General features: G+C 59.8%; 84 protein-coding genes and 15 pseudogenes (1 of these 99 only partly in view). 59 read left to right on the top strand and 40 right to left on the bottom strand.

Translation table 11 applies throughout. The annotated features are described in order from the left end of the window. The first annotated feature begins 73 nt into the window (after nucleotides 1-73). Together AC0X69_RS20930 and AC0X69_RS20925 are read left to right on the top strand one after the other, a co-directional pair. Complete coding sequence (locus AC0X69_RS20930) at nucleotides 74-289, top strand: hypothetical protein (RefSeq protein WP_482613519.1); 216 nt, start codon at nucleotides 74-76, stop codon at nucleotides 287-289. Between the two features lie 542 nt (nucleotides 290-831). Continuing rightward, nucleotides 832-1,320: a thermonuclease family protein gene (locus tag AC0X69_RS20925; RefSeq protein ID WP_482613517.1), complete on the top strand. Its 489-nt coding sequence runs from the start codon at nucleotides 832-834 to the stop codon at nucleotides 1,318-1,320. A 624-nt stretch (nucleotides 1,321-1,944) separates the two neighbouring features. Here AC0X69_RS20925 and AC0X69_RS20920 read toward each other — a convergent pair. After that, nucleotides 1,945-3,291 (bottom strand): IS1380 family transposase, encoded by a 1,347-nt coding sequence (locus tag AC0X69_RS20920; RefSeq protein WP_482608612.1) that lies wholly within the window; start codon nucleotides 3,289-3,291, stop codon nucleotides 1,945-1,947. A gap of 1,029 nt (nucleotides 3,292-4,320) precedes the next feature. Between AC0X69_RS20920 and AC0X69_RS20915 the strand changes: the two genes are divergently transcribed. The 4 genes from AC0X69_RS20915 (at nucleotide 4,321) to AC0X69_RS20900 (ending at nucleotide 9,078) form a co-directional block, all read left to right on the top strand. Beyond that, on the top strand, nucleotides 4,321-4,809 hold the full coding sequence (locus tag AC0X69_RS20915) for a hypothetical protein (protein WP_482613516.1): 489 nt from the start codon (nucleotides 4,321-4,323) through the stop codon (nucleotides 4,807-4,809). A gap of 126 nt (nucleotides 4,810-4,935) precedes the next feature. Then, on the top strand, nucleotides 4,936-6,201 hold the full coding sequence (gene istA, locus AC0X69_RS20910) for an IS21 family transposase (RefSeq protein ID WP_482609828.1): 1,266 nt from the start codon (nucleotides 4,936-4,938) through the stop codon (nucleotides 6,199-6,201). Beyond that, nucleotides 6,198-7,064: an IS21-like element helper ATPase IstB gene (gene istB, locus AC0X69_RS20905; protein ID WP_482607322.1), complete on the top strand. Its 867-nt coding sequence runs from the start codon at nucleotides 6,198-6,200 to the stop codon at nucleotides 7,062-7,064. The genes istA and istB overlap by 4 nt, the downstream gene beginning before the upstream one ends. Before the next feature lie 1,480 nt (nucleotides 7,065-8,544). Then, on the top strand, nucleotides 8,545-9,078 hold the full coding sequence (locus AC0X69_RS20900; protein ID WP_482613514.1) for a LabA-like NYN domain-containing protein: 534 nt from the start codon (nucleotides 8,545-8,547) through the stop codon (nucleotides 9,076-9,078). Between the two features lie 215 nt (nucleotides 9,079-9,293). Here the strand turns inward: AC0X69_RS20900 and AC0X69_RS20895 are convergent, their stop codons facing one another. The 3 genes from AC0X69_RS20895 to AC0X69_RS20885 all read right to left on the bottom strand — a co-directional run bounded on the left by AC0X69_RS20895 (nucleotide 9,294) and on the right by AC0X69_RS20885 (nucleotide 10,458). Then, a complete protein-coding gene (locus AC0X69_RS20895; RefSeq protein ID WP_482613513.1) occupies nucleotides 9,294-9,566 on the bottom strand; it encodes an SRPBCC family protein in 273 nt (90 codons plus the stop codon). 84 nt (nucleotides 9,567-9,650) lie between these two features. Next, complete coding sequence (locus AC0X69_RS20890; protein ID WP_482613512.1) at nucleotides 9,651-10,226, bottom strand: carboxymuconolactone decarboxylase family protein; 576 nt, start codon at nucleotides 10,224-10,226, stop codon at nucleotides 9,651-9,653. A gap of 16 nt (nucleotides 10,227-10,242) precedes the next feature. Further along, on the bottom strand, nucleotides 10,243-10,458 hold the full coding sequence (locus AC0X69_RS20885) for a tautomerase family protein (protein ID WP_482613027.1): 216 nt from the start codon (nucleotides 10,456-10,458) through the stop codon (nucleotides 10,243-10,245). Between the two features lie 114 nt (nucleotides 10,459-10,572). Between AC0X69_RS20885 and AC0X69_RS20880 the strand changes: the two genes are divergently transcribed. Genes AC0X69_RS20880 through AC0X69_RS20865 form a run of 4 tightly spaced genes read left to right on the top strand, consistent with a single transcriptional unit; the run spans nucleotide 10,573 to nucleotide 12,257 of the window. Further along, the gene (locus tag AC0X69_RS20880; RefSeq protein ID WP_482613510.1) at nucleotides 10,573-10,971 is read left to right on the top strand and encodes a winged helix-turn-helix transcriptional regulator; all 399 of its coding nucleotides are present in this window, start codon (nucleotides 10,573-10,575) and stop codon (nucleotides 10,969-10,971) included. 37 nt (nucleotides 10,972-11,008) lie between these two features. Beyond that, a complete protein-coding gene (locus tag AC0X69_RS20875; RefSeq protein WP_482613508.1) occupies nucleotides 11,009-11,461 on the top strand; it encodes a sigma factor in 453 nt (150 codons plus the stop codon). Further along, on the top strand, nucleotides 11,461-11,586 hold the full coding sequence (locus tag AC0X69_RS20870) for an RNA polymerase sigma factor (RefSeq protein ID WP_482613507.1): 126 nt from the start codon (nucleotides 11,461-11,463) through the stop codon (nucleotides 11,584-11,586). The genes AC0X69_RS20875 and AC0X69_RS20870 overlap by 1 nt, the downstream gene beginning before the upstream one ends. Nucleotides 11,587-11,591: 5 nt before the next feature. Then, a complete protein-coding gene (locus tag AC0X69_RS20865; protein WP_482613505.1) occupies nucleotides 11,592-12,257 on the top strand; it encodes an NrsF family protein in 666 nt (221 codons plus the stop codon). Between the two features lie 30 nt (nucleotides 12,258-12,287). On the opposite strand, the gene AC0X69_RS20860 is transcribed toward AC0X69_RS20865, so the two are convergent. From AC0X69_RS20860 to bufA2, 4 genes are all read right to left on the bottom strand, one after another. Continuing rightward, nucleotides 12,288-12,983 carry a YiiX/YebB-like N1pC/P60 family cysteine hydrolase gene (locus tag AC0X69_RS20860; protein ID WP_482613503.1) on the bottom strand — a complete coding sequence of 232 codons (696 nt, stop codon included), beginning with the start codon at nucleotides 12,981-12,983 and terminating at the stop codon, nucleotides 12,288-12,290. A 118-nt stretch (nucleotides 12,984-13,101) separates the two neighbouring features. Further along, nucleotides 13,102-13,881, bottom strand: coding sequence for an HvfC/BufC family peptide modification chaperone (locus tag AC0X69_RS20855; protein WP_482613502.1), 780 nt, complete (start codon nucleotides 13,879-13,881; stop codon nucleotides 13,102-13,104). Beyond that, on the bottom strand, nucleotides 13,878-14,723 hold the full coding sequence (gene bufB, locus AC0X69_RS20850) for an MNIO family bufferin maturase (protein WP_482613501.1): 846 nt from the start codon (nucleotides 14,721-14,723) through the stop codon (nucleotides 13,878-13,880). The genes AC0X69_RS20855 and bufB overlap by 4 nt, the downstream gene beginning before the upstream one ends. Nucleotides 14,724-14,800: 77 nt before the next feature. Next, nucleotides 14,801-15,061 (bottom strand): BufA2 family periplasmic bufferin-type metallophore, encoded by a 261-nt coding sequence (gene bufA2, locus AC0X69_RS20845; RefSeq protein ID WP_482613499.1) that lies wholly within the window; start codon nucleotides 15,059-15,061, stop codon nucleotides 14,801-14,803. Nucleotides 15,062-15,411: 350 nt separating this feature from the next. Between bufA2 and AC0X69_RS20840 the strand changes: the two genes are divergently transcribed. Together AC0X69_RS20840 and AC0X69_RS20835 are read left to right on the top strand one after the other, a co-directional pair. Continuing rightward, nucleotides 15,412-15,600, top strand: coding sequence for a YgaP-like transmembrane domain (locus tag AC0X69_RS20840; protein ID WP_482613498.1), 189 nt, complete (start codon nucleotides 15,412-15,414; stop codon nucleotides 15,598-15,600). Between the two features lie 313 nt (nucleotides 15,601-15,913). After that, nucleotides 15,914-16,507 carry a TlpA disulfide reductase family protein gene (locus tag AC0X69_RS20835; protein WP_482613496.1) on the top strand — a complete coding sequence of 198 codons (594 nt, stop codon included), beginning with the start codon at nucleotides 15,914-15,916 and terminating at the stop codon, nucleotides 16,505-16,507. Between the two features lie 201 nt (nucleotides 16,508-16,708). On the opposite strand, the gene AC0X69_RS20830 is transcribed toward AC0X69_RS20835, so the two are convergent. The 4 genes from AC0X69_RS20830 to AC0X69_RS20815 form a co-directional block, all read right to left on the bottom strand. Continuing rightward, nucleotides 16,709-17,188, bottom strand: coding sequence for a DsbA family protein (locus AC0X69_RS20830; RefSeq protein WP_482613494.1), 480 nt, complete (start codon nucleotides 17,186-17,188; stop codon nucleotides 16,709-16,711). A gap of 161 nt (nucleotides 17,189-17,349) precedes the next feature. Continuing rightward, nucleotides 17,350-18,003, bottom strand: a complete 654-nt coding sequence (locus tag AC0X69_RS20825; protein WP_482613492.1) for a pyridoxamine 5'-phosphate oxidase family protein — start codon at nucleotides 18,001-18,003, stop codon at nucleotides 17,350-17,352. A 29-nt stretch (nucleotides 18,004-18,032) separates the two neighbouring features. Beyond that, on the bottom strand, nucleotides 18,033-18,521 hold the full coding sequence (locus tag AC0X69_RS20820) for a nuclear transport factor 2 family protein (protein ID WP_482613491.1): 489 nt from the start codon (nucleotides 18,519-18,521) through the stop codon (nucleotides 18,033-18,035). Between the two features lie 62 nt (nucleotides 18,522-18,583). Next, on the bottom strand, nucleotides 18,584-19,129 hold the full coding sequence (locus AC0X69_RS20815) for a carboxymuconolactone decarboxylase family protein (protein ID WP_482613489.1): 546 nt from the start codon (nucleotides 19,127-19,129) through the stop codon (nucleotides 18,584-18,586). 128 nt (nucleotides 19,130-19,257) lie between these two features. Here AC0X69_RS20815 and AC0X69_RS20810 point away from each other — a divergent pair, with 128 nt between their 5' ends. From AC0X69_RS20810 to AC0X69_RS20800, 3 genes are all read left to right on the top strand, one after another. Then, complete coding sequence (locus tag AC0X69_RS20810) at nucleotides 19,258-20,202, top strand: LysR family transcriptional regulator (protein ID WP_482613487.1); 945 nt, start codon at nucleotides 19,258-19,260, stop codon at nucleotides 20,200-20,202. 125 nt (nucleotides 20,203-20,327) lie between these two features. After that, entirely contained in the window at nucleotides 20,328-21,611 is a 1,284-nt protein-coding gene (locus AC0X69_RS20805; RefSeq protein WP_482613485.1) for an IS701 family transposase, read from the top strand. 625 nt (nucleotides 21,612-22,236) lie between these two features. Beyond that, a protein-coding gene (locus AC0X69_RS20800) for an IS630 family transposase (RefSeq protein ID WP_482613830.1) occupies nucleotides 22,237-23,183 on the top strand; the annotation gives its coding sequence in 2 pieces (ribosomal slippage) (nucleotides 22,237-22,576 and nucleotides 22,576-23,183; 948 coding nt in all). Nucleotides 23,184-24,579: 1,396 nt separating this feature from the next. Here AC0X69_RS20800 and AC0X69_RS20795 read toward each other — a convergent pair. Further along, nucleotides 24,580-27,600 (bottom strand): nSTAND1 domain-containing NTPase, encoded by a 3,021-nt coding sequence (locus tag AC0X69_RS20795; protein ID WP_482613828.1) that lies wholly within the window; start codon nucleotides 27,598-27,600, stop codon nucleotides 24,580-24,582. Nucleotides 27,601-29,488: 1,888 nt separating this feature from the next. Here AC0X69_RS20795 and AC0X69_RS20790 point away from each other — a divergent pair. Then, nucleotides 29,489-29,827: pseudogene (locus tag AC0X69_RS20790) on the top strand (ISL3 family transposase); the annotation flags it as partial. A gap of 62 nt (nucleotides 29,828-29,889) precedes the next feature. Then, the gene (locus tag AC0X69_RS20785; protein ID WP_482613826.1) at nucleotides 29,890-30,159 is read left to right on the top strand and encodes a hypothetical protein; all 270 of its coding nucleotides are present in this window, start codon (nucleotides 29,890-29,892) and stop codon (nucleotides 30,157-30,159) included. Between the two features lie 944 nt (nucleotides 30,160-31,103). Here AC0X69_RS20785 and AC0X69_RS20780 read toward each other — a convergent pair. Next, a complete protein-coding gene (locus tag AC0X69_RS20780) occupies nucleotides 31,104-31,406 on the bottom strand; it encodes an integration host factor subunit alpha (protein ID WP_482613825.1) in 303 nt (100 codons plus the stop codon). A gap of 157 nt (nucleotides 31,407-31,563) precedes the next feature. Between AC0X69_RS20780 and AC0X69_RS20775 the strand changes: the two genes are divergently transcribed. The 7 genes and pseudogenes from AC0X69_RS20775 to AC0X69_RS20750 all read left to right on the top strand — a co-directional run bounded on the left by AC0X69_RS20775 (nucleotide 31,564) and on the right by AC0X69_RS20750 (nucleotide 40,585). Further along, nucleotides 31,564-32,907, top strand: a complete 1,344-nt coding sequence (locus AC0X69_RS20775; protein ID WP_482608467.1) for an IS1380 family transposase — start codon at nucleotides 31,564-31,566, stop codon at nucleotides 32,905-32,907. Between the two features lie 542 nt (nucleotides 32,908-33,449). Then, the gene (locus tag AC0X69_RS23455) at nucleotides 33,450-33,692 is read left to right on the top strand and encodes a YMGG-like glycine zipper-containing protein (protein WP_510175246.1); all 243 of its coding nucleotides are present in this window, start codon (nucleotides 33,450-33,452) and stop codon (nucleotides 33,690-33,692) included. Nucleotides 33,693-34,262: 570 nt separating this feature from the next. Further along, nucleotides 34,263-34,634, top strand: coding sequence for a hypothetical protein (locus AC0X69_RS20770; RefSeq protein ID WP_482609865.1), 372 nt, complete (start codon nucleotides 34,263-34,265; stop codon nucleotides 34,632-34,634). Between the two features lie 669 nt (nucleotides 34,635-35,303). Then, nucleotides 35,304-35,498, top strand: coding sequence for a hypothetical protein (locus AC0X69_RS20765; RefSeq protein WP_482613823.1), 195 nt, complete (start codon nucleotides 35,304-35,306; stop codon nucleotides 35,496-35,498). A gap of 444 nt (nucleotides 35,499-35,942) precedes the next feature. Next, nucleotides 35,943-36,764, top strand: a complete 822-nt coding sequence (locus tag AC0X69_RS20760) for an SDR family oxidoreductase (RefSeq protein WP_482613821.1) — start codon at nucleotides 35,943-35,945, stop codon at nucleotides 36,762-36,764. A 111-nt stretch (nucleotides 36,765-36,875) separates the two neighbouring features. Next, nucleotides 36,876-37,989, top strand: a pseudogene (locus tag AC0X69_RS20755) (IS110 family RNA-guided transposase). Nucleotides 37,990-40,084: 2,095 nt separating this feature from the next. Further along, nucleotides 40,085-40,585: a DUF892 family protein gene (locus tag AC0X69_RS20750; RefSeq protein ID WP_482613819.1), complete on the top strand. Its 501-nt coding sequence runs from the start codon at nucleotides 40,085-40,087 to the stop codon at nucleotides 40,583-40,585. Nucleotides 40,586-40,869: 284 nt separating this feature from the next. Here AC0X69_RS20750 and AC0X69_RS20745 read toward each other — a convergent pair. Together AC0X69_RS20745 and AC0X69_RS20740 are read right to left on the bottom strand one after the other, a co-directional pair. Further along, a pseudogene (locus AC0X69_RS20745) lies at nucleotides 40,870-41,357 on the bottom strand (SDR family NAD(P)-dependent oxidoreductase). Between the two features lie 125 nt (nucleotides 41,358-41,482). After that, nucleotides 41,483-41,755 carry a hypothetical protein gene (locus tag AC0X69_RS20740; RefSeq protein ID WP_482613817.1) on the bottom strand — a complete coding sequence of 91 codons (273 nt, stop codon included), beginning with the start codon at nucleotides 41,753-41,755 and terminating at the stop codon, nucleotides 41,483-41,485. Between the two features lie 57 nt (nucleotides 41,756-41,812). On the opposite strand from AC0X69_RS20740, the pseudogene AC0X69_RS20735 reads away from it, so the two are divergent. Further along, nucleotides 41,813-42,225, top strand: a pseudogene (locus tag AC0X69_RS20735) (DDE-type integrase/transposase/recombinase); the annotation flags it as partial. 155 nt (nucleotides 42,226-42,380) lie between these two features. On the opposite strand, the pseudogene AC0X69_RS20730 reads toward AC0X69_RS20735, so the two are convergent. Both AC0X69_RS20730 and AC0X69_RS20725 read right to left on the bottom strand, forming a co-directional pair. Next, a pseudogene (locus AC0X69_RS20730) lies at nucleotides 42,381-42,940 on the bottom strand (GNAT family N-acetyltransferase). Next, nucleotides 42,937-43,230 carry a type II toxin-antitoxin system TacA family antitoxin gene (locus AC0X69_RS20725; RefSeq protein ID WP_482613815.1) on the bottom strand — a complete coding sequence of 98 codons (294 nt, stop codon included), beginning with the start codon at nucleotides 43,228-43,230 and terminating at the stop codon, nucleotides 42,937-42,939. Before AC0X69_RS20725 ends, AC0X69_RS20730 begins: the two are co-directional and overlap by 4 nt. Before the next feature lie 705 nt (nucleotides 43,231-43,935). On the opposite strand from AC0X69_RS20725, the gene AC0X69_RS20720 reads away from it, so the two are divergent. Together AC0X69_RS20720 and AC0X69_RS20715 are read left to right on the top strand one after the other, a co-directional pair. Then, entirely contained in the window at nucleotides 43,936-44,160 is a 225-nt protein-coding gene (locus AC0X69_RS20720; RefSeq protein WP_482613813.1) for a hypothetical protein, read from the top strand. A 361-nt stretch (nucleotides 44,161-44,521) separates the two neighbouring features. After that, a pseudogene (locus AC0X69_RS20715) lies at nucleotides 44,522-44,820 on the top strand (putative quinol monooxygenase). 55 nt (nucleotides 44,821-44,875) lie between these two features. Here the strand turns inward: AC0X69_RS20715 and AC0X69_RS20710 are convergent. After that, nucleotides 44,876-45,283, bottom strand: a complete 408-nt coding sequence (locus AC0X69_RS20710; RefSeq protein WP_482613811.1) for a hypothetical protein — start codon at nucleotides 45,281-45,283, stop codon at nucleotides 44,876-44,878. A 249-nt stretch (nucleotides 45,284-45,532) separates the two neighbouring features. On the opposite strand from AC0X69_RS20710, the gene AC0X69_RS20705 reads away from it, so the two are divergent. After that, on the top strand, nucleotides 45,533-45,787 hold the full coding sequence (locus AC0X69_RS20705) for a hypothetical protein (RefSeq protein WP_482613809.1): 255 nt from the start codon (nucleotides 45,533-45,535) through the stop codon (nucleotides 45,785-45,787). A 2,807-nt stretch (nucleotides 45,788-48,594) separates the two neighbouring features. Further along, a complete protein-coding gene (gene smbP, locus AC0X69_RS20700; RefSeq protein ID WP_482613808.1) occupies nucleotides 48,595-48,933 on the top strand; it encodes a small metal-binding protein SmbP in 339 nt (112 codons plus the stop codon). Between the two features lie 1,236 nt (nucleotides 48,934-50,169). Here the strand turns inward: smbP and AC0X69_RS20695 are convergent. Both AC0X69_RS20695 and AC0X69_RS20690 read right to left on the bottom strand, forming a co-directional pair. Further along, nucleotides 50,170-50,310 carry a hypothetical protein gene (locus AC0X69_RS20695; protein ID WP_482613807.1) on the bottom strand — a complete coding sequence of 47 codons (141 nt, stop codon included), beginning with the start codon at nucleotides 50,308-50,310 and terminating at the stop codon, nucleotides 50,170-50,172. 505 nt (nucleotides 50,311-50,815) lie between these two features. Continuing rightward, a pseudogene (locus tag AC0X69_RS20690) lies at nucleotides 50,816-51,612 on the bottom strand (Mu transposase domain-containing protein); the annotation flags it as partial. 1,847 nt (nucleotides 51,613-53,459) lie between these two features. Between AC0X69_RS20690 and AC0X69_RS20685 the strand changes: the two are divergent. From AC0X69_RS20685 to AC0X69_RS20660, 6 genes and pseudogenes are all read left to right on the top strand, one after another. Continuing rightward, nucleotides 53,460-53,704 (top strand): annotated as a pseudogene (locus AC0X69_RS20685) (IS110 family transposase); the annotation flags it as partial. A 489-nt stretch (nucleotides 53,705-54,193) separates the two neighbouring features. Beyond that, nucleotides 54,194-55,510: a group II intron reverse transcriptase/maturase gene (gene ltrA / locus AC0X69_RS20680; protein ID WP_482613852.1), complete on the top strand. Its 1,317-nt coding sequence runs from the start codon at nucleotides 54,194-54,196 to the stop codon at nucleotides 55,508-55,510. Between the two features lie 112 nt (nucleotides 55,511-55,622). Then, nucleotides 55,623-55,823: pseudogene (locus AC0X69_RS20675) on the top strand (IS110 family transposase); the annotation flags it as partial. A gap of 17 nt (nucleotides 55,824-55,840) precedes the next feature. Next, entirely contained in the window at nucleotides 55,841-55,978 is a 138-nt protein-coding gene (locus tag AC0X69_RS20670; RefSeq protein ID WP_482613868.1) for a hypothetical protein, read from the top strand. 32 nt (nucleotides 55,979-56,010) lie between these two features. Continuing rightward, nucleotides 56,011-56,957 (top strand): IS630 family transposase gene (locus tag AC0X69_RS20665; protein ID WP_482608434.1). Its coding sequence is split into 2 segments (ribosomal slippage): nucleotides 56,011-56,350 and nucleotides 56,350-56,957, totalling 948 coding nucleotides; the frame shifts between segments, so codons are not numbered across the junction. A 90-nt stretch (nucleotides 56,958-57,047) separates the two neighbouring features. Continuing rightward, a pseudogene (locus AC0X69_RS20660) lies at nucleotides 57,048-57,305 on the top strand (transposase); the annotation flags it as partial. Nucleotides 57,306-57,735: 430 nt separating this feature from the next. Here the strand turns inward: AC0X69_RS20660 and AC0X69_RS20655 are convergent. From AC0X69_RS20655 to AC0X69_RS20645, 3 genes are all read right to left on the bottom strand, one after another. Next, nucleotides 57,736-58,233, bottom strand: coding sequence for an RES family NAD+ phosphorylase (locus AC0X69_RS20655; protein ID WP_482613806.1), 498 nt, complete (start codon nucleotides 58,231-58,233; stop codon nucleotides 57,736-57,738). Continuing rightward, nucleotides 58,215-58,652, bottom strand: coding sequence for an Xre family toxin-antitoxin system antitoxin (locus AC0X69_RS20650; RefSeq protein ID WP_482613850.1), 438 nt, complete (start codon nucleotides 58,650-58,652; stop codon nucleotides 58,215-58,217). The genes AC0X69_RS20655 and AC0X69_RS20650 overlap by 19 nt, the downstream gene beginning before the upstream one ends. Before the next feature lie 1,063 nt (nucleotides 58,653-59,715). Further along, complete coding sequence (locus AC0X69_RS20645; RefSeq protein ID WP_482613805.1) at nucleotides 59,716-59,838, bottom strand: hypothetical protein; 123 nt, start codon at nucleotides 59,836-59,838, stop codon at nucleotides 59,716-59,718. A gap of 1,117 nt (nucleotides 59,839-60,955) precedes the next feature. Here AC0X69_RS20645 and AC0X69_RS20640 point away from each other — a divergent pair. Then, nucleotides 60,956-61,777 (top strand): annotated as a pseudogene (locus tag AC0X69_RS20640) (helix-turn-helix domain-containing protein); the annotation flags it as partial. Nucleotides 61,778-61,872: 95 nt separating this feature from the next. Here the strand turns inward: AC0X69_RS20640 and AC0X69_RS20635 are convergent. Further along, nucleotides 61,873-63,102 carry an IS110 family RNA-guided transposase gene (locus tag AC0X69_RS20635; RefSeq protein ID WP_482613769.1) on the bottom strand — a complete coding sequence of 410 codons (1,230 nt, stop codon included), beginning with the start codon at nucleotides 63,100-63,102 and terminating at the stop codon, nucleotides 61,873-61,875. 257 nt (nucleotides 63,103-63,359) lie between these two features. On the opposite strand from AC0X69_RS20635, the pseudogene AC0X69_RS20630 reads away from it, so the two are divergent. Next, a pseudogene (locus AC0X69_RS20630) lies at nucleotides 63,360-63,617 on the top strand (integrase core domain-containing protein); the annotation flags it as partial. A 1,218-nt stretch (nucleotides 63,618-64,835) separates the two neighbouring features. Here the strand turns inward: AC0X69_RS20630 and AC0X69_RS20625 are convergent. Then, nucleotides 64,836-65,938, bottom strand: a protein-coding gene (locus AC0X69_RS20625; RefSeq protein ID WP_482613804.1) for an IS3 family transposase whose coding sequence is annotated in 2 segments (ribosomal slippage) — nucleotides 64,836-65,677 and nucleotides 65,677-65,938 — 1,104 coding nt in all. Because the reading frame shifts where the segments join, the coding sequence is not laid out codon by codon here. A 177-nt stretch (nucleotides 65,939-66,115) separates the two neighbouring features. Here AC0X69_RS20625 and AC0X69_RS20620 point away from each other — a divergent pair. Continuing rightward, nucleotides 66,116-66,361: a hypothetical protein gene (locus AC0X69_RS20620; RefSeq protein WP_482613803.1), complete on the top strand. Its 246-nt coding sequence runs from the start codon at nucleotides 66,116-66,118 to the stop codon at nucleotides 66,359-66,361. 535 nt (nucleotides 66,362-66,896) lie between these two features. On the opposite strand, the gene AC0X69_RS20615 is transcribed toward AC0X69_RS20620, so the two are convergent. Then, a complete protein-coding gene (locus AC0X69_RS20615) occupies nucleotides 66,897-67,271 on the bottom strand; it encodes a phasin family protein (RefSeq protein ID WP_482613802.1) in 375 nt (124 codons plus the stop codon). A gap of 1,507 nt (nucleotides 67,272-68,778) precedes the next feature. After that, a complete protein-coding gene (locus AC0X69_RS20610) occupies nucleotides 68,779-69,438 on the bottom strand; it encodes a HipA domain-containing protein (protein WP_482613801.1) in 660 nt (219 codons plus the stop codon). Between the two features lie 405 nt (nucleotides 69,439-69,843). Between AC0X69_RS20610 and AC0X69_RS20605 the strand changes: the two genes are divergently transcribed. Together AC0X69_RS20605 and AC0X69_RS20600 are read left to right on the top strand one after the other, a co-directional pair. Beyond that, a complete protein-coding gene (locus tag AC0X69_RS20605; protein ID WP_482613800.1) occupies nucleotides 69,844-70,737 on the top strand; it encodes an ArdC family protein in 894 nt (297 codons plus the stop codon). A gap of 293 nt (nucleotides 70,738-71,030) precedes the next feature. Further along, on the top strand, nucleotides 71,031-72,761 hold the full coding sequence (locus AC0X69_RS20600; protein ID WP_482613799.1) for a phospholipase D-like domain-containing protein: 1,731 nt from the start codon (nucleotides 71,031-71,033) through the stop codon (nucleotides 72,759-72,761). Between the two features lie 145 nt (nucleotides 72,762-72,906). Here AC0X69_RS20600 and AC0X69_RS20595 read toward each other — a convergent pair whose 3' ends face one another. After that, complete coding sequence (locus AC0X69_RS20595) at nucleotides 72,907-73,107, bottom strand: hypothetical protein (protein ID WP_482613798.1); 201 nt, start codon at nucleotides 73,105-73,107, stop codon at nucleotides 72,907-72,909. A 230-nt stretch (nucleotides 73,108-73,337) separates the two neighbouring features. Here AC0X69_RS20595 and AC0X69_RS20590 point away from each other — a divergent pair, with 230 nt between their 5' ends. Both AC0X69_RS20590 and AC0X69_RS20585 read left to right on the top strand, forming a co-directional pair. Then, on the top strand, nucleotides 73,338-74,159 hold the full coding sequence (locus AC0X69_RS20590; protein ID WP_482613796.1) for a TIGR01458 family HAD-type hydrolase: 822 nt from the start codon (nucleotides 73,338-73,340) through the stop codon (nucleotides 74,157-74,159). 500 nt (nucleotides 74,160-74,659) lie between these two features. Next, entirely contained in the window at nucleotides 74,660-75,580 is a 921-nt protein-coding gene (locus tag AC0X69_RS20585; RefSeq protein WP_482613795.1) for a complex I NDUFA9 subunit family protein, read from the top strand. A 358-nt stretch (nucleotides 75,581-75,938) separates the two neighbouring features. Here AC0X69_RS20585 and AC0X69_RS20580 read toward each other — a convergent pair whose 3' ends face one another. From AC0X69_RS20580 to AC0X69_RS20545, 8 genes and pseudogenes are all read right to left on the bottom strand, one after another. Continuing rightward, a complete protein-coding gene (locus tag AC0X69_RS20580) occupies nucleotides 75,939-77,660 on the bottom strand; it encodes an OFA family MFS transporter (RefSeq protein WP_482613794.1) in 1,722 nt (573 codons plus the stop codon). Nucleotides 77,661-77,700: 40 nt separating this feature from the next. After that, entirely contained in the window at nucleotides 77,701-78,495 is a 795-nt protein-coding gene (locus AC0X69_RS20575; RefSeq protein ID WP_482613793.1) for an ABC transporter ATP-binding protein, read from the bottom strand. Nucleotides 78,496-78,505: 10 nt separating this feature from the next. Further along, nucleotides 78,506-79,402, bottom strand: coding sequence for a nitrate ABC transporter permease (ntrB, locus tag AC0X69_RS20570; protein ID WP_482613792.1), 897 nt, complete (start codon nucleotides 79,400-79,402; stop codon nucleotides 78,506-78,508). Between the two features lie 20 nt (nucleotides 79,403-79,422). Continuing rightward, nucleotides 79,423-80,733 carry a CmpA/NrtA family ABC transporter substrate-binding protein gene (locus AC0X69_RS20565; RefSeq protein ID WP_482613791.1) on the bottom strand — a complete coding sequence of 437 codons (1,311 nt, stop codon included), beginning with the start codon at nucleotides 80,731-80,733 and terminating at the stop codon, nucleotides 79,423-79,425. A 290-nt stretch (nucleotides 80,734-81,023) separates the two neighbouring features. Further along, nucleotides 81,024-81,302, bottom strand: a complete 279-nt coding sequence (locus AC0X69_RS20560) for a hypothetical protein (protein ID WP_482613866.1) — start codon at nucleotides 81,300-81,302, stop codon at nucleotides 81,024-81,026. Beyond that, a pseudogene (locus AC0X69_RS20555) lies at nucleotides 81,241-81,915 on the bottom strand (ABC transporter substrate-binding protein). The gene AC0X69_RS20560 and the pseudogene AC0X69_RS20555 overlap by 62 nt, the downstream one beginning before the upstream one ends. 531 nt (nucleotides 81,916-82,446) lie before the next feature. Next, nucleotides 82,447-82,677, bottom strand: a complete 231-nt coding sequence (locus AC0X69_RS20550) for a hypothetical protein (protein WP_482613790.1) — start codon at nucleotides 82,675-82,677, stop codon at nucleotides 82,447-82,449. 68 nt (nucleotides 82,678-82,745) lie between these two features. Continuing rightward, the gene (locus AC0X69_RS20545) at nucleotides 82,746-83,687 is read right to left on the bottom strand and encodes an alpha-amylase (RefSeq protein ID WP_482613788.1); all 942 of its coding nucleotides are present in this window, start codon (nucleotides 83,685-83,687) and stop codon (nucleotides 82,746-82,748) included. Between the two features lie 859 nt (nucleotides 83,688-84,546). Here AC0X69_RS20545 and AC0X69_RS20540 point away from each other — a divergent pair. The 3 genes and pseudogenes from AC0X69_RS20540 to AC0X69_RS20530 form a co-directional block, all read left to right on the top strand. Continuing rightward, entirely contained in the window at nucleotides 84,547-84,708 is a 162-nt protein-coding gene (locus tag AC0X69_RS20540) for a 4Fe-4S binding protein (protein WP_482613787.1), read from the top strand. A 1-nt stretch (nucleotide 84,709) separates the two neighbouring features. Then, the gene (locus AC0X69_RS20535) at nucleotides 84,710-85,051 is read left to right on the top strand and encodes a hypothetical protein (RefSeq protein WP_482613786.1); all 342 of its coding nucleotides are present in this window, start codon (nucleotides 84,710-84,712) and stop codon (nucleotides 85,049-85,051) included. After that, nucleotides 85,030-85,398: pseudogene (locus tag AC0X69_RS20530) on the top strand (YciI family protein); the annotation flags it as partial. The gene AC0X69_RS20535 and the pseudogene AC0X69_RS20530, both read left to right, overlap by 22 nt. Nucleotides 85,399-89,586: 4,188 nt before the next feature. Here AC0X69_RS20530 and AC0X69_RS20525 read toward each other — a convergent pair. Then, on the bottom strand, nucleotides 89,587-89,994 hold the full coding sequence (locus AC0X69_RS20525) for a hypothetical protein (protein ID WP_482613785.1): 408 nt from the start codon (nucleotides 89,992-89,994) through the stop codon (nucleotides 89,587-89,589). 1,278 nt (nucleotides 89,995-91,272) lie between these two features. Here AC0X69_RS20525 and AC0X69_RS20520 point away from each other — a divergent pair. After that, entirely contained in the window at nucleotides 91,273-91,590 is a 318-nt protein-coding gene (locus tag AC0X69_RS20520) for a hypothetical protein (RefSeq protein WP_482613783.1), read from the top strand. Nucleotides 91,591-92,518: 928 nt separating this feature from the next. On the opposite strand, the gene AC0X69_RS20515 is transcribed toward AC0X69_RS20520, so the two are convergent. Then, nucleotides 92,519-92,701, bottom strand: coding sequence for a hypothetical protein (locus AC0X69_RS20515; RefSeq protein WP_482613864.1), 183 nt, complete (start codon nucleotides 92,699-92,701; stop codon nucleotides 92,519-92,521). Here AC0X69_RS20515 and AC0X69_RS20510 point away from each other — a divergent pair. The 12 genes from AC0X69_RS20510 to AC0X69_RS20455 all read left to right on the top strand — a co-directional run bounded on the left by AC0X69_RS20510 (nucleotide 92,651) and on the right by AC0X69_RS20455 (nucleotide 113,272). Next, the gene (locus AC0X69_RS20510) at nucleotides 92,651-92,767 is read left to right on the top strand and encodes a hypothetical protein (protein WP_482613848.1); all 117 of its coding nucleotides are present in this window, start codon (nucleotides 92,651-92,653) and stop codon (nucleotides 92,765-92,767) included. The genes AC0X69_RS20515 and AC0X69_RS20510 overlap by 51 nt on opposite strands. A 151-nt stretch (nucleotides 92,768-92,918) precedes the next feature. Next, nucleotides 92,919-93,206, top strand: coding sequence for an ATP-binding protein (locus tag AC0X69_RS20505; protein ID WP_482613782.1), 288 nt, complete (start codon nucleotides 92,919-92,921; stop codon nucleotides 93,204-93,206). A gap of 1,810 nt (nucleotides 93,207-95,016) precedes the next feature. Continuing rightward, a complete protein-coding gene (locus AC0X69_RS20500; protein ID WP_482613780.1) occupies nucleotides 95,017-96,438 on the top strand; it encodes an alpha-L-arabinofuranosidase family protein in 1,422 nt (473 codons plus the stop codon). A 552-nt stretch (nucleotides 96,439-96,990) separates the two neighbouring features. Continuing rightward, a complete protein-coding gene (locus AC0X69_RS20495) occupies nucleotides 96,991-98,115 on the top strand; it encodes an aminotransferase (RefSeq protein WP_482613778.1) in 1,125 nt (374 codons plus the stop codon). A 569-nt stretch (nucleotides 98,116-98,684) separates the two neighbouring features. Continuing rightward, on the top strand, nucleotides 98,685-98,771 hold the full coding sequence (kdpF, locus tag AC0X69_RS20490) for a K(+)-transporting ATPase subunit F (RefSeq protein ID WP_367119267.1): 87 nt from the start codon (nucleotides 98,685-98,687) through the stop codon (nucleotides 98,769-98,771). A gap of 31 nt (nucleotides 98,772-98,802) precedes the next feature. Further along, nucleotides 98,803-100,512: a potassium-transporting ATPase subunit KdpA gene (kdpA, locus tag AC0X69_RS20485; protein WP_482613777.1), complete on the top strand. Its 1,710-nt coding sequence runs from the start codon at nucleotides 98,803-98,805 to the stop codon at nucleotides 100,510-100,512. 12 nt (nucleotides 100,513-100,524) lie between these two features. Beyond that, complete coding sequence (gene kdpB, locus AC0X69_RS20480; protein ID WP_482613775.1) at nucleotides 100,525-102,573, top strand: potassium-transporting ATPase subunit KdpB; 2,049 nt, start codon at nucleotides 100,525-100,527, stop codon at nucleotides 102,571-102,573. An 11-nt stretch (nucleotides 102,574-102,584) separates the two neighbouring features. Further along, nucleotides 102,585-103,184 carry a potassium-transporting ATPase subunit KdpC gene (kdpC, locus tag AC0X69_RS20475; RefSeq protein ID WP_482613774.1) on the top strand — a complete coding sequence of 200 codons (600 nt, stop codon included), beginning with the start codon at nucleotides 102,585-102,587 and terminating at the stop codon, nucleotides 103,182-103,184. A 25-nt stretch (nucleotides 103,185-103,209) separates the two neighbouring features. After that, nucleotides 103,210-105,909, top strand: a complete 2,700-nt coding sequence (locus tag AC0X69_RS20470; RefSeq protein ID WP_482613772.1) for a DUF4118 domain-containing protein — start codon at nucleotides 103,210-103,212, stop codon at nucleotides 105,907-105,909. Next, complete coding sequence (locus AC0X69_RS20465) at nucleotides 105,906-106,589, top strand: response regulator (RefSeq protein ID WP_482613771.1); 684 nt, start codon at nucleotides 105,906-105,908, stop codon at nucleotides 106,587-106,589. Before AC0X69_RS20470 ends, AC0X69_RS20465 begins: the two co-directional genes overlap by 4 nt. Before the next feature lie 1,088 nt (nucleotides 106,590-107,677). Then, the gene (locus tag AC0X69_RS20460) at nucleotides 107,678-108,382 is read left to right on the top strand and encodes a transposase (protein WP_482613770.1); all 705 of its coding nucleotides are present in this window, start codon (nucleotides 107,678-107,680) and stop codon (nucleotides 108,380-108,382) included. An 888-nt stretch (nucleotides 108,383-109,270) separates the two neighbouring features. Further along, a complete protein-coding gene (locus AC0X69_RS20455) occupies nucleotides 109,271-113,272 on the top strand; it encodes a chemotaxis protein CheB (RefSeq protein ID WP_482613846.1) in 4,002 nt (1,333 codons plus the stop codon). 574 nt (nucleotides 113,273-113,846) lie between these two features. Here AC0X69_RS20455 and AC0X69_RS20450 read toward each other — a convergent pair. Then, the gene (locus AC0X69_RS20450; RefSeq protein ID WP_482613845.1) at nucleotides 113,847-114,830 is read right to left on the bottom strand and encodes a chemotaxis protein CheB; all 984 of its coding nucleotides are present in this window, start codon (nucleotides 114,828-114,830) and stop codon (nucleotides 113,847-113,849) included. Nucleotides 114,831-114,985: 155 nt separating this feature from the next. Between AC0X69_RS20450 and AC0X69_RS20445 the strand changes: the two are divergent. Continuing rightward, nucleotides 114,986-115,343, top strand: a pseudogene (locus AC0X69_RS20445) (chemotaxis protein CheB) (its annotated part continues 1,187 nt past the right edge of the window); the annotation flags it as partial.

Here is a 115,343-nt window from a genome sequence, read left to right as displayed (position 1 = left end):
AGGGACGCTCAGAAGCAATTCGGCGGCTGATTGAAAAGGCGCTCGGCAAAAAACTAGTTTGAAAGGAAATCAAATGCCGGAAGAGCCGCTCTATGTTGACGCTTCACAAGCAGCGCAGCTGGAGCACGGGGCGATCACCGAGAACTATTTGACGCTGCAGGAAGCCAAGATCGCGTACGACAAATTGCCCAAAGAGCGACAGGAAATCGCAACGATTACGTCGGCCGGCAAAATTTATTCGGCTTCAGAAATCGAGCGCTTCCACTACGGTCTCAGGGACGCCAAATAGTATAGTCGCCCAGTGTCGAATTCATTGCCGAGAATGGCGATGGGCCGGGGTGAGGTCAGAAACGGAAAACCCGAAAGTAATTTTTTCTGCGCTACACGCAATCGCCACCGGATTCTTATGTCGCCGGCTGAGTAATATGGACACGCTTGCATTCAAGCCTTGGGGACAGTCTTACTTTCGGTCACAACTTCTTTGTCCAATCGTTGGGTCTTTTCCGGCTGATGAGCGGCTCGCTAAGCTGACACAGCAGTTTCTGATTGAAAATTCGCATGACGCCCTCACAGACGCTTGCAACCAGGACTCCCGAGACCGCGGGTTTTCAGAGCGGTTTTCTCGAAAAGATATGCAGACAGCCTACGTCAGGTCCGCAATTTGCGTCCGCCAGAACAGGCTCCGTAATAGCGATTAAGCACGAGGGGCTGGCGTGTAGTTGGGGTGGTTACGGCCGTGCGCACGTAGTCATCATGACGGGGACATGATTACTAATCGCGGATTCGCCTCGCTCGGCTTAAAAGCCAACCCCATCCATGAAGGGCTGGCGAATGTCCGGTATCACACGCCCGCTCGTGGCTGTAGTCTTCGTATTGTTCTCCGGCGTTTCCTTGGCGGACATCGTCGGGCGAGCGTCAGTCATAGACGGCGACACGATCGAGATTCACGGACAGCGCATCCGGCTCCATGGGGTCGATGCGCCAGAGAAGGGGCAGCCGTGTTTCGACGCTGCAAACCAACCCTACCGCTGCGGGCAGAAGGCCGCGATGGCCTTAGACGAATTTGTCGGACAGTCGCCCGTGTCGTGCCGAGAGAAGGATGTCGACCGCTACGGGCGGACCGTCGCCGCCTGTCTGGGTCGGGGCGAGGAGATAGCGCATTGGATGGTCAGAAGCGGCCATGCCTTTGCGTATCGGCGCTATTCGTCGGACTATATTGGCGCGGAGCAAGAAGCCAGGAACAATCGTCGCGGCGTATGGTCGGGCGATACGCAGGCGCCCTGGGAGTGGCGCAAAGAGCAACGCCATTCCGCGCAATAGCCTGCGCGCCCCGCTCGCGGCGAGGAGTCCGGTCCGTGCTGAAGCAGCAGCAGCATGTCGCCCAATATCTCGGCGACGTCGATGGATGCGCTCACAGCATTAGCAATGGGGGCGCGGATCATGCGCGCAGTTGTCGACCTGCAGGGATCGGATTTCAATTAGGCGCGTCGTTGCAGAGGGGCGCTAGCCGCCCGCAATGCTCACCTTGTCGGTAAGCTCTTGCGGGAGAGCCGCAGAAAGTAAGCCTAGGCCGCTTCAGCACCGCGCGCCGCCGCCCTCTGACCCCGTCAGAGATTCCACGATGGGCCGGTCGTGCAGGACGTTTCGGTGAAGTCGAGAAGCGCCCGGTTGGCCGCGAAGGCGGATTGAAGCGCTGACATTTATAATTTTTGGGTCTGGACCGATGAGCTGCGACGTCGTGCCGGACTGCATATGGCCTAAGGGTATCGCAAGGCACGGGAGCTAACCCATCTTATTCGTGACGGCGCGACTTTCGGCAGTCGTCGTGATGTCGGGCGGCATGGCCGCGCGGCGGCGTTGGGGTTTTTCACCCCTTCGAGGACCGCACTTTCTGGAACACGTTAGAGGGAGAGGAGAGACGAGCGGGGCACGCCGCCCCGTCGTTCACGGCCCTCCGGGCATGAGCAGCGCCGCCGGCAAGGAGCAGAAGAGATCGGCGTCGGGACAAGCGGCGGCAAAGGCGAGGCGCACGCGGCTCGCGGTCTCGATCACGCGCGCTGCGATTTTCAACAACCGCAGGCGCAGCGTCGAGAACTCGGCTTTCGCCAGATCGCGCGGGCTCGGGATCGCGTCGCGCACGCCGAGCATCAGCCAATAGGCGGCGGTGTGCAGGACGAGGCGAACCTGATTGGCGAGCGCCGAGCGGCATGAGGTTCGATCCGAGCAAAGCTGCGTCTTGTGAAGCTTGATGAGGTTCTCCGCCTGTCCGCGCGCGCAATAGAGGCTGTCGTAGAGCCATTGCGGCGCGCCATGCGCGAGATTGGTGACGATGAAGCGGATGTCGAGGCCGATCCGCGTCGCTTCGATGCGGGCGATCCCGCGGCGCTCCCTGTCCCAGGATTTGGCGCGGTGGCGCGTCTCGGCATAGCCGCGCACGACGTCCTTGTCGTCGAGGGCACGCTCGACACGGACGGCGTCCGCCGTCGCGTCCACCTTCTTGGACAGCGGCTTGGTTCCGGGAAGGCCGAAGACATAATCGACGCCATGATCTTCACACCAGGCCATCGCCTCTTGCCGCGCATAATGTCCGTCGCCGCGAAACAGGATGCGGGTCGCCGGCCAAGACTTGCGAATATGCCGCACGAGCCGGCGCAGGTGCGCTCTCACCTCGACGCCGGACGGGGTCTTGCCCGGGCGCAGGATCATGGCGACGGGGCGGCTCTTCTGCGTGTCGTAGACATGGATCGGCAGAAAGCAGCGCTCGTCGTAATGGGCGTTGAACAGCGACAATTGCTGGTGGCCATGCGCGATGTCGCATGTGTCGTCGATGTCGAGCGTGACCGAGGGCGGCGGGTCGTCGTAGGAGGCCATCCATTGGTCGACGAGCGCGTAGGTGAGACGGATCACGTCGCGCAGGGCGGGCGCATTCTCGAGCCGCGACAGCGTCGGCTGCGAGGCGAGATCGCGGCCCGTGTCAGGCAGGCGCCCGCAGGCGAGCTTGAACGCCGGATCGGAGCGCAGAAAATCGAGATCGTCGGCATCCTCATAGCCGCAGCCGATCGCGAAGATGCGGGCGCGAATCATATCGGCGAGCGTATGGGTGATTCGCGAAGGGTCGCGACGATCGGGAAAGCAGCGCGCCAGCCGTTCAGCGACGCCGAGCCGCCGCTCCGCCATGGCGAGCAGCATGACGCCGCCGTCCGAGGAGATGCGTCCACCGTCGAAAGCGGCTGTGACTTTCTTGCCTTGGACGGCTGGAAAGGAGAAGGCGGGAAACGTATCGTCCGTCATGGCGGGCGTGGCTGTGAGGTCGAAGCGGAACGGGTTGGTGTCAGCAACCGAATCCTACGCCGTTTCAGCCACCTATGCTACGCTCGCCAGCCTTCGAACCGCACCGTCACGAATAAGATGGGCTAGGGCGAGGGGATGAGTTCATCAGAACGTGGCAGCTTCCAAAAGGAAGCGTGACGACTGATAGGCCGACACAAATCCTCGCGCCGGCTAGCCTCGGCGCGCTTCAGATCTAATGGGCTGGCGTCGCCTCTCATCGCCACCTTTTGCAGCTATGTCGCCCGCGGTTCACAGCCGTGGGCTTTTTCAGCGTCCCCGAGCGGCTCGTCGCACGCATCGCCGAATCGAGGCGAGGGGGCAGGGGAGGGTGAATGAGCGGAATATCTTCGGAGCGGCTTTCGCCCGTTAATAGCATCCTTTTGTGGACCTTATTAGCCAGGGCGAATGTCTTATCCTTTGCAGACGGGCATACTCGCCGTGCTCTCGCAAGCGCCCGAAACGCCTATCCCGCCAAGCGAGATATTGAAGCGGCGCCCTGTCACGAAGCCGGCGCCATCGCAGCGCGGTTCGCTGTCCCGCTCACCAATGCGCCTAGTGTGGCGCGGCGAGGCAATCCCGTGGACAAACCTACTATGCCGAGAGGGTAAGGGCCGCCTTTATCAGGGCGCGCCCAATCGCGCTTTGAGCGCGATGAGCATGTCGCCGAATGGATAGGTCTGGCCAAGGCTGCGGTTATTCAGCTCCACGAAGCGGCCCCGTTGGTCGGCGAGTGGGTAAACACCGACAGGGCGCAGCGGGTTCTATTTCCGGCCCCGCGCGGCGCCTACCACATAGCTACCGTAGAGCCGTTCTTTCTCTTCTCCGGTGACCTCCAATCTTCGCGCCGAACGAGTCCACGCCGCGCGCCATCTTGAAAGGACAAAAGAACGAAATAGGTTCTCGCAATGGCGTCACTGTTGCCGCTGGTGGAGGAAGCGGGATGCTGTCAAGGATTCGCTTGGCGCCTGAACCGATGTGCGTGGGGGCTTGATGTCGCCCGCGGTTGAAGTTCTGCGCATCGACGCATCCTGCCGTGCGGCGCTTGGCGAAACAGTGGCCCTCCTCGTCGACGCTTTCCACGACAGCCCGCTGTTCGTGACCGCCTTTCCTAGCAAGCGGACGCGCGACCGCGTATTGCGGATGCTGTTCGACGCGCTTGTCGACGACACCGCGCGTTTCGGCGGCCTTCATATCGCCTCCTGCAACACGGTCATTGTCGGCGCACTTCTGTGGTACGGGCCCGGCGACCATCCTATGACGCTTTTGCGCATTCTAAGGCAGCTTCCGCGGTTCCTCGCCATTGTCGCGAAGAGTGCGCGCGGCGTGTTCGAACTGCGACGTGCGCAGCAGGCTTTCGAGCTGCGCCGCCCTCAAGAGCCACATGCGCAGGCCTGTTGGCTCGCCGGACGGGCGGGAGAACGCGTCGGCGTGCAGCTCGCGCGTGCGCTGATGCGGGAAGCCTGTGAGTGCCGGTCGTAAACTCCCCAAATGTGCCGATTGAAAAATCCCCAGTTTTCGTGACGCCCGGCCTTCCAGGGCATGCCCTGGAAGGCCGGGCGGCGCCGACTCGCCGATGCTGCTCCCCTTGGCGGAAGGGAGGGCTCGGTGATCAAACTCGGGGAAATTGTCATGATCCTGGAATTACATCGTCAGGGCGTCTCTGTGTCCGCGATCGCGCGCCAGCTCGGAATCGACCGGAAGACCGTCCGCAAGCACATCGCCGCGGGGCTGACGGCGCCCAGCTACAAGGCGCGGCCGCCGCGCGAACGCGCGATCGCAACTTTCGAGGCCTATCTGCGGGAGCGCCTCGTCGCCTATCCGGCGCTGAGCGGCCGCCGGCTATGGCGAGAGATCAAGGATCGCGGATATGCCGGCGGCTACACTGCGGTCACCGACTTCCTGCGCGAACTTCGGCCGCCGCGCTCGAAAGGCTTCGAGGTGCGCTTCGAGACGCCGCCTGGCGAACAGGCTCAGGTCGACTTCGCCCGCTTCGATGTCGAGTTCCTCGACGAGCTCGGCGTCAAGCGGATCGTCTGGCTCTTTTCCATGGTCCTGGGGCATTCCCGCTTCATCTGGGCGCGCTTCGTCCTGCACCAGGATATGCAAAGCGTCCTACGCTGCCATATGGCCGCCTTCGAGGCGCTCGGCGGCGTCCCGCGCGAGATCCTCTACGATCGCATGAAGACGGCCGTTATCGGGGAAGACCCGGATGGCCTCGTTGTCTACAATCGCGCGCTACTGGATCTGGCGCGCCATTACGGCTTTCAGCCGCGCGCCTGCAAACCCTACCGCGCCAAAACGAAGGGCAAGGTTGAGCGGCCCTTCCGCTACATCCGGGAAGACTTTTTCCTCGGCGGCGCCTTCCGCAATCTTGATGACCTGAACGCCCAGCTCCGAATCTGGCTCGATACGATCGCCAATCCGAGGGTCCACGCCACGACCAGGCGCGTCGTCGATGAGGCTTTCGCCGAAGAGAAGGCGTCGCTCAAGCCGGTGCCGTCGACGCCCTATCAGGCGGTGCTTCGGCTCGAGCGGCGCGCGTCGCATGAAGGCATGGTCAGCGTCGGCGGCAATCTCTACAGCGTCCCGGACACGACCCGGCGACGCGTCCTTGATGTCCATGTCTTCGCCGACGCCATCCGCATCTTCGAGGACGGCGAATTGATCGCCGCCCATGCGCCGCTCGAAGGCCGCGGCGAAAAACGTCTCGATCCGGCGCATCGCAGAATGCCGTTGCAAGCGTATCGTCGCCGGCCGCCCGACGCATTGCCGTCCCTCATGCTGCGCGCCGGCGATCACGCCGCGAGACGCCCGCTGGCCTTCTATGACGCGGTGGGGCGCCGGCTGGCGATGCAGGGAGGCTCACGATGAATGCAACGCCCTCCGCCGTCATCGACCGCGTCAAACGCAATCTCGTCGGCCTGAGAATGCCGCGCGCCCTCGAAATCCTCGACATCACCCTGCGCGGCATCGAGCGTGGCGAGACTACGGCGCTCGACGCGCTCGACATTCTGCTCACCGAAGAACTGACGCTACGCGAGAACCGCCGCGTCCGGATGGCGCTCCAGATGGCGCGCCTGTCCGCCGTCAAGACGCTCGCCGGCTTCGACTTCGCCTTCCAGCCGTCGCTCGACAAGAGCCGCGTCATGGCGCTCGCCGAATTGCAGTTCATCGATCGCGCCGAAGCGGTTCATCTCATCGGACCGCCCGGCACAGGCAAAACCCATCTCAGCCTGGCGCTCGGCGTCGAGGCGGTTAAAGCCGGCCGCAGCGTCTACTTCGCCTGCCTCGCCGACATCATCACAACATTGGCCAAGGCCGAACGCGAAGGGGCGCTGCGGGAGAAGATCCGTTACTTCTGCCGCTTCTCGCTGCTGATCGTCGACGAGATCGGCTATCTGCCGGTTACGCCCGGCGGCGGCAATCTGTTCTTCCAGCTCGTCAACGCCCGCTATGAAAGGGGCGCCATGATCCTCACCTCGAACCGCGGCTTCGCGGAATGGGGCGAGATCTTTGGCGATCCAGTCGTCGCCACGGCGCTCCTCGACCGTCTCCTGCATCACGCCGTCGTCTTCCAGATCGAAGGCTCGAGCTATCGCCTGCGCGAGCACGCCGACCTCTTGCCCGAACATGTTCGGACGAAAGCCAGCATCCAACCCGCGCCAATCCCGCCGACCCTGCGTCGTCGCGGACGCCCGCCAAAAAACGGAGGCGCCGATCAAGACCTCGGCTGATCGCCACGCCCGCCAACTGGGGAATTTTACTCCGGCGCTTCTGGGGAAATTAACATCGGCATTTACAAAGCCCAACAACGAATGGTCGATCTATCTCGAAACGCAGAACAGCGCACGGTGAGTTTCTATCGCCGTATGGGCTGTGAACTCATTGCGGACGGCTTCGAGTGCTTTCCAGGCGCGCCGCTGACATGGACTATGTGGCGCCGGCCCCGCGCAGCGCCCGCACTCGGCGTCTCCCTGGGCGACGCGCGCTGACTCTCTGGTCTTTCACGGTTGCGGCGGCGAGAAGCGCGCTTCGGTTGTCGTCGAGACCGGCTTCGCGAGCGGCTTTCTCGCCGGAAACTCGAAACGCATCAGTCAGAGGCGCCGCGCGATTATTAGAGCTCAGCGAGAAATGTGTCGTGCGGTCAGGTCTCCACTAAGCTCGATCTTGACCGATGCACCGACGAAATCTGCAGCCGACGTGGGCCCAGCGCCTCAGCACGCCCATTCCAGCGGCGAGGTGGTCACATCCGTGTTACATCTCATCTCGGAAACGCCGGGGGGATAAAGGGCTTCGAGAAGCAGGCGACTCAATCGCTAGCGCGTCGAAGAGATCGCTGAAACCGTGAAAGAAGAGCTAGACTGCGCCGGACTTCGCGCTACTCGCTGCATTCGAACAGCGTGCAGCGCTGCGGACGCCACTATTCAGACAATTGTGGATGTGATACGGCACAGCTTCCCACCGGGTTGAAGCTCTCTACGCGTTAAACGCGCCGTGGGTGAAGGTAAGCAATACGGGGATAGACGTTTGTCGCGCGGTCGTAGGCAAATCCGACGTTGAAATCGGCCGAAGAGATAAGGCGCACTGTGCTGCGAATTCGCCAAGCGATACTTGTAGAGAAGGTGACGAGAGAGTGACGCGGCATGTCGCATCTGGCGCGTGGTCGATGTTGCTGATCATTCTCCTCTGCGCAGCGCTCGTCGTCATGATTCCGTTGAGCAACCAATTTTTGCCGCATTCCTCGTCGCGCGCCTGTGTCATGCCAGCTCAGACCGACGCTAGCCGCACCCCGATCGCGAGATGAGAAAGTCGCTTGCCACGCAAGGGGCGAGTCAATTTCATTGACGCTAGAGACTTGCACTGGCGCTCCAGATTTCAGCAACCGCCTCGTTCACGGCGTGTTCTGCTGGACTTGCCAAATTGAACGACTCAAACTCCGCCCGCTAGCGCGAACGCCCGGCGAAACGCTAAGCTCGCGTCGGCGACGCCGTTCCCGAAAGTAGTGCCGGGCAGATCAGCCAAAGTCGAACGTTATGTTGATGCCTTGCTGGTGGGCGGCGCAAGGTTCGAAAGCGGTACGGTTCGATGATGCCGTCATGCTTCGGAGCCCGGCGCCGGAGATCGTGGCCTTCGAGGTTGAGTCATCGCAGTCGCTGGCGCGGGACTGGCGGCCGTAGAACAGCTGGTTCAGGTCAAACAGGGACTTTGGTACGAATGATGAGCCGAAAGCGCGTCGCTTTGTTCATTGATGGCGCAAATCTTTACGCCACCGCGAAATCGTTAGGCATCGAAATCGATTACAAACGCCTGCTCCAGGAGTTCCAAGGGAAAGGCCGTCTCGTCAGCGCCTTTTATTACCCTGCGCTTGTCGAGAATAACGAATATTCGTCGGTCCAACTGCTGATCGACTGGCTCGCGTACAACGGCTACGCCGTGGTCACCAAACCCGCCAGGAAGTTCGACGACTCACTTGGGAGTCCAACAGGGAAGCGCAACACCAATATAGAACTCGTGACCGACGCCATTAGTATGGTTGATGACGTGGACCATCTGGTGCTGTTCTCGGGCAATAGAAACCTTCGTATGTTGGTCGACGCCCTTCAACGCAAAGGCGCTCAGGTTTCAGTCGTTTCTACAACCGCCACGACGCCGCCAATGGTCGCAGACGAACTGCTACGTCAAGCCGACGACTTCGTCGACCTCGTGCATTTTGGCAAAAAAATTCAACCGAAGCGCAGTCACGCCTGAAGGGCGGTCTTCTCAGGAAAGCCGACAGCTTTGGGTCCAACTCATCGAACCCCCGTCGACGCCGCAATAGAACGAGCAGCGCATCGGCGAAGACGGCGAAGCTCAAGCGGCCTCGACCCTGAAGCCTCTTCGACGCTCTCGGGCGCGCCTTGCCCAACGACCAACGATCGGCTCGCCAAAATTTGCGCCTTTGGACGGTCGTTTCCGCACCACGCCTATCGGAGCGCACCGCCTCTCACGAGCTGCTCCGTCGTCCCGATCCAGTGTAGCTCAAGTTCCCGGGCCACAAGGCCGGTTGGGTTGAATGTCATGACGGCTCGGCCAGGCGGCGCAATTTGCACGGTAAGATGGCGGCCCGGCGTGAGCGCGCCCGAAATCGCTCGAATAAAGGGATTCCACAACGACATAGTTGGGAAGTCGGTGAGGATCTGCCAAATCCTGGTCGGTGGCGCTTCGACCGTGATTTGTGTTTCAATCGAGATCTTCATTGTCGTTTCCTCGAAATCGGCGTGTCCCGTCCATGAAGGAACACTCGACGAGACACGCCGAAGCGAAGTTCAATCCTCTGACCTCTACGCGATCTCCCACACGCGCGTGGCGAAAGCCTCGTCTACCGGCGTGTAAAAGACGTGGTTCGCATAATTGCTGATCGTCTTGACGCTGATGGCGAGGATGATTCCGAGAATATTTCTCTCGCTGTATCCCGCAGAGAAAAATGTTTGTGCCTCGGCCTCGTTTGGACGCCCTCGCTTTTCGAGCATGATCCGCGTGAACTCAGCGAGCGCCCCCAGCTTGACGTCGGGAATTGGCCGGCCGTCGCGGATGGCCTCTGTCACTGCGGGCGGAACCTTCGACATCTTGTCGGCGACAAAGCTGTGCGCCGCCATGCAGTAGTGGCATTCGTTCCAGCGGCTGATGACGAGAAAGATCACCTCTTGCTCAACGGGAGTGAATCCGCATTCCTCACGAAAGGCCGCATAGCCGGAAGAATATGCTTCGTATAGCGCCGGCTCATTGGCCATGGCGCCGTACATTTTTGGCGTGAACCCCAGTTGTCTTTTGGCGGATTCGAGCAGGCTCCGGGCTTTTCCAGTCGCCGTCTCGATCGTGAGGAAGGGGAGGTCCTTGATTCGATATGTGTTGCTCATTGAGTTCTCTCCCCGATTAACGATTCGCCAGACGACGAAGATCGGCGTCCGTCATGGGCCGGCCGCCGACCCCCCAGGCGCCGGGGGCCACGTCCTCGACGATGACCCAGGTCACATCCCTCAGGCCCTCGCCTTCCACGGCCAGAACAGCCTCCGTCACCTTGGAGATGAGTTCCTTCTTCTGATCGGACGTCAGATAGCCGCCGATTCCCTTGATGTTGACGAGTGGCATGTCGCTGCTCCTTCGGTTAAGCATCGATGGAGCGATTTCCACATGTAATTGCATCTTTCACAAGTAGGCACTAATACTAGCGATAGTATCCGTTTTGATACCATTGGAGCCGGCATGAGGAAACAGCGACATCAAACCTACACATGCTGCCCCCTCGAAGCGGCGCTGGACGTCATGGGAAGCAAATGGAAGGCGACGATTCTCTTTCGCCTTCTCGATGGCACAAGGCGTTTCAATGAACTTCGCAGGCTTATGCCGAATGTTACGCAGAGGATGCTGACCCTTCAGCTACGCGAACTCGAAGCCGACGGCATGATCCTGCGTAAGGTTTTCGCCGAGGTGCCTCCCAAGGTGGAATACTCTCTGTCCGATCTCGGCAGGACATTAGAGCCGTTGCTGCGGGAGTTGTATCAATGGGGCCAAACGCACATACAGCGAAAACTGCCTGAGGCCAGTCCGGAGCCCGCCTCAATCTCGATTGAAAAGAAAGTCCGCCGCCGCTCAAGCAATTGAGCAGCGCTCCTCTTTCTGCGCCGAGGGTCAAAACGGCATGTCTATCCACCGAGACAACGGCGCGAGGTTGGAACGCGAGGAGCGCTGGCGCGAATTGATGCGCGCCGCTCAGGATGGCGATAACGCCGCCTATGCCGCGCTTCTCTCAGAGATTCTGCCCGTCCTTCGCAGATCCGTCGCTTACAGATGGCCGAACGCGCCGGACGTGGAAGACATCGTCCAGGAGGTTTTGCTGTCGGTCCATACCGTCAGGCACACCTATGACCCCGCGCGCCCTTTCATGCCGTGGCTCATGACCATCGCAATTCGCCGGACGATCGACGCCGCGCGTCGGCGGACGGCTCGATCTGCGAATGAAACAACGGTCGACGTCCTGCCCGAAACCTTTTCTGGAGAGCCCGCGAAGAACGAGCAGGAGACCAGCGATGAGAAGTCATCCGGCGCGCTCTGGCGCAATTGCCAGAGGGGCAACGCGAGGCGGTGGAGCTGATGAAAGTGCAAGGTCTGTCGCTCCAAGATGCTTCCGCTGTGACTGGAAAGAGCGTGGCGTCGTTGAAGGTCAGCGTACATCGAGCGCTTAAGGCGATGCGTGAAGTATTGAAGAAAGAGAGCTGACGACAATGAAATCGGAAGAACTTGTTCGTCGCCTCGCCGCAAACGCCAAGCCCGTACACCGTCTGCCGCATCCGCTGTGGCGCGCAATGATGTGGTTTTTGCTTTCTCTCGCCTATGCCGCGGGTTTGGTGTTCGCCATGGGTTTGCGTGCGGATCTTTCGGCCCGGCTCGCGGAGCCGCGATTCCTGATCGAGATTTCGGCCGCCATCCTGACGTCGATGATGGCGGCGGCGGCTGCGTTTTGCTCGACCTGCCCCGGCCGGCCGCTGTGGGAGCGCCTTGCGCCTTTTCCGTTCTTGCTGGTCTGGCTGGCGTCTCTTGGCGAAGGCTGCTGGCGCGATTGGACGCTCCATGGATTGCAGGGTCTCGCCATTCAGCCGGAATTCAGTTGCTTCTGGAAAATCGTCGCTGCAAGCGCTGCGCCGCTGATCTTGATTCTGATCATGGTTCGCCGAGGCGCGCCAATTGCGCCTTATCTGACAACCGGGCTCGCGACGCTCGCCGCGGCCTCCCTGGTTGCGGCGGCAATGCTCCTCTTTCATGGGGAAGAGTCGAGCGTCATGGTGCTCGTTTGGCAGTTCGGTTCTGTCGTAACAGTGTCCGCCTTTGCGGCGCTGTTTGGCCGTCAACTCTTGTACTGGCAGATCGTAGATAGGCGCTCTCTTCAGTAGGAGACGCCTGTTTCTGCTGACTGACCGGGTTCAAGGCATGCTTGCTACGCGGTGCGGTTGCGCCTGATCGTCCCAGCGCAGTGCGCGGAAGTCGAATGCGCCGTCAATAAGTGGCTTGACGATCTGAAAATAGGGAGAAACATCGAAGTCCCTCGGCGTGAACAGCCCGTGGTGGCGAATGGTGAGGATCTCTTCGATACATGCCGGGCAATCGGGCGCGCTCATATCCCGCGCATTCACGATCGGCAGGATCGGATAGCGGATCGACTGGAACGCTTGCGCGATCAGTGTGGAGCAAATGGCCCGCGTAGGATCGCCGCTGCCTAACGCGATCATGCGACGACGGAAGCGCTGCGGAATCGGCGGGTTCGGCAACAGATAGCGCACAAGATCGGCGATGTTGCGGAGATCATAATGACTGCCCAAACGCTCGATGACATAGGACGTCACTTTGCGGCGTTCGGTTTCGTCGAGCCCTATTGGCCGGCAAATACGTGTCTGGACATTCTCGAATTCGCTAATCCCGACGGTACGCACGCCCTCCACCAAGTCGACTTCGACGAAGCAATGATCGCGATCAGTGGCGGTCTGCGAGAGGTGCGACCCCACATAGAGCGCCGCGTGGGACCACGGCGACTGTGTCAGATATTTTATCGCAGAGCTGATTCGGCTGCTTCCTTCCACCAACAGGACGTCGGCTGGACGCAGGCACGCAAGCAGGCGCATCGGTTCCGTTGCTGGTCCCGAGTTGCGTACAAGCATCGGGGCCGTCAGGAAGCGCGCCAGGACTTCGCCGAGGCGTCCGAGAGGTTTTTGGGTCGCAAGCGGCTCTGTGCGAGGCGGATCAATCATCGAGAGCCAAACCGGCGATGATCCCTGCCGCGAACCACTGCGCGAGAAATTCCCCGGCTCGTGCGGCCACGTTTTCGCCGCGCCCGTGCAATTGTAGAAGGGAACAGATTTCCGCAAAAGTCTTTCCCGCCGCGGCTTCGAGCACGGCAAGGCGCTCGTCCGGCGCAACGAGCCGGTAACAGGACCGATAATCGCTGCTACGCCAAAACAGGATGTGCTCTTCTCCTTCCTCGATCAGAGTAGACTCGCGCCCATCACGCGCCGCCTCATACAGCGCCGCGGTCCCGACGGCGAGGTCCAGGAGTTCGCAGCTAGGGTGAAATTTGAAGGAGATCGATGACCAGCCTTCCGGCGAAACAGCTGCAAGCATGTCGATAGAGAGCCGGGGTCCGTCGGCGGCGTCGAACGCATGGGCGAGCGCACGCTCGAAGCGAGCGAGGTCGATCGCTTGTATGTCGTTTTCCAAACGCGCATAGGTTCCCAAGAACTCGGGAAGACGCGCGCCGTACCAGCGCGCGTTTCGAACGCGCGACGGCGCCGATAAGATATACGCCTCGACGAGAGACCCGAATTCCTCGTCCTCAAGGTAATTGCGCAGAACCGGGTAGTCGTTCGAGAGAAACTCTGCAAGCCGAAGCCGGTAAGCGTTATGATAGACTGCGAAAAGCGCTTCCGCGTTCGTCCTTTTCGAATTCGCGACGAAACGCGGCGCGATCGCTGCTTCGCTTAATATCCCAGCCTGAAATCCTTCCTGCAGCTCGGCGAGCGTCATGCAGCCGTCTCCTCTCGTGAGTGAACGACGGCGGCGGATAGCGACCTTGCACGGTCGAGTTCGGCGACCAGTTCATCGAATGGCGGGAAGTTGTCGTCGCGCTCAATCATCGTCGAGATCTCGCCGAATTGGCGGCAAGCTCGTTCGTAGAGCGTCCAAACGTCGCCGCAGATTGGCTGATCGTGCGTGTCGATCCTATGCGTTCCAGCGTCCGAGTGTCCCGCAAGGTGCAGCTGGACGACGCGTTCTGCTGGAATTGCATCGACAAATTGGTGTTCATCGAAGCCATGATTGAACGCAGAAACGTAAATATTGTTTACGTCGACAAGAAGCCAGCAGTCTGCGCGCTCCGCCATCTCTCGGACGAACGTCCATTCGTCCATTTCTGATTCAGGGAACGCCACGTAGGTGGACGCGTTCTCGATCGCGATCCGTCGACCGAGAAAATCCTGCACGCGGCTTATCCGGTCGACAACGTGTTGCAGCGCCTCGAAAGTGTATGGAACGGGAAGTAGATCGTGCAAATTCACGCCATGGACGCCCGTCCAGCAGAGATGATCGGAGATCCAGCGAGGCTCAATGCGATCGGCGAGTTTCTTGAGCGCTTTGAGATAGTCGATATCGAGCGGATCGGTGGACGCCAGAGACATCGACACGCCGTGCATGACAACGGGATATTCGGCGCGAATGCGTTCGAGCATGGCGAGCGGCCGTCCTCCCGGAACGAGAAAATTTTCCGTGATAATCTCCAACCAGTCGACATTCGGCCGAGATTCAAGGAGTTCTCGGTAATAAATTGGACGCAGGCTTAGGCCAAAGCCTAGGGGCAGAGGCTTGTTCATGGCGAATAACTCAGGTTGCGTCGGCAGCAATAATGAAGCGGGCGGACGCCGAGTCCGCCCGATTTTATCCTGGTCCGTTAGCCGACAGTGCCGCCCTGCGCCTCGCATGCGCCCTTTGATTTCGCAGGAAGCCAGCCCTGGCCCTTGCACGCGTTTTGTCCTTTGCAGCCGCTGCTTGCGGTCTGGCAGGCGCCCTGGCCCTTGCAGGCGTTGATGCCCATGCAATGAACGGATTTCATCCCACTTTTCGCGGCGACGGGCGTCGATGTCGCGCCGCTAAGCGCCAGCACGATCGCCGCGGCGGCGAGCGTCGAACCGGAAACGATATCCATTTTCATTTTGATCTCCTCTTTGATCCATCACATGAGGCGGCGCTGACCTCTGAGAGGTCGACGCAACGTTCTTCGCGGGATGGTCGACGGAAGTTACAGACGGCGGCGGATTAACGGCTCGCCACTTTTGCGAGCCGAATCTCGGTCTTCCGACGCGTCATCGCGAGCCGCGCACTTTTTCGCTAGCCGACGGGCGCTCGAATCTTGCCGACCATTTTCGCCAACGCTTACGTCGCGTGCGTCACAATCATATCGAACGCTCTATGCTGTAACCTTTCGTCGCTGGCGATCGAAGCCTTTCACGCACCTGTTCCTTCGCAAAAGGGACGCCGCTCGACTTTCAAAGGAGGTCGATCATGTTTTACGTCAAGAACGTTCCAGGCTGGGAGCGAGCGCTTCGTATTGTCATGGGAGTAGCTTTGTTCGCAGCTGCCATGGCCTATTTCGGCTCGACGACCATGGGTTGGGTTGTTGGGCGCGGGCGCGATGGCGCTGATGACCGGACTCGTGGGCTTCTGCGCTGCTTGCGCGCTTGTTGGTCGTAAAATCTAGCGGCGAGGTCCGTCGCTTTGCTGCGCGTCGGGATTGCTCGCGGCGCTGGAGGTCACAGGGGTCTTGGTCTCGATTGATGCGCGTAACCTCTCTCGGCTCGGCAACGAACAATGAATAGTGTCCGAGCTGGGGCGTCCCCTCTCGGCCATCGCTTCCCGGGCGCCGGTTCAAGTTTGTCGAGTATCAGCCGATCCCGGGAAGCTCCCTGTGCGCTATTCCGCCATCTTTGGCGCGTTGGGGGAATTCAACTCTACGGGTCGCCTCGGGAAGACGGACCAACATGCAACGATCTCGCGCTGCCCAAGGATGACGGATAAGATCGAATCTCTATCACGCCGTCTCGTGCTTTTCGGCCTTGCGCGAGCGTTTGGCGCGGGGACAGCGAGCGCGCAATTCGACGCGCCGCCGCCGCTGAGTACGGGTAGCTCGCAATTCATCGAGCTACGGCCTCGTGTAATGGCGCCGCAAGTCGTCTTGCAGCGAATCGATGGCATAGCCATTCCGCTCAATGCGTCACGCGGAAAGGTCGTTCTCTTAAACTTCTGGGCGACATGGTGTCCGCCGTGCCGGAGGGAGTTGCCAACGCTTGAACGTCTGCAGAGGACGTTCGATTCAAGGAAGCTCGAAATCGTAGCGGTCTCCGTCGACACAAGCGGCCAACTGACCGTTAGATGGTTTCTGGATCGTCTGGGCGTCAGGCGTCTGCCTGTTTATCTCGATCCGGATGGAAGAATCGCGGAGCGCGCCCGTCATGAGACCGGCGCACCGTTCTCTCTCTACGGAATGCCGATAACCTATGTGATCGACCGAACCGGCGCAGTCATAGGCTACATCACCGGCGAGGTTGACTGGTTATCTCCTGAGGCGATCGGGTTTCTCAAATTTTTCATTGAGGGCTGACTTCATTGCTCATCGTCGCATCTCGGGCGCTCACAACGGCGCACGTTAGAAATCATCGTTTGTAGCGCTTTCTTGCCTGGCCAACCCGGAAATCCGAATCCGGAGATTGCAAAGGAAGGCGTCACCGACACGCCCAAACGGGCGCAAGTTCCACCTGCCGTCGCAGCACGCCCGTGACGGTCGCGCTGTCGGCTGTTGCTTCTACCTTTGCGAGATCGAGGGCCATATCACGCGCGATTGCGAGCGCGACACGCCATCGACTTGACCACGCCTGGCGAGCATTCGCCGATGGAATGTGTAGGCGACGGACGGACCGTACAGTCGGAGAATCGCCTGCTGGACTTTCGCGGCCTGAACCGATCCGACCGACAGTATAGGGCTGTTGACAAGTGCGAGTTTCACGCCCGGATTGACGCCGATCAGGTCGTCGATCTCCCGCGCAGCTTTTTTGCAGTGCGGGCAATTGTAGTCGAAAAATTCATAAAGCTCGACTCCGCCCGAACCCGTTCCCTTCCAAAGTAGGCCGGGCAGTGACGACGGATAAAACTCCGTTGGAATGCGAAATGCCTCCGGCAACGGAACCTCGTCGGCGCGCGTGGGACGGTTGGAGCTGGCGTCCGCACGCGTAGTTATGTTCAAGGGGATTGCGCCGAACAGCAAGAGCGCTCCTCGCCTCGTCATGCGTTCATCGTCCCGGTCGCCGCGTCGCAACACCAGTCGCCCATTCGCTTTTACGTTCGAGCTCGAACAATGATTCGCCCCTCCAACAGAACGCTGGAAAAATCTAAGCGAGCGCGGCGCGATCACGCTACAAGTTCGCGCGAGTCGGTAACTAGGTTACATCACGTCGAAGCACGCGGGTTGGTCCATCCGGCTTCGGAAGCCTCCGCATTTCGAAGCCGAGTGAGTTCCGCCTCGAGTTCGGCGATGCGCGCGGTGAGCGGCGCCGTCATCGCGCGCATCTCGTCGAGCGTATAGCGCTCGACGATGTGCTGCGGGCAGTTCCAGTCGAATCCCTCTACCTTGATCAGGAAGCCCCGTTCGACGCGGGCCCGGTAATCCGGGGTTTCGAGTCGAGACAAGGTCGTCTCGTCCTCGAGACCGACGATCGTCGCGCGCCCGAAGAGCTTCAGCCGCGTCTTGTTTGGATAGTCCATGAAGAACAGCGACACGCGACCGTCGTTCGCGAGATTGCCGAGACTGATGTATTGCCGGTTGCCGCGGAAATCGGCGAAGCCGATCGTGGTCTCGTCGAGCACGCGCACGAATCCCGTCGGCCCGCCGCGATGCTGGATGTAAGGCCAGCCGGTTTCGCTGACCGTCGCCATGTAGAATGAATTTCGAGCCGCGATGAATTTGGTCTCCAGTTCGCTCAGGCGATGGTTCCTGGTCTCCGGCGCTCCCTCCATACGCGCATAAGCGTTGCGGCTGCCCAATTGCTCCTGCGCCTTCTTCACCGTTGGGGTGAAGGCGATTTCAGCGTAGCGATGCGGCATAGCGTCCTCCTGCGGGCCCGCCCCGCGCCTTAAAGGCCGAGATCGGACAGGCCGGGGTGATCCGCAGGCCGCGGGCCTTGCGGCCAATGGAATTTCCGCTCGTTCTCCCGGATCGGTCGATCGTTGATGCTCGCGAAGCGCAGTCGCATCAGACCGCGCTCGTCGAACTCCCAATTCTCATTGCCATGGCTGCGGAACCAGTTGCCGGCGTCATCACACGACTCGTAAACGAAACGCACCGCGATCCGGTTCTCGGCAAACGCCCAAAGCTCCTTGATCAGGCGATATTCGAGCTCGCGCGACCATTTGCGCTTCAGGAACGCCACGATCTCCGACCGTCCCACCGGGAACTCCGCGCGATTGCGCCAGCGGCTGTCCTCGGTGTAGGCGAGGGACACGCGCTCGGCGTCGCGCGTATTCCAGGCGTCTTCGGCCACGCGAACTTTCTGTATCGCGGTTTCGCGCGTGAACGGCGGCAGCGGTGGACGAGCGCCGACGGGTTGAGCCACCTTGACCATTTCGATTCTCCTGTCTGGATTGAGGAATCCGGCGCAGACTCCGCCGCGCCGGAACTGAGTAGTCAGGCGGCCTTGTTCAGCTCGATCTCCGGGAAGTCGATCTCGATCTGTGTCGCCTTGCCCAGCAAATTGGTGAAGATGTTCATCGCGACATGCGTGACGATCTCGACGATCTCGCCATCCGAATGGCCGGCGGCGCGCACGGCGTCGAATTCCGCCTTGCTCACCTGTCCGGCATGCTCGACGAGCGCGCGGGCGAAGGCGAGCGCGGCTTCCGCCTTGGCGTCCGACGAACGGCCCATGCGGTTCGCCAGCATCTCCTGGCTGTCTAGGCCGGCCTTGCGGCCGATGGCGGTGTGCGCCGAAACGCAATACTGGCAGGCGTTCTGTTCAGCGACCGCCAAGGCGATGCGCTCCCGCGTCTTCGGGTCGAGATAACCCGCGCCGGCGATCGTGTGGATGCCAAGGAACGCGTTCAGCGCCGCCGGAGAATTGGCGAGCGCGCGGATGAAGTTGGGGACGGCGCCAAGGCTGGCCTGGACGGCGTCCAGCAACTTCTTGGCTTCGCCAGCGGCGGATTTGGGGTCGATGACGGCAATGCGAGCCATAAGGTCAATTCCCTCGTTTCGTTGACGGCGCGGCGCTCCGTGGCGCCGCTCGTCCAGACAATGGCCCGTTATTTTTCTTGTAAGAATACCCGATGTATGGAATTCATTATTCCGTCTAGAGGAATAAATTGGATCGTCTCCACGAACTCGAGGTCTTTGTCGCCGTCGCCGACGCCGGCAGCTTCGCCAAGGCGGGAACACGCCTGCGCCTGTCTCCCCCCGCGGTGACCCGGGCGATTTCTGCGCTCGAAGACCGCCTCGGCGCCCGCGTCTTTAACCGCACGACCCGCAGTCTGACCATCACCGACGTCGGTCAGCGCTTCCTGGAAAGCGCACGGCGCATCCTGACCGATGTCGATTCCGCCGAAAAGGAAGCCGTTGGCGAAACGGCCGTTCCAAATGGCCATCTCACGCTCACGGCCTCGGTGACTTTTGGTCGGTCGGCCCTTGCGCCAGTGGTGTGCGCGTTTCTTAATCAGCACCCACGCGTAACTGTGTCGGTGCTCCTGCTCGATCGTGTCGCCAACCTCGTGGATGAAGGGATCGATCTCGCCGTCCGCATCGGCCCTTTGCCGGATTCGAATCTGGTCGCGAAAAAGATCGGAACCGTTCGAAGGATGCTGGTCGCGAGTCCAGACTATCTCGCGCGGCGCGGCGTTCCGCAGACGCCAGCGGATCTGCATCTCCACTCAGTGATTGCGTTCACCGGCCTCATGCCTAACCGCGAGTGGCGGTTTCTCGATGGCAAGAGAGGGAATTCCATTTCCTTCGTCCCGCGACTCGAAATCAACGACGCGGTTGCATCCATCGCCGCGGCGGAAATGGGAGATGGGATCACCGTGGCGCTGTCCTACATGGTCGCCGACAAGATTGGCGACGGCCGACTCGCACCTGTTCTCGACAGCTTCACGCCGGCGCCAGTTCCCGTGCATCTGGTCTATCCTCAGAGTCGCCTGATCTCTCCCAAGCTGAGAGCATTCATCGACTTCGCCGCGCCGCGCCTTCGCGCAACGCTCGATGGTCTCAGTCTCCCGCAACCAAATGCCAATGGCCATCCAGTTGATGGGCTCTAGTTTTACTGTGTCATAAGATGGCGAATGGAATATTTTGAAGATTCACGCTCGATTCGGAGGGAGCTGTGGATCGAAATGGCTTGGATGCAGGGAGTGAGGGTCGGTTCGCTGCGTTCGTTGAGTCGATGTCTTCGATCTTGGGACATGCGGATCGTATCGCGCCGTTTCGTTCCTATTGCACCGGCTTGATCCTTCCGGGCGAACGCAAGAGCGTCGAACCGATTGCCGCGCGTGTTGAGCCCAATCGTGTTCAGGCCGCGCATCAATCGCTCCACCATTTCGTCGCGAAGGCCGAATGGTCCGATGAAGCGATGTTGAGGCAGGTGCGCACTCATGTTCTTCCGATAATCGAGAAGCATGGAGCCATAAAAGCGTGGATCATCGATGACACGGGGTTCCCCAAGCAGGGTGTTTATTCGGTCGGCGTGACGCGACAATATTGCGGGCAGATCGGCAAACAAGACAATTGTCAGGTCGCGGTATCTTTGTCAGTCGCCAACGATCACGCAAGCCTGCCGATCGCCTTTCGGCTTTATCTGCCGGAAGATTGGGCCAAGGACTCGGGGCGTCGCAGTAAGGCTGGCGTTCCCGAGGACGTCGTCTTCAAGACCAAACCGCAGATCGCGCTCGATCAAATCCGCGTCGCGCAAGCAGAAGGTGTGCCGGCTGGCGTCGTTTTGGCCGACGCCGGTTATGGGATCAATACGGCGTTCCGAACCGCGTTGATGAAGATGGGCCTGACTTATGTTGTCGGCATTCAGTCCTCCGCGCGGCTCTGGTCTTCGGGAACCGGTCCGTTGCCGCCGAAGACATGGACGGGCCAAGGACGCCCTCCGACGCTCTTACGACGCGATGCGCAAAACAAACCCATGTCGGCCAAACAACTGGCGATGTCGCTCCCCGAAAATACTTGGCATGAGATCGCATGGCGCGAAGGCACGAACGAAAATCTCGCCTCCCGTTTCGCTGCTGCTCGAGTTCGGCCTGCCCATCGCGACTATTGGCGTTCGACGCCCCATGCCGAAGAATGGCTTCTCGTCGAATGGCCTGAAGGTGAAAACCAGCCGACCAAATATTGGCTTTCGACCTTGCCGCCGGACACGACCATCTCGGCGCTCGTCGAACACGCCAAATTGCGCTGGCGGATCGAGCGGGATTATCAGGAACTCAAACAAGAACTCGGCCTCGATCATTACGAAGGACGAGGGTGGCGCGGCTTTCACCACCACATGGCTCTCTGCGTCGCAGCCTATGGATTCCTGGTCTCCGAGAGGAGTCTGATTCCCCCCTCAGGCGTCAAAACCACGATCCTCGAAGCGTCTCGCCTATCCGACGGTTATCGACCCCGCGGATCCGCCGATCAGACCCGAACGCCACGTCGTCTCATCAATCGCCAGCATCCGCATTAGGTTGGCGCGCGCCTTGGTGCGACGGCTGTTCCGATGTCCGTGTTGTCAACGAAAAATCCAGCGGCAAAATTTATGACACAGTAAAACTAGCAGGCTGTTGAAAGAGTTCTGGTGCTGCTGCAAGCGTTCTATTCGATCCGCTCGGAGCTGCAGCTCCAGAAGCGCGGCTCTATCGCAAGGACCCGGCAAGGAGGCAAGGCTGCACGTCACAAGGTGGATCACGTCACGACTACTGACTGCGTCGCGGCGCAGCCCGGCGAAAGCGTCGACTTCCTCCATGACGCCGCCAATGAAAGGATATCGCAGACGGCGTCATCTGGGTCTATCGGAGTCGGCGATGATGGCGTTCTGGCATTCACAGGCTTCGGCGTCAGAAAGTCGTCGAGCGCATCAAAATCCACGAAGAGACGAAGCCGCTCCCCAAACGTGACGCCGCCGCCCCCGCGGCCTACGACGAACGCTTACGCGGTTGCGGCGCGCGCGGCCTCAGTCATCAAAGCGTGGCACGCGCGTCCAACTAGCGTTCTTCATCACTAGAGCACGTTCGTCGTTTTCCGATTCTGCGCGGGATTCCCGAATCGGCTGAACAGTGATTCCTTCATTGCGACAGCGATGGAGGCGAAGCATGGCTCGGGCTTACAGCCAGGATTTGCGTGATCGCGTGATTGACGCCGCGTTGGCGGGATTGCCGGCTCGCCACGCTGCAGCGCGGTTTGGGATCGGCGACGCGACGGCGATCGTGTGGGTGCGGCGGGCGCGCCAGACGGGCGAGCGAACGGCGCGCAAGCAGGGGCAGCCGCGACGCTCGAAGCTCGATCCGCACCGCGACTATCTGCTGGGACTGATCAAGTCGACGCCGGATTTGACCATCAGCGAACTCTTGGGGCGGCTGCTCGCCGAGCGCGGCGTTAAGGCCAGTCGCGCGACGCTGTGGACGTTTCTCGACCGCTGCGGTCTGACATTCAAAAAAAGACCGCCCATGCGAGCGAGCAAAACCGGCCGGACATCATAAAGCGACGCCAAGACTGGTTCGATGGTCAGCTCGACCTCGATCCCGAGAGGCTCATCTTCATCGACGAGACTTGGGCGACGACGAACATGGCGCGCAAGAGCGGGCGCGCCCCGAAGGGCGAGAGGCTGCGCGCCAGCGTCCCGCATGGACATTGGAAAACGACGACCTTCGTCGCCGGTCTTCGCCACACGGGCTTAACGGCGCCTTTTGTCCTCGACGGACCGATCAACGGCCTCTGGTTCCAGGCCTATGTCGATCAGGTTCTCGTTCCGACGCTAGGCAAAGGCGACATCGTCGTCATGGACAATCTCGGCAGCCACAAGGGCGCTGGCGTGCGCAAGGCGATCGAGGCGGCAGGCGCAAGGCTGCTTTATCTCCCGCCCTACAGTCCGGATTTCAACCCGATCGAGATGGCCTTCTCGAAACTCAAAGCGCTGCTGCGAAAGGCCGCTGAGCGAACCGTCGACGCCCTCTGGGATAGGATCGCCGCCGTGCTCGAAGAGTTCACGCCGCAGGAATGCGCGAACTTCTTCGCCGCCGCAGGATATGAGCCGGTTTAATGTGAATCCGCTCTAACGTCGGGTGGATAGCGCTGCCGACTTAAGGCCATCCATACCCATCAAAACTTCCCGTTCAAAGATAACAGCCTCTTGATGTCGCCGTCCTCGATCAACGATCGCTATTTGACTTCGGCGCAGCCTCGTTCGTAATCCAGTTGCTGCGGGGCTTTTCGATGGATCGCGGCAGAGTGTCTGAGCGAGTCGCATCATGCGTTCGCGCTTCGCTAGAGTCAGCAGCGACAGGTGCTAGGGCAGGATGGATTGGAGAGGCGGGCGCCACCGCTTTTGCCGGAAGTGCGGTAGCCGCCGTTTCCGGGTTTGAACCACGCGCTGGCGCTGTTGTAGATCGTGTCTCTGAACTCCGAGATAGCGCGGTCGACCTTAGCGCCGACTTACGGACATTGAGGGCAGCTGCTGCCGGCGCAATTTTCACGTTGTTCGCTCGTGAGGCCGCCAAAGGCGAGACTGTATGACCCACGTGCTTTCGCTCCGGGTTACTAACTGGTTTGACGTCAAGTGGCTCGAAGCTTTTCAGATGCGAGCGGCGCCCAGTTTTGGGAGCCATGCCTGGGCCCGGCGCGAATGGGTCGACCGCCCCTGGAAGCTCGAACGGCTCCAGAACGGTACGCGCAACACGACGACGAGATCTGTCAGAGCGAATCTCGTCGGAGATCTCATGAGGCTTCTTGGCAGCATGTGCGTGTTGCGAGCCGTAAGCATCACGGCCAATTGTTTCTGCGGGCCCTCGCTGCTCCATTGCAGGTGCTCCCACATCTGGCCCATAGTTTCCCCGGCCGACCGGATTCCTCGACTCGCCGGTCCCCTCGCTTGATCCGTCGTATCGAAAATCGGGTTCGACGCGCCAAGATCTCACTACGACGCCGTCGTAAGGGTCGATAATGAATTTCTCGGTCCAACCGTGTGCGTCGATGCCAGAAGCGACGATATAATCACCCCGACCGCGGAGTAGACCTACGAGACGATAACCGCGGCGCGCCAGGATCAAGGCGACACGCTCCGGAGAAATGTCTGGTTGCGGTTCACCGGTCGGTTCGTCCGACTCATACTCAGGAGGAGAGTAGTAATCTTGTGCGGCCGATTGCCCCACCGCGGTGAGTGCGATCAATGCAAGCGTCGGCGCGACGCGTAGCCCAAAAAACGGAGCGTTCAATCGCCGGCTCTTTTCTTGCATTGTCTTCTCCCGATCATTGTCTTGGTCCACCGGCAGAAATTGGCAATTGTGGCATCGCGTGTTGGGAGAAGCGATCGAGAGTTGTCCATCTTTCCCTCTCATCGACCGAGACCCGCGCTCCCGCGAAAAAGCGCCTTCTTGCTTGAGCTCTTCTGAATGGGCCAGATCTGGCCACTTTACCACTCTCCCGCACCGTCACTCGATCTAGTCCGTCCGCTCGGGGGCTTCTGTTGGTTGCACGGATTCGTCCAGCCCCGCCAATTGCGCCCTAATCTGCGTGAGCCACCCTCGCCGTTTTTCGTCCAATTGATTCGCCATAGCCAGTGACTCTAATATCGCCAGCGCTGCTCCGAGGTTTTCACGCTGCTTGGGCTTGTCCAATTCCGCGAGTCGCCAACGCGGCACAACAGAGAATACGAGCGATTGGGCGTCATCGGGGTGAGTGCGCGAAAGCTCCTGATAAATGGCTAACGCCCGCTCGAATGCGGCGACAGCGCCGGGAATATCGCTCCGCTTCTCGAGCGTATCCCCAATACGCTCATAAATGACGGCAAGATCGCGTCGCCACCCCAGGTTGTTCCTATGGGCAGCCGAAACAGTTTCTCTGAGAGCCATCGCGGCACGATAAGACTTCAGCGCTCCTGCGAGATCACCTTGAGCTTGCTGAACATTGCCGACCTTTTCGTAGCTTACAGATAAGTCCCATCGCCCCTGAGCGTTGCTGGGATTGGAGGCCGAAAGCGCCTCGGCGATGGCAAGGTCGGCACGGTAGGACTGCAGCGCTCCTGGAAGATCGTTCTGAGCCTTCTGGACGTCGCCAACTTTCTCGTAACTCACCGATAAGTCTCGCCGCCATCCAGCGTCTGTGGGATTGGAAGCCACGATGGTTTCCATAAGAACTGCCGACTGTTGCGCCGCCACGAATGCGCCTTCTATGTCGCCCATGGCTAGACGCGCGTCCACAGCTTGGTTGAGGGCTACGGACTTTCTGCGCGATAGATCCGTGCTATTGGCTTGCCTGCTCGTCAATCGGTCTCCGAGCTTGCGCGCCTGGTTCACAATATCACTAGCGACCGAAACCGATGCGTCGGGAACATGCCTGAGCCTTTGCGCGAGTTCGAGCGCAAGGCCGTTGCCCTTGTAGACCGTCAGAGCCAGCGCCGCCGAAGTCAGCACCATCGCTAGGCCGATCAAATAGGTCCATGTTGTTCGCCCTGCATTTTTTGCGCGCGGCGAACGATCCCTATCCTGACCGAGCTGCGGTTGCGCCTCCACACGAGGCTGCACATTCGGAGTCTTGCGGGCAGCTCTTTCTTTTTCGATGCAAGCGGCGAGATAGGCTCGGTCGGTTGAGGCAAGGAGCGGTATGAAGTCAAGGCGAGCAAAAAGGCGTAGTGCTTCTTCCAGCAGTACGCCTCCATGCACCGCACAGGATTCGGAGCGCGCATTGGCGTTCCATTCAAGCGCGGCGCGCTTTACGCCTTGCAGTGTCGCATGCCTAACGAACTCCTCGTCCAGCCAACTCTTCAATCGGCCCCATCGGCGCAGCAACGCCTCGTGGGCAAGTTCGAGAGTCGACTCGCGCGTCTCTTCGTCGAAGTTACAAGCGACGAGTCGTTGGTCAATCAAGAGCTTCATGAGCGGACGCGCATCTTCCGGAACTTGTGTGATGCTAGCCGTGCGCCGGCGCGCTGTTCGCGTTTCTGGATCAATTCCCGCGAGCAAGGGGATGAGTCCCCGACGTAAAAGAGTAAAACGCGCCTCATCGTTCTTGGGAATGCGTTGATCGGCATCGGCGGCGACGAAGACCCGCCCGAGCGCAGCGTCGATCGAGCCGGCAAGCCCGCCAAATCCCGCGTAAGCCGCGTGGCTGATACGTTGCGTCGGGCCGCGGTAGCGATAAAGCTGCTCCAGAGCGAAGACGAGCAGTGGCAGGTTGTCTCCAACACTCTTCTCCGCATCATCAAGTAGTGATTGCGTTAGACTTGGATCGATCTCTACAGCTCGCTCCGTTTGGACGAGGCGTTTGGCAGGGCATTCGATCATCATCTGATACGCGTCGCGTCCCAGAGGCGGCAATGTAAAGACGCGCTGATGTGAGCCTCTGAATGTCTTTTCTTGCGCTAGCGTGTCATAGGAATCGGTTTGTATTGCAAAAAGGACAATGATAGCAGGATCGTCGGTGGAGGTAAGGTCGCGCAGCAACGTCAGAATTCTTCCACTTTCCAAGTTTTCTTCCACTTCAAATAGTTTCTCCGCTTGATCGATCGCGATCAGAATCGTCGGGAATAAGGGGCCAACAGATGAAATGGCGGCACGCTCTACGAGTGTTCGGAGCAAAGGCCGCAGGGCGTTTGCGCCCTCTGCCACTGCCTCGCGGATCTGCGCGCGGGTCATGCAAAGATCATGATCTTCCGCGACGCGCGCCAGCGCCGCGAGGAGCCCACTGGAACCGCTGATCGCGGCTTTCCCTGGACAGATGATGGGCAACGGCAGAAAATGACCCTCATCTAGGGCAAGACGGGGCCATAGCCCCGCCCTCAGGAAAGATGACTTTCCGGCGCCGGATGCGCCTAAAATAACTAGGAGGCGCGGCCCAGCGTCCTCGGCGAGGCCGCGTAACGCATCCATGACCTCGATCAGAGCTTCATTGCGGCCAAAGAATACGCCGGCGTCTACTTCCTGCAAGGGCTCGAACCCACGATAAGGAGCGCGGTCAGGCTCGCTCTCGGGCGGCCAGCTGAAATAGCTGGGGTCCAGTCTGGCTTGCGTCAGTTCAGTCTTCAGCTGAGCCAGACCGCAGCTGGAAAACGTGATTTCCCGCTCCTCTTGCGTCCCAGGCCGGCTGACGCGAAGCACATGACGGTCCTCGCCGGAGGCAAGGGACACAGGCTGATGCGCGTCCTTCACATAGAGGGGCAGATCGTCGATCGACAGATCGTCGATCAGCACGATGAAAATGCGCTTATTGAGCTTGCGTGCGAGGTGATATTCGGTGCGACACAAATCGGAATCGAGCCAATCTCGTGAAACAAGAAAAACCGCGGCCTCGCAGCGCGTCAGGTCTTTACACAGCGCGCGCCGCCAACGCTCGCCGGTTTGAATTCCTTCTGCCGAATGCATATTGAGAAGGATGTCGTTCCACCCATTTTCTTTCAGCCAAACGCGGATTGCGATGACCTCGAATTCGTCTTTGTTCGAATGCGACAGGAATATTTGAGACATGCGGTAGCGGCCTTTTCAACAGTAGGGCGATGTCACATCAATCGAACGACGCGGGGTATAGCGTTCTTGCCTAATCACTCACTCAAAAGGTCCAGCCTGATTTTGAATATGCTGCGAATACGTAACGCTGAGTGAATGAGACTTTGGTCGACTAAGAACGTGTTATTTCTACGGAACAATTGGGTTTGATGCGGTTACAGTAAACAATTTGATTGCGGCGACAGTTGCGCCTGACAACGAATTGCTCAATCCCGCGCGCAAAGGCTGTAAACGATCGCAAACGTAACGTCAGATTCGTATGATTCTCGTGTCATTCGCTTCTTACCAGCGCGTAGCCGGTTGGCATTCGATCCGAGCCTGCTTTCGTCCCCCTGTATCGATCCGGACTTCATCAAACACGACTGTGTTGCGGGGAATTTCGGGGGCCTGCTTAATCCCAAACCCTATTGGATCGCCATCGTCAGAAAGCGCTAAGCATCTTACAAGCACCGCTTTGAGGGACGGTCCCTTATTTGTTATTTGAACGGCGGCCCCCACTTCGTGCGGCAGAACTGTCGGAACAACGCCTTTGAACTTGATTTCAATCTCCAAGTCCGCGGCAATGGACAATGGTTTCACTGCCGTTAGGGCCGTCGTGCTACCAGCCCCGCTCTTAAGGCTGCCGGACAGAAAGTCTCTCAGGTACGGGTTGATAGACCTGTGCGGATCGGCGCTGTCCAAGTAAAAAAAGTGGTTCCAGATGCATCCGCTAACGAACCCCAGGCCCAAGGCTCCGAGCAGAGCGACTGTGCGCGAGGTCACGCGGTAGCGTCGGTCATCGCAAGCCGCGACAGTGAGGAAGGCTTCGTCTCGCGTTGGCGGCCTGACTTCCCCACCTGTTCCAGGCGCCGGTTCCAACATGGCCATTATGCTCTAGCCTCGGATTAGGTTTCGGTTGCAGCGGCTCAAGTCAGAGCCGTTGGGCGTCGCCATGCCGGCCCCCAGCCCGGCCGCATGCCCCATAGATTCTTGTATGGCGCCTTTTCCGTCGGACGCGGGGTTCCACGTTTTTCGTGACACTGGCTCTAGTTCGCCCAGTTGGTGCTATCAGTGCTGGGCCACGCTGCGTTTGCTGACCCGCCTTTTTAATGATGTTAACTACCCGATGAGGGATGATCAATTTGGGCGGTAAACGGAATCTTACCAACAGCCCGCATTTTCCCCGCTTCCAGCACCTTCTGCGCAAGCTGCTCATAGTCTTCGAGACGTACTATTGTTACGTCGCGATGCCGGCGGCGGAGCATGTCCTTTGCCGGCCATTTGGCGACCGCGTATTCCAATGACGACCACTCAAGCGGCGAAGAAAGGCGGACCTGGTTTGCGACAGCGACGTCGGGGAGGCCCCAATCGACAATTCGGGGCAACACGCACGGGTGGAGAGGAGGTCGTGGTCGAACGCCCGACTCAACTAGAGCTTCGTTCACACCTCTCCATCGCCAGCGCTGGCCGGCTCACGCTCGGAACACGTGTCGGTCCTGATTGGAGGCACAGTGTGCGATACTCTTGGGATGACTTCCTTCGTCGCGCTTCTTTGGGTGTTTTAGCTAGTGACTGCGCCTCTTGAGTGTGGCGTCATAGTTATGAATTTTGCCACTTCGAAAATCACCGCATGCTTTGATCGAAGGGGCCGCTGCGCATAGACGGCGCAGCAGCTCGGGCTGCGCCGCCCGAGCGACCGCAAAGAATGTGTGGCGCGGCGCCGAATATGGGCTCTTCTCTTTTGGGCCGGCAGCAGTCAAGCGCGTTGGTCGACAACTCGACTTTGTCGCTCGCGAGCCCGCGCTTTTCTTTGGGATCAGCCGTCGGCTCTCCGAGCATGGGATCAAGTAGGCAGAGACGAACTCGTCTCATCCATCGTCCCGCGAGGCACGTGGTTGCGCGCCGGAGTCTCGTGCGCAGGGTTCTGCGCGGTCAGCGTTCGGACGTGTTCCGAATCCGCCAGAGCTCGCTTGAGCGCGATCTTCCCTGGCTCGACGTGCAATGGACGGCAGGGCTGCGTAACGGCTCGGAGCTTTGGCGGCGTATGAAAAGTCAGCGGTTCAGGGGATGCTTGCGTGTCGTTTGCGAATGGGCTGGCCGCCGACGCGGCGCCGAAAGTTTGCGCCGCGTTCCCTCCGCCCGAACAATCGCGCGGCAGATGACGACGGGCCGCGACACGCTTTCCACATCGCAGACAGTAACGTTTGCGGAGTCCAATAATCGCCATCTTCCGGGCATTCTGTCAGCTCAACAGAGGCGAGGAAATAACCGATGAGCGATCCCGTCGCCGATCTTTTCGGCCTCAGTGGCGTCGAGGCGTCAGTCCGGCGCGTAATCGATACAGTTGCGTTGGTCGCGGCCACACAAGGCGACGACGTTCGAGCCAGCGCAGTGGCGTGGTTTCGGCAAGAACTGATCGACGGACTTTCCGTCAAGGAAGAATTCGCCGGCAGGGACTTGAGCGCGCTCGCCGACACGCTCGCCGAGCGACTCGTCAAACGCATCGCCGAAATCGAGGCGAGCGGGCAGGGGAGTGCGTGAACGAGCGGCGTCCAAAAGCTTACCTGCGGAGCAGCGCGCCGAGCCCCCCAATGTATGTCAAATAGAAGCTCCCGCGTCGTCGCTGTGGCGTTTGATATTTCGCATGAAGGCGTCAGAACATGGGTGCGCAAGGCGTTGGTGACAGCGACGTCAACGCTACACAGGCGCGCAAGGCCGAGCGCGGTCCGATCTTTGTCAACGGCGTGCGGTTGGGAAGGATGGCGCTTCGATCGTCATGGCTAAATGACAGAAGTTCCGGCGAAGGTTAGTTTCAAACCTCGCGCGCCGCGAGGTTCTTTAGCTTTTTCCATCATCGCGAGTTCGCCCCACGCTCTCGCTTCGTCCGTTCGCATCTGCGTTCGGCCTTCGATAGCAGCGCGCCGTCACGCTTGCCTGGGCGCGCTTCATGACTATTTAGGCGGCGTCGCCTCTCGTAAGCGACTCCTGTTAGACTCTTGCCCGCGTCCTCGTAGTCGCGGGCCTTTTTCATGCCGCGCGGGCGGCGACGCGGCGCGCTTCCATCCTTCAGGAATGCTTGTGCAAGCTGCGCAGGCTATCTCTCCGCCAGCCTTATTCACTCGGCGGCGCGCTTGTCGCGCTCAAGGGCTGTCAATCCGCCGAGCCGTTGCCTATCCTTTAGACTATGGGAGAGCGGAATGCGGAGGTTTTCTTTGCTTTTAGGCGCGGCGCTGTTGGTTTTCCCCGCTACGTCTCTGGCCCTGGATCAAGTGCCGCAAGAGCATGGACAGCAGGCGAGTGGGGCATATAGCCACGACCAAAACGGTTGGAGTGGTCCACACGCAAAAGCGCATAAGCACCACGTCTGTTGGCGCCGCAGCCATCACGGAAAGTGGGAATGGGTTTGCCGATATTCTAGCAGACATCCAGCGAGCCTCGCCGCATAGTGGAGTCCGATCGTGGATCGTTCACTTCCTGACGCGGCGTCACGCTCGGTTATAGCGGCGTCGATCGTCGCCGTTGATTCTTGCCCGCAGGATCTTGGATGATTTGAAACAGACGACTAGCCTTGCCGAAACCGTCGCGCTTACGCCGGTTTTCGGATTACGTCCGAGCCTCTCCTTTTTGGCGCGCACCAAGAAAGCGCCAAACGATGAGAGCTTGACATCTTCGCGCGCTACGAGGCTGTCGGAAATCTCTTCGAGCACCATGTCTACGTATTGCGCGGACTCAGCCTGCGTCAGTCCGACTTTACGATGAATCGCGTTTGCAAGGTCGGAGCGAGTCAAAGCGCGCTTCTTGCCGCCGCTGCGCGCAACTTTAGCCCACCTTATTCAGCGATGGGGTAATTTTGGGCTGGCGAGCGTAGCGTAAAATGTTGATTTAGTGTATGGATCGGTTGTCTAAGCCGATCATTCACGCTATCGCATCGACGCCACGCGCGCCATGACCGAAGATACCCCCCTGCCATTTTCGTTTCCAGCCGTTGGCCGCAAGAAGATCACCGCCGCATTCGACGGCGGACGCATCACCTCGGACGCCGGCGTGATGTTGCTGGGGCAAGCCGAACGTCGTCTGGGGCTGGCGGACAAGCTCGCCGCCGTTATTGCCGATCCGCGTAATCCTTTGTTGATCACCCATTCGCTCGCCACCATTTTTCGTGCGCGCATTCTCGCTATCGCTTGCGGTTACGAGGATGCGGACGATCTCGATCATCTACGCAAGGACCCGGCCTTCAAGATCGCCTGCGGGCGCTTGCCCGATACAGGGAACGATTTGTGCTCGCAGCCGACCATGTCGCGTTGGGAGAATGCGCCGACTTTGCGCGAAATCGTGAAGCTTGGCGGCGTGCTGATCGATCTTTATTGCGCCAGCTACGCTGCGCCTCCGAAAGCCGTCACGCTCGATATCGACGACACCTGCGACGTCGTGCATGGACATCAGCAACTGTCGCTGTTCAATGCGCATTACGATGAGCGCTGCTTCCTGCCGATCCATATTTACGACACCGTGACCGGACGCCCTGTCGCCATCATTCTACGTCCGGGAAAGACGCCGACCGGCAAGGAAGTGCGCTGTCATTTGCGCCGGATCGTCCGCCGCATCCGCGCGCATTGGCCGACGACCAAGATCACCATTCGGGGCGACGGCCACTATGGCCGCCGCGAGGTGATGGATTGGTGTGAGGACAATGGCCTCGATTATGTTTTCGGCCTGTCCGGCAATAAGCTTCTCGCCGCCGCCGTCGAAGAAAAGGCCGACGACATCCGCACCCGTCGCGCATTGGAACAGATACTTGTCCTGCGCGGCTACGCGCAAACGAACTACGCCGCCAAATCTTGGCGGGCTGAGCGCCGCGTCTGCGCCCGCATCGAAGCGACGGAAATGGGGCTCGATATTCGCTATGTCGTCACCAGCATTGCAAATGGCTCGCCCGAGCATGTCTACGACGCGCTCTATTGCGCGCGCGGCCAGATGGAAAATCTGATCAAATTGCACAAGAGCCAGCTGGCGTCGGATCGCACCTCCTGTCGGGCGCCGCTCGCCAATCAGATGCGGCTCTTCCTGCATACAGCCGCCTATTGGCTGATGCTCGAACTGCGCGACGCCATTCCAAAACCCCATCCGCTCGCCGTCGCCGAATTTGCCACCTTGCGCGAGAAGCTGCTCAAGATCGGCGCGCGCATTGTCGAGACCGCAAGCCGCATCAGGCTTGCGCTCGCAAGCGCCTGCCCACAAGCCGAGCTATTCCGACGTCTGGCCAGCGCGTTACAGCCGGCAGGACCGTGAACGACGGGGCAGAGACCGCGTCCGCAAGCCCCAGAGAGCCCGTCCTTTCAACTCCAACGCGTTCCAAAAGTGTAGAAATTACTCAGCGATCAACCGCAAAGCGGACGCGCGTCCGCGATCATACCGCGGAAAAAACTCGGGAAAGACCGTCGGCTGGCTGAATAGGACGGGTTAGTTCGAAAAGCATTAGTTGCTGAAACAGGGTCCATCAATCACGGTCCAATCACAATCCCCCCAATGGATCAAAGCTGGGGAAGCCAGCCTAGCAGTGCAAATCAGGGGCAGCCGACTCCCCTGTTGAGCGTTGCAAATGGAATGCGTCTAAGCAGAATTCATTTTCTGCTGACGTTAGGCTTCTCGCCAAGTTCGTAATATTACTTAGAAATTGCGCTTCTCATGCAACCATAAGTCGGTCCGCGCATCTCTAGAAATCAGCGAGCCGAGGCGCTGGGGGCGAGGCAGCAGCGCCGACCCGTGACTGATCAACTTTTAGCCGGATTGATCAACTCTCCTTTTTTGGTTTGCATCAGAAAGGAGCTCTGATGAAATTCTTTGCTTGTGTTGCGCTTGTCGCAACGTCCGCCCTTTCCTTCAGTGGTTGCTACACCTCTCAAGACCGAGCGTTCGGCGGCGCTGCTATTGGCGGCCTTGGCGGCGCCGGGATAGGCGCTCTCGCTTCTGGCGGGCGAGCGGGTGGAACTCTCGCCGGCGCGGCGGTCGGCGCGGCGAGTGGGGCTGCGGTGGGCGCGCTGACTGCTCCTCCGCCTCCGCCGTATTACTACTGATGTCGCGTGGACGCCGAACGCAGAACATCTCGCAGTCTAGCAGTGGTGAGGGCGTTCTCCAGCCCTCACGCAGAAAAAAGCCCGGTCGTCGTCGGCCGGGCTGGAGAGATTTGGAGATTGGATTCGCGCATCGGCGCGTGAGGCCCCGATACAGGCGCTATCTTAGGCGCGCGGAGCAGTCGACGCAAGCGGCAAGGTGGCGATGCGGGAGCCACGTCGCCGAGAAGAAGGTCAAAGGCGGAGCAGCCGCAAAGCGCCCGCGCACATCTCGTCGGGGGCGTCTCACAAAAAGCGCTCAGAAGCTCGCTTGCCTCTGCGCGCTGCCATGTCTGCGTCTTCCGCCTCTTCGAGGCAGGGGCGCGATAGCGAACGACTCCGGCATCGCGCAAGTCCAGCAGCCGATCCATTTCCCAAGGCCCTCGTCGCGACGGCTATGCTGACGCACCACAGCAAAGATCGCCTGCCTCGCCAGGCGACGCCGGAACAATCGAGTGGAATTACGCGTTGAAAAAAGGGACGTAGTCCTTCGCGGCTCACCGCCCCCCAAAACATCGTTCCAAGGGTGCGCCCATGCGTAAGAGTTTAAAATCCGGCATGGCCGGCGCGTTGTGCGGGCTAATGGCGCTTTCGGCGATGCCGACGGAAGTTCTAGCCGGCCCGATGAGCATGGCCTCGCCCGCCGATATCGGCCTGACGGCTCCTATCGAGACAATCCACTACCGGCGCCAACGCCATCGTCATTATGTGCGTTACTACCATCCGCGTCGCTATTACCGTCGAGGCTACGGTTATCGCTATGATCCGGCTGGAGCGATGTTCGCCGCCGCAGCGCTCGGAATAATGGGCGCGGGCATCGCCGCCGCCACGGCGCCCCGCTACTACGGCTGGGGCTATCCTTATGGCGGGTGGGGCTGGGGCTATCCCTATGGCGGCTGGTGGTGATGACAAGAAGCGCTAAAAGTAACGCACCCACGTTGACGAAGACGCAAGCCGAGCGGCTCGCTCGGATCGTCTGGCCTTAGCGGCAGTCGGCGGTGAAGCGGTCAACCTCACTCCGCTCGCGTGTGTCGCTAGCTTGGCGACCTACGGACGGGCCGCCGTGCTTCGTCTCCGGTGTAGCGCCTCATAGGCGGCGGTCTGCTGCGTTTGCCTCGCGATTCGAATCCAAAGCGGCTCGACCGCACTACCATCATTACGACGCAAATCCGGGCTCACTCGTCATGTGACGCGAAGGCGATCTCTCCAAAGCCGACCAATAGTGTCAATCAAGGACACGCGAATGCAAAGCATCATATTGATAGCTCCGCCAAGAAGCGCTTGTGTCGGCATCAATTCTCACCGCCTCCTTGCCGCTCTATGGCTGCTATACGCGACGGAACGCGCATTGGGCGGAGGGGTCATAGGCGCTCTTGGCGGCGCTGGCATTGGTGCACTGGCCTCAGGCGGCGCCGCGGTCGGAGCAGCGGCTGGCGGTCTGGTCGGCATAGCGACGACGCCGGTTCCACGCTACTCCCGCCGTCATCATTATTGACGGCAAGCGCCGACCACACATAAAAGAGCCCGATCGTCGCCGGCCGGGTATGATTGGCAGGTAATCACGAGAGGGATGACATGGCGAAAAAAAATTTGACCGACTACATGCAAGAAAGACTTGTGGGCGCTCGCCGGAATCTGGCCTTGGCCGCAATCGATTTCTCGATCCCAGACGAAAAAATCCTTGAACTCCGAGAGTCAGTTCGTCGTGAAGCCTCAGACATTCAACGCCTCAAAAAGAAAAAGAGCTTTCTGGGTTTCTTGGGGATCTGACGGTAGGCCGCCGCTATCCTCGCCGAATTGTCTATGAGCATTGAACCGGGTCCCCAAATCGGCGCCCAAAAGGGACCCCTTTCACCTGCGCCTTTTTTGCCATTGTCGGCCGCGAGATGCGCCGCAAAACCGAGCCGCTTGGCATGACGCCGCCGTCGACGGATCAGCGCCAGATCTTTGGGCGAAACGTATACTGCGGGCCAATTGCCGCCGGATCTGTTGGCGGATCGAACAGCGCGGCGCGGGCCTGAGACGAAATGATTCCATGCTTCTTCATCGCCGGGTCCTTTGCTGTGCAATCTTTTGTTCACCCAGCGTTGCGCTTGTCGCTATTTTCAATGCCTCGGTATCTGCGCAACTCCGTCGACACGATAGCCTCGAATTCCCATCAGCGCCTTAGGATAGGATTTTGAGCGCCAAGTGACATGGGGAGGAATGTCCTCGATGGACGATGAAGCACCAAAAAAGACCGTGTTGGTGACTGGGGCTACTTCAGGTATCGGCTTGGCGTGCGCGGAACGTCTGGCGGATGCCGGCTGGCGCGTCTTTGGCACCGGGCGAACCGTTAGCGAGTACAAATCCACGCGCGGCGTTGAGATGATTCGAATGGATGTTGATGACGAAGAGTCGGTCAACACCGGAGTCGCGGACGTGCTCGCCAAGGCAGGTCGGCTGGATGCGGTCGTGAACAACGCTGGTTTTTCTATGATGGGCGCTGTGGAGGATACTTCGATTGAAGAGGCGAAAGCCCAATTAGAAACGAACTTCTTCGGAGTCCTGCGGGTGTGTCGGGCAGCCTTACCTGCTCTGCGGGCTGCAGGAGGCGGCCATATTGTCAATATAAGCTCGTTGGGCGGTGTTGTAGGCTTGCCTTTCAGTGGGCTTTATAGCGCGAGCAAGTTTGCTCTAGAGGGACTAAGCGAAAGCATGCGGCTGGAAACGCGTCCGTTCGGAATAAGGGTCGTCTTAGTCGAACCAGGAGACTTCCGCACTCGGACCACGGCAAACCGCCGCGTCACCGCTGCGGCTGAACAAGGCGTATATCGGGACGCATTTTCAAAATCGAAGCGTAAGCAAGATCACGACGAAAGTACTGCGTCGTCTCCTGAACCAGTTGCTCGCCTAGTCGAAGGAATTCTCAACAATCCCAATCCCAAGATGCGCTATTCGGTAGCGATGATTGGGCAGCGGATTGTTGTTCCACTAAAGCGCCTGCTTCCACAAAAAATCTTCGAAAGGCTTTTCCGGCTGGTTATGGAAGTCTAGACCTTATGTTCGCCCGAAGAAGGCATTGGCGGCCCGCCCCACTGCATGTCCCTAGTCGAGGATTGCGCCGGGCTGGCCGGCGCCGAGCCTCAGACATGGGGGACGGGCCTGATGAATAATATTCTGTTCGTGGGACTGGATGTCCATAAGGCGACGATCGCTGTCGCGGTCGCAGAAGGTGCACGCGGCGGGGAAGTCCGCGAACTCGGCAACTTTCTCAATCATCCCGATCACATCCGCAAATTGATTGAGCGCCTGGCGAAAGGCGGCCGTCCCTTGTCATTCTGCTACGAGGCCGGGCCATGCGGCTATGGCCTTTATCGTCACTTGGCGGCCCTTGGCCACGAATGCACGGTGGTGGCGCCGTCTCTTATTCCCGTGAAGGCGGGAGATCGGGTCAAGACCGATCGCCGGGACGCGGTGATGTTGGCCAGACTTCATCGCGCCGGCGAACTGACCGCGGTGTGTGTTCCAGATGACGCCCACGAGGCCATGCGGGGACTTGATCCGCGCGCGCTCGATCGTGGTGCGGGCCTTGGGCAAGGCGCGACAGCATTTGCAGGGTTTTCTCCTCCGACATGGGCGCATTTATGCCGGCAAGAAAGGCTGGACCCTGGCCTATCCTCGCTGGCTGACGACGGTCCGATTCGACCACGCCGCCCAGCAACTGGTGCTTCAGAATTACATTCACGCTGTCACTGACGCTGAATCGAGGGTCGAGCGCCTGACGCAGCAGATCGGGAACCTGGCGCAAAACTGGTCGCACGCTCCCGTGGTCGCCGCGGTGCAAGCTATGCGAGGCGTGGCTTTCATCGTCGCCGTAACGCTTGTCGCGGAGGTCGGCGATTTCAGCCGCTTCGCCAATCCTCGACAGTTGATGGCCTATCTCGGCCTGGTTCCTTCTGAGCATTCCAGCGGACGAACAGTGCATCGAGCCGGAATCACCAAAGCCGGAAACGCCTTGGCGCGACGGGCCTTGGTTGAAGGCGCTTGGACGCATCGCATGCAGGCGCGCGTCAGTCGCAAGCTGCACGACCGTATCGAGGGCTTACCGCAAACCGTTCGCGATATCGCCTGGAAGGCGCAAGTCCGGCTTTACACCCGCTACCGTCGTCTCGCTGCGACCGGTAAGCCCAAGGTCGTAGTCACGACGGCTGTCGCTCGCGAGATGCTTGGGTTCGTTTGGGCGATCGCCAACACCGTCCAGGCGACCGGCGCGGCTTAACGTCTGCCAAAATATTGCCCACCGCCGGAGGCGGGGCGCAAGCCCATCGCCGGGCAAAGAGAAGAGCAAATTCAGAGGCCGCGCGCGCGTCGCTGGGCGTTTACCTTCGCAACTGCCGCCTACAATTTGATCCGGCTGCCGAAGCTGATGGAGGCGACACGAGCGCGATGGGCACGGCCATCAGCTCGCTTACTCATTTGGCTCAACTTGAACCGATTGAAGGTCCGCCAACCTGATCAGTTCTTAGTCTGGGTTCTCAGGCTTGCAGTGCCCGCATCCCGTGACGTTCTTGACGCCAGATCCGCGAGCGATTTCGAACGCTCGTTCGCTATTTGGATGTGGGCCGAGCCATGTCGTAGCGAGATTTGTCTTTAGCCCTGGCCTTCGCTGACCCTTACCTTCATTGCAGTGAGGACAAGAACCTCTGTGAACCGTCGCCGACTGATGAGTCGGAGCCAAGAAAACATAAAAGTTCATGGCCGGCTTCTCCGCAATTGCCGCCAGCGGCTCACGTCCGTGGCTATTTCGCCTCACGTGCAAGGGTTCCGCCACTCAAAGCTTAGCAAATTACGCGTCGCGGGACGAGCGCTCGCGAGGTTCTTATTGGCTGCGCGTCTTTGGCCGCGGCCTGTGTGCAGTGGTTTCACTCAGCATTTCGGGAGGAGCTTCAGCGGCTTGCCGGGGTTATTGGCCAGCCGCGTCGACAATCCCGTTTGTCATCGCCTCAAAGTGCGGCGCGGCCGTCGTCGCCATTACGCTGAAAGAGCGCCGCCTCGCGCTTGAATGGATTCCTGCATAGCCGCGACCTCTCCCCCGTCGCTTCGCCGGCGAACTTTCGAACCGCTTCAAAAGTCCAGCTTCCGCCAAGATCAGGATCTGCCTGTTTTTTCATGGCGGATGCCTGCCTGCCTAATTCCGTCAAGCTCCCTTTGACGGCATGACTCAATGGCCGACAGTGGCGCATATTCACTCAGCGGCGGAATGCGCTCGCGCACACAGCCGCTTGGTCGAGCCGCCATCGGGGTCGGCGACGCTGATCCGGTGCTGATTTTGCGAGTTGGTGCGCCAGAATCAGCCTCGAGCGGATCCCTCAGGCGGCCAGAAAGATTTCGAACAACGCTAAGCTGGGCCGTCGTAGCGTTCGCGCAGCGGCAGCTTGCGCCACTCTCGTTCCGCATCACGATCCGTGCTGTCCCGCCCACGCCAGCATGCGCGCGCTGCGAACTTCAAGCGGGCGGAGTGGGGTGCACGAAACAAAGTCCGATAGCTTTGGCGTTGTCGCGCAAGACGGCGATCGCGTGCGCCCATTGACCTGCCGGCGCGATTTGCCGCCATCCACGACGGCGTCGCCGGGCTCCCAATCGATCGCGCGCTTATCGAGGCCCTCGTGTTGACACGCGCAGAGAGAAGCGGGTTGTGGGAACGAAAGGCCGTTGAACCTGCTCTACCAATCCCGAGCGCTGCATGATGAGCATTCTGGGGGACGGCGTATACGTCTAATGCAAGGCGCTACTGGCGGTAAGTATAGTCACCGCGCCGATCCTCTTCATACTGCTCATATCTGCATCGGCATGGCGCGCGAGCACTGTCGCGTTCATAGCGGTAGTCGTAATTGGGGCTCGGATCATGGTAGCCGGGCGAGGCTGCATAGCTTCCCTGCCACTCTGATTGCCGCCCAGCACAGGCCCCAAGCGCTGAAGCCATGAAGACGAATAGGACGCTTCGTAAAATCACACGCATGACACGAACTCACCGTCTCAACACATAAGCACGCAGCTTGTGCTCCTGAGAATTAACGATGAGTTAAAGTTGCGTTCGCGATGGCATCACCTCGCACATCGTCGCCGGCCGGGGCGGGAGGCGAAGACGAACCGCGCCGACCCGGATGGCCCCGGCGAGGGAAGGCGCGTGAAGCCGTCGACGCAAGCACGGGGACTTCGACCTACGGCGATTGCCGACAAGCTTCGTCTGCTAAGACATTGTTTTAAAAATGTACTATTTGTGTTGCCGGAGGAACAATACAAGGGCGACGGCATTTCTTCCACTCATCGACAGTTAAGGGGGGGGGAGAACCCGCTCCTGTAAAGGAGAGCATATGGCGACCGCAACTGAACGAATAAGCCGTTTGCTTCTGGACGCCCACGCAGTGGAGAAGCAAGCCAAGACAATGCTAGATGCCCTCGCCCGGCGGATTGAAAACTACCCAGACGTCAAAGAGCAAATCGAACGCCATTTCCGAGAAGGACGGGAACAGGCGGCCGCATTGCAGGGATATGTAGATCGGCACGCTGACGCCACGCCAAATTGGAAAGACTCGACTGGACAGTCCGTAGCCATGGGACAAGGTCTCAGCGGGGCGTTTGTCGGCGATAAGTTCGTCAAACGCGCTATGATAGAGATTTCATGCTATAATATTTTACTTGGCGCAGCCGCGGCCGTCGGGGACAGTGAAACGCGTGCAGTGTGCGAAGACATTCTGCGTCAAGAAGAGGCAATGGCAGAGTGGCTTAGGAAATATATCGCTTCCGCGACGATGGAGTATCTCGGTCGTGAAGAGATGCCCGACGGGGAAACGCCAACGCTTTCCAAGCCATAAAGCCGATCGGATCGGCCCAAATTCTTATCGATCGTAAGCACTCCAACACACGTGTCAGCGGCGACGAACCCTTGGATCACAACCGCAGAACGCCCCGCCGCTACATACCCGCTCGGGGCGTTCTGCGCCGGCAAGACCGAGGCCAAGCCCGCAAGATCCGGAGAGCCTAATCTCGCGAGTTTGACGTCACCTTGTGGGATGGTATCGCGCGCACGTGACGCACGAGCTTGTTCGCAGAGTCGGAAATCCTCAAAATCAGGCCAAGTCAGCCAAGCCCCGTTCGATCAATTCGCCGTCATTCCGCCGTCGACCGTCATGACGGCGCCAGTTACGAAAGACGCTTCATCGCTCAGCAGAAAAAGCGCCGCTTGGGCAACCTCCTTCGGCTCGCCGAAGCGGCCCAGCGGATATTTGGCTAGTCGACGGGCCTTGGCTTCCGGACTCGCGTCGCTTTGCAAAAGCATCGCTCCCATTTCGGTGGCGGCAACTGTTCCCGGCGCTAACGCGTTGACCCGTATTCCCCATTTGGCGTAGTCGATCGCCATCTGCCGCGCAAGATTGTTCACGGCGCCCTTGGACGCGCAATAGGCGGCCATATTCGGAATTCCGACCATGCCCGCAACCGACCCGATATGAACAATCGCGCCGCGGTTGCGCTCCATCATTCCGGCAAGACGGCCCTAGAGACAAGAAAGGCGCCCTTGACGTTGATCGTCATCATGCGATCCCATTGAGCCTCTTCAATTTCATGCACGGCCCCCAATGCGGCCACACCCGCGTTATTGACGAGACCATCGATCGGCCTAAGCGTCGCCTCTGTTTTTTAACTGCGTCGGAAACCGACTCCCAAGCCGTTACATCCGCGCCAATGCCCGAACGCCAAGGCGCCCTGCGCGCTTAGAGCGGCAGCCGCCCGTTCGGCGCGCACTGCGTCGATGTCGAGAATGGCGACCGCGGCGCCTTCATCGGCAAGAATTTGAGCATCGTGCGGTCGCTCGCTGGCAAGCCGATGTCGAGACCATTGGAGTTGTCAGGAGGCATTTTAAGGACGACGACGTTGCGAGAACGGGCGCGTGCTTCTTCCTCGCCGACGCCCAGCCAGCTCACCTCGTAATGCGTGTGAAGGAAATCCGGCCAGTCGGACGGCCGACAATTCGCGTCCTCGCCCATGATCGCGCCGAGGCGTAAGCGCCGCTCTTGCGAGCCTTGAACATTTCGATCGGCGGCTACGGCTATCGCCGCGTACATGTGCTGCTGCAGCGCGAAGGCTGGACCATCAACGTCAAGGAGGCCTACAGGATTTACAATGAGCTTGGTCTCGAATTACGCAAGAAGACGCCCAAGCGCCGAGTCAAAGCGAAGCTACGCGATGATCGGAAGCCGGCGACCGAACCGAACGAGAGGTGGGCAATGGACATTGTGCACGACCAGTTGGCGACCGGCAGAAAGAGCAGGGTGTTCACGGTCGTCGATACGTTCTCCCGCTGCTCTCCGATCGTCGATCCGCGCTTCAGCTATGGGGCCGAGGATGTCGTGCAGGCGCCGGAACGCGCGTGCGCCCGGATCGGCTACACGAAGATGATCCGCGTCGATCAGGGCTCGGAGTTTGTCCGCACGACATGAATCATTGGGCTTATGCGGGCGCTGGAAGAATATACGCAGCAGGCTCTCCCGCATGAGCACGCGATCGTGCAAAAGAATCTGGACCGCGTGATTGCACTGATTGTTGTCGCGACGGCGGAAATAGATGGCACTATAGGTCAAAAATTCTCCATCGGTGCGGCGGGGCTGAATTTCAGCGACTGTTCGTTGCAAAAATCGCGTGCAAAACGCGCTTCAATTCCTCTGTTTCAAAGCCTCGACGAACTGAGAAGGGCAGTACGAGAGAAGGCGGCGCATCGAGGAGACGCAGCGCGCCATATCTCTCATACCACTTGGCCGCGTCGTCGCTCTTCGCGTCGATCAACAGGCCACGCCGCCCACTTCTTGCGCGACCGTTATGCATCGTTCAGAAGCGCGCAGCAGCAACCGTCCGCCGAGCCCGCGTCCTTGCATGCTCCGATCGACGGCGAGCCGGCCGAGACGGTAGACGGGAATCTCATAGCGATTGAGGCCACGTTTCTCGACGGCGGGCGCCCGCCTAAATTCGATCGAGGCCCGACTGAGCGTGTAATGACCGAGGATGTGCGCGGGGGCGTCGCGCGGCGCCGCCACGAAGCATTTGGCGCCGCCGCCTTAGTGGTTCTCGCGCGCGTAGCGCTTCAGATAAACGTTGAGGTCATCATCGCCGCAGTCGAACGCGTCGCGATCATGACTCTTGTCGAGCGGGGCTTCCTTCCAGATGAAGGGCGTTATTCCAGGGTGAAGCCGGCCTTGGCGGCGCGAACGAGGCGCGCGGCCGGCTCGGGCGAATTTTCCAAAAGATCGAGCACGCGCAAGGAGTCGCGCTCCGACAGGCGCAGCTTAAGTGATGACTGCCTTGGCGCAGGCAGCGCGGCGCGCAGGATGAAACTGGTCAGGTCGAGCCGTTCGAGCGCGGCGGCGCGCGCCAGCACGGCCTTGTCCTCAGGTTTGAGACGCAGCCCGACCCGGCCGCTTTCGACATGTTCGCCGGGGCGTGGTCCACCTCTCGCCCAGCAATTCAATCGTACAAAGCAAGGGCTAGCCGGCGGCCCTGTACCTCGGCCTTATGTAGGATAATCTCTTCGCTGAAACAGAGTGTTGCGAGAGATATACAAGCCCGTCAGGGGCGGGGTCGCGCGTTCCATAATGGGGGTATGCGGCGCGGCCGTATAGTCCGAGCTTTGCAGCGGCAACCCGTCACGCACTTGATGCTGATTTAAGTGCTTCACGGGCCATCCGCCCTTCCCCCTAGCAGGGCCCTCGCCTCGGATAAAGACGCCAAATGCCCATTCCCCTCAGAAGGATGGGGCACATGCACGAACAGAACGTTCCCGGCGCGGTAACCGACATCGTCGATTCTTTGAAGGCTCCCGCGCAAGAGTCCAACAGCAACGCTCAAGTGCCAAACCGTAGGCAGTTGCCGCGGCTTTGTCTGGGTGAGCAGTAGAAGGTTGACGTTCTCTCCGCTATTCGATCGGCGAATGGGGCACAGTTGTGCCGCTCGCGCCCAAAGTTCGCGGCTGACTCGCGCTCCTATATACCCCACGCGCTGATCACATTCATCGTGATCGCTTTGATCATGGGCGGGGTAATGCTGTTGCTGCAGCGCTGAGGGCTCGCTATACCTCCGACGGAGTTCGTCCTGATTGAGGCTCGATCTAATCCCGGCCAAAGCGAGCGGAACACGGTGATGCATAAAGCGGCCGTGACGCCCAGGAGAGGCTACAATGAACTATAGAACCAAGATGGGAATTGCCTTGGGAATTGCGGTTTCTGCCGGGCTCACATCATTTATGCTCGCCTTGCTCCTGCTGGCGCTGGCGGGGTTTCTAATTATCTGGGGTAAAGAACCCAAGCGCACGGAGGCATTTGTGGAGGGGTTGCCCTTCGGCAATTACCTTCTCAAGGCATTGGCTCAATTAGATTCGATTATTTCGTCGCGGGAAAATTGATCAGCCTGGCGCGCCTTGTAGTAAGGGGTCGTTTTCCTTGGGGGAACCGCTGCTCCGACGTTCGCCGATGAGATCGCGCCGCCATGTGGCGGGCTACTCGCTCGCCGCCTGGATCACCGAGTGGTGAATTAGCAGCTTTTGCCGATCCGCCTGCCTGGCTTCAAGAAACGCCCCGGAGTGATCGCGTGCTGAAACAGAGTTAGCGGGCGCCGCAAAGCAGTCCGCTTTCTGACGAGCGCGGCCGGCGCTCTCGGAGCGGGGGATGTTGTCTCCAATGCAAGCAACCGCAACCGGCCGGGAAACTTTAATGCTATGCTGCCGCCAGGTGCGGACGCTTGGTACAAACTGCAACGAAGTCACAATGGTGAAATTGGGCATTTTCGCGACGCTGGAGGCGACGATCGGCAGGGGCACGAGGTCGCGGCGTTCTTGAAATCGGCGCTGCCGCTTGTGGAAGCGGAGCCTGGCACAGTGTCTTGGTTCGCGATCCGAGGGTCACCCACCACTTTCGCCATTTTCGACGTCTTCAATGACGAAACTGGCAGAGACGCTCATCTTGCTGGGGAAGTCGCTAAAGCGCTCATGGCGAAGGCGCCGGAGCTTTTTGCGCAGCCGCCCAAAATCGGGAAGGTCGACGTGTTAGCGGCAAAGCTGGGCTAACAAAAAACGCGCCGCGGATGCGGCCAGGGCGTTTAAGCGCATGCGATGCGCCGCTTTATTCCGTCGGCACGTTCAATTTGACCGGGAGATGTGTGCGGATCGCATTGACGATTTTTTGCGTGGCGGCTTCGGCTTCGTTCGCGCGTCGTATCGATGCGGCCAATTCCGCTTCCCGCCCGGCAAGTTGTGACTGCAGATGTTCAAGTTGACCGCGCATCTGCTCGGCGGCGGCCATCATTTGCTCGATTTGAGCCTCGGCCAAATGCAGCATCGTCTCGGCGCGTTCGGCGCGGAGCTCTGCAGGCCCCAACTGCTCCTGGATCTCTTTGGCGATTTCCCGCTCACGCAGGAGCGCATGAGCCGCTTGCTCCTCTGACGCCCTAATCGCCGCCGCTGCTTCCGCTACAAGGCTGAGCGCGACGGCGGCGAGGTCCGATGGCGTATCCTGAGCGAACTCGTTCATCGACTGGCCCCAATGGCTTTACTTAATCCATAGCGTCACACTATTCGCTCTGCGACAAGAGTCCGCCACGAATTTCAGTCGATGACCATACTGCTTTGCAGCACAGCCAAGCGCCACCGCTCCTAGAGCAGCGCAGCGCTCCAGCTAAATTTGACGCTCCCCTTCCGTATGATGGTCTCCACCGACTTGAAACAACACTCACCAGCCCTATTGCCAGTCTGAACGGTTATTTCTTGAGGAGAACATTCCATGAAGCGAATCATGATTGCAGCGCTTGGTGCGGTTCTGTTCTCTCCCGGTGCTTTCGCCGATGCGAAGCTGACCGATGCAGAGGTTGCACAGGTCAAACGAGCGCTCGCTGCCTGGGGTTGCGAAGGCGGAAAATACGAGAAGGAATCGGAAGCGTCAGGCGTTCTGGAGGCAGAGGACGTAAAATGCAAGGGCGGCCAATACGACTTCCGCCTCGACAAGGACTTCAACGTTCTCGCGATCACCAGGGATTGACTCTACGGCCGACGTCGAGCCGGAAGTTACTGAGGAAAGTGTGGCGGCAAGCGATTTCGCGAGTGCAGGCGTGTCCTTTTCGCCGTTTTGCCAATTCCACGGCGGCAGCTCGTCGAGGCGATGCGCTGAATACGTGGCGATGCACGCAAGGACACGGGCGGAGCCGTTCGCGGCCCATAATAAATGTCATCCGACGCATGCTGCGCAGCTTGCTTCACTCTTGAAGCCGACTTAGTGCGCAGCTTCGCGCCTCCCCCGATCTCAATAGAGGCGGCTCACACAGGAGGGATCCCGTTCACGACGCTGCCGTGCATCATTTATCGCCGTCCTCTTCGACATATCCGTCGCGCTGCAAGATCATGGTTCAGCTCGGCGCATGCGACGCTGGAATTTAGAAAGGTCTGCGTCCTCGCCTGGAGGACGAGGATCCGCTGCCATTTCCCAATAGCTCCAAGGCATCCTCCGCGATTTCCTCGAGTCCGTCCTGCCCATCGTCTTCACCAGCGACAGCAAGCACAGCCCGCATCAGCGCAGTTCGATCGAGACTTATCCCGCGATCAGCGGCCATTCGATTGGCGACGCGGAAGGCCTCGTCTATTAAATCTCGATGCATGCCGGCTCCTTCCACTTTTTTTAAATGCTCGCTTGGATAGAAGCCCAACTGGAATCGCCTCTAGTCAAATAAGGCGCTGTGAACCCCTCCTCAACGGTGGCGGTCTTCGCCTCATCGGACAGCGCTGCAATCTTCGTTGCGCGGCGGGCGCCGCCCGATTTGCCTCTCGTGATGCGCGGCGGCTTCAAGTGTCGGTCTTCAATTTTTTGCGCGACTTGCGTGGAAACTCCGTCCGCCAGCCATATCCACTCCGCGACGTGCTCGTCGCGCTCAAGAGCGCTCGGTCGGCGCCCTGCCACGCTCGCCTCGGCGTGCCTCGGAGCTAATTTGCGGCATTGCCTCTCGAAACGACGTTTTTGCAGCTATCTCGTCCGCGGTTCACAGCCGCGGGCTTTTTCCGGTCAGCAGCCAAAAGCAGCTCAGGCGAAGCTGACGGCACATGCCTGGCCTCAACATGAAATGAGGTCCTTGGGCAGCCACACCTCACCTGTCCGAAGGACGAAAGCGCGGCGCTTTATGCTGTCTCTGGTGTGGCTCCGCTCGCCAAATCGGGCGGATCCTATCGTTGGATGAGATGACGCAGGCCTGTCGCTATTTTCTTCGCTAACATCATGCCCCTCAGGCCTCAGATCTCTCGCTTGATGCGTCCGACCGTCTCAGCGTCTCCGTGTCCGCTTAGCGCCCAACGGCGGAAGGTTCCGCGCAGTCCACGATGAGCCTTATTCGGCCCAAGGGCGTGGAATGCCTGCGGCTAAGCGTGAAAACAACCATTCTGGAGTTCGGTCTTTGCCTTCAGCTTCTTCACGCAAGAGGCGTTGATGGTGTTCCAGCGACGCAAGCGTTTCGATGAACGCATTCAGCAAGCGCAGAGCGTCTTCGGTCTGGCGATGTTCCACCTGAAGCCGGATAATGCTCTCGTTGACGAGCGACGATAAGTTTCGCGTTGGCGACGTGCCAAGTTGCTCTGTCGAGTTCCGTCTCGCGCTTTCCCAGCAAGGCCGAGATGTGGCTCTTCCACATCTCGCCATTTTTCGGACCTGAAACCTGAGCTAACGCCAATTGCAGGAGTAGCAGCGCCATTTCGTTAGGAAGTGGCTCACGGATAATGGTTTGGAGCGAGTGATGAATGGCTTCGTCCAGCGTGCTCTGGAGCCTCAACTCATCCTGCACTGCTCCTTTTCGCGAAGCTCTAGCATTGCAGCCTCCTTTTCTCAGAGGTTTTTGAGTAAGTAGTTGCCTCTAAGTATTTTTTCTAGTCTTTCTTGAGCAGTGGGCTCTTAGGATCGTGCCGGTGGAGCCGACTCGAGGGGCTGCTCGATCGAGAGCGCGCCGGCGTCATGCTTTCGCAAGCGATTGCAAGCGTCCGGCCCGAGGTGTTTCGAAACGTCGAAAAGCTCGGCGTCCAGGGCATTGTGTCGAAGCGCGCCGAAAAGCCTAACCCTCGCGGCCGAACAGGCCAATTGGCGCAGGATCAAATCTGCGCAGTCGCGGTGAAATGACGCTCCTGCGCTTCATGTCTTGACTCTACGCATCCGAAGGTGCGGCGCGTCTTCGCCTTGAAAGACGAGGAACGGCGTCGCGCTCGCCTGTCTATTTCGAGGATGCGAGCTGACGCGGGCTCGTCAATCGGCGTTCGGGCGCCGACGTTAAGGCGCTAGCGCAGCTGTGACATCACGAGCACCTATTTTTTAAGAAAGTTGCAAGACGATCGTTCGGGGCTAGGCGAGCGCCCGAAAGGGCGCAGCTCAAATGGAGTCGCCCATGCAACGCATTGTCTCAAGTCTCAGATTGTTTGCTGTCGCTTCTGCGGTTCGCGTCCTTGGAGAATTACCCGCGCGTCTTCTACGACGTGCAAGGACTGCTCCCGAGGCATTTGTCGACGCGATAGAACGCCTTGCGAAGTACTAAGCGACACGCGAGTTGGTCCGGGTCGGGCGTTCTCTTGACCTCACGCAGAAAAGGCCCGGTAGTCGCCGGCCGGGCAGGCGTGGCGGCTTGTCTGAATGCGCTCACGCGGTATCTAAGCGCCATCCGCGCCGGACGCCCTGGCGTGGCTAGTGTGGCGAGATCGAGGTCAACGGTCTCGCGCACCGACCTTGGGATAGGCCGATCCAACTCATCGGCCAGTCATCAAGCGTCGTGAATTATCTTCCACACTGCAAAAATGAGGAATGCTTAACAGGAGGATCTTTCAATGAACCGTAGAATTTTCGTCTTCGCGCTGGGACTTGGCGTTGCGGCTTTCGCAGCGCCCCGCGGCGCGCTCGCCGAGGATCATCTGGCCGAGGCAATCAGCCACACCAAGGAAGCGATCGACCACGGCAAACAAGGTCATGCGGATGTGTTGGTGACGCACGCCGAAGCCGCGCTCAAACACGCTGAAGCGGCGGAAAAAGCGAAGAAAAATGAGCACACCAAGGAAGGAATAACGCATCTCAAGGCGTCAATTGCAGAAGGCCAGAAAAAGGACGCTAAAGCCGCGACCGGACACGCCGAAGAGGCGTTGACCCATCTCGAAGCGGCTAAGAAATAATCCAAAGCCCGAAGACGCCCCGCCGTTATAATTACGGTCGGGGCGTTGAGTTGCGTCGACAGGACGAAGATCGACGCCAAGCATACGTAGGGCTCAGAGCCTATGGCTTAAATCCTAGCGCAGTGGCTTTGTGCCGAGTATCGCCGCTGGCGATTGGCGCTCCATCCGGGTCTGCTTCACTTTACGTGCACGCGTCGGGTTCGAACGGAAGCATTCGGGTACGCGGCAGCTCAATGCTTGCGTGGCCGTACATGGCGCGTTTTTGGTGTCCTTAGGCGATTGATTTGCCCCTCGACCTGGCCGCTGCTCAAGGGTTCTGCAAGCGCGTGGTCCCGGCTGCCGGCGCGCCATGTAGAGAAAATCTCTGAAGGACAGCGGTGAACTCAGCTTCAACGCCGAGCGCCGACGGTGTAGCGGCAAACCTTCTTGATCCATTTGGCGACGGTTCTGCGGTCGAGGCCAATCTGCGCAGCGAGGTCGATAAACGTCTTGCCGAGTCGTGTAGCAATTTGATTTGGTCAAATAAGAGCGTGATGCGCGCGGCCGCGTTCGCACCGCTGCTTGACGATCGCCGGGGAGATTTTCCTTCGAGAGCAACGTATAACCGTCAAGGGCAGACTTCTTCCTCAGCGAGGGGGCTCCTCGCGATAAAATATATGGGTGGCTGATTCCGCGTTGACGCTGTCAATGGGAGGGCTGCATAAAGCATGCGGCGATGCGCCTAATTGACGCTAAGTTTGCTGGCGCCCAAAGTCCTCACATGACTCGCGTTCCCATTTCTGCTCCTATTGCCAACGCTGTGATCGCGTCCATTGTGTTCGCCGTTATCTTGGGCGGGCTGGTCTTGCTTTTTCAGCGTTGAGGCTTGGTGACTGGCTATAATGCCCTCTCAGTCGAGACTTGGTTTAAACGACTAGCAAAGCGGGAAGCTGGTCGCGACCCCGTCGGCGGCTGCCGTCGTGGCAGTGTTAGCGGTGCGCCTGGCGGCCGGCGAGCCTTCGCCAACTTGGCGCGCCCTCGTATGTATCAGTCAGCATTGAACCGGGACCCATATAAGCGTCCAAACGGAGCTCTGCCACATATTTGGTGCAGGGGTAATCAGGTTGCGCCGATGACGCGGACTTCGAGCAGATCGAGTTTTGCTCGCCCATACATTCGTCGCTTCGCGAGCTCGAGTTTAGTGATCTGCTGTGGGCCAGGCGGAAGCGATGGCGGCCCGAATGGCTGCCTCGTCCTTCACAACGCCGTTGGCGAAAGATGTGACGGGACTGGATTGGGCTGTTCGATCCAGGCGTCGAATTCCGCCTCGGCTTTCTTGTGGATCATTGTGTGGAAGGCGGCAATGACGGCGCGCTCTGACGAGCGGCGGAGCGCCATCTTCGATCGCCGCAATTGTTACTGGCTACGATTTGGAAAGCGTGTCGCTGCCCCTCGTCATCAGCCGCGCGATTGTTCGGGCGGGGAGGGAACACGGCGTAAACTTTCGGCGCCGTCCCTATCGGCGCAGCGTCGGCGGCCAGCCATTCGGAAACACGCAAACGTCCCCTGAACACTCCATTGCGGGTCGAGCCAGGCAAGATAGGGCTCAAGCGAGTTCTGGCGGGTTCGGAACACGTCCGAACGCTGACCGCGCAGAGCCCTGCACGCGAGGCCCCGGCTATGTCCGGTCTCGCGGACGATCTCTTTGATCGAGGCGTCGCGACGGCGCGCGCGAGAATGGCGGCGTTCGTTCTCTCCCGTCGAGGATAACCTTCGTATTGAATGCGTTCGGCTGTGGTGAGGAGATCAGGGTTGATGATCGCGGCGCGGATTCGGCGATCGGCTTGTGCACAGCGTCGGGAAAGGCGCGGCTGGCGTCCTCCCGCAAGTGCCAGCGGTCGGTAAGACCTGCGTCGCCTGTGGAGCGGATGGAGGCGACCGAGCGCGCCCTGATCGACATGCCCCGTCGGCAGGCGGCGTCCACTCGCACGTTGTAGTAGGTCCGCGTCAGGGCGAGGATACCGAGACAGGTTCGAAACCCCCGTTCGGGATGCCGGCGAGCGGCCATGATCTCCTCGAAAAGCGCGGCGGCCGACGGGCCGATTTTTTCGGCGGAGGCGCCGAGTCGACTCGGCGTTCAGGACGCATGGCGCCGGTGGGCGCTTGGCATGTGTTCGGGAAGCGTCGCATGGCCGCGCCGGTTCGGGGCGCGCAGATGGCTGGCGATGCGCTGGCCTTTGAAGAATATCTCGAGCGTTTTGTCGGCGACGCGCACGTCGACCAGTTCGCGGATCAATCGGAACGGCGCGGACCCCAATGGCCGTCGACCTCGATATGGTAATCGGGGGCGACGCGACAGCGCTTCCAAACGGCGAAGGCGTATGGCTCCTCCGGCAGCTCCTTCAGGGCGGGCCTGTCGATCGCAGCGAAAAGCTCGGCCCGGCTGGCATCGAAGCCCTTCATGAGGCGGGCGTTGATGTCATGGACGAGGTCGGCGATGGCGGCGTTGAGTTCGGCGAGACTGAAGAAGCGTCGATTGCGCAGCCTGGCGACGATCCATCGTTCGTCGATCAGGACCGATTGCTCGACCTTGGCCTTATCCTCCAGGTTTGTAGGGCCGCCAGGCGGGATCGCCGCGCCGTAATGATCGGCGGGTTCGAGATAGCTGCGGCCGTCCACTCTGCCGCGATTATCGGGGTGGAATTCGGAAAGGTAGCGATCATATCAGTGAAATCTATTGCGCGTCGAACAGTGCGGTGCGGTCTTTTTTCATTGTTCTTGTTTTTGCACAGGTGTCGGCACTCCGCAATGCTTGCCTTTCACGACAAAGCCGAACGCATGAAGTCCGCGCTCCAACGGCGACAGCTCCTCCCCGGGCGCTGTTCAGCGCCAGCGCGATGTATGCCGTCGCACCGTCCACCTCGCGGCCTCAGCACGGCGCCTCGGATTCACGCGTAATCCCAGTTTGCGCGTCACGCATCCGGTTTGAAAGATTCACAGTTGTCTTCCGAGGCTTTGCAGGCTCCATAGATAAACAGCCATGCCAAGCCAGCTAATGTTCCCCAGCCTATAATAATTTGTGGCCAGTGATCTCGAACAAACACAATAATTCTCACCTCTCCCAGCAAATGTTACCCGGCTCGACGCAAATCTGCTCCGATATGGGACGAGAGCGATGAGCCAATATCGTAGATCAATCGAAGTGCCATCTTCAATCGCTCACTCACGAGCGAATGAGAAAGGAACGCTGGATCGTCCCGTCTGAACACAAAAGCGCTCGGCCTCAATTCCGCGGTGGGGGCGTGTTTCAACAGTTCAGCGAGTGAACGGAAAGCTATGAGAAACTGTGAGTTGGTCCAAAGCACCAGCGATCGTTGCTCTGCGCGCGAGCTACTGAAAAATAACACGTTTTTCTACTTACTCCTGTCCCTCAATTTCGTTTAGATTTCGTGCCGTGACATGGAAATTGTGCCGAACATGGAGAACTTGTTGATTTCCACTACAACAAAGCTAAGCTGAGATGCGGCTTTCAGCGTACGGGGGGAAGGCGCAAAATGTTGGCAAGGCTACGTCGGCTCGTGATGAGCGCCATTATCGCCGTAGGCCTATTGGCCGCGCCGCTCGACAATCCACCCACACCGTTAGCCCTGATGGGGATCGGCCCCACCCTGGCGCATGCGCAGTGGCAATCAGCGGCGTGCCGCGCTGTCTGGGTGGCGGGACGCTGGGTGTATCGATGCGCTCGAACCGTCGGACCACGCGTCTGGGCATGGTGGTCGCATCCAAGGACGCAAGCCGGGGTTTTTACTGGGCTCGGCGTAGGAGTTCCGAGTTACCTTCTCGGCAACAGACCGCGCTCCGCGCATGCGCCGGGATATCATGCGCCGGGGTCTTACTACCAATACCGCTATTCCGGTCCGCGTCTTTCCCCTTATCAGGCAAACTGGCTTCGCTACCATGCCTATCGACAGCAGCAACTGGGCCGCAGATATGGCCCAGTGCAAATGCCTGGCGCGCGTTATCACTCCATGGGGGCCTATCGGAGCCCATATGGAGGGGCGTCGACCGGGCACAGCGGCGGCGGTGTGTTTTACGATCCGCCAAGATAGCGGCCATTGCGCGCCAATGGGCGAGTAATGATGGCACATTGAGTTCATCCACTTCCGAGTTTGGCCTCCACCTCCACCGCCACGCGAGCGGCAGAGTGAACCAAGGGTCCATCTAATCGCCGTCTAGCTCTCCCTCGTCGCTGTCTTCGTCCTCTTCGTCGCGTGGCCTTGTCGTCCTCTTCCGAAGGTTCACCTGTTCGCTGCGGTCGCACGCCGAGCATCGCCAGCCGTGCTCTTAATTCATCGCGTGCGCCTAGCGCCGCGGCGCGCAGCAAATGAGAATGCAAGTTAAGGGCGCCGATATTTTGAATATGGCTTCGTGATGCGCACATTTTGGTCCGTGTCCTGACCTGATGTGGTGGACGGCCCCCGCTCCCCGGCACGGATGTGCCAAAGTGTGGTCGTTTTCTGAGCGGCCATCGAGAGGAGCCATTCGCCATGCAGGTTACGACGATCGGGATTGACCTCGCAAAGCATGTTTTTCAGGTTCACGGTGTCGACGCCGATGGAAGTGTCGTTGTTCGCCGCAAATTGTGCCGGTCCGAGGTGATCAGGTTTTTCGTTAAGTTGCCTGCTGCTCTGATCGGGATGGAGGCCTGTGCGACGGCTCATTACTGGGCGCGGGAGCTCGAACGGCTCGGCCACACGTCCGCCTGATTCCGCCGTCTTATGTGAAGCCGTTTGGTGCGCCCCGAAGGCGCGTGTCACCAGTGGAGGAAGGTTCCACCCAGAGAGTTGTCGATTGATCTGGTAGCTGACGAGCAGTGTGGACGAGTAATCGGACGGACTGAAGCCTCGTGACAAAGGCCGCTTCGGGCGGCCGAGCGATCCAGCGGGCCGTAACGTGTGTGAAGCCTGAGCAGGCCTCGAAAGTTACGATGCGGATGCCGACTCGACCGAATGGCGGGGAAGGCCGCGCGAACAGGGAAGCATCGACGGATGCACCTGTCTGGTCCGCCGGGGTAATGGGCACGGCACGTTGGAAGGGTGACGCGGGTAATCGGGGGAGACCCGTCTGGATCGGAGGTCGCGGCTTCAACACCGCTTTCGGCGGTGGATCGGGCGGGAGTCGGACAGGGTCGTACGACCGTTGATGCTGGGTAATGCCGGCGGAGGAAAGGACCCTGACTTCTGGTGTGCTTTCGAAGATCGTGAGGAAGGGGTGATTGGCGATGAGCCTCGAAACGCCCGATAAGATCAGGAACCTTCAGAGAAAGCTGTATTGTAAAGCGAAGGCGGAGCCCGCTTTCCGCTTCTATTTGCTCTACGACAAGATTTGCCGCGAGGACATTCTACGACATGCCTATGCGCTGGCCCGCGCTAATGCGGGCGCGCCGGGCGTGGACGGGGTGACCTTCAAGCAGATCGACGCGTCGGGCGTGGACGCTTGGTTGGCGGGCTTGCGCGAGGAACTCGTCTCGAAGACGTATCGGCCCGATCCGGTGCGGCGGGTGACGATCCCGAAGCCGGGAGGCGGCGAACGTCCGCTCGGCATCCCGACGATCCGGGATCGGGTGGTTCAGACTGCCGCCAAGATCGTGCTGGAGCCGATCTTCGAGGCGGATTTCGAAGACTGCGCCTATGGCTATCGCCCGCGCCGCAGCGCGGTCGATGCGGTCAAGGAAACGCACCGGCTGATCTGCCGGGGTTATACCGACGTGGTAGACGCTGATTTGTCGAAATATTTCGACACGATCCCGCACTCGGACCTCCTCAGATCGGTGGCCCGACGCATTGTCGACCGGCATGTGCTGTGGCTGATCAAGCTATGGCTGAAAGCGCCGGTTGAACAGCGGGATGGCGACGGGACGCGCATGAGTGGAGGTAAGAGCAGCATCTGCGGCACGCCCCAGGGCGGCGTCGCAAGTCCATTGCTCGCCAACATTTACATGAATCGGTTCCTGAAGCATTGGCGTCTCACCGAACGCGGCGAAGCATTCCGCGCGCACGTCGTCTCTTACGCCGACGACTTCGTCATCCTCAGCCGCGGTCGCGCGGAAGAGGCGCTGGCGTGGACGAAGGCGGTGATGACGAAGCTCGGGCTAACACTCAACGAGGCGAAAACCTCGGTGAAGAACGCCCGACAGGAAAGCTTCGACTTCCTTGGCTATACGCTCGGACCCCGGCACTTTCCCAATGGTGGTCGCTGGTACCTGGGCGCGGCGCCGTCCAAGAAAAGCGTACAGCGGATCAAGGCAAAAGTCAGCGACCTGCTGACGCCGGGTAACAAGAGCTCATGGCCGCGAGTTTGTGAACGGCTTAATCGCCTTCTGGGTGGTTGGGCCGCATACTTCAGCCATGGTTCACTTGCACCGGCGTATCAGGCCGTTGATCGGCATGTCTACGACCGGGTATGCGGCTTTCTGCGCAAACGACACAAAGCGCCAGGACGTGGCACAAAACTGTTCCTTCGCGAGGCGGTCTGTGGGGAACAGGGGGTGCTACAACTGAACAGCGTGCGTAAAGTATCGCTGCCGTGTGCCTTATGATGAAGCCAGTCGGAAAGCCGGATGCGGGAAATCTGCACGTCCGGTTTGATGAGCGGGGAGAGGAAACGGAGCGCGTCAATACGCGCGACCGCGCCTCTCCTCGACTCTACTAAAGCGGCAGAAAAACGACGCCGCCGATGCTGAGGCGATCTGCGAGGCCGTTTCTTGCCCTTCGATGCGTTTCGTGCCGCTGAAAAGTGCGGAGCAACAGGGCGTGCTGGTGCTGCATAGGACCCGTGATCTCCTCATTCGACAACGGACAATGCTGGCGAACGCGCTTCGAGCGCTCTGGCGGAATTCGGCATCATCGAGAAACTCGGCGAGGCGGGCTTGGATGCGCTGCTTTTGCGGATTGAAACCGATGACGTCAGCGGCGTGCCCGAGATCGCTCGAGACGGCCTGCTGCCGCTAGAGCACGTTCGTCGTTTTCCGATTCTGCGCGGGATTCCCGAATCGGCTGAACAGTGATTCCTTCATTGCGACAGCGATGGAGGCGAAGCATGGCTCGGGCTTACAGCCAGGATTTGCGTGATCGCGTGATTGACGCCGCGTTGGCGGGATTGCCGGCTCGCCACGCTGCAGCGCGGTTTGGGATCGGCGACGCGACGGCGATCGTGTGGGTGCGGCGGGCGCGCCAGACGGGCGAGCGAACGGCGCGCAAGCAGGGGCAGCCGCGACGCTCGAAGCTCGATCCGCACCGCGACTATCTGCTGGGACTGATCAAGTCGACGCCGGATTTGACCATCAGCGAACTCTTGGGGCGGCTGCTCGCCGAGCGCGGCGTTAAGGCCAGTCGCGCGACGCTGTGGACGTTTCTCGACCGCTGCGGTCTGACATTCAAAAAAAGACCGCCCATGCGAGCGAGCAAAACCGGCCGGACATCATAAAGCGACGCCAAGACTGGTTCGATGGTCAGCTCGACCTCGATCCCGAGAGGCTCATCTTCATCGACGAGACTTGGGCGACGACGAACATGGCGCGCAAGAGCGGGCGCGCCCCGAAGGGCGAGAGGCTGCGCGCCAGCGTCCCGCATGGACATTGGAAAACGACGACCTTCGTCGCCGGCCTTCGCCACACGGGCTTAACGGCGCCTTTTGTCCTCGACGGACCGATCAACGGCCTCTGGTTCCAGGCCTATGTCGATCAGGTTCTCGTTCCGACGCTACGCAAAGGCGACATCGTCGTCATGGACAATCTCGGCAGCCACAAGGGCGCTGGCGTGCGCAAGGCGATCGAGGCGGCAGGCGCAACGCTGCTTTATCTCCCGCCCTACAGTCCGGATTTCAACCCGATCGAGATGGCCTTCTCGAAACTCAAAGCGCTGCTGCGAAAGGCCGCCGAGCGATCCGTCGACGCCCTCTGGGATAGGATCGCCGCCGTGCTCGAAGAGTTCACGGCGCAGGAATGCGCGAACTTCTTCGCCGCCGCAGGATATGAGCCGGTTTAGTGTGAATCCGCTCTAGCTGGACAGATTCGAGCGGCTCGGATTCGTGTGACCGAAATCGAGAAACGCATTCAGACCTGGCATCGGGCAAACCCCGTGAGTCGACGCCTGGAAACGATACCGGGCATCGGCCCAATCATCGCGAGCGCGATTGCCGCAACTGTAACCGACCCAGGATTGTTTGCGTCCGGATGGCAACTTTCCGCGTGGCTCGGTCTCGTGCCGCGACAGCATTCCAGTGGCGGCAAAGAGCGACTGCGCGGCATTACGAAGCAGGGCGATCCTTGCATTCGACGGCTGCTGATAATCGGGGCCACGTCCGTTCTACGGTTCGCGCGCGAGCGCGCCCCCACGGCCGGGTGAGAGACGGCGTTTATCGCACTGGAGCCGTTCCTGCGTGATCCGAACTGCCGATAGGCGTTCATCGAGATGGTCGAGGTGAAAATGGTGTGATGGCAATCGGTCGAACCGAGGAGCGGGACAATCCGATCAAAAGGGGACGGCGCATCGAAGCGCGATGAGCTGAATGGAATCCGATCCGCGAATTTCATCAGGGCCAGCGGTCATGAATGCCGCGTCGACAGGCCGGACACATGACTGCACCCGACCGCAGTCAGCGCAGCAAAAAAGCCTTGACCCGCGGGCGCCGTCCACACATGCGCCTTTGGAGTACTTTTCCGAATTTGACCAGCAGACTTGCGTGGCTTGCGATCCGAGCAGCTTGATAGAGCTGCGATGGATAAAGGGGTTCTCGTTGGGGATAGGAAACGAATAATTGCCGTCATAAATGACGGCGCTTTCGCAACAATCTCTGATCGAGCGCGAATGGCTCAGTCGAACAGATTTTGATGTCGATGACGCCGGGGTGATTATGATTGATCATAACGTTGACGTCGGGCGAATCTTTCAAAGGAACAATCGCGGACGGGACTTTGAGCAATAGAGTTGAGCGCGAGCGATGCCAGACATCGCCGCGAAGTTGCGTGAAACCTTCTCGCCGACGCCAATCTTTTGGCAGTTGGTCGAGGCCAATCGAGGAGAAATCGGTCCGTTCGGGAACATCATAGGTGACCATGACAAGATCGGGCAGGAGGGCTGGATCCTCGACGTGAACAAGCTTCTCCAGCACGCACAGGGATGGCGAACTCGCGCAATAGGTTACGGCGTGTCCTATGGTGTTCCACCGGCCATCAAAGAGCAGGCCATATCCACCGTCGAAATTGTTCGCATATTGCTTGGCCGACAGACGCCATAGCAGCATTAGGCCGCCGCGCCCCATGCGATCTTGCCGAGGATCGTTTCGATTACCCGTGCGCCCACATCCGTTTGGGCGACTACGAGCGGCGTTTCGCCCGAGAGTTCAGCCAAAGGCCGCCGCAGCCAATAATTGGCTTTGTCCTTGTCGCCGAATACATCCTCCGCCACGGTCTGAATTCGGAGAAGGCGGACCGCGCGATCAGACTCGTCCACGGTTAAAGGTTGGCGCTTCTCGGCGCGATGGCGGCGGGTGCGTTGTGGGATTACGAACATCTCGATTTCATTCTCGCTTAGACCCGCCTTGGAGAGCCCTTTGAGAGCGGACAAGGGAAGTCGGTTGCGGATCGCCAAGGCAAGATCGGCCTGCGAATGGACTGGCGCGCCAATCACCGCCGCCCCTCCAAGCTTGCGGGCGATCTCTTCGAAGATAGTCAGGGGCATCCTGGCATCCTTGCTGGTCCGGCAATCTGCCAGATATATACGCGGCATATTGCCGGGATACAAGCTTTCCCGTTCAGAATCAGGCCCTATTCATGAGCTTCCAGTTGATTGGAGGGCCAGGATAGATGTCAACGCGGATCAAAGACGACGGCGGGCAAACACGCCAGGGATTTTCTTGCCGGGCAAGCCAGCAGCCAGCGAAGAGATAGTTTATCCTGCTCCAGGGGGAGGTTGTCATCTTTCAAGAGCGTGCTGTGACGTGAGCAGGAGTCCAATCAGAAAACCATAAAAGTGCAGGTCGTGCCCCCAGCGATGGTGTAGCTGGTTGGAGCAAGACCGCTCGCAACGCGCTTTTCGTTGCGCCGTAGCGAGCGAGCGGCCTGCAGCGGGCATCGACGATTCGCCGAGTTGCGACACTCCAATGCAACTGAGAACGCCCGATGCGGATATTTTCCGCGAGATGATGGGTTTCGCCGCCGAGCGGTCGAATTAGATCGCGATCGGCGCGCTGGCCCGGGCGGCCTATCGCGAGAAAAGCGCTGAACGCCCGTCTTGAAGCGGGGCTGCCTTAAATTGACGCTTCGCGGGTAATCACGGCGCCCCCGTTGCCGAGGCGTTGAGAGCGCACGAAAGTGGCGTTCAGAAGTATTTGCGGAAGCGCGGCGATGATGCCAAATGCAAGAACTTCCGCGTTACCGTTGTGACGTTCACGTCTCGCACGCGTCAGAACACGGGTGCGCAATGCGACGACTATGCCGACGGCATCGCCCGCAAGGGCGCGCAGGGGCCGCGCGTAGTCTGATTTTCGTGAACGGCGTACGGTTGGGAGTTGGCGCTTTGGACGTGGTGCGACGCGCAGCCTCGTCGGCGCGCATTTTTTTAGCCGAAGTCGTGGGCCTTTTTCAGCCGCTCGCGCGCGACGTGCCTAATTGAATCGGTGCGCTAGCGCCCAATATTCTGGGTATGATCCGAGCTCCGATCGCTAATGCCGTGATCGCGTCAATCGTCATGGCCGAGATTTTGGGCGCCATGATGCTGTTGCTTCAGCGCTGAGGTTACGTTCCTATTCGACGGTCGAATCGGCTCCGGTCAAAGACAATGCGAACACGATGACGCACAGGGCAAGCGCGACTGTGACCCCGACAAGCGGCGCGGCGAGGTTTGGGAGTTTTTTGAGAAAGCACATGAACCGGTTCGCCTGAGAAAGTTCGGTATAGAGGTCCAGCCGTTAAAGAGCGTTGAAAGCCCACTAATACACTGGAGAGGGACAGCTCCAACTCGACTGTCTGCACTCAGCGCCGGCTTAAGCGTGCTCAAAACGACGGCGGTCGCACCGGTGTCATAGCTTCGCCGATCGCGGCCCCAGGTCGGCGACGTGCTCATCTGCGCTTCAGGGCGGTCAGCTCTGCACCTGTCACGCTTGCTTCCGCGCTTTAGCGCTAATCGGCTGGCTGGCGAAACCCTCTCAGAGAGATTCCTTTCCTTGTTGCCCCATGCCGCCGCAAGCTTTTCAGTTTCACGCGCAGCTCGTCACTATTAATAATCACCACGCCTGCTGCCTCGATCGTGGCGCTGCGCTGATGCGCGTTCCGAAATTGCCGCGGCATAGGCGAAACACGCTGCGTTGTCGCCGGCGCGTACTTCCTAACGCGGCGTCACGCTCGGATAGCGCTGCGTCCGTGGTCGACGTTGGCTCTTGCGGAATCTTGGGCGGCTTGAAATAGAGAATTAGCCTTGCCGAAACCGCGGCGTTCTCGGATTGCATCCTAGCCGCTCCTTTCTTGGCGCGCACACGTTCTTCCCGTGCAACGATGCGCTGGGTCGCCGCCGGGCGTTGAGGCGGTGCAGAAGGCCGACCCCTCGCGCCGGCAGGTCCGCTCTAGCGTCGGCGCAAGCAGGCGCGGACTCGTCAATCGCCTCTGGGATGAAAATGCAAAGGCAGATCGCGCGGGGGTGAAGCGGTAGGAGAGCGCCAGCAGGCGCTTCTATAGGCGGAGCAAGGTGCGCTGCGGCTTTACGCATCGTGGCCTTGTCGGACCCAACGCTTCGGCGCGTTTTAAGCGCGACAGTGAACTTCACAAAAGGCGGTTTATGGCCGAATAACTCGGCAGGGTGAGAGCGCCTTATAGGAGCTCTCGCCGTTAGTCCAACAGCGGGTGACTGTAACCACAAAAGTTCTGATGTGTATAAGTTTTGATTTAATCTGACGGACGGTGTTTTTAGCCACACGCGGGAGCCGTGGCGGGGGCGGAGTTGGTCGGGGTAGCGCAGCCCCCGCCACGGCGTCTCCAGGAGACACCGAAATGACCCAGGAACAGAAAATCATCCGCGCCAAGGCAGGCCTGCTCGAGCTGGCCAAGCAGCTTGGCAACGTCAGCCAGGCTTGCAAGATCATGGGTTACAGCCGCGACAGCTTTTATCGCTTCAAGGACCTTTATGACAAAGGCGGCGAACTGGCGCTGCAGGAACTGTCTCGCCGCAAGCCGTTGCTGAAGAACCGAGTGGCGCCCGAGACCGAGGCGGCGGTCGTCGCCATGGCGATCGACCAGCCGGCCTGGGGCCAGACGCGTGTCGCCAACGAGCTGGCCAAGAAAGGGATCAGCGTGTCGCCGTTCGGCGTGCGCTCGATCTGGCTGCGCCACGACCTCGCGACCATGAAACACCGGCTGAAGGCGCTCGAAGCCAAGATGGCGCAGGAGCAGCTGATCCTCACCGAGGCGCAGGTCGCCGCGCTGGAAAAGGCCAAGGCCGACAAAGAAGCGCATGGCGAGTTCGTATCCGAATGCCCCGGCTATTGCGGCGCGCAGGACACCTTCTACGTCGGCACGTTGAAAGGCGTCGGCCGCGTCTACCAGCAGACCTTCGTCGACACCCACGCCAAGGTTGGCTTCGCTAAGCTCTACGACCGCAAGACGCCGATCACCGCCGCCGATCTCTTGAACGACCGCGTCATTCCCTTCTACGAGGAGCACGGCATTCCGCTGCAACGCGTGCTCACCGATCGCGGAACCGAATATTGCGGCAACCCCGAGCGGCACGAATACGAGCTGTATCTCGCGGTCGAGGACATCGACCATACGCGCACCAAGGCGAAGAGCCCGCAAACCACTGATGTGATCGACAAGAGTTTATTTTTCGGATTTGGGTTATTCTCTCCCTGCGCACGGGTGACCGCGTGGCGAAGAGCAGGGCATGAGGTGAGAGCCCTGCCGCGCAGCCTTTATCGTCGCACCTCGTTTGCGGCGCCTGTGCGCACCCTTTTTGGGCCGCGAGGGTTCCATCCGGAGACAAAGCGGGCATAAGCCGTTTCGGCCTGCTCCACCCACCTCCGCTCCTCGTCTCGGCAACTCTTGATGTTGTAGGCGTGAGCTGCGCCCTTTTGGCCGCGCGCCGGCTTGAATCCTGCCCTGAGCTCGAGGTCGCGCAGCTTCTTCGCGTGCAGCGACGGACGCGCCCACACATAGCTCTCGCCCTTGGTCAAGAGATGCCAAATCACGATGGCGAGTTTGCGCGCGGTCGCGACGGCCGCTACATGCTGGCCGCGCCGGGCCCTGACCCGGAGAAAGAAAGCTCTCAAAGGACCCGGCGCGCGCGCCGCGGCCCAGGCGGCCTCTACGAGCATGCCGCGGGCATGACCGCGGCCTTGCTTGGTAATCCGGCCGTGATAAGCCGGCCCTGGTCCCGACTGCCGGACACTTGGGTTCAAGCCGAGGTAGCTGACAAGCTTCTGCGGTTCGCCGAAACGGGTCACATCGCCAACCGCAGCCACGATCGCAAGCGCCACCACCATGTCGACGCCCGGGATCGTCATCAGACGCTTGACGCCATCGTCCGAAAGAGCCGAGCGGGCCAGATCGCGTTCGATCACTTTCAGGTCCTCGCCCAGGCGGTCGAACTCGCGCAGATGCCGTTCGATCGCGAGGCGCTCATCCTCGGGCACGACCTGCTCGACGAGCCAGGCCCGGCCCTTAGGTCCGCAGAGATCTGCATGCGGGCAAGACGGGATGAGATAGGCATGCAAAATCGATTGTATGATGTTCTTGAGACGGGATCTCTGTCGGACAATCTGATTGCGACGCGTCACCTGACGGCGCAAGGCCTGCGTCGGTTCGTCGGGGATCCAAACTTCGGGCAGGAAGCCGCTGGCGTAGAGCTGAGCCAATACGCTCGCATCGATCGTATCGGTTTTGATCTTCGCGTGAGCGATCATGCGCACTTGCTTCGGGTTCGCGATCACGACCTTCTTGACATGCGGAGCGATAACCGCTGCGACAGCCGCTGCATTGCCCGTCGCCTCGATAACCACGGTGTCATCTTCCGAGAGTTTTTGCGCAAAGGCCGTCAGAAGCGCGCGTCGCATGTCAACGCGCCCTAGCCGCTTTAGCTTTCCGTCATCCCAAGCCACCGCTTCGGCGAAAGCTCGGTGAATGTCCAGTCCAATGATGCGCATGCCCAATCTCTCCCCTTTGCCTCGTTCAAAATGGGAGCTGGCGGGCAACACGACATCTACTGATCCGCGCTCGCGGCGCATCCGGGAAAGTCGCAGGGGCGGCCATGTAACGAGCTCGGGCTCTCAGCCCAATGTCTATCGGCGGCCTGCCCGCACCTTCGTGCTCCCGGCGCCCCTCGTCCCGGATGGGCTCACCATACGCCGTTCCCAAAAAGAAAACAGCCGGACGAAAAGGCGCCAGGAATCACATACCGGATAACGGCATCGTCGAGCGTTTCCACAAGACCATGCTCGACGAATTCTATCGCATCGCTTTCCGCAAGACGGTTTATGCGACGATCGATGAGCTGCAGGCCGATCTCGACCTGTGGATGCGCGCGTTCAACGAAATCCGTCCGCATCAGGGCAAATGGTGCTTCGGCAAGACACCGATGCAAACCTTCATTGACGCGTTGCCGCTGGCGCGCGAAAAATCAGGTCATCTTCAGGCAAACGAGGAGAGCAACGCCGCCTGAAACGACATCCGCCAACTCAGGCCGTCTGTCAGATCAAATATCAACTTGTACATCTGATGCGGTCGGAGATTTTCTACACAGAAAAATAAAGTTTGCTCCCAAGCGCGAGGTCGGCCCTTGTAAGATCGACGACGCCAACCCTAATCTTGGTTCGCTTCACGTCGCTCGCTAAACCGAGCCGCTAAAGCGATGCAGGCAAACAAGGATCAAGACGTCGATGCGACCGCCGATTCGTCCGTTTATTACGGAACACAAGGGTCGCTTGCCGAAATCTCGCGCATCGAAGCCGTTAGATAATGGCGATGCTGAGAACGCCGGCCGGGATCCAGCTCTTGGTGATCCAAACAGCCTCGCGACATCGCCGACTGAACAGGATGCCGCATATGCGGCGGCGCTCGAAGCGGCGGATGCGATTTTCGGGGGTAAGGCAGTACAACGTCCCGAAGTGAATTCGACGTCAAAACCTTCTCCTGGGCGCGTGCTTCCGGACCTTCTTCAACAAAAGACCCTCGCGTCTCTTCCAGCGACTCCTGCGAACAGACCCCCCCGTGCACCTCAAGCTCCGGAAATTGCAAATCCCAGTCCCCTCAAAAGCGAAAACGGCGACGCGGCCGCCACTAGCTTCGCGCCCGACTGTGGGCAAGCAGCAAGCGACAGAACTCGAAATCGCGGCCGAAATGTCACGTCACGCTCTCAGCGCGACAAGAAAGAATAGATTCTCAAGCTCGAGTCCAAGGCCGGAGAGAACGGAAACGCCAGTTAGGCTGCTCGATGATCACTGTTCGGGAAGACACTCATGCGTGGCTGTGACGCCCTAGACGACGGACTTGTCCCGCGCCCTCAAGCGAATTTTACGGTGGCTGCAACGCGGGAAAGACCGTCGCTTGCAACTGTGCTGATTTGTTTTTTTCAAATGTGTGGACATCCAGGCGGGCTCGGTTAGAGGTTCGTGCTTCAGCGTTGCAGCTCTGCCTTGCCTGCGGGTCGCCGCGAGTTCAAGCGTTCAACGCCGATCGGCCGCCCATTAACGTGCGAAGCTGGACGCTTGGTTCGCCAGCTTCCAGGTGACCTGCCCCTGAGAAACACCTCCATGATCGAATAGAGTCCGGCCTATTGTGCTCTGCTCCCAAACATTGGACCGCCCGAAGTTAGAGTTTTCGGGCTTTTGCTCTGCTCCCAAACATTGGACCGCCCGAAGTTAGAGTTTTCGGGCTTTATTCACGATGACGGGCTGGGTGCGCCATCGGGCAGTTGCAACGTGATCGGGGGTTTGTTCCCGATCGCCCCGTGTGGGCGTTCCTCATTATAGTATCTGCGCCAATCCTCCATTTTCGCCCGCGCGTCGTCAAGCGACAGGAACCAGTGCGCATTCAGGCACTCGGCCCGGAAGCGACCGTTGAAAGCTTCGATGAACGCATTGTCCGTGGGTTTGCCCGGGCGAGAAAAATCCAGAGTGACGCCCTTCGCATAGGCCCAAAGGTCCATGTCGCGCGAGACGAACTCCGAGCCTTGATCGACGCGGATCGTCTTCGGGTAGCCGATCTGCGCGCATGTGCGCTCCAGCGCCCGCACAACATTCTCAGCCCGGTAGCTGAAGCGCGGGTCGATGATCGGAGAGAAGCGCGAGAACGTGTCGACGACCGTGAGCACTCTGATCTTCCGGCCGGTCGCCAGCTGGTCGTGGACGAAGTCCATCGCCCATGTCTCGTTCGGTTGGCTCGCTGGCTTCCGATCGTCGCGGAGCTTCGCTTTGACGCGCCGCTTCGGCGGCTTCTTGCGCAATTGCAGGCCAAGCTCATTGTAGATCCTGTATGTCTTCTTGACGTTGATGTTCCAGCCATCGCGGCACAGCAACACGTGCACGCGGCGGTAGCCGTAGCGCACACGCGTTGCGCAGATCTCCTTGATGCGCGCTTCGAGACCGGCCTGATCGGGGCGACGGGACTTATAATGGTAGCTGGATGTGTCGAACTCGAGAACACGGCAAGCGCGCCGGATCGAGACATTCCACTCATTGCAAATCCCCGCCGCCAGCTTGCGCTTGCGACCAGGCCTCAGAGCTTTCGGCGGATGACGTCCTGAAGCATCTCGCGATCAAGCGACAAATCGGCGACGATTTTCTTCAGCTTCGCGTTCTCGTCCTCAAGCTGCTTTAAGCGCCGCATCTCCGGCGGCTGCATGCCTTCGTATTTTCGCTTCCAATTGAAATAGGTCGCCTGGCTGATTCCGGCCTTCCGACAAATATCGGCCACCGGCACGCCGTCAGCTCCTTGCTTCAGGATGAACGCCTTCTGCGCATCCGAAAACTTCGACGCTTTCATCGTCTTCCGCTCCTCCCAACCGAAGGGACCATGCCCGGAAGACTCTAACCAAAAACGATCCAGTTTCACGGGAGCGGATCACAGGCGGGACACTATGCCCTGCCATAAGCCAGGAACTGAACTTGTTAGGTTCTTGGCCGCGCAGAACGCCGCAGAAGCGGCATCGCGAGTTGACGCATGACGGCGAAGCTCGGCGAGGCTTTCCTCAAAGCGGTGACCTTGGTAGTCTCGGAGGGGCGTGAGCAGTCGCGTCCGCTCCAACAGAGAGAACAGCAACCGACCGGAGAGATTTTCCAGCGGGCCGCCGGATCAAGCCGGGCTCTCTTCAATTGCGGCTATATTGCTGCTCGGCTCGTTACCGCCCGGATGTCTGGACGCCATGTCGACAAAGGTCGCTCCAGATTTGAAAAGCATCCCATGTAGGCCCGGTATCAAAACTCGTAAAAGAAACGTCGGCCTATCCGGTCTCTTGCATCGACGGGCACGGAAAATCTTTGAATTGGAGCCGCGAACTCGGCATCAACGCCAAGCTGCCCGAGTTGGGTAGCGACTTGGCTGCCGCGCGCGGCGCTGCTTGACGATCTTCTGGGACAGGTGGAGTTGAGGGCGACCCGAAGCGGTTGACCCAGTGTGTCGCTCGATGCTCCGCAGCGGTCGTGGCTGACGCCGTCGCTTTCAGGATGCTGCTGGGCCCAGTCCGCTGTCTCTTTGGCAGAGCAGGTGGTGTGCAAGATCCACATCGCCGAGAATGGCGCGCAAATATCTCTACAAGATTCGCGCGCGACAAAGGTTCGGCACAACGGAACATGGGGCCGTCGGCGCTCCGAGCGTCCGCGAACGATAATGAAAGAACAGAGGTCCGATCCCGCAAACATCGTCATCGCTGCTCTCCTCTGATCGTCCAACGAATCACCTCTCTCGGAGAGCAGCGACGCCACGTTCGGAATAACGTGCAATTTTAGCTCTGCTTGGCCGCGATTGGCGCTTTTGATGGGGGCGCTGTGACTGGCGAAGGTGCGGGCGATGCGATATCGATCGGCTGGAACGCTTCTTTGCCGAGGCTAGAATACATCTCGCCAATCTTGAAGGCGTGCGCCAGGAAGTCGTCATAGCAGGATTTGGTGAAGGCCGACTGGAGCTCAATCGCTTCGTCGATCTTCTTCACGCCCGTCAGCTGTTCAAAAAACGCGCGGTTTTTTTCAAAGGACTTCTTCGAATAGTCCGCCGTTTCGGCTGCGATGGTTTCTAATCCCTTGATTGACGCTGTAGTCGTCCTGGTAAACGCCTCGAACGGATTCGTACCGAATGTCTTCATATTCGGGAAGAGCGTCATGGTTGTTCCACTTCTTGCTACGCGCCGGACAATTCCCGCGCGGCTCCTAGAGCTAATTGATTATGTGCGCTGCACCTATCAGTAATTATACGCGTTAGCGATACGGCGCCGAGCCGAATGATGCGCCAGCGGATGGAGCATCCTCGACGCGAATTTGGGCTCTTGCGTCCTTGCCCGAGGATGCGTTCCAGTACGGATCGTCTCGCCGCGCGATAGGGCGGATCACACGCCTTTCTGCGCGATCGGCGCACGGCCGCCGCATAGAAAAACCCATATGCGCTCCGACGGCTCTCGAATGTTTGAACCCTCCAGAGTCGTCGATCGTTGTTCGAAACGCTGCCGCCGTGAGCGGGCCAAAGAATTCCGCGGAAGCCCATCGCGAGTTGACGCATGACGACGTCTCGCTTGTCCTGCCGCGAGCGGCATGGCCGAAGAATCGCACAAGTTCGGCGACGCGCCGCCTTTCTCGTGAAATAGAGACGCCATCATCGGTCTTTCGACGAAAGTCGCGCGCATCGCTCGTTCACGCATCGCCATTGCCCCTAACGCGGCTCAAGAACGGCAGGGGCGCCCTGCATGACAAGATCCTACAGGCGCCCGACGCGCCAACTATGGCGAGATGCTGAACCCCTCCACACTCGGGGCAAGACGGCGCCCCGTTTCCCTGTGCTGATACGAACGACCCGCTCTCTCGGAGAACATCGCCGCGGATGACCACTGCGAGCCCGAACGCCAAATTGGCTTTCTTCGTGAGGCGTTATTGAGGCGTAGAATCTCGTTGCCCAATGCGGACCCTCTAACTAAAGCGTGACAGCGGCTGATGATCGAGCGGGAGCACGTTGAGGTAGGATTCGATGACGATGGGCCGGAAGCGCCTTCCCAGAGATGACCGAATCGCAACGGTTGCGTCGATCAGGCGTAGGGCGTCTTCGAATAACATCGGTGTGACGAGAACGCCGTAAAAATTTGCGGGCTTATCGGATCCACCACAATCTGTCTGGCGGCGGTGTTTCTTAGGCGAAGGCGTGCGGTAGCCGTTAAGGGCTTCCGGAGTCCGGCCCGTCCGAGGCTTTGCGCGTGCGGACATAGCCGGCTCAGTCAGCGTCCAAGCCGATGCTCTCACCTGGGGATTGACCGAATCGAAAGTTGGCCCCGGCAATCCACGGCCGGGGTGTTTCGATGTTCATTCGAATTCAGAAAAATCTGCCATTCTTGGGGTGATTTCCGCAGGAGACCACAGTCAAAAGTACAGGCAAGGCAGGAGAGAAGTTTGCGTCGCGACGTCGTGCTCGTGAAGTCGATGCCCTAGACCCTCATCAATCAGGCCTCGCGCGTTTGCAGAAAGGGCCCGCCGTATACGGTGGCCCGGGTGATGATTTCGCAATCCCGTTCGGTGGCTCCGATGCTGCGCATGAGCGGGCGCCAGCGTTTTTTTGCCTTTGCGGCGGTGTGGTCGAAGATTGCCGCCGCCTCATCTTGCGAAAGAAAGAAACGGCCGTGGCGGCGATCAGATTGACGCGGTTCGCGTAGGCCCGTAGGGGCCGCACGTCATTGCAAGATCGCGCCGCTCTTCGGCGATGGCCGAGGTTGGGGTGAGATCGTAGGTGGGGCTGAGCCGCCAGCTCCTGTCCCTGCCGAGCGCCGCTTGATTGCGCGGGTCGTCGTCGAGATTGGAAACCGCCGCATTGAAGCAAATCCTCCCGAACAGCTCCTGGAGATCGGCTTCGGGAGCCGAGCTGACGCGCCTGATTTCATCGGCAAAGGGGAGGTAGGAGCATTGTGCGCGGTCTTCCGGCTGGTCACCCGTCCGCAGCAGGGTGAGGGCGCTGACCATGCGGTATGCGATAGCCGGTTTCGGCGTGGTCGCGGTCGAAGCGGCGCACGAGCAGGACCTCCTTGCCGCCCACGGTTTCAAGGCGGCTGTCCGCGACATGAAGGCCGCATTCGGCGGCAAGGCGCAGCATGCCGTGCTCGATGCGCGGATTGTTGAAGCGGCCTGGTTTTCGGCGACAACCGGGGGAAGCGGCGGGGCGGCAGCGCTTAAGACGATCGCAACACGCCGCTCCCGGCGTGCGCGGCCCCGTGCGCTTGCAGCCGCGGCCCCATACCCGGCCGCGCCAATGCCCTGCGGATGATGTTCAGGCCGCAATGTGCGTTGCAGCTCCATCGACCCTTCCAGGAATCTCGGCAAGTCGCCGGCGATCCGGGGCGGCAGCGCCGCAAGCTCAGGTTTCGTGCGCCGCATCACCTCATATCGTTATCCGGGGGTGTAACTCGGCCCTTGCACATGACGATCCCTCGCGCGGGAGAAGAACAGCCTGGGCTGAATATTCGTATTCATTAAAAAGGGCCTGCGGCCCCGGGGCCGTCAAGGCCAGGCTCGCGCCGTTCGGCGCGGCGGCGCCGGGACGTGTCCCCGGCCTTCCTCTCTGCGCTGCGCTTCGGTCGTGCAGCCCGGGCGATCCCCCTCATTCCCGCGCCGGCCTGTGACGGCCGCACCCCGCTCATTGCCGCGTGGCTAGTCGGTTTGCAGCAGCAGCCGCAACCCGCCAGCCAACGAAGAGGAAAGGCAATGAGACATGATGTTTACGAGAAGATCACAGGCAGGATTGTCGAAGCTCTGGAAAAGGGCGTCCGCCCGTGGCTTCAGCCGTGGAGCGCGGAACATGCCGCCGGGCGCATCACCCGCCCGCTGCGCTCTAACGGCATTCCGTATCAGGGCATCAATGTCATCATGCTTTGGTCGGAAGCCGTGAGCAAAGGCTACGGCGCGCCGGTCTGGATGACTTTCAGGCAGGCGATGGAGCTGGGCGCTCATGTGCGCAAGGGCGAGCAGGGCAGCCTTGTCGTTTACGCCTCATCCGTGACGAGGAGGGAAGCCGACGAAGACAGCGGCGAGGAATCCGTGCGCGAGATTCCGTTTCTCAAATCCTACACCGTCTTTAACGTGGAGCAGATCGAAGGACTCCCTGAACATTACTACACCAAGGCGCAGGCGGTCACCGATGCGCTGCCGCGCATCGCGCAGGCGGAATGCTTCTTCGCGGCGACCGGCGCCGACATAAGGCAGGGCGGTGGGCGCGCTTACTACAGCGTCTCATCCGATCATGTGCAGATGCCGCCCTTTGAATCGTTCAGGGACACGGAAACCTATTACGCCGTTCTTGCCCATGAAATGACTCACTGGACCCGCCATCCGGCGCGGCTGGACCGGGATTTCGGGCGCAAGCGCTGGGGCGATGAAGGCTATGCGATGGAGGAGCTTGTTGCGGAAATGGGCTCGGCATTCGTCTCGGCTGAATTGGGTCTGACGCCGGAAGTGCGGGACGATCATGCGGCCTATATCGCCTCATGGCTGAAAGTCCTGAAAGGCGACAAACGCGCGGTCTTCACCGCCGCCTCGCACGCGCAGCGCGCGGCGGATTTCCTTGGCGGTTTGCAGAAGCAGGCGCAGGACGCCGCATAGCGCCATGAGCAAGCATGATGTGCGCCGCGCGGCGCAGGGGCGGCTGCTCTGCTGTTCGAGCTGAAAACGGACTTCCGCCGGCGGCGGAACGAGCCGTCGCCGGCGTTGCCGGCAGCCGGATTTGCCGGGCTTGACGGCGGGGCGAAGGCGAGCGGCTGATGCGGGGAGCCGTAGTTCAAAAAGCGCGCCTGCCGATCCGGCAGGCGCGCTTTCCGCCCGTCGCGGACGGGTGTAACAATACTGTATTGGGATCATCATAAATCCATAGCAATGGCAATTTTCGGGGAATTGACATGAGAACGCCAGTTTTCGGCGACGGCATCCGCGCCCGCGCTATCGCCGGCGCCTACACGGTTCTGTTTGCATTCGACGCCGACGAGCCAAGCCGCGAAGGCCTGCTCGGCTTCGCCATCCACCGTGAGGACCCCGCGGAAAGCCAAGCCTACTGGCTCAAGGGACTCAAGGTTTTTCCCTCCGTCGTGCCGCGCCCGAAAAAAGGCGTGCGTTATACGACGCTCGAACAGCCCATCCAGAGTTTCCTGTGGGGCGATTACACGGCAAAGCCTGGACGCAAATATATCTACACGATCCGCCCGGTTTACGGCGCGCCGCGGAACCTGACCTACGGCGAGGACATCGTGATCGAATTGACCACCGAGCCCGAAAGGGCGGACGGCGAAAAACACGGCGTCTGGTTCAACCGCGGCGCCATCGCGAGCCAGTTTTACGCGGACACGTTCGAGAACGCGCCGCCGCCCGAGCCGGACAATCCCGATCACAAGCAGACGAAGTGGCTTTCGCGCGGGCTTCTCGAAGCCTGCCTTGAATTCATCGACGAAACGCCGAAAGGCGACGCGCTACGCCTCGCCGCCTATGAATTCACATATCCGCCGATCCTGAACGCGCTCCGCGCCGCGATCAAGCGCGGGGTCGACGTGATGATCGTTTACGAGGCGGGGAAGACGAAGGTTGCAGGCGTCCTGAAAGAGACGGATACGACCAAGGCCAACAAGAAAGCGATCAAAGAGGCCGGTCTTCCCGCCAAGAATCTTATCAAGCGCACAAAGCGCAAGAAAATCCCGCACAACAAATTCATCGTGCGGCTGGAGAACAAAGAGACTGCCGTCGCCGTCTGGACCGGCTCCACGAATTTCACGCCCTCCGGATTCCTCGGGCAGACCAATGTCGGCCACCGCGTCGACGATCCGAATGTTGCGGCGCTGTATTTCGAATACTGGAAGGCGCTCGCGGACGATCCGGAGCCGGAGGAGCTTGTGGCGCAGCTCGATGCGCTGACGCCCGAGCCGGGCGAAGCGTTAAAGAAAAACGCCGTAACCTCTATATTCTCGCCGCGGGCGACGAAAGACATGCTCACCTGGTACGCCGACCAAATCCGCGGCGCCGACAGCGCCGTGATGTTCACCGGCGGTTTCGGCGTCAATGAAATACTCGCGCCCGCATTCGCGGAAGACCGCGATTTCCTGCGCTTCATCCTGCTCGAAAAGCCGCCGACCAAAAAGACGAAAGAGCTTCTCGGCAGGGATCGGGACCTTATCATCGTTTACGGCAATGTGCTGGGGGAGGCCTTTGCCGCGAACAAAAAGGGCGAACTCACCCTGCGGCGTAAAATCCCCGGCTTTGAACTCACGAAATGGTTCCTTGAAGAAGAGCATTACCGCAAATTTGGGAACATCTTTTTCGTGCACACCAAAATCCTGATGATCGATCCGCTGTCCGACGATCCGCTTGTGTTCACCGGCTCCGCGAATTTTTCGGAGGATTCGCTGCGCAGCAACGACGAGAACATGATGCTGATCCGCGGCGATACGCGCGTCGCCGACATCTACCTGACGGAATTCGACCGCATCCTTCGGCATTTCTATTTTCGCGACGTGGCGGCGGAAACGGCGGACGACGGAAAGTCGGGCGAAGCGGTCTTCCTGAAAGAAAAGCCCGAGGAATGGCTCAAACCCTATTTCACTCAAGGCGCGTTCAAGGATCGCCGGCGGCGTATGTTCTTCTGATCGTGCCCCGCCGACGGTGGGGGTGTGGCGCTACCGCTCGGAAAAATGCACCGCAGGCGTCCAGGGAGTCGGCATGCACCGGACCCAACAAGAAAAAATGTGAGCAGGCTTGCGTGGGCAAGTAGCGTCGAATCGTTCGTAACCGTCAATTCTGCACTTCAAACAAACAAACAAAATGAAATCGAACTAACGTCGTCGATCTCATGCGCCCGTCATCAAAAGGAAACGTCGGCGCGAGTTCCGAGCCCCAGCGTTCGCTGCGTCGCTTCGGTTGGGTGATTCCGACAACCATCGCGCCGCGGCCGATAGATGAAGGGGATTGACCCTTGCTCGACGCAAAGACCATTGGATTCGCCGTTTCCGTCGAAGCGACACCGCGACTATTGAGATGCCAAAGCCCGAGACCGATTCGACGCCATTCTTTCCGGGTGGGAGCGTTTTGACGCGGAGAGCGACGCCGGAGAGCTTTGGAAATGACTGACGACAGAACTCTCGCGACTCGACTCTCGCGACTCGACGTCTGCTCGTCGCGCTCTCATTATCATTTAGCTCGTGAAGAAATTCATCGGAGGGTCGATGCCGCACGAAAAGCTATGGGCGTCGCGAAGCTGCGGCCGAGCCGTCAGGGGCATACTGCTCGATCTAGACGGGGTGGTATATGTCGGCGAGACGGTCTTGCCGGGGTCGCTTGAGGCGGTTTCGCAGATTCGCTCGGCGGGTCTTCCACTGAAATTCGTCACCAACACGACGCGTCGCCCGCTCAGTCGCATCGTCGATGACCTTGCTTCCCTCGGATTGCGCGTCGAGCCGAGAGATATTTTTACGCCGGCAGCGATAGCGCGCAATTATTTGGCCGGCCGCCATCTCGCGCCGTTTCTCGTGGTGCACCCGGATCTCTACGAGGATTTCGCCGCACTGCCGCAGGAGGGAGATGAGGCTGTCATCGTCGGCGACGCGGGCGCATTTTTCACTTACGATCGGTTGAACCGCGCCTATCGAAAAATCCTCCGCGGCGCGCCGTTTCTGGCGTTGGCGAAAAACCGCAGTTTTCTCGATCGCGACGGTGAACTGAGCCTCGACGCAGGTCCTTTTGTCGCGGGATTGGAATATGCTTGCGGCCGGGAGGCGACCGTGCTCGGAAAGCCGTCGCACGCCTTCTTTGAACTTGCCGTGAAGGGCCTGGGCCTCGACGCTCAGCACGTTGCGATGGTCGGCGACGACGCCGAAGCTGACGTCGGCGGGGCCATGGCCGCTGGATTGATGGGCGTCCTCGTCCAGACGGGAAAATATCGCCCCGGCCAGGAGTCTCGACTAACGGAGCCGCCGACGCTGGTCGCGCAAGATTTAAAAGCGGCGGTCGATCGACTCCTGCGCTTCGGCGTCAGCGCTCTTGATTAACGGTCAGGTTGAGGAAACGAAGGTTTAAGTGAGATGCATCGGCGCTCCGCAGCTTCTGAATTGTTAGCTTCATCGTCGGTCGCATTCGGTGAAGATGAGCCAGGTGGTCTGTCCTCCCTGTATGCAATGTTTCGGCCTCAAAGGATAACTTTCCAATGAGATTCAACCTTTCCATCGACCCCGACAATGCGGTTGCGTCCAGTCGGACCTGCCGGGCGCTTGGCTAACTGTCATTGCTTATCGCAAGAACGACTGCATCGCGCGGCTCACGCAATCCGACCGTTGAGTCAGACATTTCAGCCGTGGATCGCACGAATTCGGCGCTGGCTTGTGCCATCCAGTCTCACAAGCTGCCGACTTAACTCCTTCGGCGAAATCTAGAGGCGGGTGTGCAACTTTGCTGACGCCGATCCAGCCAAGGCGCGCGCAGTTGGCGCGCGATCCGTCCACGTTATCTGTCCGATCGGGGCTGGTCCGACGTAAGCAGACGAGTTTAAGCCATGGCGACCATGCACGAGCGCTCCATTGTCGTGTTCGGCGGAACCGGGTTTCTCGGGCGCCGGGTGGTTTGGCGTCTCCGCAAGGCCGGGGTTTTTGTTCGGATTGCGTCGAGGCATCCGGATCGAGGGCTTAGGCTGTTTGGTTCTGATGATCCGCAACTTCGCTCGGTCGAGGCCAACATTCACGATGAGCGGTCAATCGCCAACGTAGTAGCTGACGCTTACGGCGTTGTGAATGCAGTCAGTCTTTACGTCGAGCATGGCCGCGAGACCTTCCATTCCGTGCATGTCGAGGCTGCTCAACGAGTGGCGGATCAAGCGCGTCGAGCCGGAGTGGAGCGGTTCGCGCATGTTTCGGGAATCGGCTCCGATGCCGGCTCGTCATCGCTCTATATCCGCAAGCGTGGCGAAGGCGAACTGGCGGTTCGCGCCGCCTTCGCAGATGCAATTCTTATTCGGCCGGCGGTGATGTTTGGCGCGGACGATTCATTTCTCACCGCCATCCTCAAACTCCTCCGCCAGCTTCCAATCTACCCGATGTTCGGGCGCGGTCTCACGAGATTGCAGCCCGCCTATGTGGAGGATGTGGCGGAGGCAATCGCTCGGGCGTTCGATCAGAAGGACGTGCATGCGATCACCTTCGAGTTTGGCGGTCCTCGCGTCTACTCTTACGAGGCATTGCTCAGAGTCGTTGCACACGAAGCCAACCTCAAGCCTATGTTAGTTCCGGTCCCGTTTGCTGCCTGGCGCACGCTGGCTTGGTTTGCGGAAATGCTTCCGAGCCCGCCCGTCACTCGCAATCAAGTAGAGCTGATGCAGGTCGATACCGTGTCGTCGCCAGAGATGCCAGGATTTGAAGATCTCGGAATCTCGCCGCACTCGGTCGAGGAAATACTCCAGGAGATATTGCGGGATCACTGATCGAAGAGATCCTTCGAAAGATCCGCTCGCGGTGACCGATTACCGGCCTTACGATATTTTGCAAACCATGTTGTCGCGCTGCACTCATGGGTCCGCGTCACAGAGCGGTAGTCAAACCATCGTCCTCGGACGTCGTCGGCGGCTGACGTCCCCCCATGTTCGAAGGCCACCATTAATCCTGCGACGGGCCTCCGCAGTCGCCCTTTCCGCAGACCCGGTTTGCATAAAGCCAAGGGGACAGATGACGACACGCAATTTCACATCGATGACACATTAAGGCGGCGTCCAAGGGGTTTGCGATGTGCGTCAGCTTACGATGTTGGCTAGGGGTTTTTCCGTGGCGGCGTGTTGGAGAAGTCTAGCGAAACAGCGCCGCGGTCTTCAGGAGCGTGATCCAGACGCCCCAGGCGAGCGGCGCGCCGACGGCGGCCCAGGCGAGGCCCATCAGAAGCGCTCCGCCGTTGGGGAGACGCGCGGCGCGTGCGGCGGCCGGCGGATCCTCATCCGCGGCGCTCGGCTCCCGCGCCTCTTCGACAAAATCCTCGAAGTCGGCGTGGACCTCGTCCTCTTCCTTGACGACCTCGGCGACGGTGACGTGTTTTTGCGCCGCCACCTCTTCGTCGCTCATGTAATATTTCTCGGCGCACGGCCGCACGAGGAGATTGCAGAGGAGCCCGCAGAGCAGCAGGCCGGCGAGAACATACATCGTCTGATTATAGGCGTCCTCGCGCGGCGCGCCGACGCTCAACTGATATTCGCGAATGTAATTGACGAGCACCGGCCCGAGCACGCCCGCGGTCGACCAGGCGGTCAAAAGCCGGCCATGGATGGCGCCGACATGGTGCGTGCCGAAAATGTCGGCGAGATAGGCGGGGATCGTGGAAAAGCCGCCGCCATACATGGTGATGATGAACGCGAAGAGCAGAACGAAGACGCCGACCATTCCGCCTTTCGCCGCAAAGGGGATCGCCGAATAAAGCGCAAGGCCGGCGACGAAGAAGATCGCGTAAGTGAGCTTGCGGCCGAACCTGTCGGAGGCCGACGCCCAGCCGATGCGCCCACCGATGTTGCAGAGGCTCAAAAGGCCCGTGAAGCCCGCGGCGATCGCGGCGATCTGCTTCTTCTGATCGGCGTCGAGCTGGTCGAATCCGACGTCCAGCCCGATCAGCCTGCCGCCGAAAACTTCCTGCAGCATTGGCGAGGCCATGCCGAGAACGCCGATGCCCGCTGAAACATTGAGGCAAAGCACTCCCCAGAGCAGCCAGAACTGCGGCGTCTTCCAGGCTATGTCGAGATGCACATGGCGATGCGTCATCATGCCGTTCATGCCGGCCGCGGGAGGCGTGAAGCCGTCCGGCGCCCAGCCCTGGGGCGGCACCCGATAGCTGAGCGCGCCGGCGACCATGAAGGCGAAATAGATCGCCGCCAGCGTGACGAAGGTCTGCCAGACGCCGGGCGACGCCGGCGTGGCGTAAATGCTCATCAGCCGGTCGGCGAGCGGCGCGCCGATCATCGCGCCGCCGCCAAAGCCCATGATGGCGAGACCTGTCGCGAGGCCACGACGGTCGGGGAACCATTTGATCAGCGTCGAGACGGGGGAGATATATCCGAGCCCCAGGCCGACGCCGCCGATCACGCCGGAGCCGATCCAGAGCATCCAGATCTGGTGCAGATAGACGCCGAGCGCGGAGACGAGCAGGCCGCCGCACCAGCAGCAGGCCGCCGCGAGGCCGGCCTTGCGAGGGCCCGCCGTCTCCAGCCAATGGCCGAAGACCGCCGCCGAGGAGCCGAGAAAGACGAAGAACAGCGTGAACGTCCACCCGAGCCAGCTGATCTTCCAGTCGCAATCGGTGGCGACGAGCCTCGCGAAAAACCCGAGCGTTTGCGGGCATTCCTTCGGCTGCGCGCCGCCGACCACGCGAGAGAGCGGCAGCCAGAAGACTGAGAAGCCGTACGCCATGCCGATGCACAGATGAATGGCGAGCGCCGCCGGCGGCGCGAGCCAGCGATTGAAGGCAGGCGATGCGATGGTGCGCTCGCGGCTCAGGAAATCGCGATGGACAATCGAGGGCGCCGGCATTGCAATATCGTGCTAAATGAAGGCCACGACCCGCAGCTCCTTACGCCGCTTCGACGTAGCTGTGGCGCTCATAAAGAAATTGCAGCACCCGTTGTCGGCATTCGAGATAGACTGGATCGACAGCAAGCTGGATGCGGTCGCGTGGACGCGCGAGCAGAACTGGCAGAATTTCGCCGATTGTCGCACGCGGCCCATTCGTCATCATCACGATACGGTCCGAGAGCAGCACGGCCTCGTCGACGTCGTGGGTGATCATTATCACGGTGGCGCCAAGCTTCGCCTGCAGCCCCATCACTTGATCCTGCAAATGTGCGCGCGTCAGCGCGTCGAGGGCGCCGAAAGGCTCGTCGAGCAGCAGGACTTTCGGCTCCATCGCAAGGGCGCGGGCGATGCCGACGCGCTGCTTCATGCCGCCCGATATTTCGCCGGGGCGCTTGTCTTTCGCATGCGTCATCTGCACGAGGTCGAGCATTCGCATCGTACGCTCATGCCGCTTTCTCCGGTTCTCGGATGGGCGGAACACCTGATCCACGGCGAGTCGCACATTGTCATAAGTCGATAGCCAGGGAAGTAGGGAATGGTTCTGAAAGACCATTGCGCGGTCGGGTCCGGGCTCGTTGACTTCCCTTTCCTCCAGAATTACGCCGCCGCTCGTCGCCGAAAGAAGGCCGGCGACAATGTTGAGCAGCGTGGATTTACCGCAGCCCGAATGGCCAATGATGGAGACAAATTCTCCCTCTTCGACACGCAGGGTGACATTCTCTAAGACTTTCGTCGTCGCGGAGCCGCGGGTAAAAACCTTGTCGACGTTTTCGATCTTAAGAAAACCTGACATGGCGTCCTCCCTAGTTCGCCTGCGCGCCGCGCGTAACCAGCGCGCCGATGAAGCCGACGAGTCGATCCAAAATGAAGCCGGTGAGGCCGATGTAGAGCAGCGCGACGAAAATGTCTGGCAGGCGGGAGGAATTCCAGGCGTCCCAGATAAAGAAGCCGATGCCCACGCCGCCGGTCAGCATCTCCGCGGCGACGATTGCGAGCCAGGAAAGCCCGATGCCGATGCGCAGCCCGGTGAAGATGTAAGGCGCGGCGCTCGGCGCGGCGATGCGGTAGAAGAATTCGAGTGCGTTGAGCCGAAGAACGGCGGCGACATTTCGATAATCCAGCGGAATGTTGCGCACGCCGACGGCGGTATTGATGATGATCGGCCAGATCGCGGTGATGAAGATCACGAAGATTGCCGACGGGCGGCTGTCGCGAAAGGCGGCAAGCGAGATCGGCAGCCAGGCGAGCGGCGGCACCGTGCGCAAGATCTGAAAGATCGGATCGAGGCCGCGCGACGCCCATTGCGCTTGTCCGACGAAAGCGCCGACGATCACTCCCACGACGCTCGCCAGCCCGAAGCCAACAGCGACGCGCTGAAGCGAAGTTAATACGCGCCAGCCTAGGCCTATGTCCTGCGGCCCATTGACGAAGAGCGGGTGCAGGATGAGATCATTAGCCTCGATCCAGATGCGAGCGGGCGAGGGCAGCGCTGCATTGGGTTTCGCGCATATGATCTGCCAGACGAGGAGAAGGAGCGCGCACATGATGATGGGTGGCAAAGTCGCCGCGAAGAAGCCGCGAATCTGCGGCTGATATTTGATCAGGAGCGGCGTTCGACGTCGACGAAAGATTTCGTCGGCGTCGTCGAGCGGCGGAAGCCGACTCGTGGAGATTTGATTCTTCGTCAATGGCATCGTCATATTGGCCTCGCGTATCGAATTCAGACTTCAGCCCGCTTGATGGCGAGGCTCTTGAGATAGGCGAGCGGCTGATCGGGATCGAAAACCTTGCCGTCGAAAAAGGTTTCCTTGCCGCGCGAGGTCGAGGCGGGAACGTCCTTAGCCGCGACGCCAATAGATTTGGCGGCCGCGCGCCATAGATCCTCGCGATTGACCCTGTCGACGAGCGACTTGACGTCGGTCTTGGGATCGAGCTTGCCCCAGCGCATGTCTTCGACGATGAACCAGGCGTCATGACTCTTGAAGGGATAGGACGCGTGATCGCGCCAGAACTTCATGAGCTGCTTGGCGCCCTTTTCGACTCGGTCGTTGCCATAGTTGATGTCGCCTTTCAGGCGGCCGATGATGTCTGTCGTCGGCACGTTGAACCACTGGCGACGGCCGACAATGTCGGCGAGCTCAACTTTGTTTTCGTTCTTGTCGCACCACTGCTGAGCCTCCAACACGGCGGCGGTCAGCGCGGTCGCGGCCTTGGGATTTTTGTCAACCCAATCGGCGCGCATGCCGAGCGCCTTTTCGGGATGTTTCGGCCAGATCTCGCCGGTGGTGCAGGCGGTATAGCCGATTCCCTGGTTAACGAGCTGCGCGTTCCAGGGCTCGCCAACGCAGAAGGCGTCCATATTGCCGACCTTCATATTCGCAACCATCTGGGGCGGCGGAACGACGATCGTCGAGACGTCCTTATCGGGATCAATTCCCGCAGCGGCGAGCCAATAGCGGAGCCACAAATCATGAGTTCCACCCGGGAAGGTCATTGCGACCTTCACCTCCTTGCCTTCGGCTTTCTTCTTCGCGAAAGCCGTTTTTAAAGCGTCGGCCTTGGCGGTGACATTGAGATCCTTATATTCGTTGGAAACCGATATTCCCTGGCAGTCGAGATTGAGGCGCGCGAGCACATACATCGGCATGGGCGCGTTGTTTTGCGTCACCTTGCCCGTCGAAATGAGATAGGTCATCGGCGTCAGAATATGCGCGCCGTCGACGCCATTACTGGCGCCGCCTAGCATGAGATTGTCGCGCGTTGCGCCCCAGGACGCCTGTTTCAGCACTTCGACGTCGGGCAAGCCGTGCTTGGCGAAGAGGCCCCTTTCCTTAGCGATGATCAGCGGCGCCGAATCGGTGAGCGCGATGTAGCCAAGGGCCGCTTTAGTGGTCTCGGGGCCAGCTTTTTGCGCAAAGGCGCCACAGGGGAATAGGGACTTCGCCGCGGCCAATGTCGCCACCGCGCCTTTCAGCGTTTCGCGTCGATTGATCGCCGGCCGGCGCAAAACATCGGCTTTGTCGTTGCCCATTTTTGGTCCTCGTCATTTGTTCGCAGAGCGAAATAAAAAAACGCCGCTTGCCCGGGAGCGTCGCGCAATTGCGCTTGTCTCACGGAACAGCGGCGTTGCTGATGCGTCCCTTCATCGGGGCGCGAGACCGGGGAGTGTCCGGCGATACCCCCTCATCTTTGCAAGTCAGGCGCCAGACCCCAGCGCAGGAATTCGGTCATGTCCAGCGCGTAACCGAGATGGCGGCCCCCATCCGGGCGGATCAAACAAGCGGCACTGTGCCGTCACGCTGTGCGTCGACGGGGTAAACGCTAATGCTTTCGGCCGATCGAGAAGCCGCCAAGATGCGTGCGGATATTGTCAACCGAATGGAACGCGTCGAAAGCGCCGACCGGATCGCCAATCGCTGCTGCGCCGGGCGCGTCGGCTCCGAGCGAGGCGTCGAAGAGATCAGCTCGGAAAACGTGCGTCGCCTCTTCGACGCGCTCCATGGAGGAATCCGCTTGTCCCCAGCGCAGCAGTTGCGCGTCAAGCCATAGCGCATGCGCCGCGTCGGGCCGCAGCGCCGCCCTGACCGAGGATGAGGTCATTCAGGTTAGCGCGCGTCTCGTTTGCGGCGATCACGAGTTCGCCAACGAGCGTCCGTTGGATAAGACGCGCGTTTACGCTGACGCGGTTGGGCCGCGCCAACATCGCCGCGATTTCCTGACGCCCTCTGGACTCTTCCATATTACGGGCCGCCTTTGCGATGGCGCGCGTGAGCGTTCGCGCGACGTCGGGTGCGGCTTCAATGTCGCGCCCGCGGAGCGCCAGCGCCTTCTCTGGCGCGCGGCCAAGAATATCGCAACCGAAACGCAGGATGCGGCCCACGCGGGCCTCGACCGCAACGGAGCTCCATGGCGCCGACGCAGAACCCGTCTACCTGTCCGTGCGCCATCGACTCGACCATAAGGGCCGCGGCAGCGTCACGAGTCTTAGATCCTGATCCGGATCGAGGCAGCCAGCGGCCACCCAATAACGCAGCTTATAATTATGGGTCGAAAACGGAAAGGTCGTCGCAAAGGCGAGCGGCTCGCGCCCTTGCGCCTCGCGGACGCGAACGGCAGCGGCTAGCGCGCGCGCTCGACGCCGGGTTGGGCAGATCGCCGTCGGCGGCCAGCAACTCCTCGTACAGCGCGCCGGAGACAGGGATGGCGTTGCCATTCATCGCGAGGTTCATCGGCGCTACGAACGGCGCCTTGATGTGGCCGGGTCCCATGCTCGATCCGATCGCCATCGGCGCAAGCAAATGGGCGGCGTAAAAAGGCCGATGGCCAACTTGTCTCGAATGTTCGACCAGGAGACTTCCCGCGCCAACTCGATATCGAGACCTTCGTCGGCCGCAAAAAGCCGCCGTCGACGGCGACGACGAGCGCCGCCGCGTCAATGAGCGGCATGAAGCTGATCCGCAAGAGCTTCCTGGCGCCGGTCATTTGAGGAGCTCCGCCGCCGAGATGATCGCCTGCGCGATTCCGGCGATTTGTTGTTTGCCCCGCATCGCCGCCGTGCCCATCGGCCGATAGGGCTTCTCCCCGGAGATGCCCTTGCTTTGATCATCAGTCCGCGCGGATCAGACTTCATCGACGACAACGATCTTTAAGCTCTGGCGGACAGCCGAGTACTTGCAGCGTATCAGGGTTGAATGCGTGACTGTTTTACGGACGGCGCAGCGGGCGGAAGGCGCCGCTTTCGGCTTCAGCGGTGAATCGCATCCAATAAGGCGTCGACAAATTTGACGGTCGCTGCGCTGCCAAGGACGATCGTGGCGATCAGCAGCGCAGCCTGCGCCAAACCGACCGCAAGGGTCCAAGCCGCGTTCCCAGCCTTCGACAGGCGGGCCAATAACCTCGCCAGATCCGCGTCTTTGCAGTTGGCTGCACCCTCTGTTGTTGCGCCAAAGCGGCGCCGTGCGTGCCCGAACGACATCACGAACGTCCTCAGCTTCGTCTGATGCGACGGCAAAAGCGGCTACTCTCAACGGAGTAGACGACTATTTAGATTTTGAATCGCAGCGACATGCCTGCCTGCCAGTTTTTCATAATCTGTGGACCGTTGAGATTCTGATAAACGGGCAGGCCCGCCTCCACCGCGACCGTCGCGGCTTCATAGCCGACAAACTTGCCGCTGATCGTCGCGCCGCCAAACAGCTCGATCCGTTGCCCGCCATAAAAGGCCGGATTCGCCGGCACGGCCGGTCCGCGGATTTCGGGGTCGAAGCCGCGAATCGGGCCTTGCGTCGAACCGCTCACGCGGAAGGTCGTGGTGAGACCAGGCGTCCAAGTGTAGCCGCCCCAGGCGTTAAATTCATGCAGATCGCCCCAGCGGTAGCCCTGTGTCGGATTGGGGCCGAGCGGGAAGCGCAGGCGATATTCGAGCAGGTAGTTCCAGGAATAGCCGAGTGAATGAGCGGCCAGCGGAAAGCGCCCGCGATAGCCAAGGCCCCACGACCAAGGTCCGAGATAGCCCGCATATATGACGCCCGGGAGGATATCGAACGTGCCCGTGCCGGGTTGCATACCGTAAAATGCGCGGATGTTGCGGCGGGTCCCGTCGGGCAGGAGAAAGTCCTTGAAGGTGGCCGTGTAGCTGCCGGCGGGGAAGGAGAAGCCAAGAGAGAGCTGGATGCGGTGGACGTCGTCCTGATAAATGCGATAGACGCCCGACAAAGTGACGTCGGCAAGGCTGGTCGTTCCAGGCAAACTCCTGCCGAGCGGCAGAATTCCCGACGTGCCCTTGAAGGTTAGCGCATTGAGATTTTTCTCGATCATGCCGGCAGTGAGAACCACCGCAAAATCTTTCGTGACGCCGTAGCTCAGGCCGACAATTTGCGTCGCGACCGCAATGTTTTGCGGAATAATGCGCACGGTCTGCCTGGGATTGAGAAAGAACGGCACCGTCGTGACAATATATTCGTTTGAGACCGTGCGCGTTCCCATCTTGATGCCCGACAAGTTGGCAAAGACGGGTGTAATGGAGAGTACAAGCTTTCCCGCGGCCGGCATATCGACGCCAAAGAGGCCCATCGGCGCTGGCGGCGGCGCAGGGACCGCGACAGGCGCCTGGGCTGCCGGGACCGCGACTTGCTGTTGAGCGGAAGTCACCTCGAGGGCAATATTCCTGCGAGGCGCAGCGTTCGCGCCGGTTCCCAAGATTACAGCGGTCGCCATGCTCGTAGCCAATGCGCCGCCGCGTAGCCGGCGCCGATGCGTCAGTCGTAGAAACCGCGCTTTCTTCATCGCGAACCTCACATGCGCTTCGCCTGCACGGCGTCGGAAACAAAAAGCCGCTGTCCTGAACGCCTGCGCAGCAGACGTTCAGGACAGCGGCGATGCTGGGGGGTCCCCCATTGGACCGTTAGACGTCGCGAACGACGCCCTCGCGTCAATGGATGCAATGACCGCGCCACCTGCAGCGCAGCCATTGCGCCGTTGCAGGCGAATGATGACGAGGGCCTGCGATGCTTTAAGGTTCCTGTCGAAACAGCCTATGAGCGATTTGCTCAAATGGGCTGCCGGACGGCGCCAAGGTGCTATGAATGTGGCGCCGCACGCTGAAAAGATTCGCAGTTTGCCTAAAAGGAGCGATATCTCCGGCGTATTTCTTTGGGCGCGTCAAAGCGGAGGGGCTGACTGAGAGCCGCTACGGCAGTGGCGGTAATCACTTCAGCGCCACGACCGATCAATCCCAATATCCTCTTCGACACCGCCAAGCACATCTCGGCGGCCGCTGCGTGCGCGCCTGCGCCGAAGTGCAAGGAACGTTCGCGCTGACGTTTACTGGGCGAAGCTTTAATCAATGGTTGCAGCAAGCCACGACCAGTTGTTCTTCAATTCGGAATGCGTCAGTTGCGCCGCGTGCGTACAGGCTTGTCCTAGCCATGGGCCGGTCGAAAAGAGCCTGTCCGAAGTAACCGTCATCATGCCGAACCCGCTCAAACCCGACGGTCCGTCATTATGACATGCCAAATTGCGGCATGGGCTGTGGCATCAAGGCCGAGACCCGCAACGGCCGCATCACTCGCATAATTCCTTGGAAAGAGGAAAGGCAAAACACGATCATAGCTGCATCAAAGGCCGGTTCGCCTCTCACTATTACAATCATTCTGATCGCGTGCACTCGCCTCTTGTACGTCTCGAGAGTTCGTGCTCCTCTTCATTGGCTTTCCATCGTGGAAGCAGGGAACGCCACTTCACGGCTTTCTCGCTTAGTGACATGCTATCTGCGGGCCGACCGGTCAGCGGCGCCCAGCGTAGCGACTGCGAACCGAGGATATAGTCGATGCGCGTCATGGTTCTTGTGAAAGCGACGCTTGAAAGCGAGGCCGGCCTCCTGCCGTCGACCGAGCTCCTGGATGCGATGACGAAGTTCAACGACGAACTAATTGACGCCGGCATCATGCTCGCCGGCGAGGGCCTACAGCCATCCTCTAGCGGTAAGCGCGTTGCGTTCAACGGCGCCGACCGAGCCGTCTATGACGGGCCATTCGAGGAGACGACGGAGCTAGTCGCTGGATTTTGGCTTTGGGAGGTCAAGGACATGGACGAGGCGATCGGGTGAAGCGATGCCCCAACCCGATGCCCAGCCCCAGCGACATCCAAATCCGTCCTCTATATTGAAGCGGCCGACTTGGGCGACGCGTTGACCCCGAAATCGCTTAAGCGAAGACCGCATCCTCAGCAAGCTTCCGGATATCTAGCGCCCGGAACAAACCTTCGATTTACACGGGCGGCTTATCTCGCGAAGCGGCACGGATTTTCTTGCGCGGAACGATTAGCTTGGCGGCGGGCTACGCTCGAGCCGCGATTCTGATCTAGACATTTAGTGGGATTGCGTCATGGGAAGTCTGCTCTGGACGTCGAGTGTGTTCTTCTTGCTGGCGATGGCGCCGGTAGGAGCCAATCGTCCCCTCACCTAAGGATAGCAAGTGAAGCTACAGTTTCTGTTATGGCGGCTCAAGGCTGCACAGGTGGCAAATGGAACTGATGACGGGGTTTGCGAAGTCGAGGGTGCTCGGCGCGGCGACGGCTGCGATTTCAGATTCGAAGGGGGCTAGTTGAGAACTAGAGCGTTGACAGCGCTCGGCGGTTATCCGCGAAGCGGGGGCGGCGAGGGCGATCAAATGAGGGGCCTGCGGGCTTGTTTCTTAATGCTTGGCCCTCGGCCAGCGTCGATTACGTATTGCTTGTCTCGCGTGTGCCGGAGCCTTTTCACCGCTGTCGTCGCGAGGGTTTCTCAGCTCTTCGGTTGAATCTCGTAGCTGCCTTCTGAGTGCGCGCCCATAGATGTGCCGGCCATCATAGCCCTCGCGGTCAAGGCGCACGACGATCTCAGCGACGCTGCTGCACGCTCCGGCGCGAGCAAGTTCGAACGCTCGCTCGATTGCTGTCTTGTCGGCGTTCATGATAGCGTTGGCTAACTAGCGCCGCTGCGCGGGGCGTCTATACGCCCGCCGATGGCTAGAGTGCGTCCATGCCGCGCGGGGAGATCTTGCCGGCTCACTTGTTCGCCATCGCTTTGCAGGCCAGCACTGCTGTCGCTCCCGCGGCGGCAAAGTGCGCTCAAGCTCAGACGTGGCGTATTCTCGCATTCCCGCCGGTTTTTGACGCGACGAATATGTAGGTGGTCATTTTTTAATGCTGGCGCATGACGAGCATATTGGAGCCGCCACCCTTCTCGCGCACGACTACGCCGCTCGCATGACTCTAACCCGCTTCTACACCAAGCATTTCGGGCGCATCGCCGGATTGTTCGCGGCCTGACCTTCAAGTCGAATCGCTAACAAAGCGCCCGGGTAGGGTATGCGGCAGCCCTCTCGCGGCCAATGACGAACCGATCGTTGTGGCCGTCGTCGAATATCAGCGCAAAAGCGCACAAGACGCCATCTCAAAAGCCCGCTGATGACCGCGGGATGGTCCCGCGGCGATCTGGGCGGCGGGAGCTTCGGAGCCCGTATCGTGCGAGGCGCCGCCGATGACGCGCGGGGCATCGCAGCGTCCCATGCGCTCGTCGCGCTGCCCGACAAAGAGGCCGGCTTAAGGCCCTTGCAGATTACATCCAAAGCCGCCTGACGAATGATCGTCTCACGTACAACCCAACAAGACGTTGACGGACACGACCCAGGCGACGATGAGCAGAACGTGGGGAGCGTAGGCGGCGATTTCTGGATTCTGCGTCACTCCCTCAAATCCTCGAAGACGAGAGCGAGCTGCTCGAACCCGGCCGCTATGACGAGCCGACACTCGGCGCAACGACGGCCGTCAATCAGTAACAGGCCTAAGCCGCGTCTCGCGCGGCTGATGCGATCAACGACGATGAGCCGTGGCTCGGCTGCAGGGCCACGGGCGCGGCCATCCTGAAAAGGCGTCGCTGCGCGAGATTGCGCGAGACGACCTGACGGCGCGATGAAGAAGACGACGACAGCGACAAAGGCGGGATGGACTCTTGCTTCAACCTGCCGCATCTGCCGGGCGGCATGGCGTGACGCGGAGGCCGGGCCGATGACCGATCGTTCCAACGTCAAGGCGCGGCTTCAGCCGGGCTGCCGCTTCGCACCATCATTGCGCTGAGATGGCGGCTCAAGCGCGCGCTGTTGCGCGTGACCAACAGATGCGACGGTGTCCATCACGCAAATCGTTCGACTATCTCGAGAGCGCAGAGTGCTGCGGCCGGAAGTCGGATCAGTTCCGGAAAAGGCTAGCGTGACTTATGGCCGCGCGGGGATCATGCGGTGCTAACGGTTCCGGGCCGGCAAGCGCTTCAGGCTCGGCTGGACGTTAAGCAGGCCAAGGCGTGGGCGGTCGCGAAGGAGCGCGCAAGGCCACTGCCGTACGATTTGCTGCATAGGCTTAAGCCTTACATTGCGCCCACGCCGTCCCTGTCGTCGCCCCCTAGCGACGCCCGACCGTGGATGTAACGGCGGGACGTTTTTGGGTGGGGCGCTCGCGGAACTCACCGACGCTTTTTGAGTTTTGGTATTGGCGCGCCCACGCTTCCCTTGACTGGTGCGTCACAGTGGAGACGAGGCAATGCCTAATGGAGAAATTGCAACAAGCAGCGTTGGTCCAACGATCGAACTCAAACAAGAAATCGAGGCCCTAGCCGAGTCCGCAATGGCGCCGGTCCAGTCCGCCGCCCTCGATCTTCAAGAGAACGCTCAAAGCGCCGTAGGTCAGGTAAAAGACGCCGTGACGGCCGCGCTCGACGCGCTTGCTCAAAGCGGCTCCGCGGATCAGATGCGGGGTTATGCCAATGCGGCGATGGGCAAGACAAAGCTCGCCGTCGCTCTTGCAACCCAATCTCCCGAGCTCGTCTTGGCGGGTCTAGCGCAGCAAGCGATAGGCGAAATGCAGAAATTTGTGGGGAAAGCAAAATCGGCCGGAGACCCGGAGGAACGAGGCTCTCGCCGGCGCGCGTCCTCGAAGCAGACCTAGACGAAGGCCAGTCGTTCAAGCGGAGAATGGCCCCTCTCGAAACGGAGCTGGAGTCTCAAACATGCAAGCGAAAAAGAGCATGAGATCACCCAAAAAACATACGTGTTCGTCAGTATAGGGGCCATTATCTTAGGCGCTTTCGCATATCTCGCTCTTGGCGCTTTGAAATACAGGCCGCTGCAGGTGCGGCCAAACCAACGGCCCAATGAGCGCGATGTTGCCAGCGGCCGCTTTGGTAACGCCATTAACCGCCATCAGGTGAAACTCGACTATCCCAACGGCCATCACGACGCCGCGCCAGGCGATTTCCGTCTCGTCAGCCGAGTATCGACCGGCCAGAGGTTTGACAATTTGAAAGGCCGACGCCCTCAGTGCTAAGCCGACGCCGTGTCTCACTCCCGAGATGCTCACCGAAATATGGCCGAGTCTCCTCGCCATACCGCCCCGCATCTCTCGCCCGACGCTCCGCCTTGCCTCTTGCCTCCAAGGCTCCACGCGCCTACAGTCATGTCTGCGCCGGCCGAATGGGCTGACGTTACGCATCACCTCCAGCTCGGCCGGCGACGGCCGGGCTTTTTTGTGCGGGGGATGCATGACAATCCCCACCACGGCTGAAGTGGTGGAATTTCCGTTCCCCAAAGCGCGTCGCATGCTACTTCGCAAGGCGCTCTATTGCTTTGACAACGCTTCGAACGCAGGTCTTGGCTCTGGAAAACGCTCGACTGCAAGTCTCCAAGCACATTTGAGCTGGTGTCTGGTCGCCCCAAGCGCTAGCTTCCTGTCCGGCGGGGATTTCTGGAGATGCGCTCGATGAAGCGCCTTGTTCTCGTTGACAGGACGAGCAACCGCGTGTGCGGTGACACGTCGACTTCTGGACCGCATGCCCGGATTTGCACCCAGATTGCCGCTCAATTTGACGATGATATTGCGGCCTTGGCCGCATCAGCTGCGCGCCTTCTCTATCAGAGTCTAGGCAAGAGCGCGCATGATTACGTCTTCACGCCATTTGCCGAGGACCGAGCCTCAGACGGCTACTTGATATTTAACTGCAGCTGCGAGGACAGATCGCCGCCAATCTTACCGGACGCGTTAGACCCTAAGGAAGCGATCTACTCCGTCATGACGGGCTGTTTCTATGTGGGCTACGTCCGCCGCCTTCATTGACAGTCGGCCTGCGCCTAATTCCCATCGATCTTCGATTCCAATTTCTCCAAGATTGCGTGAAGCTCGGTGGGCAGCGGTTCGCTGATGCTCTCCGTGAGTTTAATGCGTAGTTCGCTGCCGATGCGCTGGAGAACTGCGAAAGGCAATTCCGGAGGTTCGCGAGCGAGCGGGACGGACGGGCTGGATCGTTTCGTTCAGCGTTTGCGATTGATGACCCGCAGGACCAGCGGTAGCGACTTCATCAAGTCGCCGGAAATTCTGGCAGTGGATCAAAGGTCTTCGGTAAAGTAATTGGACCGCCCGACACTGAATGCGCAGGCTGCTGTGGAAGCCTTGTTTGCATCGTCAACAGTTCCAAGAAGGCGGGCTCACCCGCTTCTCTCTTAGCGACGCGTCTCGCTTGCGGATACTCGAAAAGGAAAATTCGGAGAACGACTAGCAGATCCGCTGCTCGTTCCCTGGCCCCTAGCTCGAGAACAGAGCGATAGTCAAAAACAATCATATCGCGCACAGTGGCTGCCCCTCGTTCCAAATTGAGCAGATAGCCCCCGAGTAGCGCGCGATGTCTGAGCGAGGGGGAAACACCCAAAATCATTTCATCAGAGTGAATGCCGGTCCATGCGACGCACTGCACCAGTGTGATCATCATGCCCACTCCTCGGGCGCAAAGCGCACTCACACAAAGGCCCTCGTGCCATCGACGTGACCTGCCGAAATTCAAGCCTGACGACGGCGCGACCAATAGACGCTACCTATCGCCCTATAGAACATTTTTGTCGACCTTCGTAAGTTCGAAAAATTACCTAGTCCTTATGGCTGCTGGTCCCGGGAGCCGTTGGATACCTTTATGATGAATAAATTAGATGCGCTGGCTGAGAGCGGACTTTGAGGCGGTGGACTGCCCAAGGTCCCGTCGCCGTGACGAAGGCTGGCAAGGTCGTGGATGATGCTGTGAAGGCCACGGCGGATCACGCGTGTTAAATTAACCTGTCGTCTTTGGATCTGATGCCATCATGTGGCGGCCATTCGTGTCGACCGCGGTCAGAAGCATGATCCTGGCGACCTATTGTTCGGAGGGACTTGACCAAAGCCGGCTCATTACTATGCCGATACGCCCCGCCAGCTGGCGACTCTGCTCGTATTCGCCCTCGGGAAAAGCGCGTGAGAGCTTGCTGTTGGGCCGCGTTCTTGAGCGATTGTGCGACCGCGGCGCTTGCCCTGTCCCGACGCGATCCTACATAAGCCTGCGCCTGTCGTTATCCGTCCTCGGCAGCGGCAGGCGTTTTGTCTTGCCACTTGCCCGCGGCTCGGATCAGGGTCGCGGTTCTTAAGACGAGCCGCTGCGGAGTTACGACAGCCAATGGCCGGCCGCCAACCGACATCTCGGCAATAGCGCAAGGATGAAGACGACATGGCCGAGCGCCCGACCCGTCCCGGAATAGGGGCATCGTTTGTATCTCTCGTCGCCGGAGTTGGCCTGCTTACGCTCGGGACATGGATCGGTCCAAGCTGGGAAGGAATCGTGTTTGACGCTCTTGGGATGGCTTCTCTGGTCGCCCTACTTTGGCTGTTCTAGCGATGAGCTCTGGCTAGGCGAGGCCCATAAGCTCCCGAACCGCTGCAGCTCAGCGCGGCGCGAAGCCACCGACATGCCGATATTTCCAAACAAAAATGAATGCGGAGCGATCCGCCTGCTCATCAGGTCTGTTTAGCGGGTCCAAGGGTCGCTCCGACTGTGGCTCCAAGGAACGCCGCCTGCCGCGGTTCCGATCAAGCCGAACAAAGAGCCAACCATGGCGCCACCAGTTGCGCCAATCGCGGAGCCGAAAATTGCGGAAATCTCTCGCTCGCTGCGGGCTGCCATCAGGTACGCTCCGAACCCGTTAGAAGGGCGGGGGCGTCGCGACCCAGAACCTAGGCGGTAGTCATGGCAAAAATTGTGGTCCAGGCTTTTGCTAGGGCGACGCATGACCAAAGAACCAAAGAACAACACACGATGCGATTGCGCCGTGGGAACAAAACCCTCGCCCCAAAGGTTGTCGCCTTGGGCGGCAGCGTGATGAGCGAACAAAACAACGGAAAAACCGACCCGATCGCTCGCGAACTTCAGGAATTGCCCTTGGCCGGTCTCCAGCAAATCGGCAAGGAGCTACGGATTATACTCACAGAGATCATCGGCGAACCGCTGCCTTCCGAGCTACACGCGCTATTGGAGAAATTGGAACGGCAGCTTGATCGGAAGTAGGCACGCAGCGCTGTGTCGGTGGCGGTCGCCCATTAATGGTGGCGACGGACGTAGCCTACATAGAAGCACGCCATCATAACTTCGGCGGTCATGGCAGGGTCGCTATGCCCCTCGAAGATCAGAGGTGGCGCGCTCGGCGTATCGCAATCAAACACGAAATAGCCATCGGTGTCTGCAGTTGCGAACGGCGTAAAACCATATGCGCGGCATGTTTTGCCGTATCGTTCGTCCAACAATTTCGCAGCGCGAATAGCAAATGTGACCCGATTGCTTTGGCCTTTGGCGGCAATCTCCGCCCACTCGCGCGAATCCAACGCCAGAGCGGCCGTATCAGCGCGAACCTGATTCTTCTTATCGATCAGAACAATGCGCGTCGGCGTGACCCTCCGCGGGCAAAAAGAATGTATGGAATGTTAGCACAAAACAGGGATAACCCCCAGAATGCTAAGGCTCTAGAGCGCGACTTTCGTTCATGCGATGCAGCGTCGTTCGACTCCGGCTGCTCTCGCGGGCGTTGTTGCCATTGACGAGAGCGTCGGCCTGATGATCCGGAAGCGACGCCATTTCGGCCATCTCTTTCCCGCGGCGCTGTCGGCAGCCCACTTTCCTCGGTCAGCCGCCAAGAGCAATGACCTAGGGCGAAGCTTGCCTTAAGCGTGCACACTTACCGATTCGAGAGGGAGTCCGTCGAACCGCCATACCTCACCTGGCCGACGGGCGGGCGCCCAGCTCCGAACCGGAGCGTGGGGCAGGGACTCCGTCCGGCGAAAGCGGGGCGGAGTCTTCGCTTTTCCGATCTCTGGCGGAGCGCTTGCATACCGCCTCCCCGCTGACGGCTGTTTGCGGGCGGTGTATTCTTGTTCAGCTTGTTCGGGGAGCTGGTCGGACGTAAGCTTCGACTGCGCGAAAATGTTTCGCTTGGCTGTATTTAAAGGCTTTTCTCGTGAGTCTTGAGTCTGAAGAGCTTTTGAGATTGCGACGGCAGAATGCCTCGATAAAGGCGCAGCTGGCCGTGGCGCAGCAGCGGTATGACGAGGTCTGTCATCGGATCAAGAACGAATTGCAAGTTTTCTCCGCGCTCTTCGCTGCGCAGCGGAGACAGTGCGGTCATCCGGAACATTGCGACGTCTGCATTTCGCGCATCTTGCGCCACTACTGCGCTCCACAGCGTCCTTGATACAAATGAGCGCGAGATATGCCATCTCGGCTCCTTCGTCAGGCTTCTCGCTGACACCCTGCATTCAGCTTTCGACGGCCGCTTTGAGTACATCGTGTAAGTAGACGGCGATTTTGAGATTGACTGCGCGCGCGCCAAGTGTGTCGGGCTCGTGGTCGTCGAAGCGACGATCAACGCCCTCAAATACGGACTTGCCGGTCACGAAGCGGGCAGGATCGAGACACGCATCCGGTGTTCGGAAAACGAGATCGAGCTCGTCATTGAAAACGATGGAGAGCCCTTCCCTTTATCCGCCTTGTCCCAGACGACTGGAGTTTCGGGAAAGGGGCTCAAGCTCATGAGCGATATCGCGAAGCAGCTCGGCGGCGCGCTGGTGATCGCGCCAAGCGCCATGGGAACTGCCGTGCGGCTGACTTTTCCGCTCGTTCCACCCGTGTGACTGGAGCGAGAACCGCTGTCTTTCTTCAATAAAGACGCGAACGGCGTCGCGCTCGCCTGTGTCTACCTCGAAGATGATCCGAGCCGGCTGAGCATTCGACTCTGCGACCAAATGCACGATGCCGGGCAAACCGGCAATTATGGCATCAAAGGCAATTCTCTGGTCGGATACACAAACGACGTTGTCTTCGAATGCCCCCCGACGCGAGCCGCCGTTGCACTGACTCGAAAACACGAGTGGGAAATGCAATGAGGACGGCACGGCCGCACGCGTCTCGACGCTGAAGGGCGATGACCTCTTTGGACGCGCTTCATGGGAAAGAACTTCACCAATCGAAGTAGGCCTCTCGACCAAGGAACTGACGAATAGAAAAACGCCCCGCCGTTACACCTACGGTCGGGGCGTTCCTGGCGATGACGTGGGGCGGTCATCACTCGACGTAATGCAGGGATTAAGGACTATGCCGCAAATACTCGGCCAGTGGCCATGCGCCGATTCTGTCGCCATGATGGCGATTGGCGACATCGGGTTCTGTGGAGAATGGTCGAGCCAACGTGCCAACTGATCAAGGGCCTGCTTCGCTCGTGGATAAGGCCGCGACCGCGAAGTTCAGGGCCATTACATTCCTTGACGAGACGGAAATGCCCGCGTTGGTGTGACCGAATCTAGACGATTTCCAACGGGAGTGATGCACGTAGCGCGCCGGGCGTCTCTGTCGTCGCCTCAACGATCTTTGTCTCTCCACGCCAAACTTCGCTCGGCGTCGAACGTCAATGCTTCCCAAGCGATGTCTAATCGTACGCCAATTGGCGACTCAAATTCGGCGGCGTGGCAGTTCGTCAACGCTTCGCGAAGCAGCCGCGAGGATCGCGATTCTGGTCCGCTTCAAATAGAAGCGCGCGGTAGATGGGAAACGGATCAGAATCGTGCGCCACCAAATGCGACGCATGTGACGTAGCCCCCTAATCGCCCGGACACGGCCCACCCTTAAGATAAGGGTTAATGCCGTCGGCAAAGACCCGCCGATCCAGCGTTAGGGCTGAGGCAATCCTTCCAGACAGCCTGTATAATGCTGCAATTTCCTGGCGGCGGACGACTTTCCGCGCTGACCCAATGTCCAGACGGCATGCCGAGCTATGCCGCCGAACCGTAGGCGATCGCCTCGGGCCGGCCACTCATCTCACGCGCTACCGGTCAGTTAGCACGTTCAGTTGCGGGCGTGACTACGCCTCGGCATGGGACCAGGATAGGAGAGGACGGTCTTACGCAAGGAATGAAAGCCAATACAGGCATGCAGCGCCCTCCCCTCCCAGTAAATCCTCCTAGCGGCAGAGCATTCCACTCTGCTCTCATTCAACGAAAATTCGGGCAATTGGTTCCGTGGGGAAATTTGACCGAATGGATGTTCTTGCTGACCAAATGATAACAGATCCCGGAATCCCATCGCAAATATGCACTATCTGGTTTTGTTTGTGAACGGCGCGAGGACTCAAACATAGAACCGCCTTTGATTAGAAATTAGCGCCCGGTTTGGGATTTCGACCCTGCGCAGCTCAAAGCCAAAATCCTACCGGGCTTCTGCGCGCAAGAGAGCGTTGCTTGGGGACGATCACAAGAGTTTCGCGGCCCCCCACGACAAATGGCTCGACCCAGCCAAGAAGCACGCCGCCCAGAATTCAGGGGCCGAGAATGAGGCAGGCGGATGACGTAAGGCGTCCGGTTAATGATAGTCGGCAGCAGGCCGGTGTCGCGACGGAGTTTGCGAGCGCTTTGGAGGGTGGACCAAGTCTTTGATCGAGTACTATGATAAATGATGCTCAGCCGCCGCGAGTTCACCACGGCCTCGCTTTCCAGCTCCGCCGATGCGAATGCCATCGTCGTCGACCCCAAGCCGCTGTTCGAAATCTCGCCGTGGCTCTACATGCAATTCATGGAGCCGCTCGGCGCTACCGACAGCTCGGTTGAGGCCTGTTGGGATTATGACGCCGACGATTGGCGTGAGGACTTCGTCGACGCCGTGCGTGAGCTCGCGCCGGGCGCCATCCGCTTCGGCGGCCTCTTTAGCCGTTACTACAAGTGGCGGGAAGGGACCGGCCCGGCCGCCAAGCGACCGCCGATGCGCAACTATGTCTGGGGCGGCTGGGAGACCAACCGTGTCGGCACTGACGAATTCGTCGATTTGTGCCGCCGCGTCAACGCCGAACCGTTCTTCTGCGTGAACTTCCTGAGCGACGGGGAGAAGCGCTACGCCGCGCGCGCAGGCGGCGCCAACGAGGCGGCGGAGTGGGTGCGATACTCCAAGCTAAAGCTTTGGCAAATAGGCAACGAGACCTCATATGAAACAGCGTGCTTCACCAAGGACGAGGCGATCGCGCACACCATCGAGTTCGCAAGGGCAATGCGGCAGGTTGACACTTCAATCAAGCTGATCGGGTGGGGGGACCGCGGGCACGACGGAAAGCTTTGGGCGGCGGACATGGAAAAGCAGGCAGGCGAGCTCATCGATTTCGTCGCCATCCACATGATGGGGCAGAACCCGAAGCGGCCGGACACGGTTCTCAAAGGCCTCCGCTATGAGCAGGACCCTGCGCGCGCATGGGAGGAGCTGGTGGAGCTGTCGGAAGCGGTGGAGCAGCGCGCTGTGGAGATCGAGCAGGCGACGAAGAAGCCGATTGCGATCACTGAGGGGCATCTCAGCCTGAGCCCCCACAACGCCAACCCGATCCTGCACGAATGGCTCTCGGCGGCGTACCACGCGCGGTCGATGAACATCTACCAGCGGCATGGCGGACGCATCCGTATCGCCACCGCGTGCGACCTGCAAGGCAATCGCTGGACGACCACGGCGCTGATGGTGCCAACGCCGCGCGGCAGGAGCTACCTTACGCCGGTCGGGTCGATTGCGCGGCTGTTCCGCAAGCACAACGGCACGCATGGGGTAGCGGTGAAGTTCGCGCCGGCGGGTCTCGATATCGCGGCCAGCCGCGCAGGCAACAAATTGTTCCTCCACGTGGCAAACATCCAGTACGACCGGGCGGTAGAGGCGAGCTTCCCGGGGACGAAAGGCGGCCGTGTGGTCGAGATAGCGCCGGAGAACCTCAGGAGCTATGTCACCGAGGACCAGCCCGACGTGTTCCGCCCACGGGAAATGGAGCTGAAGACGGCGTCTTGGCGGTTCCCCGCAGGATCTGTGTCAGCCGTCGAGTTGGAGCTATCGACGCCGGGCGTCTGACCGGTCATACGTCGGCTGGCGCTGCATGCAACCGTGCTGGCGGAAAAACTTGAGTTGAATGCCTAGCTTTTCCTCCAAGCATTGGGACGCAGAACCGGACGTCGGATGGCGGGCTGACGGGCGCCGACTGGGATGACGCAGCGCGCGGAATGCGACGGACTGCCGGATGCGCGCGCCGGGGAAATCTGCCGGCGGCTTTCCTGCATGTCGTGCTCCCGCAGCCTATTATACGTCGTTCAAAAACTGACGGGACTAAAATCGCGCTGGGGTTCGCATACCCGGTCATGAGATCTGCGAGCTTTGCACGATTTCCTGCGCTACGAATTGTACCTGTCGCGATTGCTAACCAGACGCCGTCCGGAAATCGGGTCGACTAAGTACACGTAAAGATATTCTCTCAGAGGCAAGCCGGGATTGGCCGCCTTCCGCTGCTGCTCGCAACTACCGCCATGCCTCAGATTTCGCTATTCAGTTAAGGAGCGCTCTCGGAGAAGGACCTTCGCTTGAAAATCACAGTCTCAACGCCACAGCTTTCATGCAAGGACGGATCTCATGCAAATCAAAGAATTTGGTGTGGAACGCTGGATGTATCTCTACGAAGAGGATTCCGAACTCAATCTTGCGGAAACCTGCGTCGAATCTCTAACGGTGGCTGAATTACTGAAGATTGCTGACAAGGAGGATGCATCGCTCGGTGAGATCCTGCCGATGAAGCTGACATATGGCGAGATCGACGGCACAGAGCGGCTGCGTAACAATGTAGCGTTACTGTACGAGAACCAAAGCATGTCCAATGTGATCATTACACATGGGGCGATCAGCGCAAATGCGCTCGTCTATGAGACACTCATCGAGCCGGGCGATCACATGATATCCGTGCTGCCAACCTATCAGCAGCACTACTCAATTCCCGAGAGCTACGGCGCTAAGGTCGACGTTTTACGTTTGCGCCAAGAAGATGCATTCCTGCCGGATCTCGACGAACTAAAGCGAATTGTCGCGCCGGCTACGCGCCTTATCGCCTTCAGCAACCCCAACAACCCAACCGGCGCGTTGATGGAGCGAGAATTTCTCGAGCAGATTGTGCGAATTGCCCGTTCCTGTGGGGCTTATGTCTTGAGTGATGAGGTCTATCGTGGCACCGATCAGCAAGGCACGGGCTTCACCGCGTCAATCGCGGACCTTTATGAGAAGGGCATCAGCACGGGCAGCATGTCGAAGACCTGGTCGCTCGCGGGCTTGCGCATAGGTTGGATCGCTGCGCCCGTCGAGGTGATTCAGCGCGTACAGATCCATCGTGATTACAACACGATCAGTGTCGGAATGTTGAACGATCTGCTTGCGTCGATCGCACTTGAAAACCGAGGCGCAATTCTGGAACGCAATCACGGAATTTTACGCACAAATCTCTTCTTGCTCGATGACTGGATCGCCAAAGAATCGCGTTTGTCATATGTGAAACCAAAGTCTGGCACAACCGCATGGTTACGCATCGATGCCGCCGTGACGTCTCGTGACTTTTGCGTCGAGCTACTCAAGAAAAAAGGCGTAATGTTAATGCCCGGCAGCGCTCTAGATAGCGAAGGTTATGTGCGAATCGGCTATGCTAACAACCGGGGTGTGCTCGTGGCAGGTCTCGCAAGAGTGTCGGACTTTCTGCGCCACATCAACAGGTAACATCGGCAGGGCTGAAGGCTGGAAATTCGACGCCAATAAGACCAGCTGCGCGCCAGGCCGTCGCGGGATGTTTGTTACACTTGCCCTACGCCGCTGCGCGCCCTAGCGGCGAACGCTTGCAGCCGATATTGGAGCGCGGCCGCAGCCTTTTAGAACCGACACGGCGTTCGGGATACGCCACGCTTCGCAGATGCCCAGGTGTTGCAGGCGCCGACGTGAGCGGCGTCGGCGGACAGACCTAAAATCCTAATAGCGCCCTTACGTCGTTCGAGAGCAAATTCCGCCTCGTGAGTTCACCCTTGGCGGATGGCCAAGCGCGAGCGCGACATTAAAGTGAGACACGATCATGCCTGAATCTCTGATGGGCCTGGGCATAGCGGCCCTGGTCTTTCTCATCGCAAGCAACCTTTTTCACGAGTTGCGGGCTTGGCGCGCTCGAAGAGGCGCACGGCGCTGATCATCGCGGAGGGCGCACATGCTCGACATTCTGTATCTTGGCTTCGGTCTCCTGCTTTTCGTGATCATCGGCGCCTACGCCCGCGCCTGTGCGCGACTTTAGGGTGAGTCGCATGTCGGAACCCGTCATTGGACTGATCGTCGCCGTTCTGCTCGGCGCCTACCTCGCCTACACGCTGCTCCATCCCGAAAAATTCTGAAGGGAGGCCCGGCGAAGACCGGGCGTTCACCATGACTTCCATTGGGCTGGCGCAAATCGCCATCGTCCTGCTTGCCGTTATCGTCGCGGCTGTTCCGCTCGGCGGTTACATAGCCAAAGTTTTGGCGGGTGAGCGCACCCTGATCACTCCCGCGCTGGCGCCCGTCGAACGCGCCTTCTACAGACTCGCCGGCGTTGACCCTACGAGGGAGCAAAACTGGCTGGCGTACGCGATGGCGGTGCTCGCCTTCAGCGTCATCGGATTTGCTTCGCTATATGCTTTACAGCGGCTCCAGGCCTATCTGCCGCTCAATCCACAAGGCTTTAGCGGGGTTCCTGCAGACCTCGCCTTCAACACGTCGGTGAGCTTCGTCACCAACACGAATTGGCAGAACTACGGCGGCGAGTCGACGATGAGTCACTTGACGCAAATGCTCGGCCTCACCGTGCACAATTTCGTGTCCGCTGCGACGGGGCTCGCGATGGCGTTTGCATTGGTGCGCGGTTTGTCGCGCGCCGAGTCGCAGACAATCGGCAACTTCTGGGTCGACCTCACCCGATCGACGCTTTACGTGCTCCTGCCGCTTTCGGTCGTCGTCGCGCTCGTCCTGGTCGCTCTGGGCGTGCCACAGACGCTCCAGGGTTCGATCGAAGCGACGACGCTTGAGGGCGCGAAGCAGACGCTCGCCATAGGACCTGTCGCCAGCCAAGAGGCGATCAAGGAGCTTGGCACCAATGGCGGCGGCTTCTTCAACGCCAATTCCGCGCATCCCTTCGAGAGCCCGAACGCTCTTACCAATATGCTCGAGATCTGGTCGCTCCTCGTCATCCCCTTTGCGACAGTTTTTGCTTTCGGACGCGCAGTCTTGGACCATCGGCAAGGTCGCGCCATCGCTATCACCATGATGATCGTGCTCGTCGCGGGCGTGTTCGTCGCCTACTGGGCGGAGGCGCATGGAAATCCGCTGCTGACCGAGATCGGCGTCGATCCTTTGCCCGGCAATATGGAAGGCAAGGAAGTGCGCTTTGGTCCGGCGATGAGCGCGTTATTCGCCGCGGCGACGACAGGCACCAGCTGCGGCGCCGTCAACGCGATGCATGACTCCTTCATGCCGCTCGGCGGTCTCGTGCCCCTGTTCAACATGCTGATGGGCAGCATCGCGCCAGGCGGCGTCGGCGCGGGCCTTTATGGCTTCTTGGTGCTGGCGATCATCGCCGTTTTCGTCGCCGGACTCATGGTCGGCCGCACGCCAGAATATCTCGGCAAGAAGATCGAGGCGCGCGAGATGAAGCTCGCGATGCTGGTGGTGCTGATCTATCCGCTCACGGTTCTCGTCTTCACGGGCGTTTCAGTCATGCTTCAGACCGGCCTCGCCAGCCTGAACAATGCGGGCCCGCACGGGCTCTCCGAAATTCTCTACGCATTCGCTTCCGCCACCGACAATAATGGGTCGGCTTTCGCCGGGCTCAGCGGCAACACGCTCTGGTACAACACGACGCTTGGCGTCGCCATGCTGCTCGGACGCTTCGCCTTCGTCATTCCCGTGTTGGCGATCGCGGGTTCGTTCGCAGCGAAAAAGAAAGTCTCCGCATCAGTCGGCACATTCCCTACGCATGGCCCGCTCTTCATCGGCCTGCTGCTCGGCGTGATCGTCGTTCTCTACCTGCTTCAATATTTTCCGGCGCTCGCGCTCGGCCCCATCGTCGAGCATTTCGCGCTGCTCGCAGGAAAGACCTTCTAAGGAGCATGTCCAATGTCGCATAAGGTCGCCGCTCCCGGCTTGTTCGACGCCGCGATCACCAAGCGGGCTGCCGTCGACGCCTTCAAAAAGCTTGATCCGCGTCGCCTCGCGCGCAATCCAGTGATCTTTGTCACGGAAATTGTGTCGGCGGTCGTCACGGCGTTTTTTGTGCGTGATCTCTTTGCGCAAAGTGACGCCGCCTTTTTCTCCGGCCAAATCTCCGCCTGGCTTTGGTTCACCGTGCTCTTCGCCAATTTCGCCGAAGCGGTCGCCGAGGGGCGCGGAAAGGCGCAGGCGGACGCTCTGCGCAGGACGCGTAGCGATTCGCACGCCAAACGGTTGATTGATCCGCAAAACAATAGCGGGATGAAGGACGTCTATGAAGGCGTCTCGGCGCTTGATCTCAAGCTCGGCGACGTCGTGTTGGTCGAAGCGGGCGACCTCATCCCCGGCGACGGCGAAGTTATCGAAGGCGTCGCCTCGGTCAACGAATCAGCGATAACGGGCGAGTCGGCGCCGGTGATTCGCGAGGCGGGCGGCGACCGGTCGGCGGTCACCGGCGGCACGACGGTTCTTTCCGACTGGATCAAGGTCAAGGTTACCGCGGCGCCTGGTTCGACCTTCATTGACCGTATGATCGCGCTCGTCGAGGGCGCGCAACGGCAGAAAACGCCAAATGAGCTTGCGCTATCGATCCTGCTCTCAGGGCTGACGATCATTTTCTTGATCGTGTGCGTGACGCTTTGGCCTTTCGCGGCGTACTCCGGCGCAGCAATTTCGGTCACCGTGCTGATCGCGCTGCTTGTCTGCCTGATCCCGACGACCATCGGTGGACTCCTGTCCGCCATCGGCATCGCCGGTATGGACCGGCTGATCCGCTTCAATGTCATCGCCACCTCCGGTCGCGCGGTGGAAGCGGCGGGCGACGTGGACACGCTGCTTCTCGACAAGACCGGCACCATCACCTTCGGCAATCGCATGGCGGACGAATTCGTTCCGGTCGAAGGGGTTTCGGAGCATGCTTTCGTTGAAGCGGCGCTGCTTGCCTCACTCGCGGATGAAACGCCGGAAGGCCGATCGATCGTCGCGCTGGCCAAGAGCGTTCTTCACTCGTCGACGCCAAACCTCGGCCCCGAGGCCCAGATCGTTCCATTCTCCGCGCACACGCGCATTTCCGGCGTCGATCTTCCCGGCCGAACGCTACGCAAAGGCGCGGTCGACGCCGTCGCCGCGCAAGTTAAGTCTGTTCCTGTCGATTTTGAGCGCGCGGTGGAGCGCATCTCGCGCGCGGGCGGGACGCCGCTCGCGGTGTCTGAGAATGGGAAGCTGTTGGGCGTCATTCATCTGAAGGACATCATCAAGCCTGATATTAAGTCGCGCTTCGCCGCCTTACGCGCCATGGGCATCAAGACGGTCATGGTCACGGGTGATAATCCGATCACCGCCGCGGCGATCGCCGGAGAAGCGGGCGTCGACGATTTCATCGCGCAGGCCAAACCCGAGGACAAACTCTCCTACATTCGCAAGGAACAGCAAGGCGGCCGGCTCATCGCCATGTGCGGCGACGGCACCAATGATGCGCCCGCGCTCGCTCAAGCCGACGTCGGCGTCGCCATGCAGACCGGCACGCAGGCGGCGCGCGAGGCCGGCAACATGGTCGACCTCGACAGCGATCCGACGAAACTCATCGAGATCGTCGCGATCGGCAAACAGCTGCTGATGACGCGCGGATCGCTGACGACATTTTCAATCGCCAACGACGTCGCCAAATATTTCGCGATCATTCCAGCGCTGTTTGTCGTCGCCTATCCGGAACTCGAGGCGATCAACATCATGAAGCTCGCCTCGCCGCATTCGGCGATCCTCTCCGCGGTGATCTTCAACGCGCTCATCATTGTCGCGCTCATACCTCTCGCGCTCACCGGCGTCCCGTACCGGCCCATCGGGGCCGCCGCGCTGCTGCGGCGAAACCTGCTGATCTACGGGCTGGGCGGGCTGATCGCGCCTTTCATCGGCATTAAGCTTATTGACCTGGCGGTCTCGGCCATACATCTCGCGTAAGGAGCCTCAAGATGTTCTCCCATTTTCGTCCGGCGATCGTCATGATCCTGCTGTTCACAGCGCTGACCGGAGTGCTCTATCCGCTCGCGATCACCGGCGTCGCCCAGCTCGTTCTGCCTGGGCAGGCGAACGGCAGTCTCATCGAACGTGAAGGGATCGTTGTCGGCTCGGCGCTGATCGGACAGAATTTTGGGTCCGACCGCTATTTTCATGGCCGACCGTCGGCGACGACCGGCCCCGATCCGGCTGATCCATCCCGAATGGTCGACGCCCCGTACAACGCCGCGAACTCGATGGGCTCAAATCTTGCACCGACGTCGAAAAAGCTCGTCGATCGGGTTAATGCGGCGATCGAGGCGGAATTCGACGCTGGTCGCATCGACATCGTGGCGGCCGACGCCGTTACCACCTCCGCCTCCGGCCTCGACCCGCACATTTCGCCGCAGTTCGCGCTGGCGCAAGCGCCCGCCATCGCCAAGGCGCGCCATCTCAGCGAGGCGCAGGTGCGCGGGCTTGTTGAGGCGAATACCGAAGGACGCGTTCTTGGCGTGATTGGCGAGCCGCGAGTGAATGTGCTCTTGCTGAACATGGCGATAGATCGCTTAAATTGAGGATGACGCCAGAAGGTAGACGTCTTTGGCCCGTAATGACGAAGACTTCGACCGCCGACCTGATCCCGACGCGCTCCTTGCCTTGAGCGACAAGGAGGGTCGAGGGAAGCTACGCGTATTCCTTGGCGCCGCGCCCGGCGTCGGCAAGACCTATGCGATGCTGGCGCGCGCGCAAACCGCGAAGGCTGAGGGCGTTGATATTGTCATAGGCGTGGCTGAGACCCATGGACGCCTCGAAACGCAGACGCTCCTCAATGGTCTCGAAACGCTTTCGCGCCGCAAGTGCGACTATCGCGGCCGGACCATTGAGGAATTCGACATAGATGCGGCGCTGTCGCGAAAGCCTCAGCTCATCGTCGTCGACGAGCTCGCGCATACCAATGCGCCTGATAGTCGTCATCCCAAACGCTGGCAGGACGTCGAGGAGCTGCTCGACGCCGGTATCGACGTATGGACGACGCTGAACGTCCAGCACCTTGAAAGCCTCGCCGACGTCGTATCGCGCGTCACCGGCGTCGCCGTGCGAGAGACCGTGCCGGATCGTGTGCTGCAGAACGCCGCGGACGTCATCCTTGTCGACATCACGCCCGACGAGCTGCTCCAGAGACTGAAGGAAGGCAAGGTCTATGTTCCCGAGACCGCGAGACGCGCGACGCAGAATTTCTTCACGCCGCGCAATCTCACGGCGCTGCGCGAGCTTGCCTTGCGTCGAACGGCCGAGCGGGTCGACGATCAAATGGTCGACTTCCTTCGGCAAGGGGCGATCGAGGGTCCCTGGGCGACGGCGGAGCGTTTACTTGTTTGCGTCGGCCGCGACGCAAAGTCCGAAGCCGTGGTCCGCGCGGGCGCCCGGCTCGCCACAGGCCTCAACGCGACATGGATCGCGCTCTACGTCGAGCGCGCTGGCCAGGAAGAACGGTCTGCGGATGTCGTACGAAATGTCGACCATTCGTTGCGTCTGGCGGAGCGGCTCGGCGCCGAAGTCGCACGCATCTCCGGAGATGATCTCGTAGACGAAGTGCTGCGCTTTGCCCGACGTGAGAATATTACCCAGATTGTGCTGGGTCGTTCGCCGTCCCGGCCATTTCCCAGGATTTTGCGTCGGTCGCTGACCGACGAAATTCTTCGACAATCGACTGATATCGCGGTTCACGTCGTCGTCCAGGAAGATAGCGGGCTCGCAGTTGCGCGCAGCCCGAAACTTCCGAGCTTATCGGAGACGTCGATTGGCGCCGCCGGCGCTGTCGTTGCGGTCGCCGCGACGTTGCCTGTTGCATATGCGCTCGATCGCTGGCTCGGCCTCACCAATCCGTCGGCGATCTTTCTCCTCCCCGTGGTGCTCTGCGCGGCGCGCTTTGGAATGTGGTCTGCGATCATCGCGGCGGTTCTTTCCTTTCTGGCCTGCGACTTCCTCTTTTTCGATCCGCGTTACGAAATGACGATCTCTCAACCGCAGGAGTTTCTATCGCTCCTCGTTGCGCTGATCGTCGCCGTGATCACGGGAATGCTCGCGAGCAAAATGCGGGATTATGCGCGAAACATGCGCCAGCGGTCTCAGGCGGTGCAGTCGCTCTTTGAATTCTCGCGTAAGCTCTCGACGATAACGACGATCGATGACATCACTTGGGTCTCCGCTCTTCAAATTCTGAAAGTCGGGGAAGCGTCATGTGTCGTCCTTCTAATTCCGGAGGACGGCGGATTGAGAGCGGCGGCTTCCTGGCCGCCGGTGGACCAACTGGATCCTGGCGAACTCGCCGCCGCGCGCTGGGCTCTGGAAAAAAGCGAACCGGCCGGATGGCGGACGGACACGTTGCCCAATGTGCGGTTTCAATTCCGACCTCTTGCGACAGCGCGGGGGGTCGTCGCAGTTTGTGGGATCGAGCCCAAGGCGCCCGAGGAACCGCTCGCCGCTGCGGCTGAGAGCACGATATCTTCGCTCATCGAGCAGACGGCGCTCGCGATCGACCGATCCATGCTTGTCGGCGAATCGGTCAAGGCTGCGGCGCTCGAAGAGAATGAAAAGTTGCGGACGATTTTGCTGTCCGCCCTCTCGCATGATCTGCGCACGCCGCTAACCTCGATTACCGGCGCGGTCACCAGCCTACGTGAGCTTCGAGAGAAGCTTCCGCTCGAGGCCCGCGATGACCTTCTGCTGTCGATCGAAGAAGAGGCCGGCCGCCTATCGCGCTTCATCGCTAATCTGCTTGACATGTCGCGCATTGAGTCAGGTGCGCTCGCGCCAAGCAGTGAGCTCGTCGACGTGGCGGAGGTGATCCGTAGCGTCCTCGCAAGATCCAAGAAAGCGTTTCCTGCAATGGACACGTCAAGCAGCATCGCGCCCAACCTGCCGCCGATCCGCGCCGATGCCAATCTCCTCGGTCAAGTGCTCTTCAACCTTATCGACAACGCCCACAAATATGGCGGACCGACCGGCGCGATCATTCATGCCCGCCCTGAAGGAAGCGATGTCGTCATCACCGTGACCGACGAAGGACCCGGCGTGAAGACGGCGGATCTCGAGCGCATCTTCGAGAAATTCTATCGCAGCGGACGCGTTGACGGCCGCAAGGCGGGAACGGGGCTCGGCCTGTCGATCTGTCGGGGGCTGGTAAATGCTATGGGCGGAACCATTGTCGCGCAAAGCCCCGCCGTCCGGCGCCGAGGGACGAGAATGATTATGCGCTTCCCCGCCGCAAGCGAATCGAAGCGAGGCGTGGCGGCATGAGCGGCGCGAGCGTTCTCGTCGTCGACGATGAAACTCAAATACGCCGCATCTTGCGGCCATCGCTGGCGGCAAGCGGCTATGAGGTGTCCGAGGCTGCGACAGGCCGCGAGGCGCTCGCAGCCATATCGGCGAAAACGCCCGATCTCGTCATTCTCGACCTCGGTCTTCCAGACATGGATGGAAAGGAGGTGCTGCGAAAGCTGCGAATCTTTACGCGAACGCCGGTAATCGTTCTCTCAGCGCGTGACCGGGAGTCGGAGAAGATCGCAGCGCTCGATCTCGGCGCTGACGATTATGTCGAGAAACCCTTCGCGATGGGAGAGCTACTGGCGCGCATGCGCACGGCGCTCCGGCATTCACTGGCTTTGGAGCCAGAGCGGGTCGTCGGCGATACACTTGTCGTGAACGTCAAATCGCGCCTGGTCACAAAAAATGGCGCGCCGGTGAAACTGACGCCGAAAGAATTCGATCTCTTAGCCTTTCTCGCTCGCCATGCCGGCCGTCCGTTGACGCACCGAGAAATTCTAAGAGCCGTGTGGGGGCCGGCGCATCAGGACGACAGTCAATATCTGCGCGTATTTGTTGGCCAGCTGAGAGCAAAAATAGAGGACAACGCCGCGACGCCCAAAATCATCCTGACTGAACCCTGCGTTGGCTACCGATTTATCGATTCCGAGTAAGAAGAACTTCAGCTTGTCTCGGCTGCTGGCTGACATATCGATGATAAAATCGTCGGTTTGTCGAGAGAATGAGTGTGCTAAGATAGCCTTTGCTTGATCCGTGTGCCCTCGGAGAGCCTGTGGCGCCAGCGGCGGAATGATCTTTGTGAGTTTCCTCAGGTTCTAGGTTGCTGCAGCCACTCGGCTAGGACGCCATTCTGCCCACGTAACCGTAGCGTCCGACAACAGAGGTGGCGATCAATCCCGCGGCTGCAGTAGAATCGGAATCATCGTCCATGGCGCATAGCGTGAGGACGATTTCGAGCCGTCTCGCCCAGGCTCTTGACCCAACGAACGCGCGGAGGGCTCAGCTTGCGAAATTGGCGTGAAGATGAAGCAGTGACCTTGGTCCAAATCCGCGAATTTGGCCCCGAAGACCATGTTCCCTGCATACTTGGTCGCTCCGGCGATTTCCCGCAAGGCCGAGAATATCGGTGCGGCCGGGCGCTTAGCTCAAAATTCGCGCAGTCCATGGCGCCGCGCTTGCCTCGCATTACTGCGCTCCGACCTACGCGACGCGCCATTTGCTCTACGTCCATCGAGTAGCGGCGCGCCGGTTCGCCAATCTGACCGATTAGCCGCATCAGCGACGCCGTCGGCCAATACCTCCAAAAATGCTGCGCTTGTGTCTCGACCCTGCCGGCGCAAGAAACCCGCCTGGCGCTTGAACGACTGGTGCAGGGCTAAGACGTCTTCATTGCTCGCCATCTCAACAAACCTTCGAACTGTTTCGCTAGTCCAACTCTTATTTGAGCGTCGGTTTCCTGCGTTGTGCATTGTAATGTTTCTTTTCTGTTCGGGGCAGCCGAGTTTAGAGATGGTTGAGCTCATGGCGTCTTTGACGAAGGACCGTGTTCGCGCACACAGCCATTGGGACTCAAGTGTGAGAACGAATTATAGTCGATGATCGAGTGATGTGGCCACCAACCTTCGATTGACACACCATGCCTTCCTCAAAGTCTGCGCTTCATTGGTAAACGAAGCGGCGGCATTCATAGGACTCCGACTGAGTCGGAGACCGGAAGCAATGTCGACGCGGATGAGCGACGATGACTGGGCGAATACCTTCACGGTGTTTCGGGCCCGCATTCCGCGTCGCGGACGCAAGGGAGGAAGACGATCGCCGCTTCCTCGAAGCGCTTGATTTCTTCGCTGTCGAAAACGTGCGATGGCGCGCCCTGCCGGCGCGGTTCGGCAACTGGAACAGCGTTTGGAAGCGCTTTGACCGCCTGAGCAAGGCCGGCGTGTTCGAGGCCTTCTTCGATACGCTCGCTCGCCTCCATGAGTGCGTCAGCGCAACTGATCCAGATGTTCGATTCCACCGTCGTGCGTGCGCACGCGTCGGCGGCCGGCGCCAAAGGGCGCAGGAAGCGCAGGCGCTCGAGCGGCGGGTTCACGACGAAAATCCACGCCAAGGCGGACGCGTTGGGCGACATCATCGCTTTCGATCTGACCGGCGGCGAAGTGCCGACGCGCCGCATTTCGAGACGCTGCTCGACATTGGACCTGACATTCAGCCGCGCGCCGGCATCTGCGACAAGGGCTACGCCAGCAAGGCCAATCGTGCCGCGGCAAGAGCACGCGGCATCGCGCCGGTGATCCCGCAGAGCTCCAACGAGAAGGACAAGCCGAAGTTCTTCGCCAAGAGGCTCTACAAGGCCCGCGCATCGAGCAGGGTATGGGGCGCATCAAACGCTTCAAGGCGTCGTATTACGTTGCGAAAAGTCAGCCCCGAACTTCCGTTCCGTCGTTAGTTTACTGCGCCGTCTAACGTCGCTGTCGATGCCTTTGACCGCATGACAGTCCCTTGGTGTTCACCTGATCCTCGCGCGGGCCGTCTGCCCCCTCAAGCAGAAAGAAGGCGAGCGCCCAAGGAGACGCGCCGCTGAGCCTTCTGGAGAGCTACGTTCGATCAACCAACCTGGCGACCAAATGCTGGATGAATGGTGTATAGGATTAACGGCAGCAGGATGCCCTGTGATCTGAATCGCGGGCCGGCGCTCTCTGGACCATCAGAACCTCTGCGTTCAGATCAGAATCTTCATGGACAGCGGCATTCCCATACTCTTATTCTAAGGGTGGGCCGCCGCGTCCAGCCGATTTACTGACGGTCCAGGCTCCTATTGGGAAAGTTTGACGAAGCGCCGCCATCTCCGAAACGAAGCGCGCCATAGTCGACATCGTCGCCCTGAGAGCGTCTGCTATGTCCGGGGCTGCAGCCTCACCAGGGCCGGGCGACCGTGACGCCCTTTACGTCAGCGAGACCGCTGACGTCGCCATTCAGAAGGCCCTGGATACGACCAGCGATTGTCCGAGAGCCAAAGGATGCTCCGGCAGATTGCAATGGGGACCGATTGGTTGCCGAGCGATTAAGTCCCAGCGAAGTCGTCCGGCAAACTGCGGCATAGTTTCTACGCTGCGTCTACAGCGCCTAAGGGACCAAATTGCTGCGATATCGTGGCTTAGGTATGTCCTACGCAGGTCAAGAGTGCACGAATGTCCTCTTTTAATTTCATGGGATCTGTACGACAGACAATCAACTGTGGCGATAATCGCTCATATGCTGATAACTAGCGGATACTTTCGAGATGGTAGCGCGTCTGCGGGCCGCGCATGCCGAAGGGTCCCAAGAGGAACTGACTATGGCGCAGCGGGACAATCCAGTGGTAGTTGGAATCGGAGCCTCAGCTGGAGGAGTTAAGGCGCTTCAGAACTTTTTTGAGGCCTTGGGTGATCGGCCAAACGCTGCATTTGTCGTCGTTATTCATCTTGATCCGCAGTATAAAAGCCAACTCGCTGAAATTGTTGGGGCGCACACGGCAATGCCGGTCGAGCAGGTGAGCGAATCGGCGGCGCTCGAAAGCAATCACGTCTATGTCATCTCCCCCAACAGGCGGCTGATGATCGCGGATCACGTCATCACCGCTACTCCTTTCGAGGAGTCCTCTGAACCGCGGGCGCCGATCGACACGTTCTTTCGGTCCCTTGCTGAACGTAACGACGACGGTTTCGCCTATGGGATCGTGTTAACAGGCGCCGGCTCCGATGGCGCAAACGGCGTCAAGTTCATCAAAGGGTCAGGCGGCATTGTCCTGGTCCAAGATCCGCACGAGGCCGAGTTTCCCTCAATGCCGCGTGCTGCAATAGCGACCGGCGTCGCCGACCTGGTGCTGCCCATCCGCGAACTCGCCAACCATCTTGTCGAGCTCTTGAAGCACACCACTAAGGCGCAAGGCCTCCCCGCGGCGGAGGAAGACAAAGAGGAGGTCATCCGTCGCATACTCGCGCACCTACGTGTAAGGACCGGACATGACTTCTCGCTCTATAAAAGGGCGACTATTCTGCGCCGGCTAGCGAGAAGAGTTTTGATCTCGCGCAAGGAATCGTTGGAGGGTTATTACGAATATTTGCGAGAAAATGCAGAAGAAGCGAAGGCATTATTCGCCGACTTCCTGATCTCCGTCACGACATTTTTCCGAGATCCAAAGGCGTTTGGCGTCCTTGCTCGAGACGTCGTCCCGAAGCTTTTCGACGAAAAAAGCTCCGGTGACACTGTCCGGGTCTGGGTGCCGGGCTGCGCCACGGGGGAGGAAGCCTATACGATCGGCATGATGTTGCTTGAAGAGGCGGCACACCGAGATGTGCCGCCCGAAATACAGGTCTTTGCTTCTGATCTCGACACCAATGCGCTAGCTATCGGGCGCGAAGGTCGATTTCCGGCAACCATAGAGGCTGATGTCTCTGAAGAAAGAATCAGCCGATTCTTTGTTCGCGAGGGCGAGTTCTATCGGGTTCGACGGGAGCTTCGGGACATCATTCTGTTCGCAAGCCATAGCCTGCTCCGGGATCCGCCATTCTCACGCGTGGACATGATCTCGTGTCGCAATCTCCTCATCTATCTGAACCGCGAACTCCAAAATCAGGCCTGTTCGACGTTTCATTATGCGCTTAAGCCAGGCGGCTTCCTGTTCTTGGGAACGTCTGAAAGCGTAGATCATCCGAGTGGACTCTTCAGGGTGGTGAATCGAGAGGCGCGTATTTTTCAGTCCGTCCCAAGCAGCAGCGAACAAGGAATGTCATTACCTGTCATACTTAGCCCGCGCAGATTGCCGGTCGAATGGTCGGCAGAGCCTCCAGTCTCGCCCAGAGCAGACACAGACCGCGCGGCGTTGCATCGCCACATGCTGGAGAAAGTTGCTCCGCCAAGCATGCTGATCGATGAGCATCACCATGCAATTCATCTTTCGGACAGCGCCGGTCGCTATTTGAAGTTTTCAGGCGGCTCGATCACCACTGACGCAACCGAACTGGTTCGGGAAGAACTTCGGTTCGGTCTCCGGATGGCGCTTCATCGAGCGTTTGGGCGGGGAGAAACCACACTCAGCACGCCGATTTTAGTCCAGTTCAACGGAGACAAGCGCCGTGTCTATCTGCAGGTCAAGCCGGCGCTTGAAGAAAATGATTCCACGCACTACGCCCTAGTCCTCTTCATTGAGGGCGAAACGGTAGAACCCAAGGAGTCGGCAGCTGATGAGGGCGAACCGGCGGCGCAGGTCACCGATACGATCAAACAATTACAAGACGAGCTTCAACTCGCGCACGGCCAACTGCGAGCGACGAGGGAGGATTCGGAAGCCGCTAATGAGGAGTTGCGCGCCGCAAATGAGGAGCTTCAGTCGATCAATGAGGAGTATCGTTCAACCTCTGAGGAGCTCGAAACAAGCAAGGAGGAGCTGCAGTCGATCAACGAGGAGTTGCAAACCGTCAACAGTGAGCTGAAATTCAAGCTGGAGAGCGTGTCGCGCACAAACAGCGATCTGCAAAATCTGATGGCAGCGAGTGATTTTGGAACACTCTTTCTCGATACTGCGCTGCGCATCAAAAGGTTTACGCCGAAGCTCACAGAGCTTTTCAACATTACGCCGAACGATGAGGGACGTCCGATCACGGACTTCACCCATCAGCTCGAGTACGACGGGCTGGCCATCCATGCCCGCGCCGTACTGAAGAACCTCGTGCCTGTCGAGCATGAGGTGAAAAGTCACGACGGGAGATGGTATCTCGTACGCGTTCGACCTTACAGAACAGTCGATGACAAGATCGACGGGGTCGTCGCCACTTTCGTGGACATTACGGTACGCCGTAGAACGGAGGAAGCGCTTCGCGCGAGCGAGGAACGGTTCCGCGCTCTGGTAATAGCGAGTTCGCAGGTCATCTACAGTATGAGCCCCGACTGGAAAGAAATGCGTCAGCTGCATGGTCGCGGTTTTCTCGCTGATCTGGGAAGCGCATCGCATGAGTGGCTGGGAAAATATATCTTGGTCGAGGATCAGCCTCGCTTCGTAGCCGCTATGTCAGAAGCGATCCGGACTAAGAGCATTTTCGAGCTGGAGCATCGTGTCCGCCGTGCTGACGGAAGCGTGGGGTGGATAACTTCGCGCGCGGTGCCCATCCTGAATGAGGACGGCGAAATCGTCGAATGGTTCGGCGCGGCGACCGATATCACGTATCGGAAAAGTTCAGAGGAGGCCCTGATCCAGGCAGATCGGCTCAAAGATGAATTTCTGGCGACGCTCGCGCACGAACTACGTAATCCACTCGCTCCGATACACAACGCTGCTCATGTTTTGAAAAAGAGGCATGGCGTCGGCGATCCGGATGCTCCGCTGCTCGATACTATCCAGCGCCAGGTTGAGCATCTCGTGCGGCTTGTGAGCGAACTTACGGAAGTCTCGCGGATCAGCAGAGGCAAGATAGATCTACGTAAGGAGGGAATAGACGTCGCGAACGTCGTGCGCGATGCGGTAGAAACCTCTAAGCCGCTGGCCGAGAAGAAAGGTCACCGCATTACCACGAGCTTGCCAAAGGAGCCATTGTGGGTTTTTGGCGATCGAATGCGGCTCGTGCAGGTGGTCGCCAATCTCATCAACAACGCGACAAAATATACAGCCGCAAACGGCGCTATCGAAATTAAGGCGGGCCGCGAGGATCGTGATGCCGTCCTACGCGTTCGCGATAATGGGATCGGTGTCTCCGCTGACATGCTGCCTCACGTGTTCGAGCTCTTTACGCAAATCGGCAGCTCCGCCGATAGTTCCGAAGGCGGCCTTGGCATCGGCCTGGCATTGGCCCGCAAACTCGTCGAATTGCACGGCGGGCGAATAACGGCGCATAGCGAGGGGCAAGGACGCGGTAGCGAATTCGTGGTTCGGCTTCCGCTTTACGACGAACCGCCCTCATCGGAAACGGCAGCGCCTGCAACGGAGGACAACCACAATTCGGTACGAGTTCTGGTCGTCGACGACAAAAGGCAGGTTGGTAACAGCATGGGCCTGTTGTTGGACAGCATGGGAGCGGTAGTGCGCGTCGTTTATGATGGACCGACTGCAGTCGCGATGGTCGACGAGTTCAAACCGGACATCATTTTTCTCGATATCGGCATGCCAGGCGTTGACGGATATGAGACAGCGCGAATCCTCCGTGGCGCCGTTCACGAGCACCCTTTCCTTCTCGTTGCCCTAACAGGCTGGGGACAATCAGACGACCTGCGCCGAGCGCAGGAAGCCGGCTTTGACGAGCATCTAACGAAACCAGCTTCTTTGAGTGCGATCGAGAAGCTGTTGCGCCGCGCTGCTTCGGCGTGAAGGGGCGGTGGGGTCGTTGTCGGAATGGGAATAGACGGCGCGAGGCCTCCATCAGGGAGGTAGGGATGCCCAAGAGCCGAGAGCAAAGCCTCGGCCCGCGCCGTACAAGAGCGCCTGTGATCTGGCGCGCGTTGCCGGAGTCCAAGCTAAAAAAGGCGTTATGCGACTTCCGATGCTTGCGTTGTGCCGGCGCGCTCTAGACCGAGCGCGGGACTCGCCCCGGATAGGGCGCCGATTTTATCTCGTCGCTGGAGTTGGCTGCTTACGCTCGGGATATGGATCGGACCAAGCTGGGGAGAAAGATACTCAGGAAGGCTTCTCTGTCGCCCTACTTTGGGCTGCTTCAGTGATGAACTCTGGCGAGGCAAGGCTTATAAGCTCCCGAACGGGCGCAGTTCAGCACAACGCGAAGTCACTGACGCTGCTTTGCCCGTCTAGATTGAACTAGACGAATGCGGAGCCATCTGCCGTCTTAGCGCCAGAAGGCCGCTCAGTTGGCGCTTGCCGCGCTGGCGCCTCGACAAAGACTCGGCGAGAGCGGCGCAGTCGTGGTCAAACGGCGCCCCGCGCGTATTCACTCGGGCGCTGCGGCAACTGCGCTTCTCAAAATCTTCGCGTAATTCCGGCTTTCATTGAGTCGTTTCTCGTAGGAAGCTGCCGCAGCTTCACGTCCAGTACGCCGCGCCTCCCTCGCCATTTTCGCCACCAGGACCGCGCGCTCTTCCATTATCCTCAGCGCGACGCGTAGGGCTTCATCGACGCTGCCCTCCTTTTGCGTCGCCAATGAGTCGGCAGTATAGGAATGTCCGACCTGGCACCGGAACCGTAGCGGCGGCCAGCGGTTGACCTCCGACAGGACGCCGCCACACGCTGGGCATGAGAGAGGGACCGGCTTCGCAAACTTCGCAAGAATGTCCGGGTCTATTCTTCGGCCAAGCGCAATCTCGACTTCCAACTTTATGTCAGCTGGGATCTCAACGGATGGTCCGGCCTCTTCGGCGGCTAGCTTGACGATAAGCGCGGGCAATTCCCAGATCGGCGCGCGATAGTCCACATCGCTTGCCTGAAGCGCACCCAAAGGCATGTCTGGGGCTGTAGCGTTCCCAGGATTTTGAACGACAGTTACGCCTCCGCATCGCTTTACGTCCGCCAAACCGCTGGCTCCGTCGTTTAAGAGCCCGGTCAGTACGACCGCGATTGTCCGAGAGCCAAAAGAGATCCCCACCGATCGGAATAAAGGATCGATCGCAGGTCGAGCCATATTTTCGCGTGGTCCGCGACCTAGTCTAATAACGTCGCCCATTACGAGAAGGTGGTGGTCCGCCGGCGCAACATAGGCGCGCCCCGGCCGCAGGAGCTCGCCATCTACGGCGGTGCTGACTGGGATCGGCGAGGCGGCGTCGAAAATTCCAGCCAGTAGATTATTGCCTTCAGCGCCGATGTGGATCACGATGAACATCGTCGCGCGCAGATCTTCGGGCAAGCCGCGGCAGAGTTGCTGCACTGCGTCCACAGCTCCTAGAGACCCTCCAATTGCGATGATGTCGCGCGGGCACATGATCAGTCCTCCGCAGGTCGAGACGAGGTCATGCATGCGAGGCGCTAAAACTATGGCGACGATCGCATTCAAGCCTATAATTAGCGGATGCTTTCGAAATACTAGCGCGTTAGCGGCGCCGCGCGTGCGTAGAGGTCCAAGGGAGAGAACCTGCTATGGCGCAGCTAGACGATCCCATGATCGTCGGAATCGGAACGTCGGCTGGAGGAATTAAGGCGCTTCAAAATTTCTTTGAGGCTCTACCTGATCACCCCAACGCGGCATTCGTCGTTGTTGTTCACCTTAAGCCGGAATTTAAGAGCCATCTGGCCGAAATGATGGCGGCGTGGACGGCAATGCCCGTCGAGCAGGTCGAGAAGACGACGCCAATCAAGAATAATCACGTTTACGTAATACCGCCGAACAAGCGGCTGACGATCGCCGATCATGTCATTTCGGCCGTCCCCTTTGGTGCGTCCCCCGAGCAGCGGGCGTCCATCGACCTATTTTTTCGCTCGCTCGCTAAAAATCACG

This window comes from Methylocystis sp. Uni0008 (assembly GCF_056838045.1).
Note: the sequence above shows the minus strand (reverse complement) of the source record. Positions and strands in the feature narration are given on the sequence as shown.

Coding starts and splice junctions, on each gene's coding strand:
- AC0X69_RS20930 (WP_482613519.1), top strand. CDS start 74: ATGCCGGAAGAGCCGCTCTATGTTGACGCTTCACAAGCAGCGCAGCTG.
- AC0X69_RS20925 (WP_482613517.1), top strand. CDS start 832: ATGTCCGGTATCACACGCCCGCTCGTGGCTGTAGTCTTCGTATTGTTC.
- AC0X69_RS20920 (WP_482608612.1), bottom strand. CDS start 3,291: ATGACGGACGATACGTTTCCCGCCTTCTCCTTTCCAGCCGTCCAAGGC.
- AC0X69_RS20915 (WP_482613516.1), top strand. CDS start 4,321: ATGTCGCCCGCGGTTGAAGTTCTGCGCATCGACGCATCCTGCCGTGCG.
- istB (WP_482607322.1), top strand. CDS start 6,198: ATGAATGCAACGCCCTCCGCCGTCATCGACCGCGTCAAACGCAATCTC.
- AC0X69_RS20900 (WP_482613514.1), top strand. CDS start 8,545: ATGATGAGCCGAAAGCGCGTCGCTTTGTTCATTGATGGCGCAAATCTT.
- AC0X69_RS20895 (WP_482613513.1), bottom strand. CDS start 9,566: ATGAAGATCTCGATTGAAACACAAATCACGGTCGAAGCGCCACCGACC.
- AC0X69_RS20890 (WP_482613512.1), bottom strand. CDS start 10,226: ATGAGCAACACATATCGAATCAAGGACCTCCCCTTCCTCACGATCGAG.
- AC0X69_RS20885 (WP_482613027.1), bottom strand. CDS start 10,458: ATGCCACTCGTCAACATCAAGGGAATCGGCGGCTATCTGACGTCCGAT.
- AC0X69_RS20880 (WP_482613510.1), top strand. CDS start 10,573: ATGAGGAAACAGCGACATCAAACCTACACATGCTGCCCCCTCGAAGCG.
- AC0X69_RS20875 (WP_482613508.1), top strand. CDS start 11,009: ATGTCTATCCACCGAGACAACGGCGCGAGGTTGGAACGCGAGGAGCGC.
- AC0X69_RS20870 (WP_482613507.1), top strand. CDS start 11,461: ATGAAAGTGCAAGGTCTGTCGCTCCAAGATGCTTCCGCTGTGACTGGA.
- AC0X69_RS20865 (WP_482613505.1), top strand. CDS start 11,592: ATGAAATCGGAAGAACTTGTTCGTCGCCTCGCCGCAAACGCCAAGCCC.
- AC0X69_RS20860 (WP_482613503.1), bottom strand. CDS start 12,983: ATGCGCCTGCTTGCGTGCCTGCGTCCAGCCGACGTCCTGTTGGTGGAA.
- AC0X69_RS20855 (WP_482613502.1), bottom strand. CDS start 13,881: ATGACGCTCGCCGAGCTGCAGGAAGGATTTCAGGCTGGGATATTAAGC.
- bufB (WP_482613501.1), bottom strand. CDS start 14,723: ATGAACAAGCCTCTGCCCCTAGGCTTTGGCCTAAGCCTGCGTCCAATT.
- bufA2 (WP_482613499.1), bottom strand. CDS start 15,061: ATGAAAATGGATATCGTTTCCGGTTCGACGCTCGCCGCCGCGGCGATC.
- AC0X69_RS20840 (WP_482613498.1), top strand. CDS start 15,412: ATGTTTTACGTCAAGAACGTTCCAGGCTGGGAGCGAGCGCTTCGTATT.
- AC0X69_RS20835 (WP_482613496.1), top strand. CDS start 15,914: ATGACGGATAAGATCGAATCTCTATCACGCCGTCTCGTGCTTTTCGGC.
- AC0X69_RS20830 (WP_482613494.1), bottom strand. CDS start 17,188: ATGACGAGGCGAGGAGCGCTCTTGCTGTTCGGCGCAATCCCCTTGAAC.
- AC0X69_RS20825 (WP_482613492.1), bottom strand. CDS start 18,003: ATGCCGCATCGCTACGCTGAAATCGCCTTCACCCCAACGGTGAAGAAG.
- AC0X69_RS20820 (WP_482613491.1), bottom strand. CDS start 18,521: ATGGTCAAGGTGGCTCAACCCGTCGGCGCTCGTCCACCGCTGCCGCCG.
- AC0X69_RS20815 (WP_482613489.1), bottom strand. CDS start 19,129: ATGGCTCGCATTGCCGTCATCGACCCCAAATCCGCCGCTGGCGAAGCC.
- AC0X69_RS20805 (WP_482613485.1), top strand. CDS start 20,328: ATGTCTTCGATCTTGGGACATGCGGATCGTATCGCGCCGTTTCGTTCC.
- AC0X69_RS20795 (WP_482613828.1), bottom strand. CDS start 27,600: ATGTCTCAAATATTCCTGTCGCATTCGAACAAAGACGAATTCGAGGTC.
- AC0X69_RS20785 (WP_482613826.1), top strand. CDS start 29,890: ATGAGCGATCCCGTCGCCGATCTTTTCGGCCTCAGTGGCGTCGAGGCG.
- AC0X69_RS20775 (WP_482608467.1), top strand. CDS start 31,564: ATGACCGAAGATACCCCCCTGCCATTTTCGTTTCCAGCCGTTGGCCGC.
- AC0X69_RS23455 (WP_510175246.1), top strand. CDS start 33,450: ATGAAATTCTTTGCTTGTGTTGCGCTTGTCGCAACGTCCGCCCTTTCC.
- AC0X69_RS20770 (WP_482609865.1), top strand. CDS start 34,263: ATGCGTAAGAGTTTAAAATCCGGCATGGCCGGCGCGTTGTGCGGGCTA.
- AC0X69_RS20765 (WP_482613823.1), top strand. CDS start 35,304: ATGGCGAAAAAAAATTTGACCGACTACATGCAAGAAAGACTTGTGGGC.
- AC0X69_RS20760 (WP_482613821.1), top strand. CDS start 35,943: ATGGACGATGAAGCACCAAAAAAGACCGTGTTGGTGACTGGGGCTACT.
- AC0X69_RS20750 (WP_482613819.1), top strand. CDS start 40,085: ATGGCGACCGCAACTGAACGAATAAGCCGTTTGCTTCTGGACGCCCAC.
- AC0X69_RS20740 (WP_482613817.1), bottom strand. CDS start 41,755: ATGGGCGAGGACGCGAATTGTCGGCCGTCCGACTGGCCGGATTTCCTT.
- AC0X69_RS20720 (WP_482613813.1), top strand. CDS start 43,936: ATGAACTATAGAACCAAGATGGGAATTGCCTTGGGAATTGCGGTTTCT.
- AC0X69_RS20710 (WP_482613811.1), bottom strand. CDS start 45,283: ATGAACGAGTTCGCTCAGGATACGCCATCGGACCTCGCCGCCGTCGCG.
- AC0X69_RS20705 (WP_482613809.1), top strand. CDS start 45,533: ATGAAGCGAATCATGATTGCAGCGCTTGGTGCGGTTCTGTTCTCTCCC.
- smbP (WP_482613808.1), top strand. CDS start 48,595: ATGAACCGTAGAATTTTCGTCTTCGCGCTGGGACTTGGCGTTGCGGCT.
- AC0X69_RS20695 (WP_482613807.1), bottom strand. CDS start 50,310: ATGGCGCTCCGCCGCTCGTCAGAGCGCGCCGTCATTGCCGCCTTCCAC.
- ltrA (WP_482613852.1), top strand. CDS start 54,194: ATGAGCCTCGAAACGCCCGATAAGATCAGGAACCTTCAGAGAAAGCTG.
- AC0X69_RS20655 (WP_482613806.1), bottom strand. CDS start 58,233: ATGGGGCGCGGCGGCCTAATGCTGCTATGGCGTCTGTCGGCCAAGCAA.
- AC0X69_RS20650 (WP_482613850.1), bottom strand. CDS start 58,652: ATGCCCCTGACTATCTTCGAAGAGATCGCCCGCAAGCTTGGAGGGGCG.
- AC0X69_RS20645 (WP_482613805.1), bottom strand. CDS start 59,838: ATGTGCTTTCTCAAAAAACTCCCAAACCTCGCCGCGCCGCTTGTCGGG.
- AC0X69_RS20635 (WP_482613769.1), bottom strand. CDS start 63,102: ATGCGCATCATTGGACTGGACATTCACCGAGCTTTCGCCGAAGCGGTG.
- AC0X69_RS20620 (WP_482613803.1), top strand. CDS start 66,116: ATGACGGCGAAGCTCGGCGAGGCTTTCCTCAAAGCGGTGACCTTGGTA.
- AC0X69_RS20615 (WP_482613802.1), bottom strand. CDS start 67,271: ATGACGCTCTTCCCGAATATGAAGACATTCGGTACGAATCCGTTCGAG.
- AC0X69_RS20610 (WP_482613801.1), bottom strand. CDS start 69,438: ATGGAGCTGCAACGCACATTGCGGCCTGAACATCATCCGCAGGGCATT.
- AC0X69_RS20605 (WP_482613800.1), top strand. CDS start 69,844: ATGAGACATGATGTTTACGAGAAGATCACAGGCAGGATTGTCGAAGCT.
- AC0X69_RS20600 (WP_482613799.1), top strand. CDS start 71,031: ATGAGAACGCCAGTTTTCGGCGACGGCATCCGCGCCCGCGCTATCGCC.
- AC0X69_RS20595 (WP_482613798.1), bottom strand. CDS start 73,107: ATGGTCTTTGCGTCGAGCAAGGGTCAATCCCCTTCATCTATCGGCCGC.
- AC0X69_RS20590 (WP_482613796.1), top strand. CDS start 73,338: ATGCCGCACGAAAAGCTATGGGCGTCGCGAAGCTGCGGCCGAGCCGTC.
- AC0X69_RS20585 (WP_482613795.1), top strand. CDS start 74,660: ATGGCGACCATGCACGAGCGCTCCATTGTCGTGTTCGGCGGAACCGGG.
- AC0X69_RS20580 (WP_482613794.1), bottom strand. CDS start 77,660: ATGCCGGCGCCCTCGATTGTCCATCGCGATTTCCTGAGCCGCGAGCGC.
- AC0X69_RS20575 (WP_482613793.1), bottom strand. CDS start 78,495: ATGTCAGGTTTTCTTAAGATCGAAAACGTCGACAAGGTTTTTACCCGC.
- ntrB (WP_482613792.1), bottom strand. CDS start 79,402: ATGACGATGCCATTGACGAAGAATCAAATCTCCACGAGTCGGCTTCCG.
- AC0X69_RS20565 (WP_482613791.1), bottom strand. CDS start 80,733: ATGGGCAACGACAAAGCCGATGTTTTGCGCCGGCCGGCGATCAATCGA.
- AC0X69_RS20560 (WP_482613866.1), bottom strand. CDS start 81,302: ATGACCTCATCCTCGGTCAGGGCGGCGCTGCGGCCCGACGCGGCGCAT.
- AC0X69_RS20550 (WP_482613790.1), bottom strand. CDS start 82,677: ATGTCGTTCGGGCACGCACGGCGCCGCTTTGGCGCAACAACAGAGGGT.
- AC0X69_RS20545 (WP_482613788.1), bottom strand. CDS start 83,687: ATGGGAACGCGCACGGTCTCAAACGAATATATTGTCACGACGGTGCCG.
- AC0X69_RS20540 (WP_482613787.1), top strand. CDS start 84,547: ATGGTTGCAGCAAGCCACGACCAGTTGTTCTTCAATTCGGAATGCGTC.
- AC0X69_RS20535 (WP_482613786.1), top strand. CDS start 84,710: ATGCCAAATTGCGGCATGGGCTGTGGCATCAAGGCCGAGACCCGCAAC.
- AC0X69_RS20525 (WP_482613785.1), bottom strand. CDS start 89,994: ATGATGATCACACTGGTGCAGTGCGTCGCATGGACCGGCATTCACTCT.
- AC0X69_RS20520 (WP_482613783.1), top strand. CDS start 91,273: ATGGCAAAAATTGTGGTCCAGGCTTTTGCTAGGGCGACGCATGACCAA.
- AC0X69_RS20515 (WP_482613864.1), bottom strand. CDS start 92,701: ATGACCGCACTGTCTCCGCTGCGCAGCGAAGAGCGCGGAGAAAACTTG.
- AC0X69_RS20500 (WP_482613780.1), top strand. CDS start 95,017: ATGATGCTCAGCCGCCGCGAGTTCACCACGGCCTCGCTTTCCAGCTCC.
- AC0X69_RS20495 (WP_482613778.1), top strand. CDS start 96,991: ATGCAAATCAAAGAATTTGGTGTGGAACGCTGGATGTATCTCTACGAA.
- kdpF (WP_367119267.1), top strand. CDS start 98,685: ATGTCGGAACCCGTCATTGGACTGATCGTCGCCGTTCTGCTCGGCGCC.
- kdpA (WP_482613777.1), top strand. CDS start 98,803: ATGACTTCCATTGGGCTGGCGCAAATCGCCATCGTCCTGCTTGCCGTT.
- kdpB (WP_482613775.1), top strand. CDS start 100,525: ATGTCGCATAAGGTCGCCGCTCCCGGCTTGTTCGACGCCGCGATCACC.
- kdpC (WP_482613774.1), top strand. CDS start 102,585: ATGTTCTCCCATTTTCGTCCGGCGATCGTCATGATCCTGCTGTTCACA.
- AC0X69_RS20465 (WP_482613771.1), top strand. CDS start 105,906: ATGAGCGGCGCGAGCGTTCTCGTCGTCGACGATGAAACTCAAATACGC.
- AC0X69_RS20460 (WP_482613770.1), top strand. CDS start 107,678: ATGACTGGGCGAATACCTTCACGGTGTTTCGGGCCCGCATTCCGCGTC.
- AC0X69_RS20455 (WP_482613846.1), top strand. CDS start 109,271: ATGGCGCAGCGGGACAATCCAGTGGTAGTTGGAATCGGAGCCTCAGCT.
- AC0X69_RS20450 (WP_482613845.1), bottom strand. CDS start 114,830: ATGTGCCCGCGCGACATCATCGCAATTGGAGGGTCTCTAGGAGCTGTG.